The sequence below is a fragment of the Coleofasciculus sp. genome, from assembly GCF_046565525.1.
Taxonomy (GTDB): domain Bacteria; phylum Cyanobacteriota; class Cyanobacteriia; order Cyanobacteriales; family Coleofasciculaceae; genus Coleofasciculus.
This window is the reverse complement of sequence record NZ_JBKHUP010000001.1, coordinates 1-115,343: the sequence shown is the minus strand read 5'-3', so window position 1 is coordinate 115,343 and position 115,343 is coordinate 1. Positions and strand designations below refer to the sequence as shown.

General features: G+C 45.3%; 86 protein-coding genes, 13 tRNA genes and 5 pseudogenes (1 of these 104 running past the window's edge). 38 read left to right on the top strand and 66 right to left on the bottom strand.

Translation table 11 applies throughout. The features are described from left to right. The 8 genes from ACLGGO_RS00520 to ACLGGO_RS00485 form a co-directional block, all read left to right on the top strand. Nucleotides 1-595, top strand: the final stretch of a protein-coding gene (locus ACLGGO_RS00520; RefSeq protein WP_446417872.1) for an O-antigen ligase domain-containing protein. The gene continues 827 nt to the left of window position 1, outside the view; 595 of the gene's 1,422 nt are visible here — the last part of the coding sequence; the start codon falls outside the window, past its left edge; it ends in the stop codon at nucleotides 593-595. A gap of 31 nt (nucleotides 596-626) precedes the next feature. Beyond that, entirely contained in the window at nucleotides 627-1,481 is an 855-nt protein-coding gene (locus tag ACLGGO_RS00515; RefSeq protein ID WP_446417871.1) for a sulfotransferase family protein, read from the top strand. A gap of 4 nt (nucleotides 1,482-1,485) precedes the next feature. Further along, on the top strand, nucleotides 1,486-2,559 hold the full coding sequence (locus ACLGGO_RS00510; RefSeq protein WP_446417870.1) for a glycosyltransferase family 1 protein: 1,074 nt from the start codon (nucleotides 1,486-1,488) through the stop codon (nucleotides 2,557-2,559). Beyond that, entirely contained in the window at nucleotides 2,552-3,700 is a 1,149-nt protein-coding gene (locus ACLGGO_RS00505) for a glycosyltransferase family 4 protein (protein WP_446417869.1), read from the top strand. Before ACLGGO_RS00510 ends, ACLGGO_RS00505 begins: the two co-directional genes overlap by 8 nt. A gap of 39 nt (nucleotides 3,701-3,739) precedes the next feature. Next, the gene (locus tag ACLGGO_RS00500; protein WP_446417868.1) at nucleotides 3,740-4,897 is read left to right on the top strand and encodes a glycosyltransferase; all 1,158 of its coding nucleotides are present in this window, start codon (nucleotides 3,740-3,742) and stop codon (nucleotides 4,895-4,897) included. A gap of 167 nt (nucleotides 4,898-5,064) precedes the next feature. After that, nucleotides 5,065-6,042 (top strand): pentapeptide repeat-containing protein, encoded by a 978-nt coding sequence (locus ACLGGO_RS00495; RefSeq protein ID WP_446339490.1) that lies wholly within the window; start codon nucleotides 5,065-5,067, stop codon nucleotides 6,040-6,042. A gap of 386 nt (nucleotides 6,043-6,428) precedes the next feature. After that, nucleotides 6,429-7,127, top strand: a complete 699-nt coding sequence (locus ACLGGO_RS00490; RefSeq protein WP_446417867.1) for a PEP-CTERM sorting domain-containing protein — start codon at nucleotides 6,429-6,431, stop codon at nucleotides 7,125-7,127. Between the two features lie 899 nt (nucleotides 7,128-8,026). Continuing rightward, a complete protein-coding gene (locus ACLGGO_RS00485; protein ID WP_446417866.1) occupies nucleotides 8,027-15,178 on the top strand; it encodes a malectin domain-containing carbohydrate-binding protein in 7,152 nt (2,383 codons plus the stop codon). A gap of 190 nt (nucleotides 15,179-15,368) precedes the next feature. Here ACLGGO_RS00485 and ACLGGO_RS00480 read toward each other — a convergent pair whose 3' ends face one another. After that, entirely contained in the window at nucleotides 15,369-17,105 is a 1,737-nt protein-coding gene (locus ACLGGO_RS00480; RefSeq protein WP_446339513.1) for an ABC1 kinase family protein, read from the bottom strand. A 214-nt stretch (nucleotides 17,106-17,319) separates the two neighbouring features. Between ACLGGO_RS00480 and ACLGGO_RS00475 the strand changes: the two genes are divergently transcribed. Next, entirely contained in the window at nucleotides 17,320-17,904 is a 585-nt protein-coding gene (locus ACLGGO_RS00475; RefSeq protein WP_446339514.1) for a Uma2 family endonuclease, read from the top strand. 669 nt (nucleotides 17,905-18,573) lie between these two features. Here ACLGGO_RS00475 and ACLGGO_RS00470 read toward each other — a convergent pair. Beyond that, the gene (locus ACLGGO_RS00470) at nucleotides 18,574-19,449 is read right to left on the bottom strand and encodes a class I SAM-dependent methyltransferase (RefSeq protein ID WP_446339515.1); all 876 of its coding nucleotides are present in this window, start codon (nucleotides 19,447-19,449) and stop codon (nucleotides 18,574-18,576) included. A gap of 129 nt (nucleotides 19,450-19,578) precedes the next feature. After that, nucleotides 19,579-21,159 carry a flavin-containing monooxygenase gene (locus tag ACLGGO_RS00465; protein WP_446417865.1) on the bottom strand — a complete coding sequence of 527 codons (1,581 nt, stop codon included), beginning with the start codon at nucleotides 21,157-21,159 and terminating at the stop codon, nucleotides 19,579-19,581. Between the two features lie 241 nt (nucleotides 21,160-21,400). Here ACLGGO_RS00465 and ACLGGO_RS00460 point away from each other — a divergent pair, with 241 nt between their 5' ends. Then, a complete protein-coding gene (locus tag ACLGGO_RS00460) occupies nucleotides 21,401-21,910 on the top strand; it encodes a TerB family tellurite resistance protein (RefSeq protein ID WP_446339517.1) in 510 nt (169 codons plus the stop codon). A 210-nt stretch (nucleotides 21,911-22,120) separates the two neighbouring features. Here the strand turns inward: ACLGGO_RS00460 and ACLGGO_RS00455 are convergent, their stop codons facing one another. Continuing rightward, nucleotides 22,121-22,510, bottom strand: a complete 390-nt coding sequence (locus tag ACLGGO_RS00455; protein ID WP_446339518.1) for a PIN domain-containing protein — start codon at nucleotides 22,508-22,510, stop codon at nucleotides 22,121-22,123. Beyond that, a complete protein-coding gene (locus tag ACLGGO_RS00450; protein WP_446339519.1) occupies nucleotides 22,497-22,742 on the bottom strand; it encodes an AbrB/MazE/SpoVT family DNA-binding domain-containing protein in 246 nt (81 codons plus the stop codon). Before ACLGGO_RS00450 ends, ACLGGO_RS00455 begins: the two co-directional genes overlap by 14 nt. Before the next feature lie 135 nt (nucleotides 22,743-22,877). Here ACLGGO_RS00450 and ACLGGO_RS00445 point away from each other — a divergent pair, with 135 nt between their 5' ends. Beyond that, on the top strand, nucleotides 22,878-23,426 hold the full coding sequence (locus ACLGGO_RS00445; protein WP_446417864.1) for a Uma2 family endonuclease: 549 nt from the start codon (nucleotides 22,878-22,880) through the stop codon (nucleotides 23,424-23,426). Nucleotides 23,427-24,209: 783 nt separating this feature from the next. On the opposite strand, the gene ACLGGO_RS00440 is transcribed toward ACLGGO_RS00445, so the two are convergent. The 9 genes from ACLGGO_RS00440 to ACLGGO_RS00400 form a co-directional block, all read right to left on the bottom strand. Next, nucleotides 24,210-26,792, bottom strand: a complete 2,583-nt coding sequence (locus tag ACLGGO_RS00440; protein WP_446417863.1) for a M1 family aminopeptidase — start codon at nucleotides 26,790-26,792, stop codon at nucleotides 24,210-24,212. Between the two features lie 290 nt (nucleotides 26,793-27,082). Further along, on the bottom strand, nucleotides 27,083-27,433 hold the full coding sequence (locus ACLGGO_RS00435; protein ID WP_446339522.1) for a HepT-like ribonuclease domain-containing protein: 351 nt from the start codon (nucleotides 27,431-27,433) through the stop codon (nucleotides 27,083-27,085). Continuing rightward, nucleotides 27,430-27,723 (bottom strand): nucleotidyltransferase family protein, encoded by a 294-nt coding sequence (locus ACLGGO_RS00430; RefSeq protein ID WP_446339523.1) that lies wholly within the window; start codon nucleotides 27,721-27,723, stop codon nucleotides 27,430-27,432. The genes ACLGGO_RS00435 and ACLGGO_RS00430 overlap by 4 nt, the downstream gene beginning before the upstream one ends. 438 nt (nucleotides 27,724-28,161) lie before the next feature. After that, nucleotides 28,162-30,243, bottom strand: coding sequence for an S-layer homology domain-containing protein (locus tag ACLGGO_RS00425; protein ID WP_446417862.1), 2,082 nt, complete (start codon nucleotides 30,241-30,243; stop codon nucleotides 28,162-28,164). A gap of 441 nt (nucleotides 30,244-30,684) precedes the next feature. Then, the gene (locus ACLGGO_RS00420) at nucleotides 30,685-31,065 is read right to left on the bottom strand and encodes a type II toxin-antitoxin system VapC family toxin (RefSeq protein ID WP_446339525.1); all 381 of its coding nucleotides are present in this window, start codon (nucleotides 31,063-31,065) and stop codon (nucleotides 30,685-30,687) included. Next, on the bottom strand, nucleotides 31,062-31,280 hold the full coding sequence (locus ACLGGO_RS00415; RefSeq protein WP_446417861.1) for a hypothetical protein: 219 nt from the start codon (nucleotides 31,278-31,280) through the stop codon (nucleotides 31,062-31,064). Before ACLGGO_RS00415 ends, ACLGGO_RS00420 begins: the two co-directional genes overlap by 4 nt. Before the next feature lie 165 nt (nucleotides 31,281-31,445). Further along, nucleotides 31,446-31,512 (bottom strand) — tRNA-His (locus ACLGGO_RS00410). A gap of 13 nt (nucleotides 31,513-31,525) precedes the next feature. Next, a tRNA-Ala gene (locus ACLGGO_RS00405) sits at nucleotides 31,526-31,597 on the bottom strand. A 324-nt stretch (nucleotides 31,598-31,921) separates the two neighbouring features. Beyond that, nucleotides 31,922-32,368 (bottom strand): NADAR family protein, encoded by a 447-nt coding sequence (locus ACLGGO_RS00400; protein ID WP_446417860.1) that lies wholly within the window; start codon nucleotides 32,366-32,368, stop codon nucleotides 31,922-31,924. Nucleotides 32,369-32,570: 202 nt separating this feature from the next. On the opposite strand from ACLGGO_RS00400, the gene ACLGGO_RS00395 reads away from it, so the two are divergent. Next, nucleotides 32,571-36,587, top strand: a complete 4,017-nt coding sequence (locus tag ACLGGO_RS00395; protein ID WP_446417859.1) for a DUF2157 domain-containing protein — start codon at nucleotides 32,571-32,573, stop codon at nucleotides 36,585-36,587. Between the two features lie 438 nt (nucleotides 36,588-37,025). Here ACLGGO_RS00395 and ACLGGO_RS00390 read toward each other — a convergent pair whose 3' ends face one another. Both ACLGGO_RS00390 and ACLGGO_RS00385 read right to left on the bottom strand, forming a co-directional pair. Next, the gene (locus ACLGGO_RS00390) at nucleotides 37,026-37,655 is read right to left on the bottom strand and encodes a hypothetical protein (RefSeq protein ID WP_446417858.1); all 630 of its coding nucleotides are present in this window, start codon (nucleotides 37,653-37,655) and stop codon (nucleotides 37,026-37,028) included. A 91-nt stretch (nucleotides 37,656-37,746) separates the two neighbouring features. Beyond that, a tRNA-Thr gene (locus ACLGGO_RS00385) sits at nucleotides 37,747-37,818 on the bottom strand. Nucleotides 37,819-37,920: 102 nt separating this feature from the next. Between ACLGGO_RS00385 and ACLGGO_RS00380 the strand changes: the two genes are divergently transcribed. After that, the gene (locus ACLGGO_RS00380; protein ID WP_446339530.1) at nucleotides 37,921-38,526 is read left to right on the top strand and encodes a macro domain-containing protein; all 606 of its coding nucleotides are present in this window, start codon (nucleotides 37,921-37,923) and stop codon (nucleotides 38,524-38,526) included. A 123-nt stretch (nucleotides 38,527-38,649) separates the two neighbouring features. Here the strand turns inward: ACLGGO_RS00380 and ACLGGO_RS00375 are convergent. From ACLGGO_RS00375 to ACLGGO_RS00265, 23 genes and pseudogenes are all read right to left on the bottom strand, one after another. Continuing rightward, nucleotides 38,650-38,723 (bottom strand) — tRNA-Gln (locus tag ACLGGO_RS00375). Nucleotides 38,724-38,728: 5 nt separating this feature from the next. Further along, nucleotides 38,729-38,803: transfer RNA gene (locus tag ACLGGO_RS00370), tRNA-Asn, on the bottom strand. Nucleotides 38,804-38,810: 7 nt separating this feature from the next. Beyond that, nucleotides 38,811-38,884 (bottom strand) — tRNA-Phe (locus ACLGGO_RS00365). Nucleotides 38,885-38,895: 11 nt separating this feature from the next. Further along, nucleotides 38,896-38,969 (bottom strand) — tRNA-Trp (locus tag ACLGGO_RS00360). Nucleotides 38,970-39,000: 31 nt separating this feature from the next. After that, a tRNA-Tyr gene (locus tag ACLGGO_RS00355) sits at nucleotides 39,001-39,083 on the bottom strand. A gap of 41 nt (nucleotides 39,084-39,124) precedes the next feature. Continuing rightward, nucleotides 39,125-39,231, bottom strand: a tRNA-OTHER gene (locus tag ACLGGO_RS00350). 3 nt (nucleotides 39,232-39,234) lie between these two features. Beyond that, nucleotides 39,235-39,306 (bottom strand) — tRNA-Glu (locus tag ACLGGO_RS00345). A gap of 18 nt (nucleotides 39,307-39,324) precedes the next feature. Further along, a tRNA-Lys gene (locus ACLGGO_RS00340) sits at nucleotides 39,325-39,397 on the bottom strand. A gap of 95 nt (nucleotides 39,398-39,492) precedes the next feature. Then, nucleotides 39,493-39,565, bottom strand: a tRNA-Glu gene (locus tag ACLGGO_RS00335). A gap of 6 nt (nucleotides 39,566-39,571) precedes the next feature. Beyond that, a tRNA-Asp gene (locus ACLGGO_RS00330) sits at nucleotides 39,572-39,645 on the bottom strand. Between the two features lie 292 nt (nucleotides 39,646-39,937). Then, nucleotides 39,938-40,852, bottom strand: a complete 915-nt coding sequence (locus ACLGGO_RS00325) for a hypothetical protein (RefSeq protein ID WP_446417857.1) — start codon at nucleotides 40,850-40,852, stop codon at nucleotides 39,938-39,940. Then, complete coding sequence (locus ACLGGO_RS00320; RefSeq protein ID WP_446417856.1) at nucleotides 40,849-42,738, bottom strand: S8 family peptidase; 1,890 nt, start codon at nucleotides 42,736-42,738, stop codon at nucleotides 40,849-40,851. Before ACLGGO_RS00320 ends, ACLGGO_RS00325 begins: the two co-directional genes overlap by 4 nt. A 475-nt stretch (nucleotides 42,739-43,213) precedes the next feature. Then, on the bottom strand, nucleotides 43,214-44,965 hold the full coding sequence (locus ACLGGO_RS00315; RefSeq protein ID WP_446417855.1) for an iron uptake porin: 1,752 nt from the start codon (nucleotides 44,963-44,965) through the stop codon (nucleotides 43,214-43,216). A gap of 93 nt (nucleotides 44,966-45,058) precedes the next feature. After that, the gene (locus ACLGGO_RS00310) at nucleotides 45,059-45,556 is read right to left on the bottom strand and encodes a transcriptional repressor (RefSeq protein WP_446417854.1); all 498 of its coding nucleotides are present in this window, start codon (nucleotides 45,554-45,556) and stop codon (nucleotides 45,059-45,061) included. Nucleotides 45,557-45,931: 375 nt separating this feature from the next. Then, on the bottom strand, nucleotides 45,932-46,660 hold the full coding sequence (locus tag ACLGGO_RS00305; protein WP_446417853.1) for a M48 family metallopeptidase: 729 nt from the start codon (nucleotides 46,658-46,660) through the stop codon (nucleotides 45,932-45,934). Further along, nucleotides 46,647-49,655, bottom strand: a pseudogene (locus tag ACLGGO_RS00300) (type I restriction endonuclease subunit R); the annotation flags it as partial. The pseudogene ACLGGO_RS00300 and the gene ACLGGO_RS00305, both read right to left, overlap by 14 nt. Before the next feature lie 60 nt (nucleotides 49,656-49,715). Then, nucleotides 49,716-50,069, bottom strand: coding sequence for a four helix bundle protein (locus tag ACLGGO_RS00295; RefSeq protein ID WP_446339538.1), 354 nt, complete (start codon nucleotides 50,067-50,069; stop codon nucleotides 49,716-49,718). A 124-nt stretch (nucleotides 50,070-50,193) separates the two neighbouring features. Then, entirely contained in the window at nucleotides 50,194-50,409 is a 216-nt protein-coding gene (locus ACLGGO_RS00290; protein WP_446417852.1) for a hypothetical protein, read from the bottom strand. 117 nt (nucleotides 50,410-50,526) lie between these two features. Continuing rightward, a complete protein-coding gene (locus ACLGGO_RS00285) occupies nucleotides 50,527-51,867 on the bottom strand; it encodes a restriction endonuclease subunit S (protein ID WP_446417851.1) in 1,341 nt (446 codons plus the stop codon). Continuing rightward, a pseudogene (locus tag ACLGGO_RS00280) lies at nucleotides 51,868-52,114 on the bottom strand (UPF0175 family protein). A 65-nt stretch (nucleotides 52,115-52,179) separates the two neighbouring features. Beyond that, complete coding sequence (locus tag ACLGGO_RS00275) at nucleotides 52,180-54,639, bottom strand: type I restriction-modification system subunit M (protein WP_446417850.1); 2,460 nt, start codon at nucleotides 54,637-54,639, stop codon at nucleotides 52,180-52,182. Between the two features lie 452 nt (nucleotides 54,640-55,091). After that, nucleotides 55,092-55,868 (bottom strand): hypothetical protein, encoded by a 777-nt coding sequence (locus ACLGGO_RS00270; protein WP_446417849.1) that lies wholly within the window; start codon nucleotides 55,866-55,868, stop codon nucleotides 55,092-55,094. Between the two features lie 319 nt (nucleotides 55,869-56,187). Further along, nucleotides 56,188-56,883, bottom strand: a complete 696-nt coding sequence (locus tag ACLGGO_RS00265; protein ID WP_446417848.1) for a sigma-70 family RNA polymerase sigma factor — start codon at nucleotides 56,881-56,883, stop codon at nucleotides 56,188-56,190. A gap of 702 nt (nucleotides 56,884-57,585) precedes the next feature. Here ACLGGO_RS00265 and ACLGGO_RS00260 point away from each other — a divergent pair. Then, the gene (locus ACLGGO_RS00260; protein WP_446417847.1) at nucleotides 57,586-57,924 is read left to right on the top strand and encodes a hypothetical protein; all 339 of its coding nucleotides are present in this window, start codon (nucleotides 57,586-57,588) and stop codon (nucleotides 57,922-57,924) included. Here the strand turns inward: ACLGGO_RS00260 and ACLGGO_RS00255 are convergent. The 3 genes from ACLGGO_RS00255 to lepB form a co-directional block, all read right to left on the bottom strand. Further along, a complete protein-coding gene (locus ACLGGO_RS00255; protein WP_446417846.1) occupies nucleotides 57,908-58,909 on the bottom strand; it encodes an aldo/keto reductase in 1,002 nt (333 codons plus the stop codon). The genes ACLGGO_RS00260 and ACLGGO_RS00255 overlap by 17 nt on opposite strands. Nucleotides 58,910-59,078: 169 nt before the next feature. Beyond that, nucleotides 59,079-61,397, bottom strand: coding sequence for a GAF domain-containing protein (locus ACLGGO_RS00250; protein WP_446417845.1), 2,319 nt, complete (start codon nucleotides 61,395-61,397; stop codon nucleotides 59,079-59,081). A 281-nt stretch (nucleotides 61,398-61,678) separates the two neighbouring features. Continuing rightward, nucleotides 61,679-62,725 carry a signal peptidase I gene (gene lepB, locus ACLGGO_RS00245; RefSeq protein ID WP_446417844.1) on the bottom strand — a complete coding sequence of 349 codons (1,047 nt, stop codon included), beginning with the start codon at nucleotides 62,723-62,725 and terminating at the stop codon, nucleotides 61,679-61,681. A 356-nt stretch (nucleotides 62,726-63,081) separates the two neighbouring features. Between lepB and ACLGGO_RS00240 the strand changes: the two genes are divergently transcribed. The 5 genes and pseudogenes from ACLGGO_RS00240 to ACLGGO_RS00220 all read left to right on the top strand — a co-directional run bounded on the left by ACLGGO_RS00240 (nucleotide 63,082) and on the right by ACLGGO_RS00220 (nucleotide 68,255). Further along, the gene (locus tag ACLGGO_RS00240) at nucleotides 63,082-64,305 is read left to right on the top strand and encodes a WD40 repeat domain-containing protein (protein WP_446417843.1); all 1,224 of its coding nucleotides are present in this window, start codon (nucleotides 63,082-63,084) and stop codon (nucleotides 64,303-64,305) included. Nucleotides 64,306-64,359: 54 nt separating this feature from the next. Then, nucleotides 64,360-64,746: pseudogene (locus ACLGGO_RS00235) on the top strand (NACHT domain-containing protein); the annotation flags it as partial. A 5-nt stretch (nucleotides 64,747-64,751) separates the two neighbouring features. Further along, nucleotides 64,752-64,904 carry a hypothetical protein gene (locus ACLGGO_RS00230; protein WP_446417842.1) on the top strand — a complete coding sequence of 51 codons (153 nt, stop codon included), beginning with the start codon at nucleotides 64,752-64,754 and terminating at the stop codon, nucleotides 64,902-64,904. Between the two features lie 654 nt (nucleotides 64,905-65,558). Continuing rightward, nucleotides 65,559-67,763, top strand: a complete 2,205-nt coding sequence (locus ACLGGO_RS00225) for a GAF domain-containing protein (RefSeq protein ID WP_446417841.1) — start codon at nucleotides 65,559-65,561, stop codon at nucleotides 67,761-67,763. 291 nt (nucleotides 67,764-68,054) lie between these two features. Continuing rightward, the gene (locus ACLGGO_RS00220) at nucleotides 68,055-68,255 is read left to right on the top strand and encodes a hypothetical protein (protein WP_446339551.1); all 201 of its coding nucleotides are present in this window, start codon (nucleotides 68,055-68,057) and stop codon (nucleotides 68,253-68,255) included. A 165-nt stretch (nucleotides 68,256-68,420) separates the two neighbouring features. On the opposite strand, the gene ACLGGO_RS00215 is transcribed toward ACLGGO_RS00220, so the two are convergent. The 5 genes from ACLGGO_RS00215 to speB form a co-directional block, all read right to left on the bottom strand. Then, the gene (locus ACLGGO_RS00215) at nucleotides 68,421-69,545 is read right to left on the bottom strand and encodes a geranylgeranyl reductase family protein (protein ID WP_446339552.1); all 1,125 of its coding nucleotides are present in this window, start codon (nucleotides 69,543-69,545) and stop codon (nucleotides 68,421-68,423) included. Nucleotides 69,546-69,787: 242 nt separating this feature from the next. After that, a complete protein-coding gene (frr, locus tag ACLGGO_RS00210) occupies nucleotides 69,788-70,336 on the bottom strand; it encodes a ribosome recycling factor (RefSeq protein WP_446339553.1) in 549 nt (182 codons plus the stop codon). Next, nucleotides 70,323-71,051 carry a UMP kinase gene (gene pyrH, locus ACLGGO_RS00205; protein WP_446339554.1) on the bottom strand — a complete coding sequence of 243 codons (729 nt, stop codon included), beginning with the start codon at nucleotides 71,049-71,051 and terminating at the stop codon, nucleotides 70,323-70,325. The genes frr and pyrH overlap by 14 nt, the downstream gene beginning before the upstream one ends. Nucleotides 71,052-71,307: 256 nt before the next feature. Then, nucleotides 71,308-71,862, bottom strand: a complete 555-nt coding sequence (locus ACLGGO_RS00200; protein ID WP_446339555.1) for a thioredoxin family protein — start codon at nucleotides 71,860-71,862, stop codon at nucleotides 71,308-71,310. A gap of 99 nt (nucleotides 71,863-71,961) precedes the next feature. Next, nucleotides 71,962-72,870, bottom strand: a complete 909-nt coding sequence (gene speB / locus ACLGGO_RS00195) for an agmatinase (RefSeq protein ID WP_446417840.1) — start codon at nucleotides 72,868-72,870, stop codon at nucleotides 71,962-71,964. Between the two features lie 182 nt (nucleotides 72,871-73,052). Here speB and ACLGGO_RS00190 point away from each other — a divergent pair, with 182 nt between their 5' ends. Both ACLGGO_RS00190 and ACLGGO_RS00185 read left to right on the top strand, forming a co-directional pair. After that, entirely contained in the window at nucleotides 73,053-73,958 is a 906-nt protein-coding gene (locus ACLGGO_RS00190; protein WP_446417839.1) for an alpha/beta fold hydrolase, read from the top strand. Between the two features lie 551 nt (nucleotides 73,959-74,509). After that, nucleotides 74,510-75,538, top strand: a complete 1,029-nt coding sequence (locus tag ACLGGO_RS00185) for a hypothetical protein (RefSeq protein ID WP_446339558.1) — start codon at nucleotides 74,510-74,512, stop codon at nucleotides 75,536-75,538. A 34-nt stretch (nucleotides 75,539-75,572) separates the two neighbouring features. Here ACLGGO_RS00185 and ACLGGO_RS00180 read toward each other — a convergent pair whose 3' ends face one another. Further along, complete coding sequence (locus ACLGGO_RS00180) at nucleotides 75,573-75,698, bottom strand: hypothetical protein (protein ID WP_446417838.1); 126 nt, start codon at nucleotides 75,696-75,698, stop codon at nucleotides 75,573-75,575. Between the two features lie 195 nt (nucleotides 75,699-75,893). On the opposite strand from ACLGGO_RS00180, the gene ACLGGO_RS00175 reads away from it, so the two are divergent. Both ACLGGO_RS00175 and ACLGGO_RS00170 read left to right on the top strand, forming a co-directional pair. After that, a complete protein-coding gene (locus ACLGGO_RS00175; RefSeq protein ID WP_446417837.1) occupies nucleotides 75,894-77,258 on the top strand; it encodes an NAD-dependent succinate-semialdehyde dehydrogenase in 1,365 nt (454 codons plus the stop codon). 232 nt (nucleotides 77,259-77,490) lie between these two features. Further along, nucleotides 77,491-79,137, top strand: a complete 1,647-nt coding sequence (locus tag ACLGGO_RS00170) for an acetolactate synthase large subunit (protein WP_446339560.1) — start codon at nucleotides 77,491-77,493, stop codon at nucleotides 79,135-79,137. A gap of 288 nt (nucleotides 79,138-79,425) precedes the next feature. Here ACLGGO_RS00170 and ACLGGO_RS00165 read toward each other — a convergent pair whose 3' ends face one another. The 7 genes from ACLGGO_RS00165 to ACLGGO_RS00135 all read right to left on the bottom strand — a co-directional run bounded on the left by ACLGGO_RS00165 (nucleotide 79,426) and on the right by ACLGGO_RS00135 (nucleotide 85,273). After that, nucleotides 79,426-79,659 (bottom strand): addiction module protein, encoded by a 234-nt coding sequence (locus ACLGGO_RS00165; protein ID WP_446417836.1) that lies wholly within the window; start codon nucleotides 79,657-79,659, stop codon nucleotides 79,426-79,428. Between the two features lie 365 nt (nucleotides 79,660-80,024). Beyond that, nucleotides 80,025-81,551: a mCpol domain-containing protein gene (locus ACLGGO_RS00160; RefSeq protein ID WP_446417835.1), complete on the bottom strand. Its 1,527-nt coding sequence runs from the start codon at nucleotides 81,549-81,551 to the stop codon at nucleotides 80,025-80,027. Nucleotides 81,552-81,828: 277 nt separating this feature from the next. Then, nucleotides 81,829-82,032: a hypothetical protein gene (locus ACLGGO_RS00155; protein WP_446417834.1), complete on the bottom strand. Its 204-nt coding sequence runs from the start codon at nucleotides 82,030-82,032 to the stop codon at nucleotides 81,829-81,831. 1 nt (nucleotide 82,033) lies between these two features. Beyond that, nucleotides 82,034-82,672 carry a hypothetical protein gene (locus ACLGGO_RS00150; protein WP_446417833.1) on the bottom strand — a complete coding sequence of 213 codons (639 nt, stop codon included), beginning with the start codon at nucleotides 82,670-82,672 and terminating at the stop codon, nucleotides 82,034-82,036. 132 nt (nucleotides 82,673-82,804) lie between these two features. Continuing rightward, nucleotides 82,805-83,140, bottom strand: coding sequence for a XisI protein (locus tag ACLGGO_RS00145; protein WP_446417832.1), 336 nt, complete (start codon nucleotides 83,138-83,140; stop codon nucleotides 82,805-82,807). Between the two features lie 146 nt (nucleotides 83,141-83,286). Continuing rightward, on the bottom strand, nucleotides 83,287-83,916 hold the full coding sequence (locus tag ACLGGO_RS00140; protein ID WP_446417831.1) for a TIGR02646 family protein: 630 nt from the start codon (nucleotides 83,914-83,916) through the stop codon (nucleotides 83,287-83,289). Next, entirely contained in the window at nucleotides 83,903-85,273 is a 1,371-nt protein-coding gene (locus ACLGGO_RS00135) for an AAA family ATPase (protein ID WP_446417830.1), read from the bottom strand. The genes ACLGGO_RS00140 and ACLGGO_RS00135 overlap by 14 nt, the downstream gene beginning before the upstream one ends. A 350-nt stretch (nucleotides 85,274-85,623) precedes the next feature. Between ACLGGO_RS00135 and ACLGGO_RS00130 the strand changes: the two genes are divergently transcribed. Both ACLGGO_RS00130 and ACLGGO_RS00125 read left to right on the top strand, forming a co-directional pair. After that, nucleotides 85,624-85,899 (top strand): DUF4212 domain-containing protein, encoded by a 276-nt coding sequence (locus tag ACLGGO_RS00130; RefSeq protein ID WP_446339566.1) that lies wholly within the window; start codon nucleotides 85,624-85,626, stop codon nucleotides 85,897-85,899. Between the two features lie 2 nt (nucleotides 85,900-85,901). Next, the gene (locus tag ACLGGO_RS00125) at nucleotides 85,902-87,593 is read left to right on the top strand and encodes a sodium:solute symporter family protein (RefSeq protein ID WP_446417829.1); all 1,692 of its coding nucleotides are present in this window, start codon (nucleotides 85,902-85,904) and stop codon (nucleotides 87,591-87,593) included. Between the two features lie 27 nt (nucleotides 87,594-87,620). Here ACLGGO_RS00125 and ACLGGO_RS00120 read toward each other — a convergent pair whose 3' ends face one another. Then, nucleotides 87,621-88,964 carry a CmpA/NrtA family ABC transporter substrate-binding protein gene (locus ACLGGO_RS00120; RefSeq protein WP_446417828.1) on the bottom strand — a complete coding sequence of 448 codons (1,344 nt, stop codon included), beginning with the start codon at nucleotides 88,962-88,964 and terminating at the stop codon, nucleotides 87,621-87,623. Between the two features lie 332 nt (nucleotides 88,965-89,296). Here ACLGGO_RS00120 and ACLGGO_RS00115 point away from each other — a divergent pair, with 332 nt between their 5' ends. After that, a complete protein-coding gene (locus ACLGGO_RS00115) occupies nucleotides 89,297-90,514 on the top strand; it encodes an RNA-guided endonuclease InsQ/TnpB family protein (protein WP_446337861.1) in 1,218 nt (405 codons plus the stop codon). Nucleotides 90,515-90,559: 45 nt separating this feature from the next. Here the strand turns inward: ACLGGO_RS00115 and ACLGGO_RS00110 are convergent, their stop codons facing one another. Next, nucleotides 90,560-91,309, bottom strand: coding sequence for a gamma-glutamyl-gamma-aminobutyrate hydrolase family protein (locus tag ACLGGO_RS00110; RefSeq protein WP_446417827.1), 750 nt, complete (start codon nucleotides 91,307-91,309; stop codon nucleotides 90,560-90,562). A gap of 57 nt (nucleotides 91,310-91,366) precedes the next feature. On the opposite strand from ACLGGO_RS00110, the pseudogene ACLGGO_RS00105 reads away from it, so the two are divergent. Then, a pseudogene (locus tag ACLGGO_RS00105) lies at nucleotides 91,367-91,639 on the top strand (formyltransferase family protein); the annotation flags it as partial. 241 nt (nucleotides 91,640-91,880) lie between these two features. Here ACLGGO_RS00105 and ACLGGO_RS00100 read toward each other — a convergent pair. Then, nucleotides 91,881-92,006, bottom strand: coding sequence for a hypothetical protein (locus tag ACLGGO_RS00100; RefSeq protein WP_446417826.1), 126 nt, complete (start codon nucleotides 92,004-92,006; stop codon nucleotides 91,881-91,883). Between the two features lie 194 nt (nucleotides 92,007-92,200). On the opposite strand from ACLGGO_RS00100, the gene ACLGGO_RS00095 reads away from it, so the two are divergent. After that, the gene (locus ACLGGO_RS00095) at nucleotides 92,201-93,136 is read left to right on the top strand and encodes an NAD-dependent epimerase/dehydratase family protein (RefSeq protein ID WP_446417825.1); all 936 of its coding nucleotides are present in this window, start codon (nucleotides 92,201-92,203) and stop codon (nucleotides 93,134-93,136) included. Here ACLGGO_RS00095 and pgsA read toward each other — a convergent pair. From pgsA to ACLGGO_RS00070, 5 genes are all read right to left on the bottom strand, one after another. Beyond that, nucleotides 93,082-93,639 carry a CDP-diacylglycerol--glycerol-3-phosphate 3-phosphatidyltransferase gene (gene pgsA, locus ACLGGO_RS00090; protein WP_446339573.1) on the bottom strand — a complete coding sequence of 186 codons (558 nt, stop codon included), beginning with the start codon at nucleotides 93,637-93,639 and terminating at the stop codon, nucleotides 93,082-93,084. The two genes, ACLGGO_RS00095 and pgsA, sit on opposite strands and share 55 nt — an antisense overlap. A gap of 272 nt (nucleotides 93,640-93,911) precedes the next feature. Then, nucleotides 93,912-94,598, bottom strand: coding sequence for a sugar transferase (locus ACLGGO_RS00085; RefSeq protein WP_446339574.1), 687 nt, complete (start codon nucleotides 94,596-94,598; stop codon nucleotides 93,912-93,914). Nucleotides 94,599-95,038: 440 nt separating this feature from the next. Beyond that, complete coding sequence (locus ACLGGO_RS00080; protein ID WP_446417824.1) at nucleotides 95,039-96,841, bottom strand: hypothetical protein; 1,803 nt, start codon at nucleotides 96,839-96,841, stop codon at nucleotides 95,039-95,041. A gap of 118 nt (nucleotides 96,842-96,959) precedes the next feature. After that, complete coding sequence (gene iscB, locus ACLGGO_RS00075) at nucleotides 96,960-98,210, bottom strand: RNA-guided endonuclease IscB (protein WP_446417823.1); 1,251 nt, start codon at nucleotides 98,208-98,210, stop codon at nucleotides 96,960-96,962. A gap of 225 nt (nucleotides 98,211-98,435) precedes the next feature. After that, a complete protein-coding gene (locus ACLGGO_RS00070) occupies nucleotides 98,436-100,790 on the bottom strand; it encodes a hypothetical protein (RefSeq protein WP_446417822.1) in 2,355 nt (784 codons plus the stop codon). An 865-nt stretch (nucleotides 100,791-101,655) separates the two neighbouring features. Here ACLGGO_RS00070 and ACLGGO_RS00065 point away from each other — a divergent pair. From ACLGGO_RS00065 to cobT, 6 genes are all read left to right on the top strand, one after another. Then, nucleotides 101,656-102,363 carry a Crp/Fnr family transcriptional regulator gene (locus ACLGGO_RS00065; RefSeq protein ID WP_446334768.1) on the top strand — a complete coding sequence of 236 codons (708 nt, stop codon included), beginning with the start codon at nucleotides 101,656-101,658 and terminating at the stop codon, nucleotides 102,361-102,363. A gap of 135 nt (nucleotides 102,364-102,498) precedes the next feature. Then, complete coding sequence (locus ACLGGO_RS00060; protein WP_446334769.1) at nucleotides 102,499-103,338, top strand: DUF2232 domain-containing protein; 840 nt, start codon at nucleotides 102,499-102,501, stop codon at nucleotides 103,336-103,338. 215 nt (nucleotides 103,339-103,553) lie between these two features. After that, nucleotides 103,554-104,048, top strand: coding sequence for a DUF4278 domain-containing protein (locus ACLGGO_RS00055; RefSeq protein WP_446417821.1), 495 nt, complete (start codon nucleotides 103,554-103,556; stop codon nucleotides 104,046-104,048). Nucleotides 104,049-104,235: 187 nt separating this feature from the next. Continuing rightward, on the top strand, nucleotides 104,236-105,414 hold the full coding sequence (locus ACLGGO_RS00050; protein ID WP_446417820.1) for an RNA-guided endonuclease InsQ/TnpB family protein: 1,179 nt from the start codon (nucleotides 104,236-104,238) through the stop codon (nucleotides 105,412-105,414). Between the two features lie 277 nt (nucleotides 105,415-105,691). Beyond that, entirely contained in the window at nucleotides 105,692-106,654 is a 963-nt protein-coding gene (gene cysK, locus ACLGGO_RS00045) for a cysteine synthase A (RefSeq protein ID WP_446334771.1), read from the top strand. Nucleotides 106,655-106,742: 88 nt separating this feature from the next. Further along, nucleotides 106,743-107,843: a nicotinate mononucleotide-dependent phosphoribosyltransferase CobT gene (gene cobT, locus ACLGGO_RS00040; protein ID WP_446417819.1), complete on the top strand. Its 1,101-nt coding sequence runs from the start codon at nucleotides 106,743-106,745 to the stop codon at nucleotides 107,841-107,843. Nucleotide 107,844: 1 nt separating this feature from the next. On the opposite strand, the gene ACLGGO_RS00035 is transcribed toward cobT, so the two are convergent. Together ACLGGO_RS00035 and ACLGGO_RS00030 are read right to left on the bottom strand one after the other, a co-directional pair. Beyond that, entirely contained in the window at nucleotides 107,845-108,264 is a 420-nt protein-coding gene (locus ACLGGO_RS00035; RefSeq protein ID WP_446334773.1) for a hypothetical protein, read from the bottom strand. 493 nt (nucleotides 108,265-108,757) lie between these two features. After that, nucleotides 108,758-108,880, bottom strand: a pseudogene (locus tag ACLGGO_RS00030) (RRXRR domain-containing protein); the annotation flags it as partial. 350 nt (nucleotides 108,881-109,230) lie between these two features. On the opposite strand from ACLGGO_RS00030, the gene ACLGGO_RS00025 reads away from it, so the two are divergent. Further along, nucleotides 109,231-110,424 carry an extracellular solute-binding protein gene (locus ACLGGO_RS00025; RefSeq protein ID WP_446417818.1) on the top strand — a complete coding sequence of 398 codons (1,194 nt, stop codon included), beginning with the start codon at nucleotides 109,231-109,233 and terminating at the stop codon, nucleotides 110,422-110,424. A 125-nt stretch (nucleotides 110,425-110,549) separates the two neighbouring features. Here the strand turns inward: ACLGGO_RS00025 and ACLGGO_RS00020 are convergent, their stop codons facing one another. Beyond that, on the bottom strand, nucleotides 110,550-111,335 hold the full coding sequence (locus tag ACLGGO_RS00020) for a hypothetical protein (RefSeq protein ID WP_446334775.1): 786 nt from the start codon (nucleotides 111,333-111,335) through the stop codon (nucleotides 110,550-110,552). 420 nt (nucleotides 111,336-111,755) lie between these two features. Here ACLGGO_RS00020 and zds point away from each other — a divergent pair, with 420 nt between their 5' ends. From zds to ACLGGO_RS00005, 3 genes are all read left to right on the top strand, one after another. Continuing rightward, nucleotides 111,756-113,225 (top strand): 9,9'-di-cis-zeta-carotene desaturase, encoded by a 1,470-nt coding sequence (zds, locus tag ACLGGO_RS00015; protein WP_446417817.1) that lies wholly within the window; start codon nucleotides 111,756-111,758, stop codon nucleotides 113,223-113,225. 214 nt (nucleotides 113,226-113,439) lie between these two features. Then, nucleotides 113,440-113,889, top strand: a complete 450-nt coding sequence (locus tag ACLGGO_RS00010) for an SRPBCC family protein (protein WP_446334777.1) — start codon at nucleotides 113,440-113,442, stop codon at nucleotides 113,887-113,889. Nucleotides 113,890-114,192: 303 nt separating this feature from the next. Continuing rightward, nucleotides 114,193-115,215, top strand: coding sequence for an acyltransferase family protein (locus ACLGGO_RS00005; RefSeq protein ID WP_446417816.1), 1,023 nt, complete (start codon nucleotides 114,193-114,195; stop codon nucleotides 115,213-115,215). The last annotated feature ends 128 nt before the right edge of the window (nucleotides 115,216-115,343 follow it).

Sequence of the window (115,343 nt, the reverse complement as noted above, 5' to 3'; positions counted from 1 at the left end):
GAGTTGGCTGGGTTGGTTGGCAGGATTACTGACGCTGATTAGTTCTCTGAAGCCAAAGCAGCGAATTAGTTTAATTATTACCCTTTTTGCGATTCTAATTCTGGTTATTCCGTTATCGACGCTAGAACCCTTCTCAGAAAAAATCAGTGAGCGATTGGAAACCTTTTCCAGTCTTGAGGATGACAATAGCTTTCAGAATAGACAGGCTTATTTTAAAATGGTATTTGGAGATGCACTGACCAGTGTTGTGGGTTTGGGAATCGGTGGCGTAGCGACGGATAACTCGATTTTAGTGATGCTTTTTCAGTTGGGTTGGATTGGCACTATTTTTTATATGGGAGGAATGAGCTTACTTATTTTTAGTTTGTTTCAAAGTTCTGAAGTGGGTTTCGATCCCTTTGCCGTTGCCGCTCGTGCTGTTGTGGTTAGTGCCTTGGTTAGACTGCCGATCAATGTGCCAATGTTGGGCGTATCGGGTACAATTCTGTGGGGGTTTTTAGGACTCGGTCTAGCCGCTCATCAGTATCACCAACATCAACGTAAAATAAATTTGAAAGAGTCCTTGCCGCCAAATAAAATAAATTTCTTGAAATAAGCTTATTTTAAAACTAAACTGGAGGTTGATAATGTCAGTTGAAAAACCTATTTTTATTCTCGGCGCTCCCCGTTCAGGAACAACGTGGTTAGGCAAAGCCTTCGACCAACATCCTGACCTCGCCTGCTGGGCAGAAATTAGTAATATTTGGATGTGGGGCAATACCCATAAAACCGATGATCAGCTCACCGATAAAGATCTGAATCCCCCAATTAAACGTTATATTCAAAAAAGATTCGCTGAATACCTGGAAAAATATCACAAAAAAAGAATTTGCGATAAGACTCCTAGAAATTGTCTACGCATTTCTTTTATACAGGCGGTCTTCCCTGATGCCAAAATTATTATGTTACTCAGGGATGGTCGTTCCGTAATTAATTCGACAAAAAAAGAATTGAATCGCCCCAAGAATGTCCCTTGGAAGGAAGCCTATTCTCGACTCAAAGAAGTCCCAGTTTGGGAATGGTCGGTATTTTTGCCCCGGATCACGTCTCGTCTCAAAAGAATGGTGGGTATCCCCTTAGACTACTGGGGTGCAAGACCCCCAGGATGGCAAGAATGGGTAAACCAATATTCTCGTGAAGCTTTGCTGGCAAAACAGTGGTCTGAAACAATGGAAATAGCGATTGCTGAAGGCAGAAAGTTGCCTCCAGAAAATTACCTAGAAATACGCTATGAGGACTTGGTTAGTTCACCGCAGGATAAAATTCATGAAATTGCTCATTTTGCTGAACTAGATTCTCCTGAGCCGATCATCAATTATGCAATGGCAACAGCTGACCCATCTCGAACGAATAAGTGGAAAGATTCATTAGATCCAAACATACTCCAAGAGATTAAGGAAATCATGGAACCAACAATGTCTAAACTGGGATATCCCTGGTAAAATTATGATTTCTAACCAGTACTATGTCTGCTCCAAAAATCGGGAACCTATTGCTTGGAATCCTTGGCAAGAAGACCGCCATATCGTTCCTGAGTGTGCCTATTTTGGCAAGGTATTTCAGGCGATGGAGGAGAGTTTGCAGGTACAGGGTTTAACCTTTTACCTCACCTGGGATATCTCTAAGCTGCCATCATACGGGCAAAACGTGGTTGCTGTTGTCCAAGGGGATGAGTGGTGTCGTATCCCTGGCTATTTTCATCAGGTACGCGCTGTATTTAAATGCTACGGTACGCGCCGTAGTCTGGGATGTAATCCCCTGCTTAATCCATCCTATGTCAACGTTCTCACCCTCGGTCAATTTATGCTGATCTCGGTGGCACGTTTACCCGGTTTGTTCAATTATGGATTGCAGGTGATTAAAAATTTACCCTCACCTCTGGCTAAGGTTCCACCGATTTATGATATTCCTCTCGGTTACTATAAACAATTGAAATTGCCGATTAAAGATATCCATCAACGGTGTTATGATGTATTTTTCGCTGGCAGTTTAGCGCAAAAAAAATATAAAAGAAAATCATTAAAATATTGGCTAAAAGATCCAAAAATTGTGTCTCGACAAAAAATGCTTACTGTAATCGAGTCCCTTACGGATAAATACCAACACTTAAAATTTGAATTGTCAATTACACGGGGGTTCCATGCCACAACGGCTCAAGATGCCAGCAGCTATTCCGAAAAAATGATGGATACTAAAATATGTCTGGTTCCTAGAGGAACGTCTTTTGAAACCTATCGTTTCTTTGAGGCACTCAGATATGGTTGTGTTGTCGTAACTGAAGCTTTACCTTCACGATGGTTTTATAATGGAGCGCCGACGATTCAGATTCAAGATTGGAGTGAGCTAGAGGCGGTATTGGAAAAGCTGACCAACGACCCATCCTTAATCCAGAGGTTACATCAGCAAGGGTTGAACTGGTGGCAAACCAAATGCTCGGAAACAGTGGTGGGTCAGTACATTGCTGAAACGTTAAATGGAACCCAATCTGATCCGGAGTCTTGCACAAATTACCATGAGTAACCCTACGGCAAAATCTGCTTATATCCTCTGCGTCGGTAATGGTTGGTTACCCAAAATGCCAGGTGGACTCGATCGCTATGTCTACGAACTAACCCACAACCTAGCTGCTGGACAGGATACGGTGGAATTGTGCGGTGTGGGACTTCCGCCAACTCCAGCCAACTCGCCCCTAAAACTCACTAACTTTGCTGAACCCGATAGTCCCCTGTGGCAAAGGCTTTGGTCAACCCGCCGCCAATTTTTAAACAGACAAGCACCGCCTCCTGATGCGATAAACCTGCATTTTGCCCTCTACAGTTTGCCTCTGTTATCCCTATTCCCAGAAAAGGTACCGATCACCTTCACCTTTCACGGACCTTGGGCAATGGAGAGTACTCTAGCAGGTAGCAACAATCTAGCTGTATTCGTCAAGCAGTGGATGGAACAGCGGGTTTATCATCGGTGCGATCGCTTCATTGTCCTCAGTCAAGCCTTTGGTCGTCTCTTACACCAACACTATCAAATTCCCTGGAGCAAAATTCACATCATTCCCGGTGGTGTCGATACCCATGGTTTTCAACCCAACTTATCCCGTCAACAGGCGCGAGAACAGCTCAACTGGCATCAAGATCGGATAATTTTGTTTACTCCCCGTCGCCTTGTCCAGCGCATGGGGATTGATATCCTCTTAAGTGCCCTGGCAAAAATCATATCTAAGATTCCCGATGTCTGGTTAGCGATCGCGGGGAAAGGAACACTAAGAGAGTCTCTAGAAAAACAAGCCACAGAATTAGGACTCAACAATCACGTTAAATTCCTCGGGTATTTACCCGATGAACTTTTACCCATCGCCTATCAAGCCGCCGACTTGACCGTGATTCCCAGTCAGTCTCTGGAAGGATTTGGATTAATTGTACTGGAATCTCTGGCATCGGGTACCCCGGTTATGTGTACGCCCGTGGGGGGAATGCCAGAAATTTTAGCGCCTTTCTCCCCTGAACTGATCACAGACTCAGCCGATGAAGACGCGATCGCCCAAAAATTACAAGCATTACTAACCGGAGAAATTTCGATGCCCTCTCGAACTGCCTGTCAGGACTATGCTTGCCGCAATTTCAACTGGCATAACATTGCCCAGCAGGTGCGTGAAGTTCTTCTGTAGAAACGTAGCAGGCTTAACATTTGCTGTTACTTAAAAAACATGAAAATCCTCTTTTTAGACCAGAGTGGCAAATTAGGCGGGGCTGAACTCTGCCTAACTGATTTGGCAAAACCCTATCGAAATCACTGCTTAGTGGGTTTATTTGCTGACGGAACGTTCAGGGAGTTATTAGAACAACAGCAAATTCCTGTCCAGGTTCTCACCACTGAACCAATTCTAGTAAAAAAAGACAGTGGAATTCTTCAAAGTTTAGGGAGTATGAGTTCTCTAGTCCCACTGATCATCAAGGTTACCCAAATAGCCCGTGATTACGAACTCATTTACGCTAACACCCAAAAAGCGCTGGTCGTTGGTGCATTCGTCAGCCTTTTTAGCCATCGTCCTTTGGTTTATCACCTGCATGATATCCTTTCTTCCGATCACTTCAGCGTTACCAACCGTCGTATTGCTGTAACCTTAGCGAATCGCTTTGCATCTTTGGTTCTTACCAATTCCCAAGCCACTCAAGCCGCATTTATTGCAGGAGGAGGACGCTCAGAACTGACACAAGTTGTCTATAACGGCTTTGAACCCAAACAGTACAAAAATCGGGCGACTGATGCCCATCAAATCAGACAACAGCTTGGATTAGATGGGCAATTTATTGTAGGTCACTTCAGCCGTTTGTCTCCCTGGAAAGGACAGCATATTTTACTGGAAGCCCTGGCTCAATGTCCCCCAGAGGTGAGCGCCATTTTAGTCGGTGATGCCCTGTTCGGCGAACAAAAGTATGTCCAGCATTTACATCAACAAGTTACCGAATTAAAACTCAAAGAACGAGTTCAGTTTTTAGGATTTCGTTCGGATATCGTCCCTCTGATGAAAGCCTGTGACTTAATCGCTCATACCTCAACGGCACCAGAACCCTTCGGGCGAGTTGTTGTCGAAGCCATGCTCTGTGAACGCCCGATTGTTGCTGTTGCTGCTGGTGGTGTTATTGAACTCATTGAAGCTGAGAAAACGGGATGGCTATTCTCTCCCAGTGATTCCCAGCAACTGGCTCAAATTATCACCACCTGTCGTAACCAGCCCGAACGAGCCGCAATCATGGCTCAGCAAGCCCAAATTCAAGCTAGTCAACGTTTCAATCTCAACACCGTCAACCAGCAGATTGCTCAGCTACTCGACCGGGTTATCTTTACTCAATCTTTAAATTAAACGGCGTCTTTGTAAAGTTAAGATGAATTTTTTGCCATCGACGCTTATACCTGAAACTGGTTTCTGGATATTTGGATTAAAATCGATTAAATTTTCTTAAAATCTCTTAAGAACTATTGAAATATATCCTATAGTTATAGGATTGTAGTATTTAGAGGAAACCACTTGTGAATAAAACGCTGCAAACCCTAGCAACCAGTAGCTTTAGTATTGGTGTAGCACTAACCTTAAGTTTGCTGACCACTAATTCCGCTGAAGCCTTTAACCAAAAGAATTTGGATCAGCTACTAAAAACGAATAATTGCCGATTTTGTGACTTGAGAGATGCTGATTTGAGTGGTACTGATCTCAGTGGCGCTATCCTCAGTGGTGCAGACTTAAGTGGTGCCAATCTGGCTGAGGCGAATCTGAGTGATGCCAAACTGATTGATGCTCAACTGATTGGGACTAATCTGAGTGGCGCCAACTTGATTGGCGCTAATCTAACCAAGGCTTTGCTGAATAATGCGAACCTATTGGATGCTGACTTGATGGGGGCTACCCTATTTTTGGCAGATCTCCAAGATGCTGACCTGATCGGCGCTAACTTGATGGACACTAACTGGATTTCTGCTACAAACATTACTGAGAGTCAGCTTTCCTTTGCTAACAAATTAGAGGACATTACTTTACCTGATGAGAGTCAACCCACGTTCTGCCAAGGAGAGGAAATTTTTAACGGATTAACGGGTTCTCTAAGTTCCCAAAACGGGTTTCCCTTTGTCCAAAACTATTCGACTTGCTCTTGGCTGATTCAAACATCGGCATCAATGAACGCTGTAGCCTTATATATTCCTGATTTATCGTTAAATAATACGGTATTGGAAATTTTTGATGGCAATAACTCAACTAACTTACTTGCCTCTATGACTGGAGAGGTTGATAGTGAAACCCGGATGTTTCCAGTCGAGTCTTTGTTGGTTCGTTACAGCGTCGATTTTTCGCCCAATACATCAGGAGTTGAACTCAGCTACGCTGGCATAGAGATTTCAAGTCCAGACCCCACAACATCTGTCCCGGAACCCAGTAGTGCGCTGGGATTCGGATTGTTAACGTTATTCGGCTGGACGCAACGGAAGCGCTTTTGTGCTAAACAAAAAAGTTGAGGAATTAGGTAGGGCTTGCTTCAGTGAGGGCAGGTGTGGAGTGTCGGGTGTCGGGTGTCGGGTATCGGGTGTGGGAAAAATCTGATCTGAGCGAAAAAAACCTTTACTGGTCAAGGTTTACAGTTTTTAAAGCCAGTCCTATTGAATCGAAAACCCCGTCTCTGTCTAGGTTTCAAGTCATTTTTGCACCAGTTCTTGCCTAAGCCTTCTTAACTGGACTTTATTTTCAAGGGGTGTTTTTTAAAGCTTGTGTGAAGCGCAATTACCTATTTATCAAGTTTTGATGAAGATTGAGGTATAGCTGAGTTTTAAATTTTCATCACTGGTAGTATGAGGGTTAGGTAATCAATCGCCTTCATAAACACTTCATAAACAAAGGAGTAATCATGGCTCATAAATTAAAGTTTGCGATCGCGACGGCAGGTGCTGTATTGGGTTTGACGGCAATCCACGCCAACCCAGCTCAGGCGGCTGTCATCGACTTTGAAGAATTCGAGCATGGTGAGGTTGTCACTGGGGTGATGACTAAGAATGCTACTCTGGGTGTGTTTAGTCAGCGTAACGTCAACCAAAATTTCCCCAATGCAGGGGAACCTCGTGACTTGATGATTTTCGACACGGACTGCGGCCCAGGAGTAAATTGCTCAGCTGATCCTGATTTGAACTTTGGCGGTCAGTTTGGCAAAGCTCTGATCATTAGTTTTGATAACAATTCAGCTATACCCAACGACTCCCAGATTGGGGGCGTAATCACTTTCGATTTTAAGATGCCTGTTGTCTTTAAGGGCTTTAATCTCTTGGATGATGAGGAAGAGTCTACTATCGTGTCTTTATTTAACGGAGCTACCCTAGTTCAACAGATTGGGGGTATTGTCGGTCCTGGAGACAACTCGGCAATCTTTGTCGATGGTTTCACTACCGCCCCAGTCACCCGTGTTGAAATTGACCTACCTGGGAGTGGTGCAATTGATAACATTAACTATGATCCTGTTCCCGAACCCCTAACCATCCTGGGTTCAACGATGGCGCTAGGATTTGGTGCCCTGTTTAAGAAGCAACAATCCAAACGACAAAAGAAAAACTAGCTTTAAGCTGAAGTTCCCCCCAGCCTTAAACCGATATTCTGTCTGTTGCCAGAATAAGTAGTCTGATAAAAGTAAACGACACTGTGTTAAGTTTTGTAGAATTCCGCGATCGCTGAAAGTGTAGTAAGCAACCCCGGTCTCGCATACACGGAGCTTTAGCCAAATAAGTTAAAGCTGTGCTTACCAGCCTAAGTGCTAAGCGCACTACGTTATCGGCAAGTGTTAAAGACCTACCAGCGGATGCGATAGCCAGTTTGCTGCTCTAGAACCGAAAAGTTAAACAGTTTTAAGGTCACTGAAACAGTGCTTTTTGGACAGTTACCGACCGATAACCTTGGCGAGGCTAACTTTACCCCAGAAATGGGTGAAAACCGGAGGGGCAACCATACCCCTCCACCCCGAAAGGGGTATGCTTCTTAAACCGCTACCGCGTGTTCCTCCCTGGTCTAAAGCTTGCCCGATAAGCGAAGCGAAGGGACACAGGGTTTCCCACAACGAAGGATTTTTATGATTGGGAGTTTTTAGGAAACTTAACATAGTTAACTTTTTTTATCTCCGAATATAGCGTTTCCCGATCTAGTGAGGTACTATGCCTTGCCTTGGGCGCAATCCTTGCAAGGCTTGCGCCACGACAAAAAAATTCCCGATCTTAACTGAATTATAAACTATTGTAACGAATATAGCGTTTTCATTTGAGATGTAAACAAGCACCCCTTGCTCAGTAAGGCTTTCAGGGCTTTTGCTCTACACGAATCATCTGAAAACGCTATAGCCGTCCTATTTAGGTTGTGGCAATTTATTTTCTGGCTAGACTCTAGGTTAGTAATCGATTGTCAACTCAATCGATTGTAAATCTTTTTTTTAACAAAGTGTAATTCTTGTAAACAACAGGGTGTCAGATGGAATTCACAACTACAACTGAACAATTTTTTCCTTTAGGTCTTGATCCGGAAACCAACCCTGCCTCTCTGGGGTTAACTGAAAATCAAACGGCAGAGAACCCTGCTGCATCTACATCTAGTGTTGATTTGGAGGCGACTCTCACAACCCTGTCTCTTAGTCAATGGACAGATGACTTGGTGGTGAATACCCTCATACCTTCTGATTCTACTGTTGAGGATACTCAACTAGACTCGGAAGATTCTTCACAAAACAATCTTCCTTTAGTCGGTGCATTTGGCGACGCTTTGACTGGGACAATTTCCTCGAAAAAGCCGGAACAGGGAAACGGTCTGTCCGAGGACGCCCAAGAAAAGGAAAAGAAAGAAAAAGATAAACTAAAAAGTTTGTTTTCGGCATCCAAACTTGCTGCAATCACGGGCGACCCCAAGACAGTCCGTGTTAACGTCGGGGGTTCAGAAAACTATCTCGATAGTCAAGGTCAGGTTTGGGCAGCAGACAGTAACTTCACCAGCGGTAAAAGCGGGAAAAGCTTTAAAACATTACCCAAAGTTACAGGAACCAAGGAGTCAATCCTGTTTCAGTCGGGGCGTCAGGCAGCAGAGTTTGAGTATTTATTTGCTCTGCCCAACGGTGACTATGAAGTGAGGTTAAGTTTTGTCGAAACGCCTTATGTCCTTGAAGCTGATCAACGGGAGTTTCAGGTAAAAGCCAATCAACTAGTTGCTCTTGATGAAGTTGATGTGATTCAAGAGATAAAGGCTAAGAAGAAAAATGCTGTTGATAAAATTGATGCCATCATCAAAGCGGAAAAGCTCAAAAATAAATTAGGCATTGGCAAGATAAAAATCCTGGAAATTGAAGAGTCTGTTAAGGGATTAGAAGATGAAAAAATTAGCGGCATCCTTAAAAAAGGAAAATTTAAAGACAAACTAGAAATTGATGAAGCTGAAACCCTACTTCAAGCCGTTAAAGATAAACCAGAAACTAATACAGCCCTGACTCAAACCTTTAAAGCCAAGGTAAAAGATGGGTTTCTTGAATTAAATTTCAAATCTCTTAAAGGTGAAGCCGCTCGCCTCTCAAGTATTGAAATTGTTCCGGATGAAAAGAAAGGAAAAGGAAATAAGAAGAGTAAAAGTGACGAGTCGCTCTTGCCAGTACTCCAAATCAACGACTTAACCTTGGCAAGTGACGAGTCGCTCTTGCCAGTAGCTAGAAGCAGCGACTTAAGTTTGGCAACAGCTTCGGCTAACGAGCCAACCGTATCAGCAACCCAAGTGACTACCTCAGCAATACGTATCAATGCGGGGGGAGGAGACTATACCGATAGTGAAGGTAACCTTTGGCAGGCGGACAATTATTTTACCGCCGGAAATACCTCTTTATTCAATGTTCCCATTGCTGGTACTAGCGAAGATACTCTCTATCAAACAGAACGCTGGCGGAAAAACTTCGGGTATGCAATTCCCGTCGATAATGGCACTTATACCGTTAACCTGCACTTTGCCGAAGTTTACTTCGATTTAGCCGGAAAACGGGTGTTTGATGCCACCGTTGAGGGTCAGTTACTCAATGACAATTTAGACATTGTTTCGGTAACTGGAGCAAAAAATTCAGCCTTAATCACATCCCTTTCTGCTGTAAACGTTAGCGATGGCATCCTGAATATTGACTTTGCTGGTGTTGTTGACAAAGCCAAGATTTCAGCGATTGAGGTATTAGCGAGTCCCAGTGCAGATACGATAGTGCCAACCGCTAGCCTGAGTGCGACTGATGTCACCCAAGAGGGCGGAACCAGTTACCAATTCAGTGTCATCTACTCTGATAACAAAGCCGTTAACTTGTCCACTGTGGACAGCAATGACCTGCTCGTCACTGGACCTAATGGGTTCAGTCAGTTAGCCACTCTGAATAACGTGAAGCTAGATAGTAATGGCACGCCAATGAAAGCCACTTACAGCTTCCTGGCTCCAGGAGGAACCTGGGATTCGGGGGATAATGGCACTTACGCGATCGCTCAGCAAGCTAACCAAGTGATGGACACCAGTGGCAATGCGGTGTCTAGCGGTTCTCTGGGAACCTTTAACGTCAACGCCGCTCCCCCAGTACCAACAGATATCCGGATCAATGTGGGAGGAGGAAACTATACAGATACTCAAGGTAACCTTTGGTTCGCCGATACCCACTTCACCAACGGCAATACCTCATCAACCAGTGCTGCCATTGATGGTACCGTAGAAGATACCCTCTATAAAACAGAGCGCTACCATAGCTCCTTCGGGTACGACATTCCCATCGTCAATGGCACCTATACGGTAAACCTGCACTTTGCCGAAACTTTCTTTAATCAAGAAGGACAACGGGCGTTTGATGTGGCGGTTGAGGGTGATCCGTTCCTGAATAATTTAGACATCATATCAGTGACTGGGGTGAAGAATACCGCCTTAATCACCTCCCTGGCAAATGTTAATGTCACCGATGGCGTCCTCGACCTAGACTTGAATGCTCTGGTCAATAACGCCAAGCTCTCAGCCATTGAGATATTAGCCAATCCCATCCCGGATACCATCATACCAACCGCTAGTTTGAAGGCGACTGATGTAACCTACCGAGGTGGAACCGAGTATCAATTCAGCGTCACCTACTCCGATAACCAAGTCATTGATTCCACCACTGTAGACAGCAGCGATGTTCTCGTCACCGGACCGAATGGGTTCAGTCAGTTAGCCACTCTACACAGTATTCAACCAGACAGTAATGGTTCTCCACTAAAAGCCATTTACAAGTTTGCTGCCCCAGGTGGAAACTGGGATGGGACAGATGATGGCACCTACACCATCGCGTTGGCAGCCAACCAAGTCAGCGACGCCAGTGGTAACTTTGTCACCAGTGGCACTCTAGGCAGCTTTGATGTTGCTGTCACCGGGACTGCACTCCCCCCCACCCTGATCAACTCCGGGGGACCAGACTACACCAGTGTTGATAGTCGGCTTTGGAAAGCCGATACCTACTTCGTTGGTGGTGGTACTAATGCCATTGCCGCGACAACGGATATCGGTAATACCTTTGACGATAAGCTATATCAAACAGAGCGCTGGCACAAAAATACCCTGTCTTATCAAGTTCCTGTCCCTGAACAAGGCACCTATACGGTCAACCTGAATTTTGCGGAAATTTACTGGGCTGATGCGGGGTTGCGGGTATTTGATGTCATCGCTGAGGGGAATGTAATCGCCAATGATCTAGACATTTACGCTCAGGTGGGTGGTAATGCGGCACTGACGATTTCCAACAATGTTGGGGTAACCGATGGCATTCTCAATATCGATTTAGTCGGTGTGGTGGAGAAGCCGAAAATCTCATCCATCGAAGTTGTCAAGGAAGAAAAGGCTCACGGGGGTCATCCCTTTCTCCATGTTGTGATCGATGCCCCAGAATATGCCATTGACTATAACGGAAATGGTAGCGAAGGGGTCAGCTTATTGGGCAATGAATCCCACACCCATGAACCCGGTAAGGTTCTGACGAGCTGGACTTGGGCAAAAGGGGCAACGGTTTTAGGCACAGGGGAAGATATTCAGGCGACTTTGGGCGTTGGTTCCCATACAGTCTCATTGACTATTGAAGATAGCAATGCACCAGCCGATAGTCTCACGGATTCGGTTGACCTGAATATATTTCCCATCAACGCCGTCGGTGGGATGTTAGTCTCCTACGATCTGGATGCTGATATTGACAATCTCACCGCCCCTGAGTTTCAGGAAATCCTACCCCTGACGCCAAAAGATCCGAATGATTTACTAGATGGCAGCTTACACCTGAAGGAAAATGGTACCTTTGGCACCTTGGGCAGTTCGTCCTACTCCAACCAAAATGTAGCCGTTGTATTCAAGGGAAAATTTGCACCCACCACCGCTGGAAACTATGATTTCACCGTTAATGGTGGCACTGATAGCGACATCTATATTAATGGCAATCTGGTCACGGCTACAGAAACGTTAACCGCAGGCACAACCTATAACCTAGAAGTTCGTGTGGCTCGGGCAGCCGGGGAAGTAAACCCCATAGAAGTACTGGCATCAATTGATGGTGCCCCACCCGCACCCCTGCAAGGAACCAATCTAACTCACGACCAAACCAGTCTGCTTCCCTTCATCAATCCCCCCGCCGATACCGATATCTCCACGTTCGGGGCTCAAATCCTCACCCTTAAGGGTATTGCGTTTTGGGAAGGTGATGCCTCCGATCAAGTTAAAGTTCACTGGGGCAATACGATTTTCACTGAACCCGATATCCAAGTGAATCAGGGGACAATCACGTTTGCCACACCTCCTGGAACCTTTGGCGACACGGTTGATGTAAGGGTGGAAACACCCAATGGGATGAGCAATGTGGTCACCTTTAATTATGTTGAAGGAGTACCACCGATTAAATTCCTGCCTGAACAACAAACGGGTGCCACGCTATTCGGACCCACTCAGGCAACTTGGGGACCCGATGGCAGGCTCTACGTGGGAACGATTACCGGAGCCATTAAAATCTACACCTTCGATGATAACTATCAGGTGACCAATACCCAGTCCGTTTCCAGTATCGCCGGTCTGAGCAACAACAATATTTTGGGAATCGCCTTTAACCCCTTTGATGATCCTGCTGATGCCCCTAAAATCTACGTCGCCCACAGTGAACTTTTTGCCCATAATGGTGGTCAAGGACCTGTCACCGAATTTTCACCCTACAATGGTCAGGTTTCTATCCTCGAAGGACCCAACTTCTCAACGGTAACGCCTTTAATTACAGGTTTACCCGTCTCTAACCACGACCATGGAATTAACGGATTGGCGTTTGACAATCATGGAGACTTGCTCATCGCCGTTGGTGGGAATACGAATGCCGGAGTCTCCAACAACAACATTGGTGGTCTTCCGGAATCTCCGTTATCGGGGGCGATTCTGAAAGCCAAAATCACGAAACCGAATTTTAATGGAACGGTTGAGTACGAGTTAACTCCAGGAGAAACAGCACCGACTGGATTTAATGCCAATGACCAGGTATACGGATCAATCGTCAACGTGGTTCCTGGTGTGGATGTATCCGTGTTCGCCAGCGGACAGCGAAACCCCTTTGATACTGTCTGGACGACTCAAAATCGACTCTACGGCACAGATAATGGTGCCAATGCCAGCAGTGCTTTTGGTACTGCCTCTACGGGACCGAACACCGAAAAGACCATCACCGGTCAACCCGATGAAATTAACCTTTTGGTTGAGGGGAACTACTACGGACATGCCAATCGCAATCAAGGTCGCTTCGATCCTCGGCAGTATGTTTGGTATGGTGCGAATGATACAGGTGACTTTACCTCGCCCTTAGGGGCGGTAGCGTCCTCAACCAATGGGATTACCGAATACCGAGCCACGACCTTTTTGGGACAGATGCAGGGCAACCTATTGGCTCAGAAATGGAATGGCACCGTCTACAATGCTTCTGTCTCCCCCAATGGCTCCTTTGAGTCCTTAGAGACGATCATCAATACCCCAACTGCTCTAGATGTTGTGCATGGTCCTGGGGGCGCAATTCTGGGCATCGATTTCACTGACGACCAAATCACTGTTTCCCTACCCGATGATCTGGCGGCTGTCTTCGATATGACTGCCTATGATATCTTCCCCTGGCGCTCGCCGGCTGTGGGTGGTGCTACCTTCACGATTGGCGGGACAAACTTCAACCCTAACCTTGCCAATACCACAGTCACGATTGGCGGTCAGACAGCGCTTCTTACCTCCGTCTCTGCCAACCGGATTCAGGGGATTATCCCTGAGCAGACCACCCCAACAGGTGATCTACTTGATGTAGTGATCACCAATGACGGCACAACCTCCACCATACCCGATGCCTTTGTCTACTTGAGTAGCACCTTGGCATTCGGTGATCTGGAGTTTACGGTTAATGAAAATGGCACATCTGTGACTCAGGTGAGTGTTACTCGCACTGGGGTGAGTTTTGGCGCTGTCAGTGCAACACTGACTCAAACCGATGGCACAGCTACCAGTGGTGTTGACTACACCAATGCTCCGATTACCGTTTCCTTTGCCGATGGGGAAACCGGAACCAAAGTGGTGTCGATTCCTATCCTAGAAGATACGGAAGTAGAAGGAGATGAGACAATCAAGTTGGTACTGGATAGTCCTACCCCATGGGCAAGAATTGGGGCGCAAAATAAAGCTACGCTGCGGATTTTGGACAATGAAGCCTTGCCAACGACCACGGCATCGGCTAAATTTACAATTGACCCACCGGGGGCAGGTATCAATAGCAGTACCTTTGGCTCCGATTCGTTCCGAATCACCAACACCTCGACTTCGGGTCAGAAACTCGACCGGGTTTTGATTGATTTGAGTTCCAGTATTCTGCCTGATTTAGTTTTTGACCCCAATGGTACCGCTGGCGACACAGCCGCCAAAGTCTTTACCGTGGATAGCGACTCAGGAGTGGGATACCTTTCGCACACGCTGCTAAGTTCCCATGACGGTGGTTTTGATGCCTTGGAAATCCTATTCAATGACTTTGATCCGACAGAAACACTAACCTTCTCCATTGACGTTGACCCGACTAGCATTAAGGGGTCGCCACAACCCGGACCTGGCGATTCGGCTGACGTTTCTGGACTTGAGTTAACGGGTACCCAAGTGCGAGCTGATTTTAATGATGGCTCAACGTTGGTGGGAGATACCTATCGGATTCCCAACAGTATCGATGGGTCTCAGGTGACACTCCAATCGGACTTGCCCGGTCAACCCACGATTTCAGCCGTAGGACTGTCTTCGACACGAGCCAAGGTGTCCAATGAAAATCAGACCATCCAGGTTACAGGTCCTGCGGGTGCTGAGGTTGTATTGCTGGTTACGGAGGCAGCACTGTTTACTGATAGTGGCAATGGATTTGATCTAGACCCATTTGAGGCAAACAGTATTATAGCCATTACTGAGCAGTCCGCTACCCTTGACGGGACCGGCTCTGTTGACATTCCCGTAACCTTGACCAAATCTGATCCAGAAGGAGGACTCAACTACATTGTTGCTGTGGTGAAATATTTAGATGGCACCACGAGTCCCCTTTCCTCAGAAATCATCCTCGAACTTGTGTGATGATAGTTGAACGCACCCCACTCAAATCGAAGATTCTGAGTGGGGATTCTTATGCTAGGCTTCAAATCTGTGGAAGATATAGCAGTAGACACATAGCTTAGGACTTTCCGAACTGTGGTAGAGACGTTCTGGCAGAACGTCTCTACTCAATGATCAAATGCTGTTGGCTTTGTTCGGAAAACCTAACCCCTTAATTATTTTCCCCAATCATCGCCGCCAGGGGTAGAATCGCGGCAATTCTCTCTGTGGAAATAGTACCCAGAGAACTTAACGCCACATTAAATAACCGTCCCGGTTTCAAGTCATCTTTGACCAAATTCCAGAGGCGTTGCACCTCTTCAGTGTGCAATCGGTCATCTTCGGTTAACGCCAATAGTACCTGACGCCGCAGAAACTTCCCTTCTTCAGATAGCAGATATTGTAATCCTAGTTGGGCTGTGGGTAGCAAATCAAAGTTCTCATCCGATCGCGCGATCGCTATCATATTCTCTAACCGTTGCCATTGGAATCTACCATCCTTAAACAACACCTCAATCAACCGCCGCCGCATTGCTGGCGATTCACCCTTGAGTAGACGTTTGGCGATGTAAGGATAAGACACCTCAACGATTTTGAAATCTGGATTCAGGGTTAACGCCAACCCTTCCTGAGTCACCAACGACCGAATAATTAGGGCAAATTTGGCTGGAACTCGGAACGGATAGTCAAACATTAACTCCGAAAAACTATCCGTAATCGTTTTAAAATTGAAGTCCCGTACACTTTGACCCACCGCGTCTCCCAGCACTCGTTCTATGGCAGGAATAATCGGTATGATATCTGTCTCCGGGGTTAAAAAGCCCAGTATGACAAACTTTTTCGCTAACTCCACATAATCCTTATTGATTAAATCAATAACTGCACTTACGATAGTTTCTTTCGTTTCTTCCTCCAACTGATCCATCATGCCAAAGTCAATGTAAGCCATGCGACCATCGGGCATAGCAAACAAGTTACCGGGATGGGGATCAGCGTGGAAAAAGCCGTGTTCTAAGAGTTGGCGCAAACCCGCTATGACGCCAGTTTGAATAATTTGGTCAGCATCAAGTCCAGCCGTGCAAAGACTTTTTGTATCGGTTAGCTTACACCCATTAATCCACTCTAAGGTTAAAACCCGGTGGTTACTGTACGTCCAATAAATGGTCGGCACTTTGACACTGGGATCATCGCGGAAGTTACTGGCAAAGAGTTCTGCATGGCGACCTTCGTTGATATAATCAATTTCTTCAAACAACTTAATGCCAAATTCATCGACAATTAACGTCAAATCATGACCCAAATTTAGGGGGAGCCATCGGGATAACCAACCGGCTGACTTCCGCATTAAATACAGATCCAGGGTGAGTAACTTGAGTAGGTTAGGACGCTGAACTTTAACGGCTACCTCTTCCCCGGTATGCAGATAAGCATGATAAACTTGACCGAGACTTGCCGCAGCGATTGGATCTGGAGAAATTTGGCGATAGACTTCACTCACCGGACGCTCTAACTCTGACTCGATAATCCCTAAGGCGGTTTCATTGTCAAAGGGCGGGAGTTGGTCTTGTAGCTTAATCAGTTCTTCTAAGAAATCTTTGCGAACTAAATCCGGGCGCGTGGATAAAGCTTGTCCCACTTTAATGAATGTCGGACCGAGGCGAGTCAAGATCTGTCGCAGTTGAGTAGCGCGTTTAAACCGATTCCGCTCAACTTGGTTCCGCCACTCGTCCCACTTGAGACCTAGAATAAACTGCACAAAGTTCCAGATAATCCTTAACGCCCGCCAGAGAACCACCCAAGGGCGATAGCGGTATTTGGCTGCGATCTCGTCGGGATCATAGCGCCGTCTGGGTTGAATCTGCTCGGCTTCAAGATAATCAACTTCAATGTAATGCTGACTCACAGCCATTTATAGCCTCTCACGTAACGAACTAGAAAAGTTTATTTATTTTTTTATCGTTTTGTTAAGTATATTCTATGTGATCCTACTTAGTCCAGACCACAACAGCGCTGAGAGGGAGTGGGAAGAGTCGAGAGGCTGACGGGAAACAAGTAGGCTGAAACCCTTGCCCGATAAAGCTTTCAGTTACCATGAAAACGAGATGCAACAGGCAGAAGATACTATGCTAATACAAAAGAAGCCACAGACCCATACTCTAGAAGACTATTTCGCCTTAGAGGAACAATCCGAAACCAAACATGAGTACCACAACGGAGAAATTGTACCCATGACTGGCGGCACGACCAATCATAATCGTATTATTATTAATTTAGTGGCTTTTTTAAAGTTTGCCTTTCGGGGGAAACCACTGAGTTTTTTTGCCAGTGATGTTCGTCTATGGCTGCCCGAATACAATCGCTACACATACCCCGATTTACAGATTATTTCTGGAGATATTCTGTATTATGAGAACCGCAAAGATACTGTAACCAACCCTTCAATTATTGTGGAAGTACTCTCGAATTCAACCCGCAGTTACGACAAAGGAGATAAGTTTAAATATTATCGCTCCCTACCTACGTTTCAAGAATATATCACCATCGACCAATATGGCTTTGAGGTGGAACAATATGTCAAAACCGATGACGGCAAATGGTTGGTGACTTACCTGGAATCTGAAGACTCTGTTTTATCCTTGACCTCTGTTGAGTTTGAAATCTCCTTAAAGGATTTATACGATTGCGTAAACTTCTCTGAAGCAGATTAGATGTTATCTCTTCCATTACCGGAGGAATTTGATTAGCAAGGGATTACTCAGCAGTATCTCAGACGAGTGAAAGCAATCTATCGAGAGTCTGATGAATTTGAATGATTCTCGATTCTCAGAACCTAGACGCGATTCGAGACAATACTGACGCGATCGCACAGTTTCAGTATAGCCGTTGATGAACTATTCGCCTAGAATCTACTAGAATAATTGCTCTTGGAGGTATTGACAAGGGTGATGGTTTTATGAGATAATTACTTCATAATGGGAAAATGTACCCGCCTATAGGGTCGATTTCATCCATATTTAATACAACTATCATAGCTGAAATCAGCAGTTTAAGCTTATCCCATCAGTAATACAGCAAATTGCCCTAACCTTGAACAACGCATCTCAATCAGAAGTGAGGATCAGAACCCGTCAAAAATGTGGATGCGATACGTTCTCTTCGGAACAGGCTCCGCCAACGCGCCAAGGTTAATCCCTTCCAGTTATCCTCCAGTTCAGGTAATGTTCAGCGTTCAATTATCCTGATGCAACATTATTCGGAGGGCGCACATCTATGCGCCCCTAAAGTTTCTGGATATAAAACCCCTTATGTATTACAGCAATTGATCAATCACTAGCTAAGTGAGTCGGCTTTTGACTGGTTGCGATCGCGAACCGGGGTTACACCCACTGATGCTCTAGCTCATAGACAACAAAGCTTTGGAATTCCGGTGCATTAGCAGAACCCAAAGACTTTTTGGAGAGTTGCCGCCAACCGCCAAGTTTGAACTCTTGTTCAGCAATCCGTGGGGACATTTTGTGTTCATCGCCAGAACCCGTCATTAGGTCATTATACGTTGCTCGGAGTTCGTCGATTGCGACTTCAATACAATTCCTTTCCATGGCGTAGTCAACAACATACCTATACCAAATCCAGAGTGCCTGTTGCCGACGCCGTTCAAATTCCAATGCCACAGGCGGAATCTCCTCTGAACGTTTATAATTTTCTACCTCAGCCGCCGTTGTCAAAATATACCCATTCGCGATGTAGATAAGTTCAGCGTTAGCAATCCGTACTGCATCAGTTTCATCGCAGTAATCTGGGCAAAATTCATCCCCGACAATGAAAATGCCATCTTTTTTTAGCACCTGCTTGGCGTGAATTAAATAGTTTGACGGCAAATGGTGGTGAGCGCCCCAAGAGAGGATTATATCTACGGGTTCGTTCCACTCTTCAAAGGGACAGTTGAATACTTTAGCATTAGTGTTAGCGAGACGACGTTCTAATTTAACCACAATATCAGGTTCTGCTTCTGCCGCGATCAGTTCGATTTCCGAGAACTGCTTGAGCAACCTTGACGCAAAATACCCAGTACCACAGCCAACATCAAGCAGACGAACGGGTAGTTCGAGGCGTTGGCAATGTTGTTTAACCAGTCTCATGATGTAGGCGTCACCTTCCGCAATTTGAGGATGACCTTTACGCATCAATTTTGCAATATCTCCTTCCGCAAAGTTGACCATCATTGGGGAATTATCAGTAACAAAAACAGACATCTACAAACTCCTGTAATAGGAGTAAATATATTAACCTGGGTTCGGCATAGGCAAGAAAACACATTTGTCCTGGCTAGACTATAGGCATAGGGATGAAGCGGCTTGAAACAAACAGATGCTTTCCACTCCTTATCGCAATGCATTGGCTTTCCCTTGTCCAATTCTAATTTTTTGCCAGAATTGGGTTACCCCTTTAACGATAGCATTGAACCCATACATCACGCGACCTTTGAGACCAGCAAGAAAAAAGTAATTGAAAGAACAGACAGGTAATTTGGCAATTATTTCTTGAGCCAACGCTTTCTTATCACCGGAACCTCGTAAACGAAATTGCGTTGCATTGGTAGCACCATAAACAATACGCAGCCAGAGGCGAGGATGTAAGAAAAAGTAGTTCCATAATGGCGGTTTGCAACCGATTATATCAGCCATATCATCCATGTAAATATGATAATCAACCAAACTACGGATGCGAAGAGCATTATGTTCAAACTGGTTTAAATAGTTCTCTCGATCTATCGATGCTATTTGCTCCATTTCCGCCGCAGCCGGAAGCGTTTTTTCACCAGTACAAATCAAGGCAAACAATCGGGCTTGCATTTCCATAATCGGAAACTGACTTCCGAACCCCGGACGTGCCCAGCCAATCCAAGTGATTTTGTCTCGATACTGGGGATGAAATAGATGTTTGTAAAGGTTCCGGGGGTCAGTTTGCTTCAGTTCATCGGGAAGGAAAGGTACATAGTTTTTGTAGCCCGTACAAAATAGTACCGCATTTACATCTTGCAAAGTTTTCCCATCAACCGTGAGTAATGTTTTGCCACCATCTTTTACCGTAATTATGTCACCAACGACGTGACACCCATGCTCCACAATTGCCTTTGGTAACGCGAATGTTTTAGTTCCGTATGTTCCCAAAACTCCGTTTCTGCACTTAACTTTCTCATTCAGGGTAACGGCAGTTTGCTCAACAGGATTGTTGTAATTTAACCACTGTCGCAAGATAATTTTGCTCAAGGTATATCCATAGTCTCTGGGTAAGCCGTATATACCCCGATTGCTAGCGATGTCGTTGGCGCGATTATTTCTCTGGCGAGGTACGACAAACCCCGTTGAATGCCGCAGACTAACCCAGCAATTATTGGCGACACGAGATAATTCTAGAGCTATGTCTGAACCGGATTCACCGCCGCCAACGACTAATATATTTTTGCCCGCAAAGCCCTCAGCATTACGATAGTCTTGGGAATGGGAAAAATCTACCTCCGTTAATAATTCTTTCCATTTGGAATAATTCGGGATACTATTATTCCCGATCGCCAATGCCACTCGTTTTGAAAGTAAAGTCTCTCCAGATGCCAATTGAACTTGCCATCCTTGGTTTTCTTCCTGCTCCGCCAGGGCTACAACTTTGGCGTTGAAACGAATTTTCTCTAACACACCAAACTGTTTGGCATATCGCTTCCAATAGTCAAGGGCTTCAGTCTTTGTCCAGAATTTGTGCTGTTCTCCATCACCAATCCAGAAGTCGGAAAACATACTATAGGTGCAAGACGAGGTTAGGACTAAACTGTCGTAGGTTTTAGCAAAAACGCCACCCACATCCTCGGCTTGCTCTAAACAGACAACGTCGCGCACCCCTTGTTCGAGTAATTCTTTGGTTGTCACTAGACCTCCGGGGCCAGCTCCAATCACAATGCAATCCAACATAGAGTTTGGTGGTTTAATGTTTAAAAAATTGGCTAATAAATAGTTATTTTATTCTTTATGTAGGAATTAAATATCCACTCTACCTTATATTAGAATTTTTATCCAGTTTTTTGCATAAAAAAAACTTATTAAATTTTTCCAAAAAAATAAGTAACTTTAATAAAAATAATCGGGATTGTCTGGGAGGATATTGAGAGGAAGTTAAAATCGATTGTTTAGCGTTGAAAAGAAAAAAGAAACTATGACGACAAACCAAATTGATGCCGCTCGCCAACGGACAGTGAATTGGTACTACCAGGATGTCTGGGGTTGGCAGCCTGAAGAGATTCCTCCGGCAGAAGTACATACCACTTTTCTCAAGGCTCAACTCATTGCCGCTAATGGCGACGGGACACTGACGAATGAAGAAAGACAGTGGGCGCTGGGTCGGGCGGCGGCTTGTGGATACCGAGAAGAGCTACTGCAAGAATTAGAAACCTATCCGGCAAATGAAGATATCGTCGAGGTACTTTCTCAAACTCAGACAACCAATAAATCTCGCAAAGCTGTAATCTACTTTACGATTAAAGTTTGTGCGGCTGATGGCGTTTATCACGACAAAGAAAAAAAGGTTGTCCGTCAAGCGGCTGCGGCTCTAGGGATTGCTGAAGACGTAGTAAAAGAAATTGAAAAACTGTGTGCCGAAGAAGAACGTCTGAAACAACAACGTATTCAGTTATTGTTCCCTGATGGCAGCCCCGTACATGACTAGAGGTTTGTACAGACGTTGGATGTAACGTTTCTAGCAAAGGGATAATTGTATTATTTTTAATTATCCTGTAGGGGCGACCCGCTGGCACGAATCAACAGCAGTGTCTACTCAATTTACTCGGGTCGCCCTTGACTAAGGGAAAATAATAAACACCTGAATAGCGCTCATTGTCCTAGCTAAGAACAATGTTTGGGTATCAGTTGTTGAACATTATTCCAGACAACGAAATCCTTTTTGTTTCTTCAGCTTGCGATCAAAACTAACTGTTTCTGTACAACCCGCTTGATGGACAATCGCTCCGATTAAATAATCCGAAAAGTCAGCACTACCTTGTTTGTACCGCTGTAAAGCTTGATAAACAGTAGAACGGTTTTCAAATTCAAAAGCAGAACTATGTAACATTGCTTCTAGGGTATTGATAATTTCATCTTTATGGAACCCGTAGTTGCCTCCTTTGAGAACCCAAACCAACTCGCAAAGGACAATATTGGTAATAAAACAGGGCTGGTTTTGTTGAATCAGTGCGACGGCTTTTTGCCACTGCTGTTCATCATCTTGGGTAAGGTAGCGAACCAGAATGTTTGTATCAAGCCCAATCATTGGCTCCCTCAGAGATGGCAACTTCCATTTCTTCTAGGGTAGATTTCCTGATGCCAGGTCGGTGTAAAAACCCTGATAATTTTTCTACAGAAACATTAAGAGGAATCAGTTTAACCTGACCGTCTTCATCAATAACAAAATCAATTTTACTGCCACTACTAAGTTTAAGGTAGTCCTGAATTTCTTGAGGAATCGTAATTTGTCCGGTATCGGTGACTGTTGTACTGAACATGACTAAGAGTTTTGAGTCATTTAAGCCCTTTAATTATAATCCATTTGGATACCCTCGGTTGCCTTCGGTACGCCTTACGGACTAAGTGCTAACCTCTGCGTTACCCTATAAACATTACCGAATTTACCCCTAACCATGATCACCTCAACAATTCCCACCATTTACCCCCAACCCATCTCCTTAGACGACTGGATGCAAAACCCCCCAAATAGTACAGAATGGGTCAATGGAGAATTAATTAAAAAAAATGGCATGACACTCAAACATAGTCGAATTCAAGCCAAACTTTCCGCTTACTGGAGAACCCATAAAGACTCCAATGAACTAGGTGGAGAAGTCTATACAGAAGCACCTTGTCGCACCAATAAACAAGGGCGTTGTCCCGATGTCGCCTATCTTCCCCCAGAACTTGTCAGCCAATATGGTGATGCAAAAGTCCTCCCCCGAAGTTTTCCCCTGAGTGCAGAAATCGTTTCCCCCACTGATTTAGCTGAAGATGTGATTATCAAAGCCCAAGAATACTTACAATCGGGTGGTAAGGAAGTTTGGTTAGTCTTTCCAGAAAGCCGTTGGATTATTATCGCCACTCACAACCAGAGATTGGTGTTTACTTCTGGGGAAGTGGTGAGTACACAAACTGTTTTACCCGGTTTCAGTATAACCGTTGATGAACTATTAGCCTAGAATCACTAAAATCATTTCTATTTCAGTATTGACAAATGCGGTAGTTTTCTGAGATAATTATTTCATAATGGAAAAATGTGTCCGCCTATAGGGTCAATTTAATCCCGATTCAACACAAAGATTCGGTGAAATCACGGGTGTAAGCCTATCCAATCAGTAATACAGCAAATTGTCCTAACCTTGAACAACGCCTCTCAATCAGTTAAAGCATCAGAACCGGACAAAAATGTAGATGCGATCGCGCCAAGGTCAACCCATCCCAGTTATCGTCTCCTGAAGGGGATGTTCAGTGTTCAATAAACCAACGCGATCGCACCCCACCCCAAACGCCACAATAACCCCTCTGCGCCCCTCTGCGCTACCCTCTGCGTCCTCTGCGTTACCCTATAAACATTACCGAATTCACCCCTAACTCTCAAACTAGGAAAATAATTTCTATTTCAGTGTTGACAAATGCCATGGTTTTGTGGGATGCTTACTTCATAATGGGAAAATGTGCCAGCCTATAGGGTCAATTTAATCCCGATTCAACACAACTATTCGGTGAAATCACGGGTGTAAGCCTATCCAATCAGTAATACAGCAAATTGTCCTAACCTTGAACAACGCCTCTCAATCAGTTAAAGCATCAGAACCGGACAAAAATGTAGATGCGATCGCGCCAAGGTGAACCTATCCCAGTTATCGTCTCCTGAAGGAGATTTTCAGTGTTCAATTATCCCGATGCAACGAAAAGATGAGAGGGCGCACGTCTATGCGCCCCTACCGTTGACCAATGACAAATTAAGACGATTTCGCTTCTAGGCTTTCTAGGCGGCTTTTAAGTTCCTGATTCTCTTGCTTAATCTGGTCAAGTTCTTCGCGTAGCTGTTTAATCGCTTTGTCTGAACCCACCTGCTTCTGCACCTTTTGAATCGCCTCTTCCGCCCGCCGACGTACACGCCCATCCGGTGTTTGATCACACAGCGATCGCAAAACCCCAATCGCTTTAACAGTCTCCATTTGAGCTAATGCGGAAACCACCGCCACTTGAGTCAGGAAGAACGACTCCCCAGATAACTCCTCTAACGCCTCCAATATTTCCTCTAGCTTATTCGGGGTTTGACCCGTGGAAATCGTACCTAACGCGCGAATTGACGCCAGTCGCAAGGGTTGAGGAACACCCAGCTTAGTGTACTCCATAATTACATCTAACGCCTGGGGTGAAGACTTCATCTGACTCAATCCCGCGATCGCACCCGATCGCACGACTTCATTCCAACCCGCACGTTGATTAAGGATCGTGCTTAAAAGTTGCAGCACTTCATCGGACTTTTCTTTCATACTCCCTGACGCCAGTTTACCCAGCACCTTCGCCGCAGACGCTTCCACATAATAACTAGCATCCCCCACCTCTAGTAGATGCTTTAATGCTTCATAGCTTTCTACTGTTTTCACCTTATTCAAGGCTTCAACCACCGAGCGCCGCACCCGCGCATCTTTATCCTGCAATCCAGCGACTAAAGCAACAGAGGCTTGATCCAGTTTGACCTTTGCCAATTGTTTAGCGACTTCGACTCGTACACCCCAGAACGGATCATCAGTCATGGCTTGGGCTAACGCCTGAACCACTTCTAACCCCCCCTTCTTAACTAACGCTTGAGCGGCGTAAATCCGGGAAACGGGGTCAGGGTCATGCTTTAGCTGGGCTTTCAGTTCGGCTAACGGATACTCCAGTGTCACCGTTTTCAAGTAATTGTTCCCTGCATCAAAACTAATAAACTGGGGCTTTTTCTCCAAGGGGAAATAGAAACTCTGTTCCCGTTCATGGATGCGAACCTTAAATGTTTTCAGTGGGGAATCAGCGTCTTTGTAGCCAAAAGCGATGGGAATTTTTAGGTCAAATAGCTCATTTTTACTACCATTTTGACTCTCTTTTGCATGGCTTTGGCTAACTGTCACTTTCGCCAACTGGCTGTCGGCGTCCCAGGTGTAGCTAACTTTATAGTCGGGATGACCACCTCGGAAGACATATTGATCGAACAAAAAGAGGAGATTTCGACCCGTGGCTTTTTCAATTGCCCGTAATAGGTCAACGGTTTCTACTGTATTATGGGCATTATCTTGCACAAAGGTTTGAATCGTCTTCCAGAATAACTCATCCCCCAATTCCGCCCGAATCATGTGATAAACACAAGCCCCTTTTTCATAAAGGTGGCGGTCATACAATTCAATCGCTTCTCGGTAGATATGGGTAACAATGGGGCGGCGATAGCGGGAGGTGTCTTCGTGTATGTAGCTGCGGGCTTCATTAAGTAGGTAATACGCCCCATCATCTTTACCATACTCCTGCTGGGTCCACAAAACTTCGGTATAGGACGCCATTCCTTCCTTAATCCAAGCATGGGACCAATGCTTGATCACCACCAAGTCACCAAACCATTGATGTGCCAATTCGTGGGCGACTAAGCTTTCGGTACGCATCCCATCAAGCGCCGCCCGTTCATCGAGTAAGCAGCGATCGGTAAGTAGGGTGGTGGAGGTGTTTTCCATCCCACCAAAGATAAAGTCATCAACACAGACTTGGGCGTATTTAGGATAAGGATAGGGATAGCCAAAGACATGACTAAAGAATTCTATCATCTGGGGCGTTTTCCCCATACTGCGACGCCCATCCTCTTCGCGCCCTTTTTCTACATAATAGGTAACAGGTTTTCCTTGCCATTGATCACGAATTTCGGCAAAGTCCCCTACCGCCAGGGTCATCAAATAGGTAGGATGAACATGGTTCTGTAACCAGTGATAGGTTGTGCGATCGCCCTCTTGTTGAGTTCCGATCAGTTCCCCGTTGGATATCGCCATCAAGGGTTTAGGAACCGTGACGCGCAGTTCAGAACTGGCTAATTGACCGGGATAATCGAAACAGGGGAACCAGAAGCGAGAGTCTTCATCTTCTCCCTGTGTCCACACCTGGGTGGGTTTGTTGGGGTAATCTTGGCTGGGAGTAATGAAATAGATACCCCGTTGCGGCTTCTCCACATGATACGCGATCGCGATTTTTACCTCTTTCCCCGCCTCAGTCGGGTTGTGAAGTTGGATCTGTAGTTGTTCCCCGTCACAGTCAAAGGGTTGGGATTCACCATCAATCTGCACCGATTCAATCGTCAGGTTCACCGCATCCAGGACAAACTGATGGATATCATTCCGCACTGGCGTTAAAGTAATAGTGCAAGTCCCTTCTAAGCGCTGCTTGGGGATATCCAAGACCAAATCCAGGAAAATATGATTAACTTGTCCCGGGCGATCGGGGTTGTAGTGGGGTCTAGCACCCGGTAATTCAAAGGACTTGTGACCGTTTTGATCCGAATCAAAATAAGACTGTGCCATGTGTGAATTTGTCAAACGTTAACAGAACAACTACAGGTATCTCTTCCTTCCAGGTTAGCTTGTCTCCCCGACTCCCAGTCAATGCGAATCCAGCTTTTTGACTTAGAAGTCTCTTAACCTTAAACAATCACTACGCCAAAAAATATTTTGTGTAGGGTGGGTTAGGCGGGTTTCTCATCAGGACAATAACCATTGAATAAATTCTCCGCCGTAACCCACCAATATTAATGCTGAAGCGAATATCATTTAACCTACCTTGTTGGTTTTAAAAATACGTCTATTTTCCATTACTATGAATTTTTAATTTTCCTCAAAACCTCGGAAATCATCATTTTTAACTGAGGAACATCTTCCTGAACCGCTTGCCAGATGATTTCCACATTTGCATTAAAATAATCATGAATCAGTTTATCCCGCATTCCGGCAATATCTCTCCAAGGAATATCAGGATATTGATTTCTCACTGAATCAGGTACTCGCTTCACAGCTTCACCAATAATTTCCATAGCTCTTGAAACTGCAAAAACCTTCTCTAAATTTTGTGAGAAAGCTTCAAAATCAATACCTGCGGTAAACTGTTCAATAGCAGCAACAGCATCCAAAATATCCTGTAAATAGTCCTCCACTTGCCGTTTGGTCACAGGTAAACAACCTCCGCCAAAACCCGCTCTCCAATTCGAGGCTTCAAGCCTCCCTTATGCACCAGATCAACCTTAACTCCTAGGTTATCAGTAAGATAATTCTCCAAATTGACAAACTTTAACAAGCTGGGTGTCTGGGAAAACTCCACTAACACATCAACATCGCTCGTTTCAGTCTGCTCTTTTCTCACGTAGGAACCAAAAATACCGAGTTCCCTAACCTGATAACGTTCCTGCAACACTGACTTATTTTGCACAAGCCATTGCTTGATTTCCTCTAAAGTTTTCATCACCCCAATCTCACGTTGAATAAGTACGGTGTTAATCTAGCTTACACCAATCCGGATGGAAACTTGAATAGTGGGTGTTTTAGGCGCACGTCTTTTTACCCTATAGTTTCTGGATGTTAGGCTAATCTATCCGATTGGCTGTACTACGGCACTATTGTGAATTATATTTGCGGAGAATTTCATCAACAAAATAACTGTTTCACGAAAAACACGACACCAGTTAACCCACGCCAAGCATAAAAAAAGCGGTGAAGCCAGAAGGTAACATCGCCTCACCGCAAAATTAATTAAAGTTTTAGTTGGAATTTGCTAGTCCTAATGAATATACTCCACCTAACCTGGATCAGGGAAGAGAAAACCTGCCCAGAGTTCAAGCAATAGGGCTTGAGTTTTTGGTTCCTTGGGTTCAAACCCAAAGCAGGTTAATACTTTCCCCCTTTACGCAGAAACAATGTAATCCGAGTCAATCACACTCACCTGATTCGCATCCACTAAGGCTTGATAAACCATAGCAGCCACCTCACCACGGGTAGCCGCTTTTGTCGGATTTAGTTTTTTGATATCAGGGTGATTCACCACAATTTGTTTCTTCGTTGCAGTGGCTACTTCCTCCTTACCATAGTCAGGAATATCATCGCTATCCTCGTAAACATTTAAGGCATTATCATCAGATTCTGATAATTCTAATCCATTCACCAAAGACACCAAAACCTGAACCCGTTCTACATTATCTCCCTGGCGGAACATATCACCGGGATAACCAGACAGAAATTCGCCGCGATAGGCTTTTTGAATCACATCCTTTGCCCAAGACTTGTCACTAACATCCAGAAATTTCTTGGCTTCCCGTTTAGGTTCAGGGTCAAAGGCTTTAACCAATAACGCCGCATATTGAGCGCGGGTCATTTTTTCATTGGGTTTAAATGTACCATCACCAAAACCGCTAATTAACCCTTTCTTGAGTAATCCTTCAATAAAGGGTTTTGCCCAATGGTTTTGAATATCAGGGAAGGTTTTACTGGCGCTAACAATATAGTCTGAGTTAACTTCACTCACCTGATTCGCATCAACCAGCGCCTGATACACCATCGCCGCCACCTCAGCACGGGTAGCATCTTTTGTCGGGTTAAGTTGTTTCGTATCCGGATAACTCACCACAATTTCTTTCTTGGTTGCCGTGTTGACTTCATCTTTGGCATAATCTGGAATAGCCGCGCGATCGCTATAGGTACTAAACACCGTCCCATCGCTTGCCGATAACTCCAATCCATTAACCAAAGAAACAATCACTTGCACCCGTTGCACATTATCATTGGGTTTAAAGGTATTTTTTGGAAAACCAGACAGGAATTCGCCGCGATAAGCCTGTTGTATCACATCCTTTGCCCATAAATCAGCGGCAACATCTGTGAAATTTATCGCATTCCGTTTAGCCGAGGGATTAAAGGCTTTCACTAATAGTGCCGCATATTGAGCGCGGGTCATTTTTTCATCGGGCTTAAATGTGCCATCTTTAAAGCCGCTAATTAATCCTTTGTCAAGTAATCCTTGAATAAAGGGTTTTGCCCAGTGGTTTTGAATATCGGAGAAGCTATCCGGTGGTGAATCTCCATTACCACCATCTCCACCGCTATCACCGTTATCACCGACGATGCTGCCCTCAATTTTAACTGAACCACTAACTTGATTACTCGTCAACTGATTTCCCCAAGAAACCAGGGTATTCTTGCTGGAGTTGAGAATGGCGAATTTGCCGTTGTTGCGAAAAATATTATTACCTGGAGCTTCTTTGCTACCTAAGTCGGGTTCGGCATTGCCTGTCACGGCTATACCGTATTCTTCATTATCTTCAATCCGGTTATTTCGCAGGATAGGTTTAGCATCTACAGAAACTCCCACTCCGAAACGGTTTTCAGAAATAAGATTATCTACAACTCGCGGCGTCGCATTGCCATCAATGCTAATACCGTACCCTGCTTTTTTGCAACTATTATTTTTAATTTCACCTTGAGCATTTTTGGTAAAGGAGATGCCATTACCACCATTATCAATGAAGTTATTATTGACAACGTTAGGTTTGGCTGTTCCTGTGGCTAAAACCCCTTCGCGATTACATTGAGTAAAGGTACAGTTGGTTATAGTCGGATCAGTCGATTCAATCCAAATCCCTGTGCCTCGCGTGGCTTTATTCGTCACCGTGACACCACGCACTTCGGTTGTATTTGCGAGTAAAAGGGTTATATTTTGTTGAGCCAGCGTGGGACTAATATACTCACCACTTCCTTCAATTACAATACCACTGCCTTTATTCCCTTCATTGCCTACAAGTTTGACCCCGGATGGGACTTGCAGTGGGAAAATCTCGCCGCTAGTCCCATTATAGGTTCCCGCCGCCAGTTGGATAGTTGTATCGGCTTGGGCTTGTTGCAGGGCTTTGGACAGGGTTTTCCAGGGAGCAGATTGGTCACCCGCCGCGCTATCGTTTCCGGTAGCGGGATTAACGTAAAGAGTTTGAGCCATAATGTAATCTTTCTATCGAAACAATAATGAGAGTATTGACTTGAGATAAGGGTGAATGTTTCCCAGCCTAGGCTCAACTCAGGGCAAAAATCATCCTTCATTTGGGTGAAATCTAGCTACTCACGGTTCCCTAGCCTCAGATTTTACACTGTTCAGAGCAAATGTACTAACAGGATTACGCCATGGTGCAACACACATAATGCATTATGTGTAGGGGCGCACGCCCCGTGCGCCCTAGGCTGTAGTCGATGCAATCGAGAGTTGCGATAAATTGCATGGGTTTTAGTTAGTTTTGAATATACGCGATCGCGTATTGCCGGATTTATAAACCTACTCCAATTGTCTGTTTTTTGCCTGTCGCTTGTGTCGGCTAATTTATTGAAAACAATAAAAGCAGCCTTCTCGAATAAGTAACCCAGAAAAGCCCAGATGGTGTTCGACTTACACCAATTTTACATTGTACAGTTTGAAGCGATGATCGTTGGTGATAATAATGTAATCTTCGGCTTTCGCCTGAGCGATAATTAGGCGATCAAAAGGATCTTGATGATGAAAGGGCAAATGCTGCAATATTTCGTAATGACTAAACTTAGCGTCTAAAATTTGAAACTGATTATTTATTAGAAAAATTTCTAACTCAGACAATGAAATCGACAAAGACAACTTGCTGATACTAATCTTAATGGTCATTTCCCATAAACTCGCTTGACTGACATAGATAGAATTAGCAGGATTAGCAATTAATTTTTGTGCCTGTGTAGAAAGATTAGTGTTCCCTTCAATAAACCAAATTAGTATATGAGTATCAATTAAATAGTTCATGATAGCATATAGTCTTCAAAACCCGGAGGTATTGCATCAAAATCATCTGCCACATAACTAAAAATACCTTTACCACAACCAAATTGCCGAGGCTTAGTCGGGGCTATATTTTTCACTGAGTTTTCTTTTATCTTCTGAATTTTATTTAAGAGTTGAACATCTTGCAATAACAAAATCCACTGAATCAGTTCTAGTTTAAGAGATTCTATCTTCATGGCTTTTACAGATATAAGTTTTTTGACTTAAATTACGCGCTATTAAGATGAGGAACTAGCCCATCTAAATTTATTTATAATGCGAGGGTTTTGAAAGGGAAGCAGTATAATTATTATAATATCAATTAGCTAGTCAATAGTCAAACTGCGCCACACCTGAACAAATGGGAATGACGGGACTTGAACCCGCTATTGACTTGTTCCACAAACAAGCGCCGCGACCGCTTTGGCTTCAGACACCATCATGGATCTGGCGGGGGTCGAACCCGCAACCTCCTGTGTGCAAAACAGGCGTTCTCCCATTAGAACTACAGACCGTTACATAAGACTTACCCAAAGTTGCCCAAAGCGTGGACATCCTTGACGCTTACTTCCTGCTTCATCCTGGTGGTGACGGCACTCAACCAGTCCACAGGCTAACACCACCTAACTGGCGGCTATCTCTCTCACCTATCTAGCTGTGGTTTTTAGCTGGATAGGTGTACCAATAAAGTATACACATAATTGGGGGAGCGGGGGAGCATTTTTTCCGTTTTGTCTATTACCTAAGATACGTCTCAGTTGGATTGTTCTTGGCTCCCCAAGTTGGTGAACGACTACAATTGATATCCTTGGAAATTCAACCTGAATCTTTAGTCAAATTATCCTTGACGCAATATCTCTCTCACTTCCCCTAAAATCTGTCCCAATCTATTTTGTCCACTGCTATCTTTACCGCACCCCCAGTAGTAATCTATGGGAGAATTCTCGACAATTAAGTCATCTCCTGTCGCCAAAAGTATCTCGCGGATATCGGCATTTGCTTTAAACTTTTGCAATACTCCCCGCTTCATGATTTTGTCCTTAACTTGTTCCCAATCGCTACGGAGAGGATGTTCCCGACTTCTGCCCATTTTGGCAGCTTCCTTGGGCGTTTTTACGTCGCGGATTTTGTCGAACCAAGGATGATCCGTATCGACGAATTTCTGTGCCTGGAAGTAATGTTCACTCGTTGCCCACCAATAACCATCTAACTCGAAACCATGGTGAGAGAAGTTGGAAAAGCAACCGTAGGGTTTTTCGCGGGTGCTGTAGAAGTAGACAGGCATAATTTAAATTGGTATTTTTGTACTATTTTAGTCCAATATTTGTAATTTTGCGATCGCCCTCTCGTACTAAGTATGTAAGCTCTTAGAAGTAACGATAAAACGGGAAAATCTGATGCTAGGATGAATTAATCTGTTTGTAGTAAGCGCTTCAGCGCTTCTTCTGGCACGAAGCGTGCCTACTACGAACGAACCCCCGAAAACTATGTCCTCGCCACGTTCTCTGAGAATTGAACTGACTGTTTCTGCCTCCAATCCCAACTTACTCGAAGGTCTAGAAACCTGGTTGCGCTTGGGTTTAATCAGTGATGCCCAAGTTAAGCAATTAAGTCGAATCTCTCTGTCTTGTCGCGTACCTCAACCAGAGATTGCGCCGCTTCCATCTCGTCCTCAAGTTGCGTCTCCCCGGAAGGTGAAAACTCAGGTAGAGGAACCCGTTCCTACGGTGTCACCCTTATCCGGTGTCTGGCAGTCATGGCAAGAGGAACTGAGTGTACGCTGGCTGCTGTTTCTGGGTGTCTTTCTGGTTGTTGTCTCTTCCGGTGTCCTCGCCGCAACTCAATGGCAGAATTTTCCCCCGGCGGGACAGTATGGTGTTTTATGGGCATATACTGTTGTCTTTTGGGGCATTAGCCTTTGGGCGGGAAAGCGTTCTAACTTAAAGTTAACCTCTCAAACCTTGCAACTGATTGCCCTACTTTTAGTCCCGGTTAATTTTTGGGCAATGGATAGCTTTGGGTTATGGCGTCATCCCTGGGAATGGATTGTTGTTGGTGTTGCGGCTTTAAGCCTAACCGGGATTACGGTTATCAATCAATCTATCCAAACCAACTCATTCCGCCTTACCTCCCGCGCCTCTCTAATTTTATGGTTGAGTTATCTGCACTGGGGTTGGAATTGGTCACAGGTTCCATTAGTCGCCGTTTATTTAGGCGTCATCGGAACCGCAATTTTCCTCCCCTCTGCCTTTCCAATCCCTCGCGCTTCCCCATCTGTGCCTAATCATGCCCCTACGGGCAGTTTAGTGGTGATTTATGCCCTAACGGTGTTGTTAGGACGGGCGATTTTCGTGATGAATGTGCCAATTGCCCAACTTGGTTTGGCGATGGGAATCTGTGGTTGGTTGTTGGCGCGACAGGGAAAGCCTCCAGCCGTCTCACCAGAGTCTGTTTCCTCCTTTAGTACAAAACTCTGGGATGGAATTGGCGGCGGGTTATTGCTGATGGGTTGGTTGGTTTCGGTAGGAGAAGCAATTCCTTGGCAAGCTACGGCGGTTAGTGGGTTGGCGATTGGGTTTTTCGCCCAGCGCTTACAGTATTCTCGGCGACGTCGGGATTTAGCTGCCATTTTTATTATTAGTTTGCAAACGCTGTTTTTACTATGGCGATTAATCCCGTTGGCGGTACGAGAAGATGTAATCGCATTCCTCTCTCAACAGTTTGGTTTAGTCGTCGAAGCTTGGTGGGGTGTCGCCCTGTTTCCCTACGTTATTTTCTGGGTGGGCTTGACAGATTGGCTGTATCGTAAGTCGAACCCTAAATTAGCCCGTTTTGGGGAAGGACTCACATTAGGATTGGGTGTGATGTTAACGGTAATCAGTACCCTGAATCCGACGACGCGATCGCTCAATCTATTACTCTCGACTGTAACCCTTGGTATTGTTACCCATCGCCGCCCTCCTCTGCGAATTCCTCTGGTTTATCTCACCCATATCGCCGGATTATTCACCCTCTGTTCGTTTATCGAGGGATGGTTTGGGACTCTCAGCGAACCCCTCTGGGCAAGTTTATTGTTGGCGCTAATGGTAGGAGAATGGAGTCTAAGTATAAGGCAGGAGGCTTTCAGAAGCCAGGAAGGGCAAACCGTAGAAGCAAATCCCCCATCTCCTGTTCCCAAACAAATTTGGTATCGCAGTTGTTGGCACATTGGTTTTGTCCTCGCTGGAATTAGTTATGTTTTATTGGCTGGGGAGGGATTTCCTGATGGGGTTTCCTTTTCCCCGCACCCTTGGGGACTTTTATGGTTACTCACCCCATTAACCTTAACTGGAGTTGCCCGTCTTACTCAGCGATCGCGGCGCATTCAGGCGGCTTCGTGGAGTGCGATCGCGTTATTTCTTGCCCAAGGGCTAACCCTATTCACACCGCACAGTAGACTGATAGGCTTAGGGATTGCTACGGTTTTAATGTTCCTCAATAGCCGCTATTTACGCCAAACTGTAGCCGCCGCGATCGCGATTGGATTTGCCCTCAGCTTTTTGGCTGCATGGCTTTGGCAAGGAATTCCCGGATTATCTCCCTTATCCGTCGCCGATTGGTATTTGGCTGGCGCGATCGCAATTCTCGGATTATGGCTGCTACGGGCTAGCTTAATTCCCCAGTCTGGCAGGTTAGCTACATTGTACGCCCAAGCCTCGGATGGATGGGCAATTGCCCTGTCTGGTACAGAATTAGGATTTCTGACGCTACACATTACCCAGAGTTACATCGAACTGATTCCATCGAGTTGGCAATACTTAACCGCCTCAATTTTAATTGGCGGTGCGATTTGGTTTCGCTGTTGGCGATCATTTACAGAATTTGGTGTTTACGGCATCAGTTGGGCAATTGAATTAGCGATCGCAGATACCATTGTCTTACGAAATGGTTCATCCTTAACCCTAGCCACCGCCAATATTATCCTGGCACTTTTAACGCTATTCCTCACAGATTGGTGGTTTGCCCGTTTAGAGGGGGACACAGGGGAACCCGTAGAGACGCGCCCTGATACGTCTGGAAGCCCGTTTGTAGGGGCGGGTTTTACCGATAACGTTTTGGAGACAACCGTTAATTTAACTAAACCCGCCCTTCTTTGGGAACAGGGAAGAAGTTACCGGGATGCACTGGAAATTTTACCCTTAATTTATGCCCTGATTGGCATTGGTTTACGCTGGACTTATTTCACCCCTTATACCGGGTTACTCACTCTCGGTGCGGCGTTAACCGGGATAGGCGTAGGGCGTCGCCGTCTTTCCTGGAAAGGTATCAGCTATCTTTCCCTAGCGGGTATTTCCATCGCCTGGTATGAATTGGTGATTTACCAGATGCTGCAAGCAGATGGGGGAAATCCGGCGGATGGCTTTACTATTTTAGGAGTTGTGGCGACTGCGATCGCGGTTATTTATCGAGTGTTGGCTTGGTTTTGGCAATCGCGCGATCGTTCCCAATTTCTCAACCTCAGTATCACTGAAATTAAAATCACCGCCCATATTCACTGGGCAATTGCCAGTTTCCTGATGGTGCTAGCGGCTGGAATGTCTGTATTCACAACACCAAACCTGAGAACCGTCGGACTTGCCATCAGTTGGGTACTGGCTATCTATGCGTTATTACAGGGGCGTACCAGAGGACAACAACGCCAGTTTTTTGCCTCATCTGCTAACGTCTGGATATACGCCGGATTAACCCAAGTCGCCGCCACAGGTGTTTATGCGCGTTTGACATGGACACAGTTGAGCATATTTGACCCTTGGAGAGGGGTAATGGCTTGTTTATTCGCGATCGCTCTTTTTCAACTTCCCTGGCGACGCTGGGGATGGAACGATAAACCTTGGCAACATTACGCCATAATATCTCCTCTGCTAACAGTTTGCTTCAATTATCAAACCCTACCTCCAATCAATTTACTAGCAATTGCGGGTTTTTATGCCTGGGTTGCCAACCGCCAGTCTAATTTACGTTGGACGTATTTGAGTCTATTTTTCGTTGATTGGGCAATCTGGCGGGTTTTAGTCGATCAACAGCTCACCGAACCCTTGTGGTATGCTGCCATAATTGGCGGTTCTTGCCTCTACATTGCCCAAATTGATCCAGAATTAAGACTCTCCCGAAAACGACAAACTCGTCATTATCTCCGCTTACTGGGTAGTAGCATCATTTGTTTAGCCGCGTTCTTTTTCCATCAAGGTACTGGACTGATTCCAGGAATAATTAGCCTGGTTGCCATATTTACTGGATTAGGACTGCGAATTAGGGCATTCTTAATGGTTGGAACTGCCACATTTGTGCTAACGGTTTTTTACCAGTTAGTTGTTTTGAGTTTTCAGTATCCATTTTCAAAATGGGTCGTTGGTTTAATCGCTGGCATCATTTTTATTAGCATTGCCGCTAATTTTGAACAGCGACGGGAGCAAATTTTGGGCATTTTCCAAAACTGGGCGAACCAGTGGCGAGAATGGGAATAAGCAGGGGTTTTTCCAGACGTGCCATGGCACGTCTTTTAGCTGGGTCAGTTTGATTATTGATTGTGTAGGGGCGGGTTTCACGATTATCTTTTCGGTTACATCCATAAGTAACTAAACCCGCCCCGACTCAGGCTTCTAGACTACCCGTGAAAAGTGTTAGAATTCCGCTGACACAAAGGAGTGACTAATGAAATGCTGACCACTCAGCCAGGTGGAAACCTCAAGGTTTTATGGAACCTACAACCAACACCCTGGATTTTATCGAGGGTTAACCTTTATGGTTTGAGAGTTGATGGTCTAACCTTTAACGATTGAACGTTAAGCGTTAAGCGTTGAGCTTTAAGCTTTAAAGGTAATAGACGATGGAATCGCTACGCAATTGAGCTATCCACCGCAACCCATAAATTTAGAGATTTTCGAGTGACCAGCAATTCTATCTTAGTCGGGAATCTCAATCATTGTCCGAGCATTGCTAATTGACAGTACCCGGTCAACCGTTGATTTAAACTCTTCAACAAACCCTTGCCGTCTCTCAATGTCTTCTGCCAGATTAGTGGGATCGAGCAGTTCGACACCTTCTCGTTCTAAGAAGCTATCCGCCAGAGATTGATATTTTTCAGAAGCCGCATTTTTACCTAACACCTCCTTAGCTAACTTATCCAGTCGATCTTTCACTCGTGCTTGAGCGGCTTTGTACTCATTCTGAGTGCGAGTATACGCCGACACCATCGTGTGAAAAACTGCCTCATAGTACACGATGAAATTCTTCATCTCGATAGCTTCTGCCACTGTCATTTCTTGACCCGCTACGGAAACCATGGTGGAGGCATTAGACAAAACAACGGCTCGTTTAATTGTCCGTCGTCTGTCAATTAAATCATCGACTCGTTGTAAACCAGCGCGTGCTTTAGAGGCATGTTCCTCTCTCGATTTGTAGCCTGTTGGCACTTTGCCGACTTCCACAACAGCAATTAACGTATTATTATCTAAATTGGCTCGTGCCGAATCAATCCGTTTTTCCAACAGTGTCAACTCTGCCAAAGCATCAGTCACCGTCATCGTAGTCATTTTCACTCCTCCTCTTCTATAAAAAATTACGGATAAGCAGGTGGCAAGATTTGCACAGGCAAAAAGGCTTGACTCAACACCTGTATTCAAAAGCAGATGGCGGGAATCGAACCCACATCGAGGATTTACCACACCCTTGTGTTGCCATTGACACCACATCTGCATGACTAGCTATTTTCATAACTGCCAATAACCACTCCAGTACGTTGACATTCCCCTTAACTTGCCCCTAAAATAGTCTTCTAAGCGGAGGTCAGTTCACAACTTGAAGTTAATACTTGTAGCTCCCAGTTCACAACTGTTTGCAGCTTTTCAACAGTATTTCAGCTATTTACCCAACGTAGAAATCGTTAACGACTATTTCCAGTGGTTGCCCGAATTTGACTGTTTAGTCAGCCCTGCCAATTCATTTGGCATGATGGATGGTGGCATGGATGCAGAAATTGTACAGTTTTTTGGTCGTTCCCTGATGATAAACGTTCAGCAGCACATCCTGGAAGAATTCCTGGGAGAACAGCCTGTTGGTACATCATTTATTGTGGAAACGGGTCATCTAAAACACCCTTTTTTGGCTCATACACCCACCATGCGAGTACCCATGTCTATTGCTGGCACTGATATCCCATACATAGCCATGTGGGCAATGCTTTTGGCGGTTCGACGACACAATCAAAATGCTACCCGAAAAATTGATAGGATTGCCTGTCCTGGATTAGGCACAGGAATAGGGCGAATTCCTTATCACGAAGCAGCTAGACAGATGGCAGTTGCTTATGACAACTTCTTACATCCACCCAAATTTCTCAATTGTATCGTTGCGGCTGAACGACAACTTCAGATTTGGGAAGGTGAACGTTCAAGCTTTGCCTGAGTCGCGAGTAGCAGTGTACTTGGCAAGCAGGTGGCGAGAGTCGAACCCACAATTTCAAGAAATCGGGTTTAAGCCGATCGCGTCTGCCAATTCCGCCACAGGAGCGAGTGTTGGTACTATGAATGGATGCCGGGACAGGAGTTGAACCTGTATCTCAGACTTCAGAGGACTACGACTTTCCATTCGTCCACCCGGCAATAAATGGCTGCCCCAGTAGGACTCGAACCTACAACCCCCGCGTTAACAGCGCGTCGCTCTACCATTGAGCTATAGGGCAATGCCAGTCCCCCAGGTCAGTATTGAACTGACGACCTCTTGCTTTTCAAGCAAGCGCTCTACCCAACTGAGCTACCGGGGGAAATGCTTGATTGGCGCAGGGACTGAGATTTGAACTCAGATCATCGGTTTTGGAGACCGAAATGTTGCCGTTACACTATCCCTACATTCGATTTGAACTTTGAATCCAAAATTCAATGGGTCGGGCAGGATTCGCACCTGCAACGCATAAAAGCGGCTGTTTTACAGACAGTTGCCCACCCTAATAGGCGAGCCGACCCAGAGTGTATGTAGTATGTCTGGCTCGATATACTACATAAAGCGGAGAGGACAGGAGTCGTTCGCGGAGCGTTCTCGAAGAGTAGCTGCAATGGGTTGCCCCATGCTTCCTTAGCACTTAAGTGCTTTCACCAATTCAGCCACCTCTCCAGATAGCCCCAAGGAGACTTGAACTCCTCTTTCTGCCTTGAGGGGGCAGCGTCCTAACCACTAGACGATGAGGCTGGATCACAAGATATTGAGTGGGAGCAGCAGGAATCGAACCCGCAACCAGACGGTTAAAAGCCGCCTGCTCTGCCAGTTGAGCTATACTCCCCTTACTCAAATAATCCGCTTCTTTTGAAGGTCAAGGTAGGAGCTGTCAGTATTCCCTTCAACCCCTCAATTACTTGACCTGATTCATCAATGTCATAGCCCCAACGGGATTTGAACCCGTGTCTTCTGAGCGAAAATCAGAGATCCTTGTCCACTAGACAATGGAGCCAGATAGCGGGAGCGACGAGACTTGAAAAGAGCAACCTCAGACTCGACAGGTCTTTGCTCTAGCCATTGAGCTACGCCCCCACATTGATGAAAAAAATGTGTTACATATTCAGTTTTCAAGGTTCGGCTTGAGCGTTTGGAGTCAAGCTGTTTTGCTCTCTCCCCTTCGCTCTTAAATACATACTACAAATATACTACAAGTCTGTCAAGGGTTTGGGCAAAAAATTTTTTGGACTTGGCTCAAAACCTTATAGAGAGGAAGATTCAAGCGCGATCGCACGGGTGTCCGACTATTTAGGTCGAATGGCACACTCAGATGAGGCTGGTGGGCGGTGCCCACCCTACGGTAAAGGGAATTTTTCTGGGTTATCCGTCAATTGGGTAGAGGTTGTACGGGACAATCCTTTGAGCAGTACACTTCGACAAAACGAATCGTGGCTGTATCCTTATACTCCTTCGTCTGGTTAAACTCCTTTTGGGGTGAGGGATAGACTCCAGCCAAGCTATCATCATTCGCTGCACCCAGCCGGAAGGCAATGTCTGGAGACGGATGTTGGGAAAACTTGACGTATTCCCGCGACTCGTTAACAGTGTTATAGGTAAGAGTCGCCTCTCCGTAAACGTCTTCTGCTTGCTTCAGGGGGGTTCCAGGTCCCACACCATCAGCCGTTTGATAATTGGGATTATCTGTAACTAACGCCTCAATGATATCGTCGTCACTCATGGGTATTCCCGCCGGATACAAGATGTAGTATTGGGGTTTACCTTCTTGAACGATCGCGATCGCATCAAAATCGACCATAAACGGTGACGTAACCTGAAACTCAGCTTGATCTCCCAGCAATTTTTTCAGTTCACCCAGCGTCATCCCAACTTGCGCCACTCCAATCCCCTTTGCAGATATCCGTTGGGTTTGAGCCGATTGAGTGGATTTAGACGGATCAACTGGGGAACGTTCGCCCGGTGAGGTACGAGGGGATGATGGCTGCGCCGATGGTGCATCTTGAGAAGACACAGATGATGTATCTGTCGGGTTTGGAGAGTTGTTCTCGCAACTGACGAGTAGGCAAAAAATAAACGTGATCAGAGGAATTTGTAGTTGGCGCATGATTGACTTAACCCGTTTTAACTCCAATGGCACACTCCAGTCAGCATTGTGAAATCGCCGCAACCCTTGATATACCGTAGGGTGGGCATTGCCCACCAGCTTTAAGTCAATGCCATTCGTTGTAACTTCACATCTTGCACCATTTTGAGAAAACCTCGCTTTTAGCGATGGGAGTGTCAATCAGGCTTCTTCCCTAATAGTGGAACACCTATTCCCACAGCACCGAATGCAAGCAAGCCTAACACCGAACCGGGTTCAGGAACAACCGCAGCTAGAGCGCGATCGGCTTGAATTAAACCAAAACCACTATCAAAGTCAAAGCCAGGACTTTCCATATCCAGGGCAGTGGTTTCCAATATACGATAAATTTCAGTTGGGCTAGTACCGGGCGCTGCTTGCAAGATTAGAGCCGCCACAGCCGCCGCATGGGGAGCCGCCGCAGACGTACCAAAGAAGTTCGGAAAACCATCACCTTCAGGATCTCTCGGACCTAAGAAAGGAGGTGGGAAAAATGTTGTATTTGTTCCATCAACAGCAATAATCTCTGGCTTTAAGCGAATTTCCGGATTTGCCAAGCGATTACCCGCCCTATCAAACAGAATCGGAGTCGGTCCTGCTGAGGAGAATGGCTGTAATTTAGGTGGAGCAACACCAAATTCGGGTGTGTCTTGATAAAACGCCGCGCCAACTGCCTCTGCTCCCCTAGCATTAGGATGCCCAAACACTGTTCCACTAGCCGTATCATACTCATTCAGCGTACCATTGCCAAACAATATGTACTTCATCAATCCAGGATCTAAACCCTCTACCTTTGATATAGCTAGGTTGAACGTATCGGTTCCTAATGACCCATCATTGAAAAACGAGAAAAATTCAACCGCATCATTGCCCACATTTTGATTGATGCTGCTCGCCAATATATTCGTTCCTGACTCATCAAACAGGAAAATATCCAAATCATTAGGAGAACCCGCACCACCGCTCACCGAAAAGAACGGTGAATCCCACTGAAATGAGATGCCAAATCCGCCGTTTTCAGGAATCGTCAAACTTTGCAAAATATCGATTCCTGCTCCTGGATCAAAATCATGAAATTCACCGCTGACTAAAGGTTCAAACAGATTACTTCCATTAAACGCACTTTCGTAAGACTGTCGAGCATCGTTACCCGCCGCCGAGAAATAGGCAACACCCTGAGCAACGACAGTATCAACGGCTTGAGCGATGATTCCATCCTGGAACATTGGCTCAGTCGGGTAAAAGATGTCATCTACAATAATGTCAGCACCAGCATTGGCGAGTGCCAGAATCCCTTGAGCAAAATCTGTTTCATTAAACGCCGCTGTGTGAAACGCTAAATTAGCACCCGGCGCCACGTCATGAATTAGTTGCATCATGGCACGACCTTCATCAATACCAAAGATATCTTCACCTAAACTCCCGTCATTGGGTAAATCTTTCAGCACATTGATACCCGATGGCAAATCTCCACTCGCCACATCCTCTGCGGCTGTGCCTAAAAAATTAAAGCTATCTGATAATACCCCAATCGTAACCCCTTTTCCATCCACACCAAACCGATTACGCGCTACATCTGCACGTAAGGCGACATTCGCCTGACTGGTTGTTTTGCCAACATTGGTTATGGGTTTATAAGCTGGCTTAGCGAATTTTAAGCTTTCTAACTGTGCCATAGAAGCAAGAGCATCAATCGGCAGCATCCCTGACACAAAGGAACCAAACATCGAAGCATTTTGCAATCCCAATCCTTGTAAATCAGATAAGAGCGAATTGACATCACTCGCGGCAACAGCATCAATAACCACGTTGTTATTGTAGGTCTGCAATAAAGATGAGGTATTCTGCCCATAAAAATTGCCTTTATTAACAGCCATCGGCGCTAAATCAAACATCAGCTTACTCAGGGAACCTTTTTTGATGGCGCTAGTTTCAATAGAGTTTCCTCCACTGTCAAATGTGATTGCCTCTGCTCTATTGGGTAGATAGCTAATCGTCGCCGTGGTCAGAATGGTAACTGATGCAACGATTTGAGCGAGACGTTTCATTTTTTCGTCCTGCCAATAAAATTATTATGTATCTATCCCTAGAATAAATCTATTTAAATTAAATAAGTGAGATATGTCTTTATCTTTATCAATAATTTATTTTTTCAAGTTAATATAAATATTGATGTTTATGAAGATTCCGTAAAGAAAAATGAGTTCTTGGATTGCAGTTTGCTTACCCAAGTGTTATGGGCGCACGTCGATCCTGCGTGTCAACTTAAGCCACAACCCTTGCCAATCCTAATTTTCAGCGAGGGTGTCCCTGCTCCCTATACAAGTCATAGTTCCCTCGGAACACCTCTATAAGGCTCCCCCAGCTCCCCCAGCTTCCCCAGCTCCCCCAGCTCCCCCAGCTTCCCCAGCTCCCCCAGCTCCCCCAGCTCCCCCAGCTCCCCCAGCTTTTGGCGCTTAAGTTGCAATGCACGTCGGTGCGCCCCTACGGTTTGGCTTGCCCTTGAATGGGGCAAGATGTGGGTTAAAAGCTAAAGGTGGTGCGGATAGCCCCGATAACAATGTCCTTATTATCACTATCGTGATCAGGTGCAGTGAGCCAGATGATTCCTGGTGTGATGGCAATGTTATCGGTTAGCTGATACTGATAAAACGCTTCAATGTGGAAAGACGTATCCTCATCCTCGGTATTGATCCCGGCAATATTAACGCTAGAATCCGTAACTTTTGGTTCCATCCCCACCAAAATCGCGGCGACACTTCCTTCTTTGCCTAAATCCGGGAAGGCTAAGCTAACCGCCCAATTCCAAATATCTAAGTCACCGCGATCAATTTGTCCACCTAACGTCGAAAGGGTTGTGGTTTTGGTATAGCCTAGCCAACCGCCAAGGGCGAAGCGATCGCTTAACCGCCATGATAGTTCTACACCGTAGGCATTGCTAGACGTGGGAACGGCATTACCGATCACATCTTCGGTAAAACTGCGAAAATTGGAGCGTCGGCTTCCAGTGTCGGTATCTTGATTGTAGGCGTGAATATAGGTTAATCCAATATTCAGTCTATCGGTTGGCTTAAACAAAATCTGGGCAAGCGCCCCATAGGGACCATTGAATATGCCATTATCCTCACCGGGATCAGCCGCCTCACTCGCTAAATAGCCGACACTGAATTCCAGTGTGTCACCGAAGGCGTGATTAATCCCAATGCCAGCACCATCCAGATAATAGTAGATAGAATGCCTTGTCCCAAAGCGAGAAAGTGCCCCACTACCCCCATCACCATCGAGGAAAGGATTAACCGTACTGGCAAAGTCATCAGACGCACCAGCATTGGCTTCAATGACAACCCGGGTATTTTCACCCAAGGGGAAATCATAGAGTAACGCATCAACGACGACATCACTATCCGTTGCACCGGTAAAGAAGAGATCGCCTTCGGGTGTGAGTGTCTGCTCTGTCAGAGAACCTAAACCTTCAGATTGCAGTCGGGTTCTGAGTACATCTTCCCCCGTGAAACTGGTATTTAATTCCAGGCGGGTGCGATGACCAAAAATGGTTACATTATCGATATCATTTCCATTAGCATCCTCCCCCGCCGCTATACCTGCTAATCCAAAGATGACTTCGCCCGATAGTTTGGTGGTTGTGGAAAACTGATTATCCTCTAAAAACGCGACTCGTCCTTCTAAATTATCTACCCGCGCTCCTAGGGTGGCGAGTTCGGCTTCAAATTCTTGGATTAACCGTTGCAAGGTTTCTAAGTCACTTCCATCAACACCATTATTCCCTGCTATTAAGCGTTCGATTTGCTGCAAACAGGCATTTAACCCGGCGGCAAATTCATAACGAGTCATAGCACGGTTCCCCCGATAGGTGCCATCGGGATATCCCGCAATACAACCATAGCGTTCAACGAGCGATCGCAAGGCTTCATACGCCCAGTCTCCGGGAGATACATCCCGTAACTGAGAGACATTCGTCACTTGCTCTAAAGCGTTCGTCTCGTTGCTGTAATGGTTAATTTGTTCCAGGATTAGTTCGCTGCTATGATCAGGAACTTGGGTGGGGATGGAGCGGATTGACTCATCGGGGTTTTCCCCTAGGGACGTTATTTGAGCTGACGTTTCTTTTTCTGGGCTTGCGGTAATGGCTAAGGATTCTGCTGTCTGAGGTGAATTCACTTCTGTTGCGATCGCACTAACCCCCACGCCGACTATTGCCGCCAAAATTGTCGGGCTAACCACCCCATAGTTCCACAGTAGACTGGATTGTTTCATGTCCTCATACCTATGACGTGATAGTCGGGAATTGATGATCCCTTGACTTCATCACAATAACGATTTTCATTATCAAAACAAAGCGGGATTCCGTCAATCCCCGTACCGGGGACATGACCAGTTTCTGGGCAACAAAAGGGGCCACCCTTGCCGTATTGCCTCTAAGCAAACTGCATGAAGGGTTAGCTGGCAATCGAGCAGTTCAACGTCTTCATCCCTCGCTTGTTTTTGACTAATCTTTAAAATGGAAGGATCTTTGAACTCAATCGTTTGATGACACTGAAGACATACAAGATGATGGTGGTGTTTTAAACCCGAATAATTCAGCTCATAGTGCTTATGTCCTTCTGCCAATTCCAGTTCTCGCAGTATACTGATGCGAACCATTAACTTAACGGTTCTGTATACGGTGGATAAACTGACATTTTTACCAAGACTCTCTAAACAATCATGCAAATCCTCTACACTAAGATGCTCACCGGGGGGAAGTTCTTGAAACACTTGCAGAATCGTCTCTCTCTGGGGAGTCATCCGCAAATTTCTTCGGTTGAGGGCTAATTTGAGTGAGTTTGCCGTTAAGACTTCACGCATTCAAAAATTCGTCTTATGTTTATATACTGTAGGGTGGGCAATGCCCACCAGCATACCAGTCTGTGACACGCCTCCATCGCCTGATCAATGTCTTGCATCACCGCCTTATGCTGTGTGGTTATCTCAGGCGCGTTTGGCTTGGATTTAACGGTATCTTGCAATCTACTCAGCGTTGGTTTTAAGTCTTTTACGTTGCGTTCAGGTAACTGATTTTCCACATCAGCATAGAGTTCTTCTATCGGGTGACTAATATGGGGTTCGGCTTGTTCAGGTATGGTCTAATTAATTGATAATTATTCTTGGCTGTTGAAATTTTACCCTATCAGAGCCCAAACCCTTGATATACCGTAGGGTGGGCATTGCCCACCAACCTACTTAGATATCTGTCAAAGGTTCGCGATTCAAAATGTCTCGACATTGCCGCCACTGGGGTAAATACTGATCCATGTAGGCGTGGAATCGTTCGTTATGATAGCGTTCCCACAAATGAACTAACTCATGAACTAGCACATATTCCAGGCATTGGGTGGGTTTTTTAGCTAACTCCAAATTTAACCAAATGCGGCGATCGCGGATATTACAACTCCCCCATTTAGTTTTCATTCTCTTAATCCCCCAATCTGCCACTTGTTGACCAATAATCGGTTGCCATTGGTTGAGTAAATCGGGTATTCTGGCTTTGAGTTGTTCGCGATACCATTCGGTTAAGACTACGGCGCGATTTTGGGTAGAAGTACCGGGATTAACGAAAAGTTGTAGGGTGTTAGGCTTCGCGATCGCGACTTCGTGACGCCCCTGTCTTTCGATGACGCGCAGTTGATACGAATCGCCAAAGACATAATGGTTTTCCCCGGATATCATTTCCCGTTTCGGTTGGCGGGGTTGGGCGGCAAATTTGGCTTGTTGTTTCTGAATCCAAGAGAGTTTAGAAATGATGGCGAGGCGGATGTTATCCTCACTCAAGTGTAAGGGGGCTGCAACGCGGACGCGCCCATCGGGGGGATAAACTGCAAGGTGGAAGTTTTTGATCGGCTTGCGTAGGATTTGGATGGGAATGTTTCGGATGATTACAGTTAGTTCTGTGTCTAGGTTATTGATACTCATCTTGATTCTTGACTAATTCTAATATTTCCGCTATATTAATAGTATTATCGCCGATCGCGGTGCGAATCGCTCGCTCGATTTCCCGTTCCTTAAACCGATTGCCGATCCACCCTTCTTTTTTGGTGCAGCGGACTGCGGTATCGATAGACAGCGCCAGGGCTTTATTTTGTCCTAAGTTATCGTAGAGCGATCGCTTGGCGGCAGTGTCGAGGGAGGGGGGATAATTTGACCTAGCTGTGCTTTCGGGTTGGACAACTTGTTCTGCCAGTTGTTTGACGTTTTCGAGGTAGTCTTGATACGTGGTGGCTTGCTGTCGCCGTTGTTCAATTAAAGCATCCAGTAAGTTTGACATTTCCTGGTAGTATTTGGGATTGACGGGAGTCTCATCAATGATGATTCTCCGCATATTATTCTCGATGGTTTCCGCTACGGCGTCTTGATTCTGTTGTAGGGTATCGGGGAGGGTTTCCAAGGCGTTCACCCCGTTTTTAACAATCAGTTGAATTAAGCCTAAATTCTCAAAATTCGAGACAACTTGGCTGGATTCGGCGCGGATGTAGGTGTCGAGGAGGTGGCGCATGGCGGGTTCGTAGAGTTTCATGTCTACAGAGTCTCCACTGGCGATTTTTACCTCATCGCGCATCTGGCTGTAATGGTTAACGTCGGCTTTAATCTGGTTGGCTTCCTGGGGGGTATACCCAGCTTCCGTCATCTCATTGGCGAGGTGGGAATAGGCGCGAATTAAGGCGTTGACGGATTGGTAGAGGGCGACTCGTTTGGGTTCATTATTGGCGATCGCGTCTTGATCGCGGGTGTCGGCGGTGCAGAAGTAATGCAGGTAGTCGGAGGTGTGGCGGGGAGGGGAAACGGGTTCACATAGCGCCTTGACGGTTTCCAGGGTTTCTGAGAGGCGATCGCGCCCTTTTTCGAGGCGATTTTTCAGTAATCCGGCTACGTCGTCAGGATCGTAGCCGTCAAATGCGCCACTGGTGTAGTCGGTAACTGCACCTTCGAGTTGTTTAAATAGGTCTTTATAATCGACGATATAACCATAGTCTTTATCCTCCCCATCCAGGCGGTTGACGCGACAGATGGCTTGGAATAAGCCATGATCTCCCATGGTTTTGTCGATGTAGAGGTAAGTCGCGGGAGGCGCATCGAAGCCAGTCAGGAGTTTATCCACGACAATTAGCAGGCGCATTTGTCCGGGTTGTTTGATAAAACGTTCTTTAACTTTGTCCTCGAATTCTTCTACTTGAGACATGGCTTTGTCTTCGGGTTGGTTGAAAAAATCTGCCAGCATTTTTCGGTAAATTTCATACTGGTGCAGTTTCTCGGTGTAGCCTTCTCCGGTTTCTTGTCCTTTGATATCAGATGGGGCGGGTTTATAACTGGTAATAATCGCGCATTTTCCGGCTAAATCGGTTTGGCTGAAGAGGTGGTAAATTTTGCAGGCTTGGTAAATACTAGAACAGACTAACATGGCATTACCGCGCCCGTCCATGAGTCGGGGTTTGGTTTCCATGTCGAGGAGGATATCATCAACGATTTGTTCGAGGCGAGATTTGCTAGAGAGGAGGTTTTGCATGGTTCCCCACTTGCGTTTAAGTTGGGTTTTGGCGGATTCGGTTAAGCCGCGAGTTTTTACCTGAAACCACTGGTCGATTTTTTGGTGTGAGGTAATAGTTTGGTCAATATCGCGGGCTTCATAGCGCAAGTCGAGAACGATACCATCGGTGACGGCTTGATCGAATTTATAGGTGTGGATGTAATTGCCGAAAATATCGATACTTTTTTGTTTATCTTTTTTGAGGAGGGGTGTACCGGTAAAGCCGATAAAGATGGCATTGGGGAGGATGGATTTCATCGCCTTGTGGAGTTCCCCGGATTGGGTGCGGTGACATTCATCGACGAAGACAAATAGATTTCCTTTAATTTCGCGATCGCGGGAATAGGCGGCGGCTAATTCTGCTACAAATTTATCGGTAGGGTGTTCTGAATGGCTGCCAAATTTATGCATTAAGGCACAAATCAGCCAGTCTTCATTGGTTTCTAAGGTAGCGATAAGGGCAGCGCCGCCGTTACTGTAGCGTTGTTGGCGAATTTGTCCTTTTTCTTTTATCGTACCATTGAGAATCCGGACAATGTTTTCATCAACCCCTAAAAAAACGCTTTCAATTTGGTCATCGAGTTCCGTGCGATCGGTGAGAATTAGAATTCGCGCATCGGTGATGTTTTCCCGTATCCATTTAGCTAGCCACACCATGGTTAGGCTTTTACCGGAACCTTGGGTATGCCAAATAATGCCGCCTTTGCCGTCTTTTATTTGGGTTTGGGCGGCTTTGATGCCGAAGTATTGATGGGGGCGACAGGTTTTTTTGATGCCGGTGTCGAAGATGATGAAGTTGTGGAGAATTTCCAGAAAGCGGGTTTTGTTACACAGACGAATCAGGGCGCAATCGAGGGGATTATTGGCGGTTTCACAGTCGGAGTTGGAGAGATATTGTCGAGTCTTGGTATCGGTTTGGGGATTGTAGTTGGGGTTTTCTTCTTTCCATTCCAGATAATATTTTTCTGGCGTTTCGATGGTGGCGTAGCGGATTCCTTGGGTATCGTTTCCCGCCATAATTAATTGTAGGGTGGTGAAGAAGGGGCGGATAAATTCTTTTTTTTGGTTGTCTAGGTTTTGGCGGATGCCTTCACTTATGGAAACGATGGAACGTTTGAGTTCGAGGATACCGAGGGCGATTCCGTTGATGTAGAGGACGATATCCGGGCGTTTTTTATTGTGTCCTTTTATGGTGACTTCTTCGGCGATGGCAAAGGTATTCTGTTCGGGATGTTCCCAGTCAATTAACCAGATGGTTTGGTTTTGTTCTCCTGCACCTGCTTTAACTTTGACGCCGTAGCGGAGGAGATGATAAACGGCTTTATTGGCATCATAGAGGGTTTTATCACCGAGGGCGGCGGCTTGTTCGAGTTGGCGCAGGGTTTTGGGTTATTCGTTCTTTTTGTCCAACGTTAGTCATAATTGATAATTGATAATTGATAATTGTCAATTATCTGTTTTTGTTGATTTTATGATTGCGGTTAGGAGCTTTAAGAGTTCGATACAGTCTTGATTGATTGAATTAAAGCCTTTCTGATCAATGTAATCTGCCTGATGTAGTAATTCTAACCAATATTGGGTTTCATTGGCTTCTTTGAGAGCAATGGCTAGTTTATGCACAAAGTCGGCACGGCTCTCGGCGTGTTCGGCTTCGCGCACTAAAGCGCCAACTGCTGTACCACTACGAAGTAATTGTTTTGATAAGACATACTCGCGCTTTTCTTGATTCAGATATTTGAACAGCTTGACAATCCGTAAGGCAAATGCAAATGATTTTTCTTTAACTATGTTAGTTTTCATAATGGATAATTCATAATTGTCAATTATCAATTATCAATTATCAATTGTCAATTAACCGCGTCCTTTTTCCAGGCAATTTTTCAGTAAACCCGCCACGTCATCAGCATCGTAGCCGTCAAAAAAACTACTCAATAATTTCATCGTATTGATTGACACCGCTGTCTCGATGCTGTTTCATGGAGAGTAGAATCTCCTCTAATGGCGTTTTGTCTTGCCACTGATGGCGTTCTTTGGTGTAATCGCCTTGACCTGGGCTAAAGTATTGAATAAACCGGATGGTATCAACGACTCCCAAGGAATCGATTAAGGCTTTATAGTAGCGCTGGTGATCAGTTTCCATTGTCCTGACTGGCATTGGTTCCAGATGGTAAGGATTGTCTGGGTTTCGAGTGCAATGTTGGGTTATCCAGTAGATGATTGATCTAGCAAGCATCTAGATACATTCTATAGCTTTTTCTCAGACGAGGCGCGTTCTCCCAGTTAATAGTTCTTGCATCATGCCTTGTTTGATGGCTTGGGTTTTGGCGCGGCGTTTTTCTAGGGCGGCGATTTCGGTGTCTATGTCGGTGAGAACTTGCGCGATGGCATTTTGCTCCCGTATCGGAGGCAGAATTAATTTTCCTTCCTTGATATCTTTAGTTCCGATATTTGCTTGCACACCAAGAGATGCAATTGCTCTAGAGTATTCTCGCCATCTTCTTTGATTAGATAAAGCTGTTAAAAAAACAGAATTCACTTTGTTTATATCAACTCTGAGTAGACCTACACGCTGATTTAGTAATGCGGTTATATTAGATCTAACAATAGTCATACGACCAATTAAATTTTTTTCAGGGGTAACATCAGTCATTGATATAATTACGTCACCATTTTCTACGTGATATTGCTGTAGTTTATTGAAGTCATAAACAGACCAGAAATTAACGCATTCATCAGAAAATTTAAATGTGCCATCGAGTCCAATTTGTGCCATTGTAATTATTGGTACACCAGAGGAGACATAACCTTGAGCGGAAAAAGCATAACCATTCTGAAAGCTCTTGATTACCTCTCTAAGCTTCAGGATTTCCCAATCTTCAGGAATCACCCCAACATCAGTTTTTTTATACCCTTTCCCCTCACCAAACCCCGGCAGGCGTTTCTTGCCCGTGAGGAGTTGCTGCATGGTGGCGGTTTTGATGTGGCGCTTTTTGGCAAGCTGCTTATCCAGTGCGGCTATGAGGGTGTCAGCGTCGGATAGGGCTCGCGCGATCGCACTTTGTTCTGGAAGTGGTGGAAGAGGAATTTTTAAAGTTTCAATATTATTGATAAATAAGTTAGCTTGAGCGCCTTGATTTATTTTTTTTGCAATTTGCTCTTGTCCATTTCTATGCAGTAATATATATTGAAGAAAATAGTTCTTGATTTTGTTGACATCAGGTTTAACAAGTGCAGCACTTCTAACCATCACACAATCAATACCAATAGGTAATACGGAGACCCTGCCAATTGTCCCTGAACATGATATAAGCACGTCGCCAGCTTCAGGATTACATCTTTTCCTAATTCTTTGATATTCAGATACACCAACAAAGTCTACATCCGTTAGATCGATAAATCCATTAAAAATATTTCTAGCAGATAATAGGTAGTAACCTTCAGTAGTTCGTTTTGGTGTTGCGTGTTCTCCATCAGTAACTTTCTTTGCTATTTCATATAAGTATGAAACCTCCCAATTTTCAGGAATCACGCCAACATCAGTTTTTTTATACCCTTCTGGCACTTGATAATTATCACTTGATAATTTATGAGTACTCATTCACAGCCATCCTTTTGCCCTAAAATGCTCAATACCTCCCTGCAATTCAGCCACATCATAATGGATGCAAATACCCCGTTACGCAATCAAACGCTGAAAACGAATCTGGGACATATTGAGCAATTCTACCCCTTTCCCAAAACTAACCTTATCCTGTTGAAAGAGCAGCAAAACCACCTCTACCAAAAACTCATCCTCTGACAACCCACTCGCTTTAACAATCTCATTCGGCAATCACCAAACTCATCTCCCTACCCCTTCATAAAATTATCAATTATTAATTATCAATTATCAATTATCAATTATCAATTATCAATTCCACTCCAACCCCATCCTCCTCAAATGCTCATCCACCTTACTCGATAACACCTCAACCTCCTGCACCAACTGCGGTAACGGTTCCGCATATCGCTCCTCCAACGTCTTCACCCGATTCGCCAACTGTTGCGTCACCCGCTCAATTTCCCCTGAAATCGCCGCCTCTAGGGTTTTCTGCCATTTATCATCTACCACCAACCCTTTAATCTCCGCCTCGGTTAACTTCCCATACTGAGCAAACACCGCCTTATCCAGTGACGCCTGAGCCTCCTTAACCACCCTCTTCATCTCCGCCTTTAAATCAAACAACTCCAGACATCGCTCCAGAATCGATAACTGTTCCCCATCAACAGACAACTCTGAACCATCAATCGTTAATTGTCCATTAGCAACGATTAATTGCTTCACCTTCGTCTTCGTCACCTTCCCCCCATCCGTCTGAGCATCACTCAACGCCCCATCTTCCCCACTATGCTCCTCAATTAACCCCTCCAACTCCTGCGTCACCCCATCCAAATCCGCCTGTAACTTATCAATATACGCCTGCTTATCCGCAAAATACCGCGCCACAATCAATTCGGGGGGTATCAAATCCGCCTTATACTTCTTCTTCCCAATCAGCAAATCCGGCGTTTCCCTCAGCTTCTCCCCCTTCTTCACCACCAACTCCCGCAGCACCTTCCCCACTTCCCAGCCATCCTGCACCAGCACATAGACATCATCCTGCATCGTTTCCGCCCAGTAATCCATCAAAAGCTGGTAAATATCATACTTATCCAACAACTCCGCCCCAGCAAACCGCGCCAACAAATCCTCTGATAAAACCCTAATAACTTCTTTCGGTTTATCCCCAATCCCAATCCCCTTTAATCGCCCCTGATGATACTGTCGCCACTCCTGATAAAGTGTCAACGTACTATCCGCAAACGCCTTAAATTCCGGATGATTCAGAATCGTCGCCGCCACCTGACTCGCTGCCACCAAACCCTGACTATAGCCCGGACGGTGACTCGGCGCAAATAAAGCACATCGCACCTGGGGAAATACCCGCCAATACTCCTCTAACGCATCAATATCCGCCTGGGGAATCCCCCCATTCAGATGAGCGCTCAAGTCATGAATATCCTCTGGTTCGCTAGCATCAATATAACGGGGAATATTCAAGTTATAGTCATTCGCCGCAATTTCCGTCAACTCCACCATGCGACTATAACCCGACAACTCCATTTGATGAGTAAAAACATCCACAATCTTATGGATATCCTGACTGCGGAGGCGATTCTTATTCCCATCCTTAATAAACCCCTGACTCGCATCCACCATAAACACCCCCTGGCGGCTATCGGCGTCAGCATTATCAATCACCAGAATACAAGCGGGAATCCCTGTGCCATAAAACAAGTTTGGCGGTAAACCAATAATCCCCTTAATATACCCTTTCGTAAGCAAATTCTGGCGAATCCGCGCCTCGGCATTCCCGCGAAACAATACCCCATGGGGCAGAATCACCGCCGCTTTCCCCCTAGGTTTCAACGATTTAAGAATATGCAGCAAAAACGCATAATCCCCATTTTTATCCGGCGGCGCACCATCCTCAAACCGATTAAACTCATCCTTAATAATATTGATGCCATGACTCCACGACTTATAAGAAAAAGGCGGATTCGCCACCGCAAAATCAAAAGTTTTCAGACTCCCATCCGAATTTTTCCAATAGGGCGACGCCAGTGTATTCCCCTTCCAAATATCTGCAGTCGGATAATCATGGAGAATCATATTCATCCGCGCCAACGCCACCGTCGCGTTATCCATTTCCTGCCCATAAATCGTCAACCCATTCGGTGCTTCATCTGCCACTTTCAACAGCAGCGAACCCGAACCACAGGTAGGATCATATACCGTCGCATCCTGGCGAGTTTCCGGCGTAATTCCCACCACCTTCGCCAACACCCGCGACACCTCCGCCGGCGTATAAAACTGCCCCTTACTCTTCCCCGACTCCGTAGCAAAATGGCGCATCAAATACTCATAAGCATCCCCCAGTAAATCATCCCCCTCGGCACGATTGGCGCTCAAATTCAAGCCCGCAAAGATGCCCACCAACTTAGAGAGGCGATCAACCATTTCCTTAACCTTGCCGAGTTTATCCTCATCATTAAAATCGGCAACATTAATCACCCCATCCAAGTCATTTTCTTTTGCCAAATTACCGATAATTTGATTAATCTTATCGCCAATTTCCTTATCTCCTTTCAGCGCCTCCAAATCCTGAAAAGAAGCCCCATCTGGAACAATAATAATCCCATCCGGATCACCCGCGTACTTATCCGAGACATACTTCAAAAACAACAACGTAAGGACATAATCCTTATACTGAGAGGCATCCATACCCCCACGCAATTCATCACATCCCGCCCATAACGAGCTATACAGTTCTGTCTTTTTAACTGCCATCAGAGACTCTCATTAACCTGCCATCACTGAGTAAACTTTAGCATTTTGCGTTTTGCGATCGCGTCAGACATTGCCCAGGGCGCAAGCCTTCTTATGTGTCAATTTAAGGTAAAAACCAAGATAGGGGGAGCTTTCACCCTCATCCCCTAACCCCCCTTTTTATCCCCATTTTCCCTTATAGATCCCCCTTGCGTCCCCCTATAGATCCTTAGTTTTCACGGTATGTGGTGCAATGTGTGTAGGGGCGGGTTTCACTACTATCTTTTCGGTTGCATCCATAAGTGACTAAACCCGCCCCGATACAGGTTTCTAGGTTTCCCGTGAAAAGTCAGCTATAGATCCCCCTTTTAAAGGGGGGATGGGGGTTGTGGCTTAAGTTAACACGGATGCAAGGATGGTGCCCCTACAGTTTTATTGCTCGTCCAATACTTAGCTTCAAAGCCTAATTCTACCTACTTTTTAACCGCCCTGTCATCCCCGGACGTTCGCCAGTTTTCTCGATAGAAATTCGGCTGAGATTGAACCCATAACCTTGCCCCCGATTCAATTAATTCTTGCTCAATTTGCACAGCATCCTCGACTATCGCTGCTGTCAAGTTCATCGTCTTTAGATAAACATTATAAGCCGCGACGGGCACATTTAAAACAGCACTCCAGGCTTCCTCTTGTTGGTGAAATGCCTGAAGTTCTGGCTGTTGTTCCGTGACTCCCTTTCCTATCTTCAATCCGCCTAACTCAATTTCTGACGCCGATGGTACTTCATCAATTAAACCATGATAGTAATCTCCCACATTCAGCAATAAATCATAAACCTCTCTAGATAACCGTTTACCAATAGGATGAGACAAATTACACCTCAACATTGGCAGTACATGCCACGTTTGAGCCAGCAAATCTTGTCCAACACCAGACAGATTAGCGGGAATCAGCAGATCAACAGAACTCAAAAAATCCGTATTTAGTGAAAGAACCATAACTGAAACAACTTGCCACTCCTCGGCGGCGACAGGAGATTCCGGTTCCTTAACAATCATCACATAGCGCGGTGGCGAATTTCCCGCCAGAAACCGTCGTGCTGAATCAGGAAATAGATTCTGTTTCTCCTGCCAAGAAAACTCCAGAGGACTATCCACCGAGCGATTAACCTGCCAAATTTCTCCAGGTTGAGGGGGTTGCTGGTTTAATCTTGAACCCTGAGAAAACCTGTATTCACTATAATTTATACGCATTAGCTTATAGCTCCAGACAATACGATACTCTGCTCAAATGAGAAAGCAAACAGCCTGAAACCTAGCCTACTCTAAATTACACCAAACTGCGTATATAAATCGAGCAATTTTACCAAAACTTCAAATCCTTAGTTAAGTTAAGGTAGATACACCTCATCGGCTGATAATTGTTTCAACCCGCCTCATACCGAGTTGCGCTCAAACATAGTAGATAGGAAAAGCAGGGGAGGCAGGGGAGGCAGGGGAAGCAGGGGGAGAGAAAGTTATATCTTTGAATGCAACTTGGTATCAAACCCTCACCAATGACAAATTACTATCCTTACCAATCTTGAGTTGAGCGCACTCGCTGAACCTTTTGACGGCTTGTCGCTTTGATTTCGGCTTGAATCGTTGCCGATTGCACCAATCCTAACTCCTCAGCAAGGCGCTCTAATAATTCGCCCCAACGTTTTGAGACAGCGCTTTGAGTTTTTACGCCCAAATCAGCCGCCAGTTGCACTTGGGTTCTGCCCTGTACCTTACCATACCAGAGTTTTTGATAACCCCGATTCGGATGGCGTTTATCCAGCACTGAAATCGCATCAATGGCGCGGCTGACTAAATCAGCACGCTCTACAGTATCTAATAAATCCAACTCATCCTGTATCGTTTCTAACAAAGGCAAATCCGTTCCGGGAATAGTTTGATCTAAACTGGTACAGTGTTGTTTTTTCTCTTTACGAACCAAATCAATAATCGCAAAACGAGCCACCATTGCCGCCCAGTGGTAGAAGTCTTGGACATCCCCTTGGTGGAACTTTCCAGCCATGACAGCTTGAAACACTTTAGCATGGGCAGTTTGGGCAGCATCTTCCCAGGAAACAGCCGTACCTCTGGTATTTTTCCGGGCAATTCTTTCAATTGTCCGTTGATGTTCCAAGTGGCTCAGAAGTTGTCCAAAAACCAGACAATCTCCCTTGAGACAGCGTTTTATTGGGGCTTCAGGAAGAAGAGCGTGATTAAATTGCTGAGTCATATCCAGTCTGGCTAAAGAGTATATTATGTGCCTTGTTTCGTCAAATGGGTTGACTGTGTAGAAAAATTCACGGGGAAAAGAGACTCCTACACATCTGTGTACAAGTCATCGATGAGCTGAAAGCATTACATCATAGCAAAGGTATGGAAAGGTTGATAGGGAAATAACCCCACCTGCGGCTGACTAGGTGGAAAAACCTATGACTACAGGCGGGGTGTTGTTGTTCCAGTTTTGGCGTAAGCACCGGGTTCTAATCGCAACGACTTAACTGACAACAAAAGTTTTTCCGGGGATTTCGGAATATTTTGCTTTGAGGATTCGTTACAGATATAGCAACCGCTTACCGGAGTAAGATTTCCTTACACCCATACCCAAGACACCCAACTGGATTCTTCATGGTAGTTTTACCTATGAGTGCAAATAAACTAACCCATGAAACCTTTTCCACCCAGAACTATTGCCCTTTGCGGCTGACTTAGCCAAGCCAGAAGATTATAAACTCAGAATAGCTTATTCAGCGACTCATAAACCCAAATCAATCTAATGATTTGTAAAATAACAGACAGTTTATAATGAGAAAAAGGGAGGGTTAGGGAGAGGTCAGACCAACAGCTTCCTTCCAGTCGTCAGGGCAAAAAGAGGGTTACGTGTAATAGATTAGTAGTTTGATAGTGCTGAATTCACCTGGGATGATCCCTAATCATGCGAAAAGTAATTCTGAATTTGTCGCTCTCCCTTATTTTTTTGTTAACCTTGACAGTCGCTTGCATGAGTAATCAGTATGTTCCCTATCGCCCAGTTATTCGCTCACAAGATGAGTTAGTTGTTTCCAATTCTGCTGCTAACCCAGAACACCAAGGAAATATTAAGCAAGTCTTTGATTTTTATAGCGTTCCTTATCGTGAAGAGAATGGGCAAATCCTCATCCCGGCTGGAGTTTGGCAAGATAGGGAAATGATGTGGAACTACACCACCAAGGCTAATGACCCTGAATGGCTACGTCAACAACAAGAAGACGGTTGGCTTAAGTCCACGCCCTAAAAAATGTATTATCTTCCCAAGCCTGTGCTGTGCGCTGTTCAATCGCCGCTAATTCCATCTCATCCAAGGGCTGAAAACGGCTAGCTACCTCTACATTTGACTCTAACTGTGGCACATCTTCCGCCGCAATCACGGCACAGTGAACCCCAGATTGAGAAAGGGTATATCCTAGCGCCTGGTGCATCCCCTCTAAGACACCAGATTTAAACAACCGCCCATAGGCGGGAACTTTCATGGCAATCACACCCACCTTGTTCTGACGAGCAACGGGTAAAACCGTGGGGATAAATGGACGGGGGTGGTGTTTATCCGCCGCATTTATACAAACTAGAGTAGTATCAAAGGGATAACGCTGCAATCCAGCCGCAATCACATCAGGTTCGTGGTGTCCGGTAATCCCACAGTATTTAATCAAGTTTTGGGCTTTGGCTTCTTCTATGGCTTGAGCCGCCCCAGTTGAACTAAAAATGGTATCAAGTTCTTCGTGAAACGAGACGTGGTGCAATTGCCACAAGTCCAAATAATCGGTATTCAAGCGTTTAAGCGATCGCTCCAACTCCCGCCACGCCCCGTCGCGATCGCGGGCGGCGGTTTTACTGGCGAGAAAGACCTGCTGCCGATAGTTTGGTAAGATTTTACCGAGATAGTCTTCACTCGGTCCATAACTCGCCGCTGTATCGAAGTAACGAATCCCCAATTCTAACGCCCGTTGAATAATCGCCAACGCATCCGCTTCCTGGTTGGGCTTGGATAAGGGTGTTTTCCCTGCCCCTCCTAAGCCTAAAATAGGTACAGAAACCCCCGTACTCCCTAACATCCGTTCCGGCATTGTGGTGGTTCTAGAGACTGAAATGGCGATGGTTGACCCTGACTGCAGCTGGGAAGCCGAGGGTTGATTTTGTTTCCACGCCGCACTCCCCACTATTCCTCCTGCTACCGCCATACCCGTGAGTAGAAATGTGCGTCGGTTTGTTTTTTCGGACATGCACTACACCTCCAGCCTTTCTTCCCATTGTGCTGACTTCGGCTAAATATGCAATATCACCGAATTTAAAACTCAATCGGGGCGGGTTTAGTTACATCTAGTGTGCAAAGGAAATGATAGTAGTAAAACCCGCCCCTACAAACCAGGTTCCCTTGAGCGAAGCGAAGGATCAAAACTCAACACTTAATGTCCAAACCCCATCCCAATCCGGAGGTGGTGGAGAGTCTAGCCAATACAAACAGCGCTGAATATGTAGTCTCGCCGCCTTATCACCGCCATCAATTGCCAAAACCTGGGAAAATTCCCCGATCGCGAGGGCAAATTGCTGGTTTAGGTAATAGCGACGCCCTTGTTTATAATGGTCAATAATCTGTTCTTGTTGACTAGAAAGAGACTGAGAACGAAGTCCGAGAAGTTCATAGATAGCAAGGGATTGGGGTTTACTCTTGACGGGGAGGCGATCAAGTTCCCGCACCCAGACGCGATCGCGACAGTGTTTATAAATAGTTTCACTAATAATAATGTCACTGCCATAATCGCGACTCCCTTGTTCGAGTAATGAGGTAAAGTTAACAATATCACCCGACAATGGGGGTTGAGAACTATTCTGACTCAGATGGACTCTGTCGGCGTGAATGCCAATACCCAGGTGAGGCATTGGCTGATTGGGCGTCAAATGGCTACGATTAAACTCAGTTAGCTGTTGGCGCATGTCTAGAGCTGCTTGTACTGCATACCAAGCGCGATCGCTTACTGGTAAGGATGTATCAAACACAGCAATTAGCGCATCACCAATATATTGATTTAAAGTACCTTGATACTTCAATACAGCCTGCACCATCAATTCACAATAGTGATTGAGCATGGAAACAACTGTTTCAGCTTCCATGTCTTCCATCAAGTTGGTATAACCTTGAATATCGGCACATAAAATCGCCACATTGGGGTGATCCAATAACTGGCTCTCATGTTTTTTTAGAAATTCCTGGCTTAGTTCCTGGCTGACTTGGTGATAGGCTGGTACTTGGGGGGAACTCGTCCCATTGATTTCTTTGAGGACGACGACAAGTCCGTAAAAATTATTCGAGCCGTTGTTCTCCGCAATCGAGCGAATCGATAAATCAATCGAGTATTCCTGATCGTTGGCGATAACCGTATGAGGTGCGTGATAGTCTTGGTGTTCAGTTAAAGTCCCTTGGACTAAATGGGCAAAGTTGCTCTCTTTAACCTGAATAAAGTCGCCAATCCAACTCCCTTCAACCCCATCTAACTCACCGCTGTTGAGGAGCTGATGGGCTTTTTCATTTACAGTAATAATTCGACCCTTTGCATCTGTATATATTACTCCATTATCTAGAGTCTTTAAAATAAGGCGTTGAATTTCTTCCTGCTGCTTCAGCGACGCGAATTGCCGCGAATTTTGCAAAGCGATCCCAACTTGCAAGGCAAATGCTCCCATCAATTGTTGATCCGCTTGACTAAAACTTGCCTTAAATATGTCCGGCGGAATGGGCCAAGTATCGGGGTCATAGGCTGGAAAACGTCCCCGTTTCTTTTTGTTAATTAATTCCAGTACACCCAATACTTCGTTATCGGGAGACACAACGGGCAGACAAAGTAAACTACAGGTACGATACCCAATACGGCAATCCCTTTTTTTTATCCGATCAACACCGGGGCGGATATAGAGGTCAAAGGGAATATTCAAGGCTTTTCCTGACTTGGCTACTTGACCGACAAAGCTGACGCCCATGGGGTGACGCTCCTCGTGAGGATTACCCGCCTCAGTTTCTACCTTTGTCCATAGTTCCTGGCGTTCCCGATCCATCAGCCATAAACGACTGCGATCGGCATTCATTAATTCATTGGCTTCTTGAATAATAATCTGAAGGGTAGCATCAAAATTTAATCCGCCCTGACTAATTGTATGAATTGCTTTAATAAAGCTAATAAAAATATCTTGTTTCTTGATTTCTGCATAAAGCGCCTGACATCGATCAACCGTTGAGCGAATCCACGACATTGCCCGATTTAACTGCTTTTCATCGTCTTGATCAAATCCCTCATTGTCAATCTTTTTGTCTAAGGGATGATCGGGATTAGCCTCAGGTTTTAGTTTATTAATTAATTGGACAAAGGCAACAATATTATCTTGCTTATTATATAATGGTAGAGACAATAAATTATAAACAATATAGTCAAAAGATTGGATTAAGTCTAGGTCATTATCTTTACAGTGAAATTTGCCGTCAAAGGGTTTTTCTAAAAAAATCTTCAAATTGGCAATTCCACCAATGCCAGTCGCATTGGGAATTCTTAACTCTAGGGGTTGGGAACCGTTCAAACTTAAAACAAGGCATTGTTCTGGATCATATCGGTCTAACAAAAAAATATGAACTCGATCAACCTGAATAATTTTTTTGAAGCACTGAGCGATTTCTACTAACATTTCTGTTAATATAAAATTTAAGTCCTGGTGATTTGACATCCGTGTAGATCCTCCCTTTCTTCTAACCAGGCAGTTGCCCATTTAAGCCGCTTATCGAGATTTATCAAGTAAGATGCTTCTGAAACAGTGCGATTGGGCGCAACATCTCTACCTGCAATCTACAATTTTGACATGCCTGTGACCTATATTGGCGTCAATTTAAGCTGAAAGCAGAGAAAGCAATGTTCCAGATGTACCATTGCGCTATGGATAGCTGGAGGGACATGCTACGTCTGGGAGCTGGGGAAGAGTAAATTAAATTAAAGTTTATCCGAGTAATATTAGGAGCTAACTATCCCTATCCGTTGAGGAGGGAAAAATCGTTTGGTCACTTTTCCCAGAATATTTGGTCGGGGAAGAAAACCCCAATCTTCACTATCATAGCTGTGGTTACGGTTATCCCCCAAGACGAAATAAGAATTGGCAGGAACGGTAATAGGGATAAAGGAGTATTGAGAAAGTTTTTGAGGATAGTTCTCTTCCAGAGGCTGAGAATTGATATAAACCCTTCCATTTTGAATCTTTACCCGTTCTCCGGGTAAACCAATAATTCGCTGAATAAATGCCTCTCTAAAATGATTGTCTTGCAAGGGTTCCGGCGGTGAAAATAGTACAATATCTCCCCGCTGTGGTGATTTAAAGCGGTAGATTTGTTTATCGACAATAACGTGGTCACCTCTTTGTAACGTTGGCTTCATCTCGTTCGTGACAATGATATGAGTATCAGCAATATGGGTTTTAATAAAAAATATCTGCAGGGAAATTATCAGCGAAAACAGAATAGATACAAGCGCCATGCCTAAAATGGGTAGCTGATTTCGTTCACGACGAATAGTTGAGGCGATATAAACGTGATAAAAAATTAAAGATTTGAGCAATATTGGCACGAGTTGAACCAGCAGAGATATGACAAAAAAAGTAAAAAATAGAACGCTAAACCACAGACGATTAATATATAAATGACCCGCACCGGGAACGAGGCGCGAGAGAAAGACAGCTAGCCATGGATCTTTTTGACTGGTTCTAAGTTTCTCAAAACTTGGAGAGTTGGCTGTCTTAGCACAGTCATAAGCATCAAAGATTCCCCAAATACTCAACGCGAAAGCCGTGATTAATAAAAGTTCTCCGATAAAAATATTACCGATTTGACTTAAAATCAACCATCCACTTAAGGCATATAACCCGACTTGAGTGATAATTAAACTATGCCCTCTGATAATCTTTCCGGCATAAAGCTGACCAATTCCAGGAAAAAATAGGGATAAGTTAACCGCTAACCAAGGTTCTTTTACTGAACTTGGCAAGGAAGGGTGCGGAAATTGAGACATCGGTCTTGCCTTCGATATAGGTATAGCCCAGTAGATACCCCCTGTTAAGATGCTGAATTTAATAAAAGTCTAAGAGATCGGCTTTACTATAACCAACAACAGAGGGGAGTGGCAAGTTAATTTGATGGTCTTCATGAAAACTTATAATCAGAGACATAAAAGCACAGGGATATAACCTGGAAATCCAGTCGGTTCCTTATGAATTCCAAAAGGGACTTCTCGCCGAATCCAGTTAACATTTCTGGGGATGAGGGATTCCGGAGGCGCTAAAGCGCTTACTACGAACGAATGGTGCGATCGCGCCCCAAATACTACGTATGTAATACAATAATTGGGTAAGATATGGATCATGGTCAATGGTATCTCATCCCCATCAGCCGAAACAGAATGATGCTGTATTAGGAACGGGTCAATTGCAACTTCCATCTAATGCGGCGGTTTTAGGCGGTTTGGCAGGTGTTCGGCGTCGTTTACACAGTGCTTTGGTGAGTCAGCGTGTGGCGGCGGTAAAAGAGAGTGTGAATTATGGTAAAGCGGGAATTTCTGTAGTATTAGAGGCGCTCAAAGATGATCACTATCAAGTGCGCTATACCGCCTATTCGCAACTCCAGGGAATTGATCATCCCCAATTGCCGCAGCTTCTAAGTGAGTATAATCCTTATCAGTGTCTGAAATGTCTTTATCGCCATTCTACTGCTCATTCTACGGCGTATGCATTAGCAATTAGTCCGGATCAACAGTTGTGGGTAAGTGGTGCAACGGATAAAACTATTAAAGTGCGATCGCTACATACAGGCAAGATTCTTTGTACTCTAAAAGGACATCGGGGTTCGGTATCGGCGGTTACATTTCATCCCCATCAACCCATGCTAATTAGTGGCAGTTGGGATAGTACGATTAAGCTGTGGGATTTAGCCGGAGTTTGTCAACAAAATCAAATAGCCAGTGACAGGTTGATGGCTACGTTTAGGGGACAAGGGAGTAAGATATATACCATTGCCCTGCATCCAGAGGGAAAGATTCTTGCCAGTGGGAATCAGGATGGAACGGTTACTCTGTGGGATATTCAGGCTGGAGAAAAGATAGGTGCGATCGCAGAACATACAGAGGCGATTACCGCTCTAGCCTTTACCCCCAATGGTAAAACCTTAATCAGTAGCAGTATGGATAATAATACCCTGAACGGCTGGAATTGGCAAGCGCAACACCTCCAGTATAGTCTCACCGGACACAGCAATTGGGTGAGTGCGATCGCGATTAGTCCTGATGGAGAAATTCTCGCCAGTGGGAGTCAGGATAAGACGATTAAACTCTGGCATCTTCCCACAGGAGAAGTATTAAATACCCTAACCGGACATTGGGGTGAGATCAAGGGGTTAGCGATAAGTCAAGATGGACAAACTTTAGTCAGTTGCAGTTGGGATGAAATAATTCGATTTTGGCATTTACCCACAGGACTTTTATTGCATACCTTAACCGGACATCGCGGTGCAATTGTATCCCTTGCCATTAATTCTAATGTGCAAATAGTTGTCAGTAGTAGTCAGGATCGAACCATTCGCATCTGGGGAATGGATTAACAGGCTCATAACAGGGTGCATGTAAAATTTGTAGGTTGGGCTCTTGGAACGAAACTGCCAGAGGGATTTTTTAACTATTGGTTAGAAGACGGACGAGCGCTGATTTTATTAGATGGGTTAGATGAAGTTGCCGAAGAAGGCAAACGTTATCAGATGGTGCGGCGGATTGAGAATTTTCTGGGGCAATATAACCAAAATCGCGCGATTATTACCTCTCGTCCGGCGGAATATAAGCGAGATTTCTTTAAAACCCAGGAGTTTCCTCACTATCAGTTACAACCTTTTAATGATAACCAGATTGAGGAATTTATTAACCGTTGGTATGATAGCCGCATTCCCGATAAAGCAGAAGCCGAGCGGCGTAAGCAGAGTTTAAGAACAGCACTGTCAGATAATCCCCGGATTCAATTATTGGCGCGAAATCCGCTACTGTTGACTATTTAGATGTGCGTGACTTTGCTGCCATAGCTTTGGGTAAATTAGGCAAAAATAATCCTAATATTCTGCCACTTATCGTGCAATGGATTGAACAGCACCAGGATTCAGACTATATCGGCTGCGGGATTAATGCGCTGTGGGATATTGTGGCAACGGATTAACAAGCGAGGTTCGTCACCTTGTCATGGCGTGGCACACCTAATGTGATAGATTATTTTGCCCAGAAACCGTAGGGGCGCACTGACGTGCATCCGTATAAACTTAAGGCTGAAAGAAACCCTTACTTAACAAGAGATCCCCCCTAGCTTTGAAAGGGGGGGAAAAGGGGGGAACCAGAAATTAATCAAAGTCCCCCTTTTGAAGGGGGATTTAGGGGGATCTAAACTTTGAGCGCTAGTTATACAAAGTTTTAAGTTGACAACAATGACGCTCCGTGCGCCCGATTTAATCGTAATATCTACTCCATTTTGGTGGGTTACAGCGGATATCAAATTTAATGGTTATTTCCTCAATTGAATACTGTTTCACTCACTCTACCGACTACGCACCTCACTGGATGGCGCTAAAGCGCTTACTACGAACAAATGGCGCTAAAGCGCTTACTACGAACGTCGCTTGAGTCTGTGATAAATGACAAGTTGTTTATGAGAAAAATCTTGCAAAACTTTAAGACCATATTTCTCTTAACTTGTCAAGTTTTAAATTCTATGATCAAATGGAAAAACGGCTCATGGTTTCATCACCGGTTTACCTTGATGTTGAACAACAACCGACAACACATTCCAGACGATTCCCTGGAGGTTAATATACCTCCCATGTCTAATTCACATTCTCATCGTCAACAGGTGAGTGATGAATCAACATTCCGCGATCGCGACACCATGACAAATCAGGCGAATTCGGGAAATAATAAGTGGTTGGCGCGTTTCCAGCATCATAGCAAACTGTTGATGGCGTGGGTTGAGCCGGGAAACTTTACGCTGTATTACGCCAATGACACCTTTTGCCGCTTAACTGGAATTAATGCTCCCACGGGTAGCTTACAAAACCAGGGCATTCACCTATTTGATTTATTTACAAATGTTGATGCTAAAACCCTAGAACAGTTATATCGGCGTCATTTACTGGCGCTAATATTACGAGATGTATATAAAATTAATCATACCCAATGGCGCTTTTTAGATGAACCCGTTATTGCCACTCTCGATAATCCCCACGGTGGCGAACCCCATTGTGTACAATTTTGGCTGCGATCGCAACATCTGAACGTTGAGCGGATTAATCCGGAAATTAACGAATTTTCAGATATCGATCTATCCAAACAACCGATTCAGCAAATTATCCTTAACCCCACCTGGGAGGAGCGTTTAAACCTGGACAATTACCAGGTTAGGGGTCAGCTTTTGTGGGAAGGATTAGATGTTACCCACCAAGAAATGATTCGACAACTGATTAGCTTGCTAATCGAACGCGACTCCCTCTTGCGTTCCGAGAAGTTTCGCCTATTTGAGCAAAAAATGCGATCGCTGTTTCGCGCTGATCAAATTCTGCTGTTGCGGGTGAAGCACCAAGAGGTCAAACTTTTCACCAGCAAAGATGATCAAATTATTCAAACCCAAGTCTATTCCTGGGATTCCCTGGAAGGTTCCCATTTCCAGGAAGCCGCCCAAGGGAATCAAGTTTGGAGAGTCGCTAACTTAGAGAGTGATTTTCACACTGAGTTTGAACAGACGTTGTTCAACCAGGGCGCCCGTTCCCTGTTGCTGATTCCCCTAACAGTTTCTTCAGCTGAAGCCGAAACCCCCAGCCAAAACTTGATGGGAATGGTAGGGCTGACGAGTGATCAGACTCATAACTTCGATTCCCTGGATATCAACCATGCTTGCGCCTTGAGCCCCGCCTTAACCGCCGCCCTGCGTCAAGCGGCTCAAAGTCAATTTAATCCTATCCATCCCGCTGTAGAATGGCGTTTCTTAGAAGAAGCGGAACGCCGCAGTTGGGGACTCCCCCCAGAACCGATTGTGTTTACTGATGTCCATCCGATGTACGGGATTTCCGATATCCGGGGTTCGTCGAGTGAACGGAATCGATCTATCCAAGCCGATTTACTCAGCCAGTTCAATTTGGCAATGGCGGTGGTGGATGGGGCGAACCAATACCAACAGTTGCCTTTGTTGCAACAACTGCGCCTGGATTTGTCCGCCTATATTAAACAGTTAGAAAAAGGAGTGATGGCGGAGGCTGAGGTGACGGCGATTCAATATCTAAGGGATCATCTGGAAATTTATTTTGATTATTTCCAAGACTGTGGCGATGGGGCGGTTGAAGCGGTGAGAGCTTACAAACAAGCTTGCGACAATCCTCATGGCTGTGTTTATACCGCCCGCGATCGCTATGATCGAATGATCTATGAGATTAACGAACAACTGCGGCAAACTTGGGAACGGTGGCAAATCCGGATGCAGCAGATTATCCCCCACTACTGTGATCATGAACTCACCGATGGTATCGATCACATGATCTATGCAGGCGCTTCGATTAACTCGCACTTTACCTTATTCCATCTCCACTGTCTGCGCTACGAACAGCTACGGGCTATCTGTGACTGTGCTAGGACTTGTTTTCATATTCGCGATCGCTTTGACAATCCGTTACAAGTCACTCATCTAGTCTTAGTCCAGGAAACCACCGTTGATATTTTCCACGACGAACAAACGGAAAAAATTTTCGATTTACGCAGTAGCACCCGCGACACCCGCTACGAAATCGTCAAAAAACGGATTGATAAAGCCCTTGACACCAACACCCAAACTCGAATCACCCAACCGGGAATGCTGACTATCGTCTATTCCACCCAAGCCGAATGGACGGAATATCAACAATATTTACGCTACCTAGCCCGTGAAGGTTGGGTGGATAGCCATATCGAATACAGCACCGTTGAAAAACTACAAGGAATCACAGGACTCAAGTTTGCCCGTGTCCGCATTCTGCCTGAATTTGAGCCCGCACAGGTGTAGGGGCGGGTTTGACAAACATTTTGCCACTGTCTTGAAACTTAACTAAACCCGCCTTTCTAGGGCAGCAGGGGGAAATTTTTCCCAATCCCTGCACCCTTTGCTGTGATCTAGCTTAACTTGCCTTAGTGATCAGACAACTTGTCTGTCTAACGGGGTTATGTTTCAAAACCATAACATTAAGATTTGTAAATAAAGCAATTCTGTAGTGTTTGTTACAGAAATTTCTTGTTATAGTTATTGTGTAAGGAAAAAAACAGTGAAATATCACTAAAGCAATCGGAGAATAAACAAATGTCTACCCAAGAACAAGCTAGAGCCTTAATGATGCGTCACCATCACGCCGTCAAGAACAGGCAACAATCCATGCTCAATCGAGCAGCCAATGAAGTCGGCTTAGATGTTGATAACCTCAGCCACTGGGATTCTATTCAAGGCAAACCCAATTCTGGTTTCCGCACCAGCTATGATCGCAGTCGTGCTTCTCTAAGCTAAGCGGTGTTTGAACCTTAACGAAATATGCTGCCCATAACGATGGTGGTTAGCATAACTAAACCGGACTTTTTTCATACAACTGTTTCGAGGTAGCAAAATCCCACGGTAAGTGATCCGTGGGATTTTTAATGGTGTTTGGAGATTGAGGAAGTTTTGACAAACAACCTACCGTGAGAATAATCCGCCACTCAAACGTTTAATTGCCAGATTTGCCACCTCTGAGTACTTCAATTCTCCGGATAAAATCTGGAGCATAATCAGAGTCGCTGAAGGTCGCTTTACACCTACCTTATAGCCAATTTTGGGAAAGCCATAGAAAGCACTAGCTAAACGTTTCGCCCAAACCATCTCGTTACCCCATTCGTCCTGAATCACCTGGGTATACTGAGTTAAGGCGCTGGCGTTACCCCCTAAAGCCGCATCAATTGCCTCCGCCGCTTTGACTCCACTATATATAGAGGGACGAATTCCCTCAGCCGTAAACGGATCAGCCAAACAAGCGGTGTCGCCAACCAGCAGCGCATTTTGCCCATGTAATTTTTGGTTACCATCCCACAGGCACATTGGGTGATTGTGAACCTGACAGAGTTTCGGATCAATACCGAGTTGCTGAATATAGTTAGTTCCTATGGCTTGTAAATCCTGCTTGTCATTCCCCTTAAACGTACCCACACTGACGGAATAGCCATCGGCTTTGGGAAAATTCCAGATGTAGCCATTTTTCACTTGCCCAAAGTCAAAATGGATAGTGGGATCACCTGTTTCAGGGGTTGACTTGGGAGCTTCTATCGTCACTGCCATACGCTGGGGACGATCTTTAAAGCCCAACCATTTTGCCATGGAACCGTTAGCACCATCAGCGGCGATCAGGTAACGTGCTGCCATCGGTTCATTGGTGGTATTAACCTGCCAGCGATCGCCCTTAAATTCAATACCGGTTACAGTCGTTTGCTCTTGCACTTGAGCGCCTTGCTGTTTTGCCTGTTCGACTAAAAACTGGTCAAAAACATCTCGCCGCACCATCCAGACAGGTTTTTGTTTTTTGAGATTGACCTCCACCGGATCATCCATTTGCCAGGTGTAGCGGACTCGGCTCACATTTTGGGAGATCGCCGGTGCCAGATCAAAATCAAACCACTGTTGCACGCTTGGGGATACACCACCACTACAGGGCTTGTATCGGGGTAAAGAGTCTTTTTCTAGAATCAGTACCGAACGCCCTCGCTTGGCGAGGTGATAGGCGGCAGTTCCCCCAGCAGAACCTGCCCCAACAATAATGCAGTCAAACATTAGGCTCTAAGGATTAAAAAATTCAGGAGTGTGCTAAGGAGGTATTACTGTGGTATTTAGTTTTAACCCCTGACATAGTTTAACAATAAACTCAAGGAATAGGATACTCTTAAGGGGGGATTTAAGAGGAGCAAATTACCCCTTGTCATGGGTCATTTTTATTTGTTAAATAATGCTCTCACCTCAAAACTCTCTATCCGTCCCCACCGCACGAGACGGGTGGGGAACTGGAGCAAGTTAGGTTAAACCGTGGTAATATCTTCCTCTTTTGCCGCTAACAATTCATCAATTTTAGCCGTGTACTTGTCCGTCAATTCCTGAATTCGGTCTTGCAGATCACGGGATTCATCTTCAGAAATTTCGCTATTTTTTTCCTGTTTACGAACCGAGTCAACGGCATCACGACGAATATTCCGGATGGAGACTTTTCCGTCCTCGGCTAACTTACCCGCCATCTTCACAAATTCTTGGCGGCGTTCGGCGGTTAAGGGTGGAATATTCAGTCGCACGACTTGACCGTCATTATTGGGGGTTAAGCCGATATCTGATAAGGAAATCGATTTTTCAATCAGAGTCAGCGTATTCTTGTCATAGGGTTGAATCGTAATCGTGGTGGCATCTGGCGTATTAATGCTTGCCAGAGACTTCAGAGCGGTGGGACTGCCATAATATTCCACCATCACTCGATCCAACAGACTCGCATTCGCCCGACCTGTACGAATGGTATTGAAACTCCGTTGCGTTGCTTCAACGGCTTTCTTCATTTGGCTTTCAGCGTCAGCTAACTTCACAAAAACCTCCCACAAATGTTCCGACAGATTCTCCTTGAACAGCGCGGCGGATATTACCTCGCCCTGTCAAATCAAATACCATAATTGGGATATTATTTTCCTTACACAAGGCGATCGCTGTACTATCCATCACCCGCAGATCCTGAGCGAGGACATAGCTATAGGAGAGCGTGTGATAGCGATGAGCTTGGGGATTTAGCTGAGGATCACAATCATAAATCCCATCAACTTTAGTGGCTTTAAAGATAACCTCCGCATCAATTTCGGCAGCTCGCAAAGCCGCCGTCGTATCCGTGGTAAAAAAAGGATTCCCTGAACCTGCGCCAAAAATTACCACTCGCCCTTTTTCCAGGTGACGAATGGCACGGCGGCGGATATAGGGTTCTGCCACTTCTTGCATCGCGATCGCGGTTTGCACACGGGTAGGTATCCCCATTTGTTCTAAGGCATCTTGCAGGGTCATGGCATTCATGACTGTCGCAATCATACCAATATAATCACCGGTTGCCCGATCCATTCCGCCTGCAGCCGCTTTCAAACCGCGAAAAATATTGCCACCACCGACGACAATTGCCATTTGGATGCCACTTGCCACCACTTCGGCGATTTCGGCAGCGATGCCCTGAACGACTCCTGGATCTATGCCGTAGCTCAGTTTGCCCATCAAGGCTTCACCGCTCACTTTTAGTAAAACCCGTCGGTATTTCATCCCCATGCTACGACTCTTTCTTTCTTGACTATTGCCTTGCCCATACGATAACAGTCTACCGATAATTCTGACAGAGTGCGTGAATGTCGATCATCAAATAACATGATTCACACCCGTGCTGCTAAAATACAAATTCTTGCTGTATTACTGCTTCAAGCTCAGTATTACTCGTTCCGGGTGGTTTCAACCACTGATCCGCTTACATTCCCCCTGCTCCCAGACGTAGCAGGCTACGTCTGCACAGGATGAGAGGCTCCCCCTACTAGTTGCGCCATACTAGGGGACTGCCCTGGGTGGGAGTTGATTTGGGCGAGATAGTTTCCCCAGCCAGTAACGCGGCGATCGCATTCTTGAGGTATGCTTTGTTAACCGCTTCGGGATACTGGGTATTATCGTCAATTTGACCACTGTAGCGCAAGACCCCCTGTTCATCAATTACAAAGGCTTCTGGGGTTTTTGAAGCACCAAATCCTTGTGCCACATCCTGAGTTGGGTCCCACAGGTAGGGAAAATTCAACCCTCTACTACGGGCAAACTGCTGCATCTGAGTGAAGCTATCTTCGGGAGATTGATCAGCATCATTGGAGTTAATGCCAATCAGGGTAAATCCCTGCTCATGAAAACGGGTTTGCAGTTGTTTGAGTCTGTCTATATGAGCGGCTGAGTAGGGACAGTTATTACTCAAGAAAATTACCGCCACTCCTCGCCACCTTTCCAGATACCGGGAGAGGTGGTGAACATCCTTATCAATGCCTAAAAGCTCAAAATCGGGAGCATAACTGCCAATGGGTGTGCCGTGTTTTTCCTTCAGACTCATATCGTGTTACGGTGTGTGTTCTACTGGATGCTAGTTCTTCCCTTTTTCCCCTTCCCGTTTGCCGATCATTTTGGATCGGGCACTGAATTCCAGCCATCGCTACCACCTTTGTGTCAGAGTTTGATAGCCGATGAGTTTGTAAACCAGTTTAGCGGCACTAAATTGGGAGACAACTGAATCAACCACTGGGGCTAACTCCATCACATCGCAACCGATCACCTGATGGGTTTCAAACAATCGTCGCAAAAAGCTTGTGAGTGCATACCAATTCAGCCCACCCGGTTCAGGAGTGCCAACCCCGGGCATCGCCGACGGATCGATGCCATCTAAATCAATGGTAATGAATACTCGCTCTGTTGGGATAGTCGCGATCGCGTCGTCTATCCAATGGGGATTGTTGACAATGTTTCGCGCCCAAATCACAGGGATGGATTTTTCTTTAATTAAATCGGCTTCTTCTTGACACAGACTCCGAATGGCGACGGGTAATGTGGGTAATCCCATATCCACAATCCGGCGCATCACACAGGCGTGGTTATAAATTGAGCCTTCGTATTCGTGGCGTAAATCTCCGTGGGCGTCTATTTGCACCACGGTAAAGGGTTCGTTACTCCTTTGGCAGTAGGCGTCTACGATTCCTGTGGTTATGCTATGTTCACCACCGATGGCAATGACAAATTTGTGATCATCGATAAGCCCAGATACGGTTTCGCGAGTATCCTGAAGCATTTTTTGGGCACAAATCTGTTGCCCGCCTCGGGTATCTGCGATCGCGGAATGTGTATAAATCTTGGCGTCTTTACAAATCTCCCGTTCCAACTCATCATCGTAGTATTCTAGCTGGATTGATGCCTCTAAAAGAGCATCGGGTCCATTTTCTGTGCCTTTACGATAGGTTGTGGTTGCCTCGTAGGGAATCGGCAAAATAACCACGTTTGACGCTTTGTAGGATGCCTGAATTTCCGATCCCAGAAACGGAATAACCGCAGCAGACGTTTGCACCAGCATAGGGGACGCACCAAAAAATTTCTTAATGTTAATTTTGACACAAGAATAGTTCTGAGTGTAGAGACGGGCTATGGCGCCTCTTGTCGAGCGGGTTTGGCTATTATCGTTTTTTGCGCCCTAATCTCAAAAGGGTTATTGTATTACAAAATGTAAATAGTAAACCTGTACTCTGGCGAATCGTCATGACCTTTCCCTCCTCAACCCTGCCCAAACCCCCTAAACCAGAAACTCACATCTGGACATGGCGAGGTTTTCCCATTGCCTATCAAGTCCAAGGCAATTCTGGACCTGCGGTTGTGATGGTGCATGGCTTTGGCGCCTCTTGCGGACACTGGCGTAAGAATTTACCGGTATTAGCCGCATCCTGTCGGTGTTATGCCATTGACTTAATTGGCTTTGGTGCCTCTGCCAAACCTACGCCAGGACTTGAGGTGGAGTATACCTTTGAAACCTGGGGACAACAAGTCCTAGATTTTTGTCGGGAAGTCGTGGAGACTCCAGCATTTTTGGTTGGGAATTCAATTGGCTGTATTGTAGCAATGCAAGCGGCTGTGGATTGTCCAGATATGGTATTAGGGCTTACCCTGATCAACTGTTCCTTGCGGATGCTCCATGATCGCAAACGAGTTACATTACCCTGGCATCGTCGCATCGGCGCACCGATGGTACAACGGTTACTGGGGATTAAGTGGGTGGGACAACTCTTTTTCCGTCAACTGGCTAAGCCACAGGTTGTGCGTAAAATTTTATTACAAGCTTATCGCCAATCCGAGGCGGTGACCGATGAATTAGTGGACTTGCTGATGACACCGGCGGCTGATGTAGGTGCGGCTGATGTGTTTATTGCCTTTACCCGCTATTCCTTTGGACCTCTACCCGAAGACTTATTACCTCGGTTATCTTGTCCCACACTGATTTTGTGGGGAACGGATGATCCCTGGGAACCCATTGCTGAGGCAAAAGAATGGGTCAATTTTCCAGCCGTGGAAAAATTTGTCCCCTTAGACGGTTTAGGGCATTGTCCTCAAGATGAAGCCCCTGATGTGGTTAATCCAATTTTACAGGATTGGATTGCGGGGAAGAGTTGATTCGGAATTGGGGAAGTTTTGACCCTTCGCTGGGCTCGAAGACATGGTGCGCGACCCTTCACTTCGCCCATAGGACAGGGTGCGTGAGTTTTGAATTAACCACAGAACATCCCCCTATCCCTTATCTCCCCCTATCCTCTATCTCCCCCTATCCTCTATCTCCCATATCCCCCGCCCCCCTGTTTCCTTTCTTTAATTTTTATGAATGCGATACCACATTCAATAATTGACTATTGAGAATTTTTTCAAAAAAGACTATCCTTTGACTGGTGAGTAGATGCAAAGGGTTGGGTGGCAGAAAAATAAGCAGCTATTGGCGAGCAAATGTGCTAGAAAACCAACTCAGTAATCAGACCCACTTAATAAAGTGTAACATTAAATACCAAATAAACATTTTTTTTACATTTGAATAAGGGCGGGTTTTGTTGACAAGTTATCAAGCACAAACTCTTCCCAGGGGTTGGGGGTTTGGGAAAGTCCCGACGAACTTTTAACTTTACGGCTACCGCAATTTTGCAGACTACATCGACGTTCTAGACAAGGGGTGTGTCATGAGTACCAAGGATAAGCTAGGCAATTTTCAACCGTCACAGACGGCGAAGGTGGCTACCATACAAAATCTATCCAAACTATGGGCAAAAAAATATGTCCAAAAACATAGTATTACCGAAAAAACGTGGCAGTCGAATTCACCAGGATTACGAGCCATTACAGCTCAGCGGTTACTTGATTCCTTGCGAACGGTAATGATTCAATCTTGGATAAAAACCGAAGATTTACTCTGCCAAGAAATCAAACGACAAGGCATTAACTATCGCTTAATTGACCCTTGGCAAATTACTAAAGATACTTACTTGATCTATGAGAAAGTATTGCTCGCTTATGCAGATCAAGTCACCCCCGAACGTTTATGTTTATTTTTATCATCAGAGTTAGGTCGCCTGCGACACAATTACACAGCAATTGACCCCAGGGTGATTGCGTTTGTTAGTCTACAGTTTCACTATAGTGGTCAGTTTCTCCTGAAATCACTATCACCTCAGGAGCAAGCTACGGTGAGTGTTTATTTTCAGGTGATTGATGATTGTCTGTATATGCCATTACAACGTCTATACAAAGCCGCCGCGAACTATGAACATCAATCATTAGCGTTGGTTTTGCTACGGCAGATTTTACCCGATCAAGCGTTAATTTCTCAGCAAATTGCCACCCGAATTATCGATTTACATCCGAATTATCATTGTTATAGTGGTAGATTGGCAAACCCTAGCGTGAAATCTGCCAGTATTCGGGATGTGGAACTATTCCAAGTTTACTTGTGGCTTTGTGTTTTGGAAAAGAGTATTGCGCCCATCCAAGAAGAATTATTTCCCTTGTGTGTCATGCTCTATCCATCTTTAAATGTGGGTTGGGAATTAGTCCGGCACATGATTCATCTGTTAGGGCTAGAATTTAGCAAACGTCTTTCTCGGCAGCAAATCCAAATCATTTTACCCTATCTTCAAGTGTTATGGGAAATGTTTTCTCCTGAGGTATTTCCCGAACGTTTGCCCATTGAAGCGTTAGAAAATTCTGCGTAGTCGTCATTTGTCATATTTTATTGAGTCACCTACCTTAAGCCCTAAGTACCTCAACCCCCAACGGACCCACTTGACTGCACCCGTTATTTCCAGCACCATCGGCGCGATCGCGAAACTGAATCTGTGGGCTAAAACTAAGAGACAGTGGAGGTTTGGGCATTCCGTTGGGCAGAGGAGACGCCTTGATCAGCGGAGGTCAATCAAAATTCTTTGACGAAAAACCCCTGTCAACCGTCTCCATCTGCTAAAATGTAAAGCAATGTAAAGGTATTGTCTTTTACCAGACAGCATCGCAGTAGACTTGAGAGTGAAAAAGCTAACTCCATCTCAAGTAATGGAGTCGAAGAGGAAGGCTATGGGGATCGCCACAATTAACCCAGCAACGGGAGAAACGCTCAAAACCTTTGAGCCACTAAGTCATGAGTCGATAGAAGCCAAGCTCACCCTGGCACAACAGGTGTTTGAGTCTTACCGGAAAACGCCAATGGCGCAACGGGCTAAATGGCTGAATGCGGCGGCGGAGATTCTGGAACGGGATAAGGTCAAGTTCGGTAAACTGATGACCTTAGAAATGGGCAAAACCATCAAAAGCGCGATCGCAGAGGTGGAAAAATGTGCCTTGGTTTGCCGTTACTACGCCGAAAACGCCGCGAAGTTTTTGGCAGATGAGCATATTACCACGGATGCCAGCCAGAGTTTTGTCCGCTATCAGCCCTTAGGTATCATTCTAGCGGTAATGCCGTGGAATTTTCCCTTCTGGCAAGTCTTTCGTTTTGCCGCCCCCGCGTTAATGGCGGGGAATGTCGGTGTCTTGAAACATGCCTCAAATGTGCCACAATGCGCCTTAGCGATTGAGGATATTATAAAGGAAGCGGGTTTTCCGGAAGGGGCATTCCAAACCTTATTAATTGGTGCCAATCAAGTCGAAGCCATTGTCAGTGATCCTCGGATCAAAGCCGCCACCTTAACCGGGAGTGAACCCGCAGGGGCGTCTTTAGCCGCCACCGCTGGGAAACACCTGAAGAAAACCGTGCTAGAACTCGGCGGAAGTGATCCATTTATTGTCCTCGAAAGCGCCGACTTAGACGCCGCCGTTTCCACCGCCGTTACCGCCCGGATGATCAATAATGGTCAATCCTGTATCGCCGCTAAACGCTTCATTGTAGCCGATGCGATCGCAGATGAGTTTGAAAAGCGTTTGGTTGAAAAATTTAAAGCCCTAAATGTGGGCGATCCCATGGAGGAGACAACCAATATTGGACCTTTGGCAACGCCCAGCATTCTCCAAGAATTAGACCAACTGGTACAAACTTGTATAGCCCGGGGAGCCAAGGTGCTGATTGGTGGTAAACCTTTAGATCGCCCAGGTCATTTTTATGCCCCCACCATCTTGGCGGATTTCCCCCCAGGAACCCCCGCCGATAACGAAGAATTTTTTGGTCCGGTGGCGTTATTGTTTAGAATTCCTGACATTAACGCGGCAATTGCTAAAGCGAATGCAATTCCCTTTGGCTTAGGGGCGAGTGCGTGGACAGCAGATGAAACCGAAGCCCAACAACTCATTGAGGAGATTGAAGCCGGGGCTGTCTTTATCAACGGATTAGTTAAATCTGACCCCCGCTTACCCTTTGGCGGGATTAAGCGTTCCGGCTATGGACGGGAATTAGGAGTGCAAGGAATTCACGAATTTGTCAACATCAAAACAGTTTGGGTGAAATAGTTAATAACTATGGACGGAAGACAGTAGTAGAAGCTATTGTTAAAAAAACAGAATTTTAACAATAGGATTTTAATCCTTAGCCTTGAATCTTTACCGGGGATAGCTAACAGCCAGTCCTAGCTTTAGCCCCCCTCTAACTTGTTCTGCTTGAATTTCAGCAGGCATCAATGGCGACGAAATAGGACATCGGACAAACCATCAGATAACCAATGAATCTTGAGGGAAAACTGAGATGGGTGAAATGAATACAGCGGACATGCTAGTCAAATGCCTCGAAAATGAAGGCGTCGAATACGTTTTTGGATTGCCTGGGGAGGAGAACTTGCATGTGCTAGAAGCACTCAAGCACTCTTCCATTCAATTCATTACCACCCGCCATGAACAAGGAGCAGCCTTTATGGCGGACTTGTACGGACGGTTAACGGGGAAGGCGGGCGTCTGCCTTTCTACTTTAGGACCAGGGGCAACCAATTTGATGACTGGGGTAGCTGACGCCAACCTAGATGGCGCCCCGCTGGTGGCGATTACGGGACAGGTGGGAACCGATCGCATGCATATTGAATCCCACCAATACTTGGATTTGGTGGCAATGTTTGCCCCCGTAACCAAGTGGAATACGCAAATTGTCCGTCCGAGTAATACCTCGGAAATTGTGCGGAAGGCATTTAAACTGGCTCAAAGTGAGAAACCGGGCGCAGTTCACATTGATCTGCCGGAAAATATTGCCGCCATGCCGGTTACAGGTGAACCCTTGGCTAAAGATGAACGGGAGAAAACCTATGCCTCATTCCGGAGTATCGGCAAAGCAGCCGTTGCCATCTCCAAGGCAAAAAATCCCCTAATCTTAGTGGGTAATGGGGCAATTCGCGCCAATGCGGCGCAAGCCCTGACAGAATTTTCCACCCGGATGAATATCCCGGTGATCAATAGTTTTATGGGCAAAGGTGTGATTCCCTATACCCATCCTCTCGCCCTATGGACAGTCGGATTACAACAGCGCGATCACGTTAACTGCGCTTTTGATCAGACAGATTTAGTGATTGTGGTGGGTTACGATTTAATTGAATATTCGCCGAAGAAATGGAATCCAGACGGCAAGATTCCGATTATTCACATTGGTGCTAGCCACGCTGAAATTGATAGCAGCTATATTCCTTTGGTGGAAGTGGTTGGGGATATTTCCGATTCGCTCAATGAAATTATGAAACAGGCGGATCGGGAAGGCAAGGCGATACCCCATGCGGTGGAATTACGCTCTGATATTCGGGCGGATTATGAACAGTATGCCAATGATGAGGGGTTTCCGATTAAGCCGCAAAAACTCATCTATGACTTACGTCAGGTGATGGGACCCGAAGATATCGTTATTTCCGATGTCGGTGCCCATAAAATGTGGATGGCACGCCATTACCACTGCGATCGCCCCAACACTTGTATTATCTCCAATGGTTTTGCGGCGATGGGGATTGCTATGCCGGGTGCGATCGCGGCAAAATTAGTCCATCCTGATCGCAATGTTGTCGCGGTGACCGGTGATGGCGGTTTTATGATGAATTGTCAGGAACTAGAAACCGCCCTGCGAGTCGGTACCAATTTTGTCACTTTGATTTTTAATGATGGTGGCTATGGGTTGATTGAGTGGAAACAAAACAATCAATTTGGCGACTCAGCATTTATTAAATTTGGCAATCCCGATTTTGTCAAGTTTGCCGAAAGTATGGGGTTAAAAGGCTATCGGGTGAATTCAGTGGCGGAGTTTATTCCCACCCTGGAAGAAGCTTTAAGGCAAGATGTGCCGACGGTTATTGATTGCCCTGTAGACTATGGCGAAAATCTCCGCTTTAGTCAAAAAGCTGGGGATTTGAGTTGCAAAATGTAGCTCATAAAACTGGCGTTTTCGACAGTCAAGACTGACGCACAAACGCCACCTATCGTAGGGGCACGGCAATGCCGTGCCCCTACAGGTATAGCTTGGATAAGGGAGTCCGAAAGATGACGAATTAAATGCGTTACCGCTGTAATACCTTCCGCTCTGATGTTTGTTGCGGCATTACCATCTCTGTTTAACCTAACTTTTCACGGGAAGTCTAGAAACCTGGGTCGGGGCGGGTTTAGCCACATCCCTTGTGCAACCAAAAAGATAGTCGTGAAACCCGCCCCTACACACTTAAGACGCTTTGGCTTCTGTTGAATTGCTTATTCGCTCCTTAGCTGCTTCCCATGAACTACCTGAGCCAGGATTCTGCAAATAGGTAGCCTTTCTCTTGGTTAGCTCTTCTTTTTGCCAATCAAGCACAGGAATTTGCTCTGGAATTTGGGCAATGCTGTCCCATAAATCTTCCAGCAGTTGTAGTTTTTCCGAGAGGGTTAACTCAAACATTTGAGTGAACTCTGTGTTCATGCTGACCATCGCAATTGGTGTCTTGCTTCAAGTTTATCACCGATAACGATATTGCTTCCTCCTCTGCTATTAAGCCTGCTGAATCTACCGCAGCTCAACAAACTTGATAGCATCCATATCCCTGGCACCAGAAAGAATGGTAAGGTATCATAAAACATCGACCCCTTCATAAATCTGATCCGAATCAGACGTATGGCATGTTCTCTAGCTCGACAAGGTAGGGCAGATTTCACAACAATTTGGGCAAATCAGCTTCACCCCAAATTCCCCTATAGCTTATGTTGGATACATAGCAGTCTAACGGCAAAATGCAGCGGCGGCAGATAACCTTGAACTAAGCACCAGCATGTCCGCTGCCGGAAGTATTAGCCTGCGGTTGAACCTGAACTACGAGCTTCTTCAGAATCTTTCAAAGCTATGCCCATAACATTATCTCCACCTTTTGCTTTAGATAGACGCATCGCCAACGCAACTTCAGGTAACGTTTTACCGTATCCTATAGTACCCGTTAATCCAGTTTTATCTTTATAAATTCTTTGAAGCTCATTAAGCAGACTCACTTGATAACGTCCTTTAAAGAGGATATTGTCACCTTCAGCAAAAAGCACACTGTTATGATCCTTTGTCTCTTTGTAGATCAACTTTTTTAATTCACTAATTGCGCCATGTACTATTTTGCTTCGCTGTCTTACTTCATCCTCACTCGATTGACTAAATGCCATGTCTAGGTAGTCACCAGTAGAATCACCGTCGAAGCCGAAGTAAAAAACTGTTTGCTCTTCCTCAATGGGAGCTTCGAGAATTTTAATATCTACAAGTTTACCATTTTGATCTAGAAAAGCACTCAGCGTTTTCGTCGTAAATTGCAGAAACGCAAATGCTAGTTGGGAGGATAAACGAGATTGAATAGCTGTTAATTCTTTTGAATAACCATTTTCGGAGGAAGGATGAGCAATATCATTCCTAATTGAAGTAATTAATCTAGTCAGGTACTCTAAGGTTTCAGTATTAACAAAGTATTTAGGATTTTTAGAAAAAATGTTTCTTACTTCAGTTAACTTCTGACCAAGTGTTTTATTTTCCAAATCAGCATTGTTTACGATGGTTAGGATAATATTTGCTACCTCTTCAATGCCCGCAGAAGAAGCAAAAATGGAGTGGCGATAACTATAAGATTCTTTAGTAACTTCTCCGATTAAACGAGAATTAATTCCAGACAACAGTGACTCTCGCAAATGTTCAAGATCAAGTCCGGTAGGTAATAAGCTTGTCAAACTATCTACAAGCTCATCAATAATTGACCGATGACGTAAAACCTCTGTATAATTTAATTTTCCAAAGGTGTCAAACTCTCTTATGGGAGGGAACTTACGATATTCTATGCTTACACCTTCTTGCACTAACTCATGATAAAAAAGACCAGCTTGCTTCTTTCTAATAGCTGGATCATCAGAAAACTCTATTTCTAGAGAATAAATGTTTTCTATATCAAGTACATAAGCAAAAACAGCAAGAATAGACTTGAGAGATGAAATGCCACTTGTCAAATCGATATAGTTCTGTGCATTATCAAGTGGGTTAACAATCGTTCGTAATTGCTCTACAAGATCTCTAAACCTATCAACGTTAGAATCTTCTATTTTCGCTACATGATGCACTAAGCTAGTTGAAGAAATTTCATAATGCTTTAGAGCTTCTTGCCAAGCTGCTGAAACTGTAAGAGCCTGCAATGACTGTTCAGTGTGAAAAACATGCACTTGGCGGAAGGTTAAGGCACTATCTTGTGTATCACTTCGAGCTTGTAAAGTGGCTCTAACGATAGCGTTTATCATCGCAGGCACGTTTTTATTGCCTGCTAGAATCAGCTTGAAGGATTTTTGGTAAACGTTCATCTTTACGTTGTTGACTCTCTTTATTAAATCCCAACAGCTTCAAAAACAGCAACATCAGCAACCTTACCAAAGAGTGGAAAGTACCGTCCTAGCCGAGATTACACGCACACTCACTATATATTTAATGTCAAAGTCAAATCTGCTGGATAACATCCTAGTTTTAAGGGATTAAACAAAAACTTTACAAGCTAAGTCTGGTATCTTGAGTGTTATCCGTCACTTTTGCTGGATACTATCCCCTAACTCGATCTTATCCAAGATTAACCTATGTCGCTACCTACCACTCCGATGCAGCTTCGCCGCTTGCTGGGGACGGAGCCTTCGCTGAGCAAGCCAAGGCAGAGTATTGGAACGAGTGCGATCGCCCCTCGCTGTAGGTTGGGTTGAGTCTGTCAAGTCCTTGCTTGTGAATCAGTCGGTAACGTGAAACCAACCATGACTCGATTGGGCGATCGCTCACCCAGAATCTTTTCTGAGGCAATTCATGAATTGTCCCTACACCCAGATGTTATTGCCTCTAATTCCAGTTCGCATTGCCTAAACACATAATTCAGTGCTGCAAAAAGTTGTTCAAGATTATATATCGTATAGGCTACAAAATTCTTGGTAAAACGGTTGTTTTGGAGTTTGCCAAACTGCCAAAGCTGACCATTGGATACGATTCCGTATATCGTCTGCTGTTCAGAGTGGTCATTCATCTTCTGAATCGCCACCATTTCAGCTAAACATTGACCCCATCCTTTAGTAAAATCATCCCGTTTAGCTTCAACCGCGACAAAAAACGGCTGCTCAAATATTTCTTTTCCTAGTGGCGATCGCTTAGCGATGATATAGTCAGGGACACCGGATAATTTTTCATTATAAATTAGTGACTTGTGGCTCCACAAGGTAAACTTATCTCGATAAAGCCGATAAAGCTCTTTTAGGACTGGAAAAATAATCGTTTCACAAATCGCATATTCTGACTCCTCGAAGGTTAATTCTTTCATGCAAAATTCTAAATCTTCTCTAAAGGATTCTCGAATATCAATTTTGTTTTCGATAATATAGTTTGTTTCTGAGGCAGTAATTTCATACTCTTTTAGGACTTCTCCAAGATTTTTGTAGGATTCAAAAGACACAATAACAGATTACCTCTTTGACTTTAAATTGGTATTAAGTAGATGGACAAAATTCAAGTATCCTTGTCGGGTTTCATCCTTCAAACCAACCGACAAGATCGGGCGATCGCATATTGGGTGCATGGGCATTATTCAAGCAGCACCATACTCTGTATACTGCCGTTTGTAAGGAGGCTGTAAACCCAACACAATATCTTCTCTGGGAACACCCATTTTAACCAAATCCTCAGCAGGATTCTGGTCTGTCAGATTCTGCTGAAGCCAAATTTTTCCGTCTTTGATATCAAAATGGACAATACAACGATAAACCCGGTTAAGCTGTTGCCATCCCACATTCATCCATTGGTAATGATCCCGCTCCGTGTCTAAGATAAGTTGCACTTCGACTTCATCATCCGAAACATCATCCTTGGCGTACTGGCTCAGTAACGTTTGAACGTACTCCCGATATTGAGCTACCTTGTCCATTCCACTATCACCTCATTAACTGGATCATACACAATTATCAAGACCTGATACCGTTGTACCGCAGTTTGAGTGCATTCGTATTGAAAAAACGTGTCAGCTTTTGGTTGTGCTTCCGAACTGATTCATAACCATTTAAAGAGTTGCTTTCAAGATTGAAGCCAACTTCGCAAGATATTAATTACCACTGGAGTAAAAGGTTCCATCTGACCCTGTTGGGGTTGTGATATCTCATCGATTAACATCTCTAACAGTTCTTCATCCTCTAAGCCTTCATCGGGGTCTATGCTGTTTGTCCATAATAAGGCATTAGACAATTGCTTGCGTTTTTCGATCAGGGCACGGTTATTTTTTTCGTGATCTCCCAAGTTTAAGACTTGAATCGTGACGATTGCCCGCTCGCTTAACCCTTCTACCCGACCACTAATTTTAAAACGAAATTCTGTTTCACATTCTGTCATCAGGGGAGTTAGGGGTAGGGGTTGTGATTTATGGGAATTACCACATTGATTAGAGGTATTACAACTGGCGACAATATTTGAAAATTCAATTGTGCGTCTAGGATTTAGGTTTTGAGCTTCTACATGCTCATTGTGGCAAGCCTCAATATCTTGGATTCGCTGACAGCAATAGGCACAAAGGTAGAACTGTTCTGATAGAGCATATTGCCGAATAGTTCGGCGAATATCTTCAGTTAACTGGTTGTAGCGTCCGTGAGGGTTTGCTTGTTTCCAATCTGTAAAACTGGAGGGTTCAGTCCCTTTACTAATGGTTCGCATGACGCAATTCTTGTTTACGGAGCAGTAATTTTGCTTTGATCAATTCCAGATGATTGGCGGGTAGTTCCTCAGTTAATTTGGCAAGTAGTTGTTGAGCCTCGGTTAGCTTTGAATCTTGTATAGCATCCAGCAGATCGTTCAGTTCAGTATTAATTTTCTCATTACGGATACTGGTATCCATAACATCTAATAAGACAGTATTAGCATCTTGCCCATACTGAGAAGGCAATTGTCGCAATTCACCATTGGTTAAGGTGTAAACTAAAACATTTTTACAGTCGCTGATCACCAGAGGTGAATGGGTAGTCAGCACAAACTGGCAATTTGGGAAAGTTTCCATTAGGCGATCGCACAGACTGCGTTGCCAAGAGGGATGCAGGTGCAAATCGACTTCATCAATCAAGACGATACCGTCACCTGCTAGAGGATTCTCCAAAGCAGGGTTCAGCATCGCTAAACGGCGAGCAATATCACCAACCAGAGCCATGAGCGATTTTTCGCCTTGTGAAAGTTGGGCTACATTCAGAGTTTCACCATTTTTATCAATCGCCATGTAGAGACGGGGTTTACGATGGACTCTCAGGTTGTCCATCTGGGGCATAAATCGGCGAATGGCGGTGCGAACTGCGGTTAATTGCCGATCTTTGGCTGAGGCATTGAATTCGTTTAACCGTTGCCATGCATCTTGATTAGTTTTAAATAATGGTTTCAGTTCGTTCAGCAAATCTTCAGAAATTCCTGATTCATTTTCAGTATCTTCCCGTTCCCGAAACCACTCAAAAAAGCGGCGAAAGTCAACGCCCTGACTTAGGGAGTTATCGTAACCATCAAGTTGCAAGAAAGTATGCTTATTCCTAATTTTTAGGGGAATATCAAGTACGACGCGCTCGACGGGATAAAACGCAATGATGGGAAGGCTAGTTTTGTCATCACGGGTAAGAGCATCACGATAACGATTGGCTAAGCGGGTGCATTCGTTGAGATGGCTAGTGTACTGGGCTTTACGTCCTTTTCTGCTTTTTGCTAAAGTCCACTTGAAGTGATGCTCGAACTCGCTTTGATCAGGATTGTCTGATGCCCCAGAAGAATCACAAATGTCTATTTCAATACTGGCGGCGTTGGCGGTGTTGAGTATGACATCTTCGGGAATAGGGTTACCACTACCTTTTTCTGTACGCAAACGAGCAGTAAACCAACTCAGGGAGGTTGCTAAGGCTTTCAACACAGAGGTTTTACCAGCCCCGTTATTACCAACAAAGACGGTGATATTGCTGGGATTTTGCTCAGTGGGTGCTAAGGGAATTTCCAGGTTTTCAAATAGCCCAATATTATTTAAGATAACCCGTTGGATTTCCATAGCGGTAAAGTTCAAACCTCAGAGGTTTTCGACATTGACAACAGTACCTCAAACGGCACTTGAAGGCACTTACCCCTATTATGGTCTCAAAACAGTTGCACGTACAGACCACTCACAACTCTTTTGTCAAGCCATTTTCTCATGTTTTACCCCAACCGTGATTACGCTTACCGGCGCTCTAGTGCAAGAAGGCAGAAATAACTGAACGGCTAATATCTCCCCCAGCTTCCTCAGCTCCCCCAGCTTAATCGTATCTACGAAGTTGCTCAAGTATTTCCAAGGGCGCTGCACTAGGTATCCTCGTAGTGCTATAGTACCCGTGCCCCTTGGATGAGGGAATCCAAAAAATAATGACGAATAACCGAAATAGAGAATACTGGCGAGCGAATAAAGCCCTGATTCGTAATCTGCTGATTGTCTGGGCATTGGTTTCGATTGTCCTGAGTATTCTGCTGGTGCAACCCTTGAACCAGATTAATCTGGGTGGCGTTCCTTTGGGATTCTGGATGGCGCAACAAGGCTCAATTTATGTCTTTGTGATGTTAATTTTTATCTACGCCATTCAAATGGATAAATTAGAACAGAAATACCGCCATCATAAACCCAGAAATGATAACGAGGAGTAATTATGTCAGTTGAAGCTTGGACAACCGTATTGGTAATACTTTCTTTTATTGTCTATGTCTATATTGGTTGGCATTCGCGGGTAAAAGATACTAAAGGTTTTTTTGTCGCCTCTCAGGGTGTCCCCTCTATCGCCAACGGTGCAGCTACAGCCGCCGATTGGATGTCAGCGGCGTCGTTTATTTCCATGGCGGGGTTGATTTCATTTCTGGGGTATGACGGTTCTATCTATCTGATGGGATGGACGGGGGGATATGTCTTGCTCGCCCTACTGCTAGCACCCTATTTACGGAAGTTTGGTAAATATACTGTACCCGATTTTGTTGGCGATCGCTACTATTCCCGTACAGCACGTTTGGTGGCGGTGGTGGCGGCAATTTTCGTCTCTCTCACCTATGTGGCGGGACAAATGCGGGGAGTGGGAATTGTCTTCAGTCGTTTCTTACAGGTGGATATTAATACAGGCGTGATTATTGGGATGGTAATTGTCGCCTTTTTCGCCATCTTGGGGGGAATGAAGGGGATTACTTGGACACAAGTAGCACAATACTGTGTCTTAATTATCGCCTATCTAATTCCCGCGATCGCGATCTCTGTGTTGCTGACAAATAATCCAATTCCTCAATTAGGATTTACGTTCAGTGATATTATGGAACGCCTGAATGGAATTCAAGTGGATTTAGGGTTTGCGGAATATACCCAACCCTTTACCAATAAATCCATGTTGGATGTCCTATTTATTACCATCGCCCTGATGGTGGGAACCGCCGGATTACCTCATGTTATTGTCCGATTCTATACGGTTCCTAATGTGCGTGCGGCTCGATATTCCGCAGGTTGGGCATTACTGTTTATTGCGATTCTCTATACCACCGCGCCCGCTATTGCAGGATTTGCCCGATATAACTTGATTCAAACTTTACATAATAATACGATTGAAGAGGTGCGTCAACTGGATTGGGCAACCAAATGGGAAAACACGGGATTATTGGCGTTTAATGATAAGAATGGGGATGGAAAAATTCAATTAACTCCCGATACCGAGACAAACGAAATTACCATTGACCCAGATATTATTGTCCTCTCTACCCCCGAAGTCGCCCAACTTGCACCCTGGGTGATTGCCTTAGTGGCAGCCGGTGGATTAGCCGCCGCCCTATCAACGGCATCGGGGTTATTACTAGTGATTTCCAGTTCCGTGGCACATGATGTCTATTACCGCATTATCAACCCAGACGCATCAGAAGCCCAACGGTTATTAGTGGGTCGATTTATGGTGGGATTCGCTATTGTCATTGCCGGGTATTTTGGTACTAATCCCCCCGGTTTTGTGGCTCAAGTAGTCGCCTTTGCCTTTGGGTTAGCCGCCGCTAGTTTCTTCCCAGTGATTATCTTAGGCATATTTGATCAGCGGACTAACCGAGAAGGCGCGATCGCAGGTATGATTGTCGGGTTAGTTTTCACGACTATCTATATTATTGGCGTAAAATTTTACCAGATGCCAACCTGGTTTTTTTGCGTTTCCGCTGAAGGTATTGGCACAGTGGGAATGGTACTGAATTTTATCGTGACTTGGATTGTTTCTCGCCTTACCCCCGCACCACCTGAAGAGATACAACAGTTAGTGGAATCGTTGCGAACACCAGGGAATGAACCCCTAGCTTTAGCTGATATTGGCGAAGAGGAGTTAGATTAATCTTATTCCCAAAAATATCTTGCCCTCTTATGCCTGAATCTCAAAATTATTCAGATAAGCAATCGGATCACTCGGATCAAATTGGCGTTGATCAATAAAAACGGTGGCAGGTTCCACTTTCATCGGATCACTGGGTAGCTCAATCTTTAATGCCTTCGCCACATCTGTATAAATTTCTAACGGATAAATTTCCTCTAGGATTTCATCGGCATCCTTGGGATAATCTTGTTGTTCAATTTGACCCCAACGAATCATCTGAGTGAGTAACCAAATCCCATGAGAGCGCCAGGGATAGTTAACCGGATTCGGCTTCTCTGGATCATCGCTATTGTCACCATAAAACTGATAAAAATTAGGAATAGTTTCCAGGCGTTCCTGGTTATCAAAGCCACCATAATCATAGTTACCCAATAAAGCAGGTTCTATATATTCCTGATCCGTGTTCAGATACCTACTTTGGGCAAGAATTTGGGCAACTTCGCGGCGATTTTTGGCTTGCTCACAAAACTCACAGGCTTCTAGAATCGCCGCCACTAAAGCCCTAGCGGTTGCGGGATGTTCGTCTACCCAGGCTTGCATCGTGGCTAGCACATTTCCCGGATGTCCCGTCCAAATATTCTGAGAGACATTTGCGGTAAATCCATTTCCCTGCAAAACCGTCTGTTGGTTCCACGGTTCACTACTGCTGTAAGCATCCATCACCCCCGCTTGAATTTTATAGATCATTTGTGAGGGGGGAATCTCGATAAATTCAACCTCGCTTTCGGGATTAATTCCCATCGCGGCTAACCAATAGCGGCTAATGTAATAATCCATCGAAGCATTCGACTCGGTAGCAAAGATAGGCGGTTCCTCGAATTTGCGAACGTATTGGCGATAGGAATCGGCAAACTCCTGAAAGGTGAAATATTCAATCGCCGGTCGAATTCCAGCATCCCAGGCTTTGGGGGACAGGGTAATACTGCTGCCATGGAGATTGAGTACCATGAGGGCAACCATGGGGGCGGCTTCTGCTCCTAATTGTGCCATCATTGGCATTCCATATAAGGCTTGAGCTGCATCTAACTGGTAGTCGAGTAAACCATCCTGAATTTGATTCCAATTCTCTTGCTTACTCAGGCTAACGTTAAGTCCATAACGAGCAAAAAAGCCTAATTCTTGGGCGATAACCAGGGGCGCACTTTCGGTAATGGGAATAATCCCTAGGTTTAGGTAAGTTTTTTCGAGTTTGCCAAAGTCAACCGTTGAGGCGGATGAAGACTTAGAAGAGTTATTCCTTCCGGAGGTAGACAGATTCACCGAGTTACAAGCGGCAAAGGCTAACCCTGTACTTGCCAGACTGGTGTATTTGAGAAAATGGCGGCGCTTCATGTTTTTTTCCTCACCCAATAAATTATAGACTCTGACATTGAATCTACCGCGTTAGGGGGACAAGGAGATGGGGAAGCAGGGGAGCAATGTTCCAGACGTGCCATGGCACGTCTGGAAGCAGGGGGAGAGAAGACGGGCTTATCCGAGCAGTATTGCACCCTATCGAAACGTGGGGGTTTGGGGGAGCTATAGAACCCCATCCTCAGCGGAACGAAGTGGAGTAGGGTGGGGATGCCTTCACTCCCCCAAGTAAAAAGCTAGTACTCGATGTGCTAGCTTTTTACAAGCCCTGCATCCTATGTTAGAATGTGTGACATAGATTTGAAGTCACCATGCTAGTATTCGAGGCAAAACTACGGGGAACAAGCGAGCAGTACGCCATCTTGGATGAGATGATTCGTACTGCTCGTTTTGTGCGTAATTCCTGCCTCCGCTACTGGATGGATAACATTGGGGTTAACAGGTACGACCTCAACAAGTATTGCCGGGTGCTTAGAGAACAATTTGAATGGTGCAAAAAGCTCTCAGCTCAGGCTTGTCAGGCTAGCGCTGAAAGAGCATGGAGTGCCATTGCCAGATTCTTTGATAACTGCAACAAACAAGTTCCAGGCAAGAAAGGTTTTCCTAAATTTAAGAAACATCAAACCCATGGCTCAGTAGAGTACAAAGTTGATGGGTGGGTGTTATCGGACGATCGATTAACCATTACATTTAGGGACGGTTTCAAGGCTGGAGCTTTTAAAATGTGGGGAACTCGCGATTTGCATTTTTACCAAAAAGAGCAGATCAAGCGAGTTCGTGTTGTGCGTCGGGCTGATGGATATTATGTTCAGTTTTCCATCGAGAAGGTGCGAACCGAAAAGCACGAACCCACCAATCGAATGTTAGGGATAGATGTTGGTTTAAACCATTTCTACACTGACTCTGACGGCAACAAAGTAGAAAACCCAAGGTTTTTGAGGAAAGCTGAAAAAGCCTTAAAACGCGCACAAAAACGTGTTTCTCGTAGAACTAAGGGTTCCAAAAATCGCATCAAAGCCATTAAGAGGTTAGGTAGAACGCATCTCAAGGTATCAAGGCGGCGTAAAGACTTTGCAGTTAAGACGGCAAGGGCGCTTGTCCAGTCGGCAGACTTGGTAGCCATTGAAGACCTAAAAGTGCGGAATCTGGTGAAAAACCATCATTTAGCCAAATCAATATCTGACGCTAGTTGGACATTATTTAGGCAGTGGTTAGAGTATTTTGGGAAAGTGTTTGATGTGCCAGTGATTGCTGTCGCACCGCATTACACTTCTCAAAAGTGTTCTAACTGTGGACAAGAAGTTAAGAAAACCTTGTCTACGCGCACTCACAAATGTCCGCATTGCGGGTATGTTGACTGCCGTGACACGAATGCAGCCATCAACATTTTGATGAAAGCGTTACAAGGATTAGCACAACTACCGTCGGGCAGACGGAAAGTTACGCCTGGGGATGAGATGACCCGCTGCTTAGAAGAGGAAACTCCAAAAAGCAAGGTTGCTCGTAGAGCCAGGAAGACTCGTCAGTGATGATGGGAATCCCCACCCTCAGCTTTTAGCAGGGTGGGGAGGATGTCAACCACACCCCCAGCCTGTCGTCTGCAAATGAAAGCCATTAGGGTTCAATTCATTTTGACTTGCGGCTTGAATCAACGCCTGGAAAATCGAAAGGTGTCTGGAGTCGGAAGGGGAAAGTTCCGGATGCCATTGCAGCGCGATCGCAAAGGGATGCTGTTCGTGTTCTAATGCTTCAATTAAGCCATCTGTGGCTTTGGCGACAATCTGCCAACCGGGAGGTATGGTACGCACGCCTTGATGGTGCCAAGAGACAACAGTAAGTTCTTCCTCTCCCATGATTCGAGATAGTCGGCTATCGGGATAAATCTGCACCGTATGCTGACTTGGTTTCAGCATGTCCTCTCGATGGAGTATATCTTCCCCAAATTCCTCTGGCAGATGGGGGACTAAATCACCACCACTAGCCACCATCAGCACTTCTAAGCCGCGACAAATCCCCAAAATAGGCTTTTGTTTCGCCAATGCCAATTTTGCTAGCCCTAGTTCAGCGCGATCGCGTTCCGGATCAATACCATAAATTGTAGGATGAGGGGAACCGTTATACAACTCTGGGTCTACATCACCCCCACCTGTAAAAATTAACCCATCAATCCGGTTCAGCAAGACGACGAGATCAGATTGAACAGGCGGAAGCAGAACGGGTATCCCTCCAGCAGACTGGACTGCCTGAGTATAACCCGCCGGTGAATAAAAGTTTCCGGTTGGCTTGTAGTTAAAGGTGGTAATTCCAATGATTGGCGGTGTCATCGGTTTTGGGTTCATTAAGCAAAGCGTAGATAAGATTTATCTTGTTCAGCATATACAATATTTACTGAACAAATTGAATGGCAGTTAGACAATTTTAACTTACCACCGGAGTTGATTGACCCAGCATTTGCGGCAATCGCCCAACCGTTACAGGCAAAGTGGCAGCTTTATTTCTCGGATAGCCTGCCTCGAATTTCGATTTAAGCAAAACAGCTTGAATTACTACGTCACTATAATATTGATCTGGTGGTTTTGGCTAAGTATATGCAAATCCTTAGCCCGGAATTTATGGGACAATTTCCTCAAATTATCAATATTCACCTAAAATTCCCTGGAGTTCCTGTTGACTTTATCAGGTAAAAATAAGCATTTTTTGGCTATAAATAAAGGTTGTGTTACGGCTGCCAGCAACCGAACCGATGGATTATGATTATATTCTTTATCGTCAGGACATGATATCATTGGTAGTTCTTGAATCGTAGATATTACATCGAGTCTATCTGGCGTGCGATCGCAGGTTGTCCTGTGCCTCCTGTTGCTGAAGTATCTTGTGCATCAGTTGGTCGAGATTCTACCACTGTTCATAGCCATGGCAAATCGATCGCAGATAGTCGGTAAAATCGATAGAGTAGTCTTGAACAATGGCAATGCAGTACTGTAGACAATGCGATCGATCTTCAACGGGGTCGATCTTCAACGGGGACGATCAGATCACTAATTCTCTGATGGTGGTTTGGATCAGGACTTTTGGGTTGAGGAACTCCGGATAAAGGATGAAAAACCCGTAACTAAGGACATAAGACGAATGACATAAGAGGAATGACAAACGACGAATAACAAACGACAAATACTTGTAAAATTTCCATAGGGGATTAGACAGAAAGGATAATCATGCGAATTTTAATCATGGGTGGTACTCGCTTCATCGGAGTCTACTTAACCAAAATCTTGGTTGAACAAGGACATGAGGTGGTGCTGTTCAACCGGGGTAATAAACCCGCCCCTGTCGAAGGGGTAGAACAGATTCACGGAGATCGCAAAGACGCTACCCAACTCAAGGAAAAGCTGTCTGAACAAGCATTTGATGCCATCTTTGATAATAACGGGCGGGAACTCAGTGATACTCAACCCCTAGTCGAGATATTTAAAGACAAAGTACAGCATTTTGTCTATATGAGTTCAGCAGGGGTCTATTTACAATCTGACCAAATGCCCCATCTGGAAGGTGATCCCGTTGATCCCGAAAGCCGTCACAAAGGTAAACATGAGACGGAAGCTTACCTAGAAGCCCAAGGGATTCCCTTTACCGCAATTCGCCCAACTTATATCTATGGACCTCAAAACTACAACGACTTAGAAGCCTGGTTCTTTGACCGTATCGTTCACGATCGCCCCATCCTTATCCCTAATAGTGGTCTATTTATCACACAACTAGGACATTGTAAAGACTTAGCCCGTGCCATGTCTCTGGTACTAGGAAACCAGCAAGCCATTGGACAAATTTACAATGTATCCGGCGATCGCTATGTAACCTTTGACGGCTTGGCAAACGCCTGTATTGTCGCAGCGGGAAAATCCCCCGAGGATTTCGATCTCTTACATTACAATCCCAAAAAATTTGATTTTGGCAAGCGCAAAGGGTTCCCCCTGCGGACACAACACTTTTTTGCGGATGTCCATAAAGCCAAGACTCAACTCAACTGGGAACCGGAATATGACTTGATATCAGGGCTTAAGGATTCGTTCCAAAACGATTACTTAGCATCCCAGCGTCACGAAGCTGAGGTAGATTTCTCTTTAGATGACCAACTACTAGCCGCGAGTTGAGGCAAGATGTAAATTCCGCCAGAAATTAGGGTGAGGACAACGGATAGCCAAAATAGGACAAGGGATGGCATTTCCCACACTGGCGGAAGTGGTGCAATTAACAGGGCAACTGCCGTAATTTGACTTACGGTTTTGAGTTTGCCCCAAATATTTGCGCCACTAATTTCCTGGGTCAAATTGGGGTTAACTCGCCAACCCGCGATCGCTAATTCCCTTAATAAAATCACAAACACGCCCCAGGCGGGAACTTGACCCAATTCGATCAAGGCTAAAAGGGGGGCTAAGATTAATAATTTATCAACTAACGGATCAAGAAATTTTCCTAAATCCGTAACTTGATCCAGCTTCCGCGCCAGATAGCCATCTAACCAGTCGGTACTTGCAGCAATCAGAAAGATTGCCAAACAAATCCAGCGTGTCTGATCTGTGGGATCATGCAGTCCGTATAGAATAAAGGGCAACCCAAGTAATCGAGAAAATGTAATCCATGTGGGTAGTGTCATCTGAGTTTTGAATTATGACTTATGAATAAGGGCGGGTTTTTTTGCTTAGTTATTAGTAACTATCACCTACGATAGGCTTATGAATTATGATTTTTTGTAGTTGCCCTATCTTCGCTTATAGCACAATTCGTGCAACTACGAACATTATTTTTTAGTTTAATCGAGCTAGGATTAGAAAAATTTAATTGCTGGACGTTCTTTAAGGATTAAGGATTGACAAATGATCGGTAATTTTTTCGGTAATAGTAATTTACATGGAGATCCACCTTGGCTTAATACGCTCCTTGCTTCTTCAAGACTACAGCGATAGTTTTCACGATGAGCTGAAAGTCATAGCCAACAGACCACTTGCGCTGATAAGCCAGATCCATAGACACAATATCTTCAAAATCGATAACACTAGAGCGACCATGAACTTGCCATTCTCCAGTCATTCCTGGCTTAGTTCTCAATCGTTTCCAATGATGTTGCTGGTAGTTTTGTACCTCATTTAGGGTGGGCGGACGAGTGCCAACTAAGCTCATCTCACCTTTGAGGACGTTCCAAAATTGAGGCAATTCATCCAAGCTGGTGCGCCGTAAAAAACGACCCACACGAGTGATGCGAGGATCGTTTGTATTTTTAAAGATATGACCTTTTGCCTGATTTTCCACCAAATGTTGCATGCGATCAGCGCCTACAACCATTGAACGAAATTTCAAGATGCGAAAGGGTTTACCTTTTAGACCGCAACGAACTTGACGATAGAAGATAGGACCTGGATTGTCAATTTGGATGGCGATCACAATGGGTATGGCGAGAATGGCTGTCATGATCAAGCCAACCAAGGCTCCCAGAATATCAATAAGCCGTTTAATTGGAGAGGTCGCCGACCGATGCGCCACACGTAACCGAGGGAAAGTTTGGAGAACAAGAGGATCACCCGACCAGGGTGTGGAACAGTTGGATGTAGTAAACATGTTGTCAGTTCAATTGTATTACAAGTTGTAAGTTAGTTAGCCTAATTATTATGTTCTATAGTATTGGTATTTTTGCTAAAAAAATATAGTCCTTTTGATACACTTCACCAAATCTTTACAATTGGAGTCTTCTTTTATGAAGATATTATGAAGATATTATAAGGATGATGGATTGGGATGAAGGAAGATTGCGGAATCTAACTATCTCTGATCAAACCCGAAAGTGAGCTGTAATACAGTTGCTATTACTTTAGATTTAGACATCTATCTAAAGAGATATATTATCTTATAAGCTATAGCTAATCTAAATGATTTGTGAAAACGGATGAGACCCAAAAGCTTAGCCAGTAAGGGTTGCTATTTCACAACTGATGCTATTTCACAACTGATTTAGACGCACAATACAAGGCGGGTAAGAAAAATCTTCCTACCGATAGCCTTTATTTATGCCAATGATTACAATTAATGATTAAAGGCTCATCAAAGGTTTGAGACAGACTCGATACAAGGAGTTTCAGGTACTGACGCAGACGTTCATGTTGCTGGAAATTGGCACGATAAAGCCGATCGCCTACGGTTGAAAATAGTTTGGCGTCAGCTAGATCACCATAAGAGTTTTGGGGAGAAGTTGCAGAGAACCCCTGTAGGCGATCGCTCACTGGGAGCAACCCTGACGGTAACTGACCGTCCAAAAACCCTAGCAAACGCTCATAACAAGCGACTGTGTTGAGACCTTGACGTTCTAAGCGTTGCTTAATCTCTGCCACAGTGTAATCCCGAATCGCTGATTCCTTCTCTGTCGGGGGGAACGCCTTAAGTAATTCCTGTAGTAGAAAGTAGTCACTATACTGCTGCTGGAAACGATTAAAGACATGGGGATACAGGGGGAACTTGGCTAGTCCAGTGGCTACCCACGTCTGGGGGAGTCCAGTGTCTGGGATGAGTTTAGCGTTAGGCAGTTTGTGCTGGAGCCACTCCTTAACCTTTTTTAACTTAGCGCTTCCGCCTGTACAGATGGCTTGTCCGATAGCCTGTTGGGATTGTCCTGCTTGAATTAGCAGCTTGTTAACCTGTTGGTTGAGTTGTTCAATAAACGGTGTGATCACAGCAGTGTTGAAGTCTTTTTGCTGCACCGTCCATTGAAACGTACCCAATTCCAGGGTAAATTCGGCTTTGTGTGGCAAAATCAGCTTCAAGTATTCAGCCGCTTTCAGTAGCGCCTGTCCTAACGCCGAATGCTGTAACTCGAATAAAGCGCGATCGCGTCTTTTGGGGTCAGGTTGACCGGGTAAGGGTCGTTCTAAATCCTGGCTGAGAGCCAGTTGTGCTAATTGCGCCTCAGACATCTGAGGGTAGAGTAGCTGCCAAACGATATCTTGATCAATAGCCTGACCTGCATAAGACCAACTCTGAAGCTGAAAGTCGGTATAGGTTAATTGGCTCAGATTGTAAGGCAAATCCACTAATGCCAATTCCGTGGTGGTTGCGCCAATATCGATCACCAGAGTCCAGCCACGTCCAGGAGTGGAGGATTGAGGGGTTAAGGGGGGATAGAGGGGTTCAGATGTAGGAAAAGCGGCTAACAGGGACGCGATCGCATCTTCTAAGAAAACAATTTGTTGAGATTCCTTGACTAACTTGGCAGCCAATACTGCTTCCCGGACATTAATCTGGTAGGTATCGCCCCAATCGGCTGGATAACTGACAATGACACCTTCGAGTTGTGCCAAAGCTTCTGCCAGTACCTGTGATTCTAGATCCATTGCCCCTACCTGCAATGGTGTCTTGGTGCGAACAGTTTCTGGGGTTAAAGTTGCCAACATTGCCTGCAAGGATCGTCGCACCCAGTATAGAGGAACCTGTCCATCTGGTAACCGTAACATCGGCTCCCACTGACGACGTTCTGGGCAATAGTAAGGAATTGCCAATGGCAAATAGGGTTTAACCATGGACACTCTTATTCCCAGTGCTTTTGCCCAGGTAGACACTGAAGCAGCAACACCGACTGATGGAGCTGTTTTTGGAGCCGATGGCTGACTACTATATGTTTGTGTGGGTAAACGAAACAGGCGATCGCTCCCATGAAGATTGGCGGTTGATGATTCCTGTTGCCAATAGAGAGGGTAGTGCTGACCTGTTTTTTGGTTCAACACAACCGCCGACAGACCTGTGGTGCCGAAGTCAATTCCCAAGTACCAGAGAGGATTACTCCTATCCACTAACGAATTTGATGGTGAAGCCATTCAACTAAATTGCTCGACCCTCCCTTGAAATTAAAGATTATCTGCTTCACGAGTATCACTGTTACTCTGATCCCTATCTTGTTCGCGGTTCTCCAGTTGGCTGAAAATCCTTGTAAACCTAGGCATAACTATACCCATCCTTTCTGTGCATAGGTTTAACCTCGTCAGGTTTACAGTAGCAACGTTTACCATTCACGCGAACCTCGATGCGTTTCTCGTTTTGAACCACAACGCGACCAACAACTCCGTCAAGGGTTCGAGCAATATCACCTGTTTTCCACCGTGTTTTGTGCGATTGGCGCGGCTTGGAGCAGGGGAAGCCGAATTTATCCATCCGACATAGTCGGCGAGTACCATATCCCGTTGCTTTGACTCGCAGAATCTTTTGAGTCAAGATATGAAGCGTTTCTGTTATGCCAACACAGGCAGCGTCCAGCCAATGTGTCTTGGGAAGCCCTAACCGAGTACGGTTGTACTTAGTTTGTCCGCCTGTCCCGGTGGTTACAGGAAGCCCAGTCCGAGATAACGTCTCGAACAGTTTCCCGCGCGTTGCGTTAACCGCCGCAGCATCTTTGAGAGGTGATGAAGCCTGTTTGAGAATACGAGAAACCAAGTCAGGTTTACCTTTAAGGAAGTCCCGAATATCCTTTGTTCCCTTTTTTATGTTGCACTTTTCACAGGCCAAACATAGGTTGGAAATACGGTCTGTTCCACCCTTCGCTCGTGCCAGAATATGCTCAATCTGCAACGGAACATCTTCTTTCGAGCAATAGGTACACTTGCGTCCCCATTTCTCTAGAAGGTACTCACGGACTTCGTAGCCCGCAAGAGTTCCTTGCTGATACTCTGCGCCAGAAATCTCCGGGTTTTCCATTTGCTGAGTATCGAATCGAACTAATTCCTGCCTGATTTGAGTAATTGGAGCAAACTTCATGAGTCGCTTTGCCCAAGTCTCAGTTGTTAGAACACGGTGCAGCAGAGAAGGTGCTAACCAACCTAAAGGTCGTCTACGGTTGAGAAACCGAGCTTTGCGGTATCGAGTATTGCGCTGTCTCCGTCCTCTGCGAACAGCTTTGCGATTTAACAGAGAGTCCTTAATCTGCTGCCCTCGATGTTCTAGTTCCATACCCCAAATCACCTCATCCCGGTTGCTCACAAGTGAAATTCCGGTTGTTTTGGAACCTGGGTCAATCTTAAGCGTGAGTGGATAGGTGACAATATTCTCTACCACTCGATTCATGATCAGCGTGAATGGGTAACGACGGAAGACCGCGGCAATGCAAGCTTCCATCAGTTTCCGAGCGTGAGCTGGATGGATAGGATTCATCGGTTGTTTGTTGGCATCGATTAGAAAAACGTAGTTTGACATAATTGGTCGGTTTGACCAGTCCTTAAGTAATGTGTGCTTCGGGGAGGTTAGAGTCTGGCTTGTTCGGGTTGAAACACTTGCTCTATAAACCTTTCGAGCATTCCTTAATCTCAACCGACAGAGAAGAGCGAACTAGCGAATTCGTAGGTGTCTTGACCGCTCTAACGTAGGTCTAATCCTGCCCCTGGTGGGTGAATCAATCTGTTTACACAGATTTAAGTAGGTTTAATTCACCCCATCCTCTAAAGACGTTTCTTGCGGTTGACTCATGGAATTTTGATCAAGAGTTACTGAATCTTCCAAGACATATTCTTTTACCACATCTTCTCCTCCTATGTCAATAGATTCCTCAGACAAATCATCAGCAACGTCCTCCGACGCTGGAGATTGTGGTGGATTCGTGTCCTCAGAGTCACTCACCAAAGGATCGGGTGTGCGGGAGTCTAGGTCAGTGGGGGTTGGTGAAAGCCAATCTGGGAAGATAACATCCTCTTGGGATAGGTCGTGGAGGGCAAACTCTTCCCAATCTTCTGCTAACAACTCCTCTGACATAGGCAACGACTGGATTGAGTCTAAATCGAAGCTTGGGGGTGGGACGATGCGATCGCGCGATGGGGATGGCTGAGGGACAATATTTAGATGGTCTACCGCTTCAAAGCTGTTCAGGTCTTCACTAAGCTGATCGAGGGTACTTTGGTCTAGGCGAATCTCTTGACCAGAAAACTGCTGAAATTCCTCCCTTATCAGTAAATCTTCGTCTGGTGAGGCGGGAATATAGTAGTCATCAACTGAAGTAACTGGGGAATTAGTTTCCCCTGGGTTTTCCAGAAACCATTCTTCCTCACGAGTCGCCGCCATGGATGGGAGTTCGGTAACGGGGGAGGAATAACTTAACCCCATTTCATCGAGTAAATCGGTTAGGGCGGTAATCGTTTTAACATCTTGAGACTCGCTGAGTGCTTCCTGGTGAGGGTGAGTTGCTGTTTCGGGCGCTGCAACTAACTCTGAGTCAATCGGGGCGTCCGTTGTTGGGGTTTCAAAGAGTAAGGTTTCCCAAGATAGCAGATCATGATTGACGCCTTCAACCCGGGGTTCTGGTGAACTCGTTTCCTCGGCGGGATCAATAACTCCGTCAAATAGATAATCAGCAACCTCAACTGATACATTCTCGCCTACAGCCTGATCGGTTGAGTGATCCTCTTGCCCATCCGTTGTGGTTATTGAGGCAACTGAGGGATTAGCATCGGTCACCTCGACGGTATTTGCGGAAGCTCTTATATTGGTGTCTTGAGCAAAGTCTGTGCCAAATAGGGTATTATACAACTCATCAATTTCATGGTGGCGGTTCTCTACTTCATTTTGAGCGGCAATGTCTGGTTGTACTGGTTTAGTGGCGTCCGCCTGAATGATTGGGACGGATAGGAATGATGGTGTTGTGGGCTCCTGTTCACTATCGATGTCTAATAAGAAATCTAGATCGGGAAATTCTGAATAATTTAGGGTTGAGTTTACTGGGATTGGGGTATCCATATCCCAGCCAATCAATGCGTCTAGGGAATTTTCGGCTAAATTTTCTGTCTCCAGTTCTTGGGTGGATTGCTGATCGGGGATATTAGACGAAAGCTGAACCGGCAGTTGTGGGGACGGGGTTGAGGCGTTGGCAGATAGGGTTACGTTGAATTCAGGCTGAGAAACCGGATCAACTCCGACAAAGATACTGCTGGGTTTTGGTGGTGATGATGTTGAACTGGGTATTGACTCAGATAATTCCGCCGCCTCTGACCAGGGTAGAGAAGATTGCACCAAGGTTGAGGTTTCTCGTCCCAATAACTGAGCGAGGCGATTGACAAGGGCTGTAAATAACAGCTCTCCTTGATTGCTCAAGCGGTGCATTTTGTCAATCCCTTGAGACAAAGACTGCTGGTACCCCTGTAAATCACGATTGAGTGCTTCAAAGAGAGTCCGTTGGTTGGCGTCTATATTGATCAACATGCGATCGCTCTCGTTTTGGAGTTGTCGCAGTTGCTGCAAACGTTCTTGTGGCGACATCATCGCCGATGCTTGCTGTCCTAGTGATCCCGATGTTGATGAAGCGTTGAGCAGTTGGGCTTCTAAATTTAGTAGTATTTGAGCCAACTGTTGCGTCAGGCGTTCAGTTGACTGGTTAATTAAATCCTGAGCAAATGCTGGGAGTGCTTGCTCTTGTCCCCTCCCCATCGGTGTCAAAGTATTGAGCAATTGCTGTTTTTGGAGTTCAAGTTGCTGAATTTCTTGGGTCAAAGACTCTCGCTGTTGACGCAAGTCAGACAATTCAGAGAGCAAGGGTGCACTCACCTGTTGGCGTATAGTCTCCATTTCTTGAGCCACCGCTTGCATAATCGGTCTAACGGCTGATTGCTGGGTTGGCGTCATTGCCATTTCTTCTTGCTGCATCGACAGCAAATAGCTACGCACTCGTTCCAGGACTTGGCGATCGTGGGCTAAGTCGTTGGATTTAGACCAAGGGAAACGGGAGTCCAACTTGGCAAGGAGGCTATCAATATCAGCAATCAGCGATTGAATTGTCTTCTGTTTAGTCACGGTGAAACATCCCCCTGCTTCTCTTAACTATTATGTCTTGGTCGTGGACAATGACCCATTGAGGACAAGTCCATTCCCTGGAGGTATCAGGGGCAAAGGCATGGGATGAATCAAGATGAACCAGCAACACTTGAACTATGGTGGTCGAAAAATTTGGCGTGAGTGTCATTATCATAAACGTATTCTGGCTCACAGATGTCCCCTCAAGTCCTCATCAGTGGCATCTAAATTGTTAAATCTCCCTCAATATGAAGCATAATAGCTGTGTACCAATCTGCGGCTGATTAACTTTGAAGGCACTTCGAGGGAGTATAGCGCCGTCATCGATCAGGACGTAAGCAACCCCGGTCTCGCATACACGGAGCTTTAGCCAAATAAGTTAAAGCTGTGCTTACCAGCCTAAGTGCTAAGCGCACTACGTTATCGGCAAGTGTTAAAGACCTACCAGCGGATGCGATAGCCAGTTTGCTGCTCTAGAACCGAAAAGTTAAACAGTTTTAAGGTCACTGAAACAGTGCTTTTTGGACAGTTACCGACCGATAACCTTGGCGAGGCTAACTTTACCCCAGAAATGGGTGAAAACCGGAGGGGCAACCATACCCCTCCACCCCGAAAGGGGTATGCGGTTAAAACCGCTACCGCGTGTTCCTCCCTGGTCTAAAGACACAGGGTTTCCCACAACGAAGGATTTTTATGAGTCCCTTGTATCTGCCATTATGGCTGGTCTAGATGGGGTGATGGGGGGCGCTGACACCACAACGACTCAATCCTGTGTCTGTTGTGGAACAGGAAGAAACCTGCTCAAGTTTTTGAGGATAACAAATCGCCGTACTTGTCCACGGCGTATACAATGTGGTTTGGCTTCATGGATGATCGATACAGCTCACACGCAATGAACTCTAATGTTAATGAGTTAATTCGCACTGCTCCTTTATTTGCTGGCTTACCAGAAGCCAGTGTGAATCAAGCTACGGCTCATGTTGTTACTCGCAGCCACCCAAAGGATCGAGTGATTTTGCTGGAAAATGATTGGGGTGGCTCGGTTTACTTCATTTTGGAGGGCTGGGCAAAGATTCGTACCTATAACCTGGAGGGTAAAGAAGTGACCCTGAATATTTTAGGCAAGGGGGAAATTTTTGGCGAAATGGCGGCACTGGATGAGGTACCTCGTTCTACTGATGTGATTACCTTAACTCCTACGACGATTGGCAGTATACCCGCCCAAGATTTTGTCCAGCTCATTCATGATGAACCTCTAGCAGGTGTTCGTTTGTCTCAGCTTATGGCAAAGCGCTTGCGCCAAGTTAACCGTCGCCTGCGCCTGAGGGAGTCTGATAGTACGTCGCGAGTGGCAGACACGCTCCTGTTTTTGGCAGAGGGTCAGGGTAAAGTCAAACAGCAAGGCACTGAGATTCCCAACTTACCCCATCGCGAGTTAAGCAGCTTGAGTGGATTAGCACGGGAGACGGTGACGCGGGTGTTGACTAAGCTGGAAAAAAAAGGGTTGATTAAGCGAGAACACGATATTATGTTTATCCCTGATCTGCCGGCACTAGAACGCATTATTGCTTAGAAGCATCATTGGTGATTTGTCCTTTGTTCTGGGTAAGAGTTTGAGGTAGGTTTATCCACTTCAGGGGATCAGGCGATCGTTTCGAGGTAAAAGGGGCGTTAGAGTGGAGGTTGATCAAGCGTTTATGAAAGCTGCATGAGCGATTCTTTTGAGGATGCCCAAACGCCTCGCCCTAATCCAGATCAGAATACTGAACCCCAACCCCAAGACTCAGCCAGTGAAAATACCCATGACGAATGGGATTTGGTCGAGGAACTAGACCGAGAGACGGAAACATCAACCAATGCTAGACCTGAACGGCAAATACCTGATCAAGGCAACAATTCGGCGAGTAACTCCTCTCATGAACAACAGCTACAGTTCAATACCACTGTAGTCATGGTGGAAACGGCGTTCCTCGCCAGTACAGCTAGTTTGATTTGGCTGATTAATTATTATTTTCCCCTAGGTCCTGTCCTGAAGATGTTTTTCCCTGTGCCAATTGCCTTGGTGTATATGCGTCGGGGACATCGAGCCTCTTGGATGGCGGCTCTGGTTTCAGGGTTGTTGCTGTCGGTGCTACAAGGACCAACCCGCAGTATTCTCTTTTTGATTCCCTACGGTTTGATGGGCGTTCAGTTGGGCGCATTGTGGAAACGTCAAGCGAATTGGTTATTTTCCATTGGTATTGGTACTCTACTGGGAACTTTTGGATTCTTTTTTCGATTCTGGCTGCTCTCGATTCTGCTGAGTGAGGATCTGTGGGTTTATGTGATGACTCAAATTACAGAGTTAGTGGAATGGGGATTTATCAAGCTGGGGTTACTGGCTCAGCCCAGTTTGACCTTGATTCAGGTGGTGGCAATTTTGGCAATTGTGGTCAACAATGCCGTTTATTTATTTGTTGTTCATCTGGTGGCATTACTCATCTTTGATCGCCTGAAAAATCCCATTCCTCGCCCGCCTCAGTGGGTACAAGTTTTGCTGGATTATTGAAATAAGTAGGTTGATGGAAATAAACCGAAATATGTTAAGTTTTGTAAATAGTCTTCAAACCCTTACATAAGACGTAGCTGGCTTCTTTGCGGGAGCGAGTGTAACGAATGATGAATAAGGTATCTGTCAATATTGTTACAGCAAGCCCTGCTCCCCTGTTGATACTTTGGTAATTCGCTAAGATAACAGATTAAGTAGGTTACAGGTCACTTGATATGTCTTTATTATTTATCATTCCCCTGGGGATTTTTATCGTCGCCGCCTATGTTTTTAAACATTTGGCTAATGAAATAGCTTATATTGCCGCCGCCGTTGCCTTAGTTAGCTTACTTGTAACGTTATGTTTAGCACCTTGGCAAATTCAATTATTGCTGCTAGTCGTGGTCATTCTCAGCAATCATAGACGCAGTTCTTCATCGTCTGCGCCCGTCATAGAGTCATCATTGCCGGATGAGAAAAATGTCAAGTTAGTTTATCGAGGCGTTAACTATGACCTAACCCCTGCCGAGGTTGAGGTAACGGAAGATGAGGTGATCGGAAAATATCGGGGTCAGGCTTTGAGAGTTCACCATTTGGTGAACTCTCCGGCTACGTCAACGAGTTCAACCTTAAAGTATCGAGGTGTTAGCGTTAGCGATCACAAATCGCTGATACCTGTGGTTAAAGAACAGGAATTAACCCAAAGTAATTGGAGTAACGGGTTAGGATAGATTAACCCAGACGTGATACCCAGTTGCTCTCAAAGAGCTAAGTGCCGATCTCTTATCAATCATTCACTGCTTTTCATCCCGATTGTATGGGTTACGCAAATATAAGACCAAAGTAAAGAAAATTGTCAATGGCATCGATCCTTGTCTCAACCCTGCTAAACTTGAGTAAGTCTGAAGAGATTTAGCTATGTACGCTATTAAGCGAGAACTCAAACTGAATAAGAAAGAGATATCTCGAATGCGCGGCATGGCTGGGTTTAAGAGAATTGTCTACAACTTCGGGCTAGAGCTGCTGAAAGCTAGCTGGGATGTCCTAGGAGTAAAGATGGGTGACTCGAAGCGGATAGACTTAATCAAGAAAATCTTTACATCCATGACGATGCAAAAACCGGAAAATAGCTGGATGAAAGACTATCCATCCACTATTTATCAGTCGGCATTTATGGATCTAAAGAATGCCATTTCTCGGTGGAGAAAGGGCTTGTCGGGTTTTCCGAAAAAGAAGTCAAAAAAGAAGGGAGACTCCTTCACGGTTTATAAAACAGCCGGAGTCTATCCGGAGAAAGGGAAACCCGCCCTCCCCTTTAGCAACCGAGTGACAATTTCTGCCGGAAAACACATAAAACTTCCCGGATTAAAAACATATCGACTCAAAGAGCGAATCAAGTTTATTTGCAGTTCTCAGACATTCACTGTATCAAGAGCGGCAGACAGATGGTTCGTTTCTTTTGTTTTAGATGCCGAAAAAATACCCCAAATTATTCATCCTGTTCATCGAGCAGGTGTAGACCTGGGGGTTAAGTGTTTGGCAACTGTTTCCGATGGTACGAAATACGAGATGCCTATTACCACCCAGAAAGCGAAAACCAAGCTAGGTAAGCTCCAGTGGCGAAATCGTAACAAAGTCCTCGGCAACAAAAAACTTAAGGTCGCCGCCTCTAAAAAAGCCAGAAAGTATTACGTTGATCTGTCTCGTCAGCATCGGCGTATCTCCAATATTCGCCGAGATACAATCCAAAAGATAACAACGGATCTAAGTCGTAGAATCTACAACATTAGGATAGAAGACCTTAATGTTTCTGGAATGATAGCTAATCACAAATTAGCGGAGGCTGTGAGCAACAACTGTTTCTATGAGATTCGTCGTCAGCTCGTCTATAAACAAACTCATTACGGAACAAAAGTGGAATTGGTAGACCGATGGTATCCAAGTTCAAAAACCTGTTCTTGTTGTGGGAATGTTCAGGAAATGAAACTGGATGACCGAATCTTTGACTGTAAAAAATGTGGGCATTTTCAAGACCGAGATGAAAACGCATCCATTAATCTAGAAAATGCCCCGCCTGACAAAATACGCTTGGCTTGAGCGGAATTTACGCCCGTGGACAAGAAGGAGCCGACTCCCTTGGCTGAGACGGGAAGAAAACATCAGATTTTAGCTTTAGCTAGGGCAAGAGTAAGTTTTTCGGAGCAGTTAATCTGTCATGCTGAGCGAAGGAACAGTAGCGAAGCCTCTGGCGAGATTCTGAGGAAAAGTTCCGACCCGACGTTCGTTCCTCGCTAACGCTTTCGCTAAGGCAACGCTGTCATAAGACAGGTTAGAACGCAACTTGGTATGATGACTCTTTGATTAAGGAGAAACTATGCGAATTGCTCATGACATCACAGAAGTGATCGGTCGCACTCCCCTAATTCAGCTCAACCGAATTCCTCAAGCAGAGGGATGTGTGGGGACAATTGTGGTGAAACTGGAGGGAATGAACCCAGCCGCTTCGGTGAAAGACCGCATCGGGATGAGTATGATTCGGGCGGCGGAAGCAGCGGGTCAGATTCAGCCAGGGAAAACAATTTTAGTGGAACCGACATCGGGGAATACTGGTATTGCCCTAGCCATGGTAGCCGCCGCGAAAGGGTATCAGCTAATCTTGACTATGCCCGATACGATGAGCCTAGAACGGCGATCGATGTTGAAAGCTTATGGTGCAAAACTAGAGCTAACGCCGGGAACCGAGGGGATGAAAGGAGCAATTCGCAGAGCCAACGAAATTACCGAAAGTACTCCTGAAGCCTTTATGCTGCAACAGTTCCAAAACCCAGCCAATCCCCAAATCCATCGAGAGACAACGGCTGAAGAAATTTGGGCAGATACAGAGGGTCAGGTCGATATCCTGATCGCTGGGGTTGGCACTGGTGGTACAATTACCGGCATTGCCGAAGTTCTCAAGCAACGTAAACCCGATTTTGTCGCGATCGCAGTCGAACCCATCAGTAGTCCAGTTCTCTCTGGCGGACAAGCTGGACCCCATAAGATTCAAGGGATTGGTGCTGGTTTCGTCCCTCAAGTTTTGCGTACAGAACTGATTGATGAAGTGCTTCAAGTTAGTGATGAAGATTCCATCGCTTTTGGTCGCCGTTTGGCACGAGAAGAAGGGTTGTTATCTGGAATCTCCTCCGGCGCTGCGTTATGTGCCGCGATTCAGGTGGCGAAACGTCCGCAGAATGCGGGTAAGTTAATTGTTATGATACAACCCAGTTTTGGTGAACGCTATCTGAGTACGCCTTTGTTTCGAGAACTCGATCAAACCGAAACACCTGTCCTAGTTTAATTGTCATTGGTCATTGATCATTGATCCGAACCGCGTCACCCTTTGGGTACAGCGCTGGGCTTCTCGTCGATTCACCTAAAGGACAGGCGTGATCCGAATCTATACCCAATTCATCCAAGGAAATAAATGGTTGCAGCATTATCGGGGACAACCTCCCCTACTTGCTTGTATTTTAGGATTTACGGAAACAGGGTTGATCCCCGGCATTTCTGCGGCTGGGGCAACCCCAGAGGATCGTAAGTATACAGCAGTAGCGGATGCTGAATTCTTGGTTAATGGTTTTACCCCCAATCCTCAATATCCTCTACCTCCCTTGGATGCTGGGGCATCCCCTGTGCTGATTTCTCGCGCTGTCGTCGAGGCTTGTCACCTTCCCGTTTATCTATTCAATGCGGGTTTACCCCAACCCCCAGCCGTCCCAGCTATAGATTTAGAGGGTTTACCCGCTAACTGTTTGACCACGGGAAAAGCCTTGCCCATCAGCACCGTAAAACATCTATTTGAGCAAGGCTTAATCTGGGGTCAAAAGCTAGCAACCGTTGCCGTAGACGGATATGTAATGATTGCTGAATGCGTGGTTGGCGGAACCACAACGGCTTTGAGTGTCCTAACAGGGTTAGGTATTGCCGCTATGGGTAAAGTCAATAGCAGCCATCCTCGCTGTAATCATCGCCAAAAAGCAGAAATCGTTCGCATCGGGCTGCAACAGGCTGACTGGGAAGGAAAACTGGCAGAATTCATTGATCCCTTCGAGTTAGTCGCCGCCGTAGGCGATCCGATGCAAATTACAGCCGCCGGAATGGTACTTGGCGCAAGTCAGAGTGTTGGTGTTTTGTTGGCTGGAGGGACGCAAATGTTGGCGGTTTATGCACTAGCACGGGCGTTGGCGCAGCAAACTCAAGCTAATTGGCAACCTAAGCAGGTGGTTGTCGGTACAACTCGCTGGGTAGCAGATGATCCCACGGGTGATACCGTAGGATTAGCACGAGCTATCGGTGATGTTCCCCTTTTAGCAACCGACTTAAGTTTTGCCCAGTCAAGTTATCCGCAGCTACGGGCTTACGAACAAGGATATGTCAAGGAAGGCGTCGGTGCTGGAGGATGTGCGATCGCCTCCCATCTTTACCAAGGATGGAACGCTACTCAATTACTACAAGCCATTGAAACACTGCTAGCTCAATACCACTAGGTCAAGAGTGAATTCTGCGAGCGAGAAGCTGTTCTTCTAAAGCCGCAATGCGATTGTAGGCGGCGGTCAATTGGGCAGTGAGGCGTTGCACTTGTACATCGGCGGATAGGGGATTCTCTGGATGATGATTTCCGTTGTGATTCGTATGAAATTGAGATACTTCACCAGTATCCTCAATCAGGATATCTTTATGTTCCATTACTGAGTCAAGCAGTTTTGGATTCGCGTAGACGGGGATGTCATTAACCTTTTCGGTTGATGCTTGTAGCTCAGAGTCTACGGTTAACATCGGCTTGACTGTAGGCAGACACTGGGAAAGTTTTTGGTCGAGCTGCTCGATAATTTGATATATGGCATCAACTTTATGATTTAGGGCGGTGATTTGTTGTTGAATTGTATCCATCTGCTTACCAATTTCCATAGCGAGTTCTACTTCATGCTAGTCAATTTATACTCGAAAGTTCTCTTCGTGCTGATTCATTTAACTATTTGAGACAATTCTTACCCCGATGTTCTGCTGATTTTTTGGTAGGGGACAACTGACAGTCATTCAGTCAACCCCAAAAATGATTTATCTTGGGCGTTTATCGCCTGTTTCCCCAGATTTTCGCTTTGTCTTGCTTTAATGTCGCCAATCTAACTATTTAATGTTTTATTAACAATTGCGCCTTCAACTAAGACCGAACTCTGGATAAGTTCCCCGATTCCCTCAACGTATTCGCGGGAGTCCTCACCCTCAACTCTCGTAGGGTGAGGAAGGATAGCGGGATGCCGGAAGAATGGAGGCATCCAGTTCTTGCCTAAGCTACACATAAGCCATTATTTCTCCTGATTAAGTCAACTTTACTAGGGGCAAATTGACCAATACGTTTCCATGTGTAGTCGCAAACGGAAATATTTTTAGTCTTTTGAGTGTCGGTGAACCCACCAACATAGCCAATGTAGACTTTTCCGGATTTCTCTGCTCTTACAGCCCTGGAGGGTTTGGTAGGCATCAGTGGTTTTCCTTCTTTGCTAACTACTGGAACACGATTCATAGAGATAATCCATTCGTGTAAATGTTTACGTCTCTTAAGGCATTGATAGGGGTGTGTCCTGGACTTACCCAGTGCCTAGAGATTCCTAGACCTACATTTAAGCCAAGCTAGAGAAATGCTTGGAAGTGGTTATCCCCTACCAACTTATGCCCTATTCATGACTTCCTGGCAGGTTCCCTCTGCCAATCCGCGTCTTCACGAAGTAAGGCGCGGTTCATGAACGAGTCACGGGTCACTGGTCACTTGTATAGCAGATGGGTTATTTGACTGTCCGTCTCAAAGAACACAAAAATTATGTTAGTTTGTTGAAAGAACACGCATCCATTCCATCAATTTACTGGATTTTCGGGATGAAACGACGCTCCTTTCTAATGGGCGCTAGCGCCCTAGCACTGGGGCAATTGGCGTCTGGGTGTGGCAATAGACAGCCAACGGCTTTGAATGTAGAACTGTTGCAAGATTCAATTCCCGTTCAGCTACTGGCTGCATTTCGCCAAACCCTAAACTCACCCGTGAGGCTCAAGTTTGACCCACAAGCCCAGCTTAAGGATACATACGAGCACCTTCTGGTGTGGAGACGACAAGCACAGAACCCAGAATCCCCGAAGCGGTTTCCTATTCCTCTGATTAGTCGCCAGCCACCCGCGATCGCAAATTTGGTCACATTAGGAAGTTATTGGTTAGAATCCGCCATTGAGCAGCAACTGATTCAACCCCTAGAACTGGTAGAATTACCGGGATGGCAACAGTTACCCCCCCGTTGGCAAGCAATTGTCAGACGCAATCGCCAAGGACAACTTGATGAATCGGGATTAATTTGGGGCGCACCCTATCGCTGGGGTACGGTGGTTATTGCCTATCGCCGCGATAAGTTTGAGGAATTAGGGTGGATTCCGACGGATTGGAGTGACTTGTGGCGAAAAGAATTACGCGATCGCATCTCGTTACTCGATAGTCCGCGAGAGGTGATTGGGTTGACCTTGAAAAAATTAGGATTCTCCTATAATACCGCCAACTTGAGTCAAGTCCCCAATCTGAAAACCGAACTCTTAGAGCTACATAAACAGGTTAAACTTTACAGTTCAAATCACTACCTAGAACCCCTGATTTTAGGCGATACTTGGCTAGCCGTGGGTTGGTCTACCGATATCTTATCCCTGCGCGGACGCGATCGCCAAATTCAAGCCGTCGTTCCTCGTTCAGGAACATCCCTTTGGGCAGATGTGTGGGTACAACCTGCTGTGCAAAAGACGGCGGCTGAATCGCCAGACTCAGAAACGTTCAAGTCATTATCCCAGCAATGGATTAATTTTTGCTGGCAAAAACAATCCGCGATCGACATTTCTTTATTAACTCATGCGGCTTCACCGATACTGGTTAGCCTGAATCCGGCTACGTTACCGAACCAACTGCAAAACAGTTCGATACTTTTACCAGAACCCTCTATCCTCAACGCCAGTGATTTTCTGCATCCTTTACCCCAAGAAGCGATTGAGCAGTACCAAGAACTATGGCGAGAAATTCGCACAATCCGATTTGTCTAAGGAGTCGGACAACATTTGGTTCGTAGTAAAGGCTTTAGCCTGGGATTTTGTTGGGTTTCCTAACGTCAACCTAACCTACAAAAATGTTTGGTGTTTGCTTTGATATGCTGCCCAAGAATAAGGGATTAATATTCAAGTTTCTGGTAATGACGCTTGAGCAAGCGTTGAGCTGCATCCAAGGAAATATTCACGGGTTCCAAGGCTTTCGTGTCGAATCGGCTTGTGCTGATCGTCATCAATTGCCAACTGCCTCGATCCTGCTGAAGAAGGGCATCTCCACAAAGATCTTCCATTGCCCACGTTACAATCGCATAAGGTTCATCAATGGTGATTTCTAGAAACCGAACATTGTCGTGCCATTTATCCCAATCATCCAGCAGATTTTTTTCTACCTTATCTTTGCTGTCGTTAATAACGATTTGTTGATGCTCGGTGAGAATCGGGGCTTTAACTAACAAGACAGTTAGCAAATTTAAATGAATATTTAAATGATAGATCATCGCCCCCAAACGTCGAATCGCATAACCTAACTGTTCATCCACATTCTTTAGGTTACTACAATCCTTGCTTTGTTGCAGTTGCTTGCGGTGTTCTAGGGAATGATTATAATCTTCAACTAAATCGAATATACTCGTTGTTTTGCTGTCAAGCATGTAGAGAACATACTCATCTACCAATAAATGTTGAGGTGGAATTCTATAAATAATCTTTTTTAGTTCTTCGACATGGATTGGCTCAATCCAGCTCTTTTCAAAGGATTTAATGCTGGGATAATTTAGTAAATTAAGTTCATTCCGAATGACTTGATCCGCTTTGCGAAGTTTCAAAAAAATAGTATCGACTTCAACCGCTAGGGAAGATAGTAATACCTTCTCTTCCTCTCTTTTACGTTCTTTGTTGTTCAAACACATTTGAGTTGCATTAAAAATGATTAAGCAAAAACAGTGACATTAAAACTGCTATTGCCTGTCGGCTCAGTTAGAGTTAGGCTCACGTCTAGGAGGCTGAGCCTGTAGAAAGACTTTGTTGGGTGTTCTATCTGTAACTAGCAACCCTGATGTTCAGATTGAATAACCTTTCCTGCTTTCTCTTTGGCAAGATATTTGCCTTACCCAATTTTTGTAGACTGGTAAGTCTGTAATACTTACTGTATAACATGTAAGACACTTTGTACATTCTAATTCCTATTGGCTGACATCAGCAACTCTGTTTAGCCAACTTTATCAAGATTTCATGCCACCAAACAAAACTGCGATCGCAAGCCTATAGGCTGCATTTGGATACCAAATTCTATTACAATCTGTAAAGAAAACTGAAAAGGAAGGGCTACGATGCGCGTTGCGATCGTTGGGGCAGGACTTGCCGGAATGGCGACGGCTGTAGAATTAGTCGATGCCGGACACCATGTAGAAATCTTTGAATCCCGTCCATTCGTGGGCGGCAAAGTTGGCAGTTGGGTAGACGCCGAGGGCAATCACATCGAGATGGGGTTGCACGTCTTTTTTGGCTGCTACTACAATTTATTTGACTTAATGAACCAGGTAGGGGCGTTGGAGAACCTACGTCTCAAAGAACATACCCATACCTTTATTAATCGTGGTGGACGCACGGGATCGCTAGACTTTCGCTTTATCACAGGAGCGCCATTTAATGGACTCAAAGCCTTTTTCACCACCTCCCAGCTATCACTTCAGGATAAGCTACAAAACGCGATCGCACTCGGAACCAGTCCCCTAGTACGCGGCTTGATCGACTTTGACGGGGCAATGCAAACGATTCGCGACTTGGATAAAATTAGCTTTGCCGACTGGTTCCGCAAGCATGGGGGATCTAACGGCAGCTTAAAGCGGATGTGGAATCCCATCGCCTACGCCCTCGGTTTTATCGATACAGAGAATATTTCTGCCCGTTGCATGTTGACAATCTTCCAGTTCTTTGCAGCCAGAACAGAAGCATCGATTCTCAGGATGCTGGAAGGTTCGCCGAATGAATACTTACATCAACCGATTATCAATTACCTCGAAGCGCGAGGAGCAAAAATTTATACCAGGCGACGGGTGAGAGAAATCCTCTACACCGAGACAGGAGACTCAGCTAATGTGACAGGTTTAGTAATCGCCCAAGGTGAAAGCGAGGAAACCATTACCGCTGATGCTTACGTTTGCGCCGCCGATGTACCTGGAGTGCAGCGTCTGTTGCCAGAATCATGGCGCAAATGGTCAGAGTTTGACAATCTCTACCAGCTAGACACTGTACCTGTCGCCACCGTGCAACTGCGGTTTGATGGCTGGGTAACAGAACTCCATGATGCTCAAAAACGGAAGCAACTGGCACAAGCGGCGGGGATGGATAATCTCCTCTATACTCCCGATGCGGACTTCTCCTGCTTTGCCGACTTAGCCTTAACCAGCCCCAGTGACTATTACAAAGAAGGACAAGGGTCACTGTTACAATTAGTACTAACACCCGGTGATCCCTTTATCCGGCAAAATAATGAATCCATCGCCCAACATGTCCTCCAGCAAGTCCACGAACTCTTCCCTTCTTCGCGGGAATTGAACATGACCTGGTACAGTGTGGTTAAATTAGCTCAATCTCTTTACCGAGAAGCTCCAGGCATGGACTCCTATCGCCCTAACCAAAAAACCCCAGTGAGCAACTTCTTCTTAGCAGGGAGCTACACTCAACAAGATTACATCGATAGTATGGAAGGAGCGACTCTATCCGGACGGCGTGCAGCTAAAGCGATTCTAGAACATGCACAAAAACCTGTAGAACCAACCCTGGTTACCACGACTTAAAAGTTATCTGAGAACCGGGGAAGCTCCGGATGTAGGGGCGGGTTTTACAGATAACGTTCTGGAAACAACCGATAACGTGACTAAACCCGCCCTTGCAGGGGAAGCAGGGGGAGAGAAACTACTATTATGATCTACAACTTGCTATGAATTATGAATTTGAATTACCTGTTCCCTGTTTCCTATTCCCTGACAAATAAGAAATGACAAATGACAAATGACAAATAAATCTGACTGGTTAGAACACAGCGTACAGGTTGAAGTCGAGGTGCCAATGGAAACCGTTTGGAGCCTCTGGTCTGATTTAGAGCAAATGCCTCGCTGGATGAAGTGGATTGACTCGGTACAAGTCCTCGAAGACAATCCAGATTTATCCCGTTGGAAACTCGCCAGCAGTGGCTTTGAATTTAGCTGGCTCTCCCGCATTCTAAAATTAGTACCCCATCAGATTATTCAGTGGGAATCTGTGGATGGTTTACCTAATCGGGGTGCAGTACGCTTTTATGATCGCCACGGAAGTAGTGTTGTTAAACTTACTGTGGCTTATGATATTCCTGGCATTTTGGGTAAGTTGATGGATGGTTTGTTCTTAGGTCGAATTGTCGAGTCTACGATTCAAGCAGATTTGGAGCGGTTCCGGGAATATGCGCTTAAAATCCAAAGTTAATAATAGTGATTGTTGATTGTTAATGGGTCACAGCTCATCGATTAGATTACCAATAGGCGATGCTTCCCATCTCTCATTTGTCTTTTGTCAAATAATCCTCCCCCTTGTGGGAGCGGGTTTAATTAAATCAGGGTGAAAAACAATGATAATGGTGAAAGCCGTCCTACTCAAAACTGTTTCACTCCTCATCCCTCATGATCCATCTGTTAAATCTGTTAAAATCTGACCCCAATCCAAAAATGTTTGCTGCTCAATATAATTAAATATTCAAATAGATATGCACCCTGAGTTGAGGATTGGTTGATGGCTAATATCTCTAAACAAACCCAGACTCCATTCGCGACTAAACAGCGGGTGCAATGGGTTGATTATGCCAAGGGTATCGGAATATTTTTAGTTGTTTTTGGTCATACACTTAGAGGTTTAGTTAATAGTTCAATACTTGATGCATCAACGATAATTATTTCAATAGATCAGTGGATTTATTCCTTTCACATGCCACTTTTCTTTTGCCTTTCAGGATTATTTATCGAACGTTCATCCTCCAAACCACTAAGAGATTTTGTCGTCAGTAAGCTCAAGGTTATCGCGTACCCCTACTTTGTCTGGTCGGTGCTTCAAACTGTCCTTCAGGCTATAGCAGGTAGTTATACCAATAATCCGATCCCCCTAACTAACTTGTGGCGAATTGTCTACCAACCCGTGATGCAATATTGGTTTCTCTACAGTCTTTTTGTAATCATGTTGGTCTACGCGATTGTCCACAAGCTCAATGTTTCTCCCAGAGTATTTTTAATTTTGGCGATTTTATTTTACTTGACGCAAATCGTTGATGTTCACTTGGGTTCATGGGGAGTTTTGTATTCAGTCCGCCGCTATGCTATCTACCTCGCCTTGGGTGCGGTAGTAGGCAGTAGTAGATTAATGTCACAGTTAAGTCAATGGAAAACCAAGACTTTGCTCATTGTTACCATTGGTGGATTTTGTGCTGTGGGATTAGCGGTTGGGTTTAATTTGATGGCGGTAAAATTACTGACGCCTATAGTTGCTATATTTGGCATCGCCGCCTCAGTTGCTTTGGCGATTCTCCTAGATCGGTTTAATAGAACTGGCTTCGTGAAACAGTGGGGAAGCTTGTCGCTAGAAATATACGTGGCTCATACAATAGCTTCGGCACCACTACGAATTTTTCTACAATATGTCTTGGGTTTTATAGAGCCGATCGCACACCTTATCCTGGGTACAGTCATAGGTATTTATGCGCCGATCGCGCTGTATAAGATTTGTCAAGGAAGCAGACTTCGATATATCTTTCGGCTAGCTTAATCAATCGACTATAACTAGTTGTGAAGCGGAATCAAAATGGTGATGCTCGCCATTGAGCTATAACCGCAAGCAGCCCTGCGCTCTACTTCGGTAGAGCGTCGGGAACAATTGCGGGTTTGTCGATGGGG

Bases quoted from the DNA above. Each gene is read 5' to 3' on its own strand.
- ACLGGO_RS00515 (WP_446417871.1), top strand. From the start codon at position 627: ATGTCAGTTGAAAAACCTATTTTTATTCTCGGCGCTCCCCGTTCAGGA.
- ACLGGO_RS00510 (WP_446417870.1), top strand. From the start codon at position 1,486: ATGATTTCTAACCAGTACTATGTCTGCTCCAAAAATCGGGAACCTATT.
- ACLGGO_RS00505 (WP_446417869.1), top strand. From the start codon at position 2,552: ATGAGTAACCCTACGGCAAAATCTGCTTATATCCTCTGCGTCGGTAAT.
- ACLGGO_RS00500 (WP_446417868.1), top strand. From the start codon at position 3,740: ATGAAAATCCTCTTTTTAGACCAGAGTGGCAAATTAGGCGGGGCTGAA.
- ACLGGO_RS00490 (WP_446417867.1), top strand. From the start codon at position 6,429: ATGGCTCATAAATTAAAGTTTGCGATCGCGACGGCAGGTGCTGTATTG.
- ACLGGO_RS00485 (WP_446417866.1), top strand. From the start codon at position 8,027: ATGGAATTCACAACTACAACTGAACAATTTTTTCCTTTAGGTCTTGAT.
- ACLGGO_RS00480 (WP_446339513.1), bottom strand. From the start codon at position 17,105: ATGGCTGTGAGTCAGCATTACATTGAAGTTGATTATCTTGAAGCCGAG.
- ACLGGO_RS00475 (WP_446339514.1), top strand. From the start codon at position 17,320: ATGCTAATACAAAAGAAGCCACAGACCCATACTCTAGAAGACTATTTC.
- ACLGGO_RS00470 (WP_446339515.1), bottom strand. From the start codon at position 19,449: ATGTCTGTTTTTGTTACTGATAATTCCCCAATGATGGTCAACTTTGCG.
- ACLGGO_RS00465 (WP_446417865.1), bottom strand. From the start codon at position 21,159: ATGTTGGATTGCATTGTGATTGGAGCTGGCCCCGGAGGTCTAGTGACA.
- ACLGGO_RS00460 (WP_446339517.1), top strand. From the start codon at position 21,401: ATGACGACAAACCAAATTGATGCCGCTCGCCAACGGACAGTGAATTGG.
- ACLGGO_RS00455 (WP_446339518.1), bottom strand. From the start codon at position 22,510: ATGATTGGGCTTGATACAAACATTCTGGTTCGCTACCTTACCCAAGAT.
- ACLGGO_RS00450 (WP_446339519.1), bottom strand. From the start codon at position 22,742: ATGTTCAGTACAACAGTCACCGATACCGGACAAATTACGATTCCTCAA.
- ACLGGO_RS00445 (WP_446417864.1), top strand. From the start codon at position 22,878: ATGATCACCTCAACAATTCCCACCATTTACCCCCAACCCATCTCCTTA.
- ACLGGO_RS00440 (WP_446417863.1), bottom strand. From the start codon at position 26,792: ATGGCACAGTCTTATTTTGATTCGGATCAAAACGGTCACAAGTCCTTT.
- ACLGGO_RS00430 (WP_446339523.1), bottom strand. From the start codon at position 27,723: ATGAAAACTTTAGAGGAAATCAAGCAATGGCTTGTGCAAAATAAGTCA.
- ACLGGO_RS00425 (WP_446417862.1), bottom strand. From the start codon at position 30,243: ATGGCTCAAACTCTTTACGTTAATCCCGCTACCGGAAACGATAGCGCG.
- ACLGGO_RS00420 (WP_446339525.1), bottom strand. From the start codon at position 31,065: ATGAACTATTTAATTGATACTCATATACTAATTTGGTTTATTGAAGGG.
- ACLGGO_RS00415 (WP_446417861.1), bottom strand. From the start codon at position 31,280: ATGAAGATAGAATCTCTTAAACTAGAACTGATTCAGTGGATTTTGTTA.
- ACLGGO_RS00400 (WP_446417860.1), bottom strand. From the start codon at position 32,368: ATGCCTGTCTACTTCTACAGCACCCGCGAAAAACCCTACGGTTGCTTT.
- ACLGGO_RS00395 (WP_446417859.1), top strand. From the start codon at position 32,571: ATGTCCTCGCCACGTTCTCTGAGAATTGAACTGACTGTTTCTGCCTCC.
- ACLGGO_RS00390 (WP_446417858.1), bottom strand. From the start codon at position 37,655: ATGACTACGATGACGGTGACTGATGCTTTGGCAGAGTTGACACTGTTG.
- ACLGGO_RS00320 (WP_446417856.1), bottom strand. From the start codon at position 42,738: ATGAAACGTCTCGCTCAAATCGTTGCATCAGTTACCATTCTGACCACG.
- ACLGGO_RS00315 (WP_446417855.1), bottom strand. From the start codon at position 44,965: ATGAAACAATCCAGTCTACTGTGGAACTATGGGGTGGTTAGCCCGACA.
- ACLGGO_RS00310 (WP_446417854.1), bottom strand. From the start codon at position 45,556: ATGCGTGAAGTCTTAACGGCAAACTCACTCAAATTAGCCCTCAACCGA.
- ACLGGO_RS00305 (WP_446417853.1), bottom strand. From the start codon at position 46,660: ATGAGTATCAATAACCTAGACACAGAACTAACTGTAATCATCCGAAAC.
- ACLGGO_RS00295 (WP_446339538.1), bottom strand. From the start codon at position 50,069: ATGAAAACTAACATAGTTAAAGAAAAATCATTTGCATTTGCCTTACGG.
- ACLGGO_RS00290 (WP_446417852.1), bottom strand. From the start codon at position 50,409: ATGGAAACTGATCACCAGCGCTACTATAAAGCCTTAATCGATTCCTTG.
- ACLGGO_RS00285 (WP_446417851.1), bottom strand. From the start codon at position 51,867: ATGAGTACTCATAAATTATCAAGTGATAATTATCAAGTGCCAGAAGGG.
- ACLGGO_RS00275 (WP_446417850.1), bottom strand. From the start codon at position 54,639: ATGGCAGTTAAAAAGACAGAACTGTATAGCTCGTTATGGGCGGGATGT.
- ACLGGO_RS00270 (WP_446417849.1), bottom strand. From the start codon at position 55,868: ATGCGTATAAATTATAGTGAATACAGGTTTTCTCAGGGTTCAAGATTA.
- ACLGGO_RS00265 (WP_446417848.1), bottom strand. From the start codon at position 56,883: ATGACTCAGCAATTTAATCACGCTCTTCTTCCTGAAGCCCCAATAAAA.
- ACLGGO_RS00260 (WP_446417847.1), top strand. From the start codon at position 57,586: ATGCGAAAAGTAATTCTGAATTTGTCGCTCTCCCTTATTTTTTTGTTA.
- ACLGGO_RS00255 (WP_446417846.1), bottom strand. From the start codon at position 58,909: ATGTCCGAAAAAACAAACCGACGCACATTTCTACTCACGGGTATGGCG.
- ACLGGO_RS00250 (WP_446417845.1), bottom strand. From the start codon at position 61,397: ATGTCAAATCACCAGGACTTAAATTTTATATTAACAGAAATGTTAGTA.
- lepB (WP_446417844.1), bottom strand. From the start codon at position 62,725: ATGTCTCAATTTCCGCACCCTTCCTTGCCAAGTTCAGTAAAAGAACCT.
- ACLGGO_RS00240 (WP_446417843.1), top strand. From the start codon at position 63,082: ATGGTATCTCATCCCCATCAGCCGAAACAGAATGATGCTGTATTAGGA.
- ACLGGO_RS00225 (WP_446417841.1), top strand. From the start codon at position 65,559: ATGTCTAATTCACATTCTCATCGTCAACAGGTGAGTGATGAATCAACA.
- ACLGGO_RS00220 (WP_446339551.1), top strand. From the start codon at position 68,055: ATGTCTACCCAAGAACAAGCTAGAGCCTTAATGATGCGTCACCATCAC.
- ACLGGO_RS00215 (WP_446339552.1), bottom strand. From the start codon at position 69,545: ATGTTTGACTGCATTATTGTTGGGGCAGGTTCTGCTGGGGGAACTGCC.
- pyrH (WP_446339554.1), bottom strand. From the start codon at position 71,051: ATGGGGATGAAATACCGACGGGTTTTACTAAAAGTGAGCGGTGAAGCC.
- ACLGGO_RS00200 (WP_446339555.1), bottom strand. From the start codon at position 71,862: ATGAGTCTGAAGGAAAAACACGGCACACCCATTGGCAGTTATGCTCCC.
- speB (WP_446417840.1), bottom strand. From the start codon at position 72,870: ATGCTGGTGCAAACGTCTGCTGCGGTTATTCCGTTTCTGGGATCGGAA.
- ACLGGO_RS00190 (WP_446417839.1), top strand. From the start codon at position 73,053: ATGACCTTTCCCTCCTCAACCCTGCCCAAACCCCCTAAACCAGAAACT.
- ACLGGO_RS00185 (WP_446339558.1), top strand. From the start codon at position 74,510: ATGAGTACCAAGGATAAGCTAGGCAATTTTCAACCGTCACAGACGGCG.
- ACLGGO_RS00180 (WP_446417838.1), bottom strand. From the start codon at position 75,698: ATGCCCAAACCTCCACTGTCTCTTAGTTTTAGCCCACAGATTCAGTTT.
- ACLGGO_RS00175 (WP_446417837.1), top strand. From the start codon at position 75,894: ATGGGGATCGCCACAATTAACCCAGCAACGGGAGAAACGCTCAAAACC.
- ACLGGO_RS00170 (WP_446339560.1), top strand. From the start codon at position 77,491: ATGGGTGAAATGAATACAGCGGACATGCTAGTCAAATGCCTCGAAAAT.
- ACLGGO_RS00165 (WP_446417836.1), bottom strand. From the start codon at position 79,659: ATGAACACAGAGTTCACTCAAATGTTTGAGTTAACCCTCTCGGAAAAA.
- ACLGGO_RS00160 (WP_446417835.1), bottom strand. From the start codon at position 81,551: ATGAACGTTTACCAAAAATCCTTCAAGCTGATTCTAGCAGGCAATAAA.
- ACLGGO_RS00145 (WP_446417832.1), bottom strand. From the start codon at position 83,140: ATGGACAAGGTAGCTCAATATCGGGAGTACGTTCAAACGTTACTGAGC.
- ACLGGO_RS00140 (WP_446417831.1), bottom strand. From the start codon at position 83,916: ATGCGAACCATTAGTAAAGGGACTGAACCCTCCAGTTTTACAGATTGG.
- ACLGGO_RS00135 (WP_446417830.1), bottom strand. From the start codon at position 85,273: ATGGAAATCCAACGGGTTATCTTAAATAATATTGGGCTATTTGAAAAC.
- ACLGGO_RS00130 (WP_446339566.1), top strand. From the start codon at position 85,624: ATGACGAATAACCGAAATAGAGAATACTGGCGAGCGAATAAAGCCCTG.
- ACLGGO_RS00125 (WP_446417829.1), top strand. From the start codon at position 85,902: ATGTCAGTTGAAGCTTGGACAACCGTATTGGTAATACTTTCTTTTATT.
- ACLGGO_RS00120 (WP_446417828.1), bottom strand. From the start codon at position 88,964: ATGAAGCGCCGCCATTTTCTCAAATACACCAGTCTGGCAAGTACAGGG.
- ACLGGO_RS00115 (WP_446337861.1), top strand. From the start codon at position 89,297: ATGCTAGTATTCGAGGCAAAACTACGGGGAACAAGCGAGCAGTACGCC.
- ACLGGO_RS00110 (WP_446417827.1), bottom strand. From the start codon at position 91,309: ATGACACCGCCAATCATTGGAATTACCACCTTTAACTACAAGCCAACC.
- ACLGGO_RS00095 (WP_446417825.1), top strand. From the start codon at position 92,201: ATGCGAATTTTAATCATGGGTGGTACTCGCTTCATCGGAGTCTACTTA.
- pgsA (WP_446339573.1), bottom strand. From the start codon at position 93,639: ATGACACTACCCACATGGATTACATTTTCTCGATTACTTGGGTTGCCC.
- ACLGGO_RS00085 (WP_446339574.1), bottom strand. From the start codon at position 94,598: ATGTTTACTACATCCAACTGTTCCACACCCTGGTCGGGTGATCCTCTT.
- ACLGGO_RS00080 (WP_446417824.1), bottom strand. From the start codon at position 96,841: ATGGCTTCACCATCAAATTCGTTAGTGGATAGGAGTAATCCTCTCTGG.
- iscB (WP_446417823.1), bottom strand. From the start codon at position 98,210: ATGTCAAACTACGTTTTTCTAATCGATGCCAACAAACAACCGATGAAT.
- ACLGGO_RS00065 (WP_446334768.1), top strand. From the start codon at position 101,656: ATGGATGATCGATACAGCTCACACGCAATGAACTCTAATGTTAATGAG.
- ACLGGO_RS00060 (WP_446334769.1), top strand. From the start codon at position 102,499: ATGAGCGATTCTTTTGAGGATGCCCAAACGCCTCGCCCTAATCCAGAT.
- ACLGGO_RS00055 (WP_446417821.1), top strand. From the start codon at position 103,554: ATGTCTTTATTATTTATCATTCCCCTGGGGATTTTTATCGTCGCCGCC.
- ACLGGO_RS00050 (WP_446417820.1), top strand. From the start codon at position 104,236: ATGTACGCTATTAAGCGAGAACTCAAACTGAATAAGAAAGAGATATCT.
- cysK (WP_446334771.1), top strand. From the start codon at position 105,692: ATGCGAATTGCTCATGACATCACAGAAGTGATCGGTCGCACTCCCCTA.
- ACLGGO_RS00035 (WP_446334773.1), bottom strand. From the start codon at position 108,264: ATGGAAATTGGTAAGCAGATGGATACAATTCAACAACAAATCACCGCC.
- ACLGGO_RS00025 (WP_446417818.1), top strand. From the start codon at position 109,231: ATGAAACGACGCTCCTTTCTAATGGGCGCTAGCGCCCTAGCACTGGGG.
- ACLGGO_RS00020 (WP_446334775.1), bottom strand. From the start codon at position 111,335: ATGTGTTTGAACAACAAAGAACGTAAAAGAGAGGAAGAGAAGGTATTA.
- zds (WP_446417817.1), top strand. From the start codon at position 111,756: ATGCGCGTTGCGATCGTTGGGGCAGGACTTGCCGGAATGGCGACGGCT.
- ACLGGO_RS00010 (WP_446334777.1), top strand. From the start codon at position 113,440: ATGACAAATAAATCTGACTGGTTAGAACACAGCGTACAGGTTGAAGTC.
- ACLGGO_RS00005 (WP_446417816.1), top strand. From the start codon at position 114,193: ATGGCTAATATCTCTAAACAAACCCAGACTCCATTCGCGACTAAACAG.